The 109,360-nt window shown below is 42.6% G+C and carries 93 protein-coding genes, 1 tRNA gene and 3 pseudogenes (1 of these 97 running past the window's edge); 51 read left to right on the forward strand and 46 right to left on the reverse strand.

The window, feature by feature from the left end:
- The 4 genes from dsdC to C6H66_RS26800 form a co-directional block, all read left to right on the forward strand.
- Positions 1-271, forward strand: partial view of a DNA-binding transcriptional regulator DsdC gene (dsdC, locus tag C6H66_RS12135; protein ID WP_046394683.1) — the final stretch only. Its footprint begins 668 nt before the window's first position; 271 of the gene's 939 nt are visible here — the last part of the coding sequence; the start codon falls outside the window, past its left edge; the stop codon is at positions 269-271.
- A 641-nt stretch (positions 272-912) separates the two neighbouring features.
- Entirely contained in the window at positions 913-1,461 is a 549-nt protein-coding gene (locus C6H66_RS12140; RefSeq protein ID WP_105395728.1) for an Ail/Lom family outer membrane beta-barrel protein, read from the forward strand.
- A 527-nt stretch (positions 1,462-1,988) separates the two neighbouring features.
- On the forward strand, positions 1,989-2,834 hold the full coding sequence (locus C6H66_RS25650; RefSeq protein ID WP_046394681.1) for a gp53-like domain-containing protein: 846 nt from the start codon (positions 1,989-1,991) through the stop codon (positions 2,832-2,834).
- Between the two features lie 7 nt (positions 2,835-2,841).
- Complete coding sequence (locus C6H66_RS26800) at positions 2,842-2,919, forward strand: tail fiber assembly protein (protein ID WP_072165119.1); 78 nt, start codon at positions 2,842-2,844, stop codon at positions 2,917-2,919.
- Positions 2,920-3,176: 257 nt separating this feature from the next.
- Here the strand turns inward: C6H66_RS26800 and C6H66_RS12155 are convergent.
- Positions 3,177-3,252, reverse strand: a tRNA-Lys gene (locus C6H66_RS12155).
- A gap of 251 nt (positions 3,253-3,503) precedes the next feature.
- On the opposite strand from C6H66_RS12155, the gene cycA reads away from it, so the two are divergent.
- The 4 genes from cycA (at position 3,504) to xylB (ending at position 8,752) form a co-directional block, all read left to right on the forward strand.
- Complete coding sequence (gene cycA / locus C6H66_RS12160) at positions 3,504-4,910, forward strand: D-serine/D-alanine/glycine transporter (RefSeq protein ID WP_105395729.1); 1,407 nt, start codon at positions 3,504-3,506, stop codon at positions 4,908-4,910.
- A gap of 254 nt (positions 4,911-5,164) precedes the next feature.
- Positions 5,165-5,764 carry an NAD(P)H:quinone oxidoreductase gene (gene wrbA / locus C6H66_RS12165; protein ID WP_046395712.1) on the forward strand — a complete coding sequence of 200 codons (600 nt, stop codon included), beginning with the start codon at positions 5,165-5,167 and terminating at the stop codon, positions 5,762-5,764.
- A 444-nt stretch (positions 5,765-6,208) separates the two neighbouring features.
- A complete protein-coding gene (locus C6H66_RS12170) occupies positions 6,209-7,237 on the forward strand; it encodes an NAD(P)-dependent alcohol dehydrogenase (RefSeq protein ID WP_046395713.1) in 1,029 nt (342 codons plus the stop codon).
- A 3-nt stretch (positions 7,238-7,240) separates the two neighbouring features.
- Positions 7,241-8,752, forward strand: a complete 1,512-nt coding sequence (gene xylB / locus C6H66_RS12175) for a xylulokinase (protein ID WP_105395730.1) — start codon at positions 7,241-7,243, stop codon at positions 8,750-8,752.
- Positions 8,753-8,924: 172 nt separating this feature from the next.
- On the opposite strand, the gene putP is transcribed toward xylB, so the two are convergent.
- The gene (gene putP / locus C6H66_RS12180; protein ID WP_105395731.1) at positions 8,925-10,409 is read right to left on the reverse strand and encodes a sodium/proline symporter PutP; all 1,485 of its coding nucleotides are present in this window, start codon (positions 10,407-10,409) and stop codon (positions 8,925-8,927) included.
- Between the two features lie 487 nt (positions 10,410-10,896).
- Between putP and putA the strand changes: the two genes are divergently transcribed.
- On the forward strand, positions 10,897-14,877 hold the full coding sequence (gene putA / locus C6H66_RS12185) for a trifunctional transcriptional regulator/proline dehydrogenase/L-glutamate gamma-semialdehyde dehydrogenase (protein ID WP_105395732.1): 3,981 nt from the start codon (positions 10,897-10,899) through the stop codon (positions 14,875-14,877).
- A gap of 122 nt (positions 14,878-14,999) precedes the next feature.
- Here the strand turns inward: putA and C6H66_RS12190 are convergent, their stop codons facing one another.
- The 4 genes from C6H66_RS12190 to C6H66_RS12205 all read right to left on the reverse strand — a co-directional run bounded on the left by C6H66_RS12190 (position 15,000) and on the right by C6H66_RS12205 (position 18,733).
- Complete coding sequence (locus tag C6H66_RS12190; protein ID WP_036807549.1) at positions 15,000-15,506, reverse strand: GNAT family N-acetyltransferase; 507 nt, start codon at positions 15,504-15,506, stop codon at positions 15,000-15,002.
- 633 nt (positions 15,507-16,139) lie between these two features.
- Complete coding sequence (fliZ, locus tag C6H66_RS12195; RefSeq protein ID WP_011146218.1) at positions 16,140-16,652, reverse strand: flagella biosynthesis regulatory protein FliZ; 513 nt, start codon at positions 16,650-16,652, stop codon at positions 16,140-16,142.
- A 52-nt stretch (positions 16,653-16,704) separates the two neighbouring features.
- Positions 16,705-17,427: an RNA polymerase sigma factor FliA gene (locus C6H66_RS12200; RefSeq protein WP_036775524.1), complete on the reverse strand. Its 723-nt coding sequence runs from the start codon at positions 17,425-17,427 to the stop codon at positions 16,705-16,707.
- Between the two features lie 235 nt (positions 17,428-17,662).
- Positions 17,663-18,733 (reverse strand): FliC/FljB family flagellin, encoded by a 1,071-nt coding sequence (locus C6H66_RS12205; protein ID WP_105395733.1) that lies wholly within the window; start codon positions 18,731-18,733, stop codon positions 17,663-17,665.
- A 273-nt stretch (positions 18,734-19,006) separates the two neighbouring features.
- On the opposite strand from C6H66_RS12205, the gene fliD reads away from it, so the two are divergent.
- From fliD to fliT, 3 genes are read left to right on the forward strand one after another with little or no spacing between them, the layout of a single operon-like run.
- Positions 19,007-20,422 carry a flagellar filament capping protein FliD gene (gene fliD / locus C6H66_RS12210; protein ID WP_105395734.1) on the forward strand — a complete coding sequence of 472 codons (1,416 nt, stop codon included), beginning with the start codon at positions 19,007-19,009 and terminating at the stop codon, positions 20,420-20,422.
- A gap of 12 nt (positions 20,423-20,434) precedes the next feature.
- Entirely contained in the window at positions 20,435-20,845 is a 411-nt protein-coding gene (fliS, locus tag C6H66_RS12215; RefSeq protein ID WP_036807537.1) for a flagellar export chaperone FliS, read from the forward strand.
- Complete coding sequence (gene fliT, locus C6H66_RS12220) at positions 20,845-21,222, forward strand: flagella biosynthesis regulatory protein FliT (RefSeq protein ID WP_036807533.1); 378 nt, start codon at positions 20,845-20,847, stop codon at positions 21,220-21,222. The genes fliS and fliT overlap by 1 nt, the downstream gene beginning before the upstream one ends.
- Positions 21,223-21,491: 269 nt before the next feature.
- On the opposite strand, the gene C6H66_RS12225 is transcribed toward fliT, so the two are convergent.
- On the reverse strand, positions 21,492-22,247 hold the full coding sequence (locus C6H66_RS12225; protein WP_105395735.1) for a DUF2829 domain-containing protein: 756 nt from the start codon (positions 22,245-22,247) through the stop codon (positions 21,492-21,494).
- 297 nt (positions 22,248-22,544) lie between these two features.
- Here C6H66_RS12225 and C6H66_RS26375 point away from each other — a divergent pair, with 297 nt between their 5' ends.
- Positions 22,545-22,667 carry a type II toxin-antitoxin system MqsA family antitoxin gene (locus C6H66_RS26375; protein WP_219847617.1) on the forward strand — a complete coding sequence of 41 codons (123 nt, stop codon included), beginning with the start codon at positions 22,545-22,547 and terminating at the stop codon, positions 22,665-22,667.
- Between the two features lie 27 nt (positions 22,668-22,694).
- On the opposite strand, the gene fliE is transcribed toward C6H66_RS26375, so the two are convergent.
- The gene (gene fliE / locus C6H66_RS12235) at positions 22,695-23,006 is read right to left on the reverse strand and encodes a flagellar hook-basal body complex protein FliE (RefSeq protein WP_046395721.1); all 312 of its coding nucleotides are present in this window, start codon (positions 23,004-23,006) and stop codon (positions 22,695-22,697) included.
- A 284-nt stretch (positions 23,007-23,290) separates the two neighbouring features.
- Between fliE and fliF the strand changes: the two genes are divergently transcribed.
- From fliF to C6H66_RS12310, 15 genes are all read left to right on the forward strand, one after another.
- The gene (gene fliF / locus C6H66_RS12240; protein ID WP_105395736.1) at positions 23,291-24,994 is read left to right on the forward strand and encodes a flagellar basal-body MS-ring/collar protein FliF; all 1,704 of its coding nucleotides are present in this window, start codon (positions 23,291-23,293) and stop codon (positions 24,992-24,994) included.
- Complete coding sequence (gene fliG / locus C6H66_RS12245) at positions 24,991-25,983, forward strand: flagellar motor switch protein FliG (RefSeq protein ID WP_036783277.1); 993 nt, start codon at positions 24,991-24,993, stop codon at positions 25,981-25,983. Before fliF ends, fliG begins: the two co-directional genes overlap by 4 nt.
- On the forward strand, positions 25,976-26,680 hold the full coding sequence (fliH, locus tag C6H66_RS12250) for a flagellar assembly protein FliH (protein ID WP_105395737.1): 705 nt from the start codon (positions 25,976-25,978) through the stop codon (positions 26,678-26,680). The genes fliG and fliH overlap by 8 nt, the downstream gene beginning before the upstream one ends.
- Positions 26,680-28,044, forward strand: a complete 1,365-nt coding sequence (gene fliI, locus C6H66_RS12255; protein ID WP_036783283.1) for a flagellar protein export ATPase FliI — start codon at positions 26,680-26,682, stop codon at positions 28,042-28,044. Before fliH ends, fliI begins: the two co-directional genes overlap by 1 nt.
- Before the next feature lie 42 nt (positions 28,045-28,086).
- Entirely contained in the window at positions 28,087-28,530 is a 444-nt protein-coding gene (gene fliJ, locus C6H66_RS12260; protein WP_046395724.1) for a flagellar export protein FliJ, read from the forward strand.
- Complete coding sequence (locus tag C6H66_RS12265) at positions 28,530-29,870, forward strand: flagellar hook-length control protein FliK (RefSeq protein WP_105395738.1); 1,341 nt, start codon at positions 28,530-28,532, stop codon at positions 29,868-29,870. The genes fliJ and C6H66_RS12265 overlap by 1 nt, the downstream gene beginning before the upstream one ends.
- 213 nt (positions 29,871-30,083) lie before the next feature.
- The gene (gene fliL / locus C6H66_RS12270) at positions 30,084-30,560 is read left to right on the forward strand and encodes a flagellar basal body-associated protein FliL (RefSeq protein ID WP_105395739.1); all 477 of its coding nucleotides are present in this window, start codon (positions 30,084-30,086) and stop codon (positions 30,558-30,560) included.
- A gap of 5 nt (positions 30,561-30,565) precedes the next feature.
- Positions 30,566-31,570 (forward strand): flagellar motor switch protein FliM, encoded by a 1,005-nt coding sequence (gene fliM, locus C6H66_RS12275; protein ID WP_105395740.1) that lies wholly within the window; start codon positions 30,566-30,568, stop codon positions 31,568-31,570.
- The gene (fliN, locus tag C6H66_RS12280) at positions 31,563-31,982 is read left to right on the forward strand and encodes a flagellar motor switch protein FliN (RefSeq protein WP_011146202.1); all 420 of its coding nucleotides are present in this window, start codon (positions 31,563-31,565) and stop codon (positions 31,980-31,982) included. Before fliM ends, fliN begins: the two co-directional genes overlap by 8 nt.
- Before the next feature lies 1 nt (position 31,983).
- The gene (gene fliO, locus C6H66_RS12285) at positions 31,984-32,436 is read left to right on the forward strand and encodes a flagellar biosynthetic protein FliO (protein ID WP_046395728.1); all 453 of its coding nucleotides are present in this window, start codon (positions 31,984-31,986) and stop codon (positions 32,434-32,436) included.
- A 49-nt stretch (positions 32,437-32,485) separates the two neighbouring features.
- On the forward strand, positions 32,486-33,202 hold the full coding sequence (fliP, locus tag C6H66_RS12290) for a flagellar type III secretion system pore protein FliP (RefSeq protein WP_105395783.1): 717 nt from the start codon (positions 32,486-32,488) through the stop codon (positions 33,200-33,202).
- 20 nt (positions 33,203-33,222) lie between these two features.
- A complete protein-coding gene (fliQ, locus tag C6H66_RS12295) occupies positions 33,223-33,492 on the forward strand; it encodes a flagellar biosynthesis protein FliQ (protein ID WP_011146199.1) in 270 nt (89 codons plus the stop codon).
- Positions 33,493-33,494: 2 nt separating this feature from the next.
- Entirely contained in the window at positions 33,495-34,277 is a 783-nt protein-coding gene (gene fliR, locus C6H66_RS12300; protein ID WP_046395729.1) for a flagellar biosynthetic protein FliR, read from the forward strand.
- Positions 34,278-34,482: 205 nt separating this feature from the next.
- Positions 34,483-34,890 (forward strand): cytidine deaminase, encoded by a 408-nt coding sequence (locus C6H66_RS12305; protein ID WP_046395730.1) that lies wholly within the window; start codon positions 34,483-34,485, stop codon positions 34,888-34,890.
- Positions 34,891-35,288: 398 nt separating this feature from the next.
- Complete coding sequence (locus C6H66_RS12310; RefSeq protein ID WP_105395741.1) at positions 35,289-36,635, forward strand: phage tail protein; 1,347 nt, start codon at positions 35,289-35,291, stop codon at positions 36,633-36,635.
- Here the strand turns inward: C6H66_RS12310 and C6H66_RS12315 are convergent.
- Entirely contained in the window at positions 36,586-37,359 is a 774-nt protein-coding gene (locus tag C6H66_RS12315) for a phage tail fiber protein (protein WP_105395742.1), read from the reverse strand. The two genes, C6H66_RS12310 and C6H66_RS12315, sit on opposite strands and share 50 nt — an antisense overlap.
- Positions 37,360-37,378: 19 nt before the next feature.
- On the opposite strand from C6H66_RS12315, the pseudogene C6H66_RS12320 reads away from it, so the two are divergent.
- The 3 genes and pseudogenes from C6H66_RS12320 to C6H66_RS12335 all read left to right on the forward strand — a co-directional run.
- Positions 37,379-38,134 (forward strand): annotated as a pseudogene (locus C6H66_RS12320) (ISAs1 family transposase); the annotation flags it as partial.
- Between the two features lie 555 nt (positions 38,135-38,689).
- Positions 38,690-38,959 carry a CopG family ribbon-helix-helix protein gene (locus C6H66_RS12330; RefSeq protein WP_105395743.1) on the forward strand — a complete coding sequence of 90 codons (270 nt, stop codon included), beginning with the start codon at positions 38,690-38,692 and terminating at the stop codon, positions 38,957-38,959.
- Between the two features lie 114 nt (positions 38,960-39,073).
- Positions 39,074-39,337, forward strand: a complete 264-nt coding sequence (locus C6H66_RS12335) for a hypothetical protein (protein ID WP_105395744.1) — start codon at positions 39,074-39,076, stop codon at positions 39,335-39,337.
- 376 nt (positions 39,338-39,713) lie between these two features.
- Here C6H66_RS12335 and C6H66_RS12340 read toward each other — a convergent pair whose 3' ends face one another.
- Together C6H66_RS12340 and C6H66_RS12345 are read right to left on the reverse strand one after the other, a co-directional pair.
- Positions 39,714-41,801, reverse strand: coding sequence for a DNA methyltransferase (locus C6H66_RS12340; RefSeq protein WP_046397515.1), 2,088 nt, complete (start codon positions 41,799-41,801; stop codon positions 39,714-39,716).
- Between the two features lies 1 nt (position 41,802).
- On the reverse strand, positions 41,803-42,645 hold the full coding sequence (locus tag C6H66_RS12345) for a hypothetical protein (protein ID WP_105395745.1): 843 nt from the start codon (positions 42,643-42,645) through the stop codon (positions 41,803-41,805).
- 563 nt (positions 42,646-43,208) lie between these two features.
- Between C6H66_RS12345 and C6H66_RS12350 the strand changes: the two genes are divergently transcribed.
- The 6 genes from C6H66_RS12350 (at position 43,209) to C6H66_RS12375 (ending at position 46,775) form a co-directional block, all read left to right on the forward strand.
- Positions 43,209-43,766 carry a LemA family protein gene (locus tag C6H66_RS12350; RefSeq protein ID WP_105395746.1) on the forward strand — a complete coding sequence of 186 codons (558 nt, stop codon included), beginning with the start codon at positions 43,209-43,211 and terminating at the stop codon, positions 43,764-43,766.
- Between the two features lie 26 nt (positions 43,767-43,792).
- Positions 43,793-44,659: a hypothetical protein gene (locus tag C6H66_RS12355; protein WP_146111049.1), complete on the forward strand. Its 867-nt coding sequence runs from the start codon at positions 43,793-43,795 to the stop codon at positions 44,657-44,659.
- Between the two features lie 11 nt (positions 44,660-44,670).
- Positions 44,671-45,207, forward strand: coding sequence for a LemA family protein (locus tag C6H66_RS12360; protein ID WP_046397512.1), 537 nt, complete (start codon positions 44,671-44,673; stop codon positions 45,205-45,207).
- 5 nt (positions 45,208-45,212) lie between these two features.
- The gene (locus tag C6H66_RS12365; RefSeq protein WP_105395748.1) at positions 45,213-45,623 is read left to right on the forward strand and encodes a hypothetical protein; all 411 of its coding nucleotides are present in this window, start codon (positions 45,213-45,215) and stop codon (positions 45,621-45,623) included.
- 439 nt (positions 45,624-46,062) lie between these two features.
- Positions 46,063-46,323, forward strand: a complete 261-nt coding sequence (locus C6H66_RS12370; protein ID WP_105395749.1) for a type II toxin-antitoxin system RelE family toxin — start codon at positions 46,063-46,065, stop codon at positions 46,321-46,323.
- Positions 46,324-46,400: 77 nt separating this feature from the next.
- The gene (locus tag C6H66_RS12375) at positions 46,401-46,775 is read left to right on the forward strand and encodes a helix-turn-helix domain-containing protein (protein WP_011146193.1); all 375 of its coding nucleotides are present in this window, start codon (positions 46,401-46,403) and stop codon (positions 46,773-46,775) included.
- 246 nt (positions 46,776-47,021) lie between these two features.
- On the opposite strand, the gene C6H66_RS12380 is transcribed toward C6H66_RS12375, so the two are convergent.
- The 9 genes from C6H66_RS12380 to C6H66_RS12420 form a co-directional block, all read right to left on the reverse strand.
- A complete protein-coding gene (locus C6H66_RS12380; protein WP_046397991.1) occupies positions 47,022-47,291 on the reverse strand; it encodes a type VI secretion system PAAR protein in 270 nt (89 codons plus the stop codon).
- A 126-nt stretch (positions 47,292-47,417) separates the two neighbouring features.
- Positions 47,418-48,461 (reverse strand): hypothetical protein, encoded by a 1,044-nt coding sequence (locus C6H66_RS12385; RefSeq protein ID WP_105395750.1) that lies wholly within the window; start codon positions 48,459-48,461, stop codon positions 47,418-47,420.
- A gap of 182 nt (positions 48,462-48,643) precedes the next feature.
- Complete coding sequence (locus C6H66_RS12390) at positions 48,644-49,687, reverse strand: hypothetical protein (RefSeq protein WP_105395751.1); 1,044 nt, start codon at positions 49,685-49,687, stop codon at positions 48,644-48,646.
- 182 nt (positions 49,688-49,869) lie between these two features.
- Positions 49,870-50,913, reverse strand: a complete 1,044-nt coding sequence (locus C6H66_RS12395) for a hypothetical protein (protein ID WP_105395752.1) — start codon at positions 50,911-50,913, stop codon at positions 49,870-49,872.
- A complete protein-coding gene (locus C6H66_RS12400) occupies positions 50,910-51,095 on the reverse strand; it encodes a hypothetical protein (RefSeq protein ID WP_105395753.1) in 186 nt (61 codons plus the stop codon). Before C6H66_RS12400 ends, C6H66_RS12395 begins: the two co-directional genes overlap by 4 nt.
- Positions 51,095-52,096, reverse strand: coding sequence for a hypothetical protein (locus C6H66_RS12405; protein WP_248000666.1), 1,002 nt, complete (start codon positions 52,094-52,096; stop codon positions 51,095-51,097). The genes C6H66_RS12400 and C6H66_RS12405 overlap by 1 nt, the downstream gene beginning before the upstream one ends.
- 49 nt (positions 52,097-52,145) lie before the next feature.
- Entirely contained in the window at positions 52,146-53,747 is a 1,602-nt protein-coding gene (locus C6H66_RS12410; protein ID WP_105395755.1) for a hypothetical protein, read from the reverse strand.
- Between the two features lie 32 nt (positions 53,748-53,779).
- On the reverse strand, positions 53,780-54,706 hold the full coding sequence (locus C6H66_RS12415; RefSeq protein WP_036807453.1) for a DUF4123 domain-containing protein: 927 nt from the start codon (positions 54,704-54,706) through the stop codon (positions 53,780-53,782).
- A complete protein-coding gene (locus tag C6H66_RS12420) occupies positions 54,706-56,673 on the reverse strand; it encodes a type VI secretion system Vgr family protein (protein WP_036807450.1) in 1,968 nt (655 codons plus the stop codon). The genes C6H66_RS12415 and C6H66_RS12420 overlap by 1 nt, the downstream gene beginning before the upstream one ends.
- Positions 56,674-57,291: 618 nt before the next feature.
- Here C6H66_RS12420 and C6H66_RS12425 point away from each other — a divergent pair.
- A complete protein-coding gene (locus C6H66_RS12425; RefSeq protein WP_241509783.1) occupies positions 57,292-57,555 on the forward strand; it encodes a hypothetical protein in 264 nt (87 codons plus the stop codon).
- Between the two features lie 153 nt (positions 57,556-57,708).
- Here the strand turns inward: C6H66_RS12425 and flgL are convergent, their stop codons facing one another.
- The 11 genes from flgL to flgB all read right to left on the reverse strand — a co-directional run bounded on the left by flgL (position 57,709) and on the right by flgB (position 67,759).
- Positions 57,709-58,674: a flagellar hook-associated protein FlgL gene (flgL, locus tag C6H66_RS12430; protein WP_036807445.1), complete on the reverse strand. Its 966-nt coding sequence runs from the start codon at positions 58,672-58,674 to the stop codon at positions 57,709-57,711.
- 73 nt (positions 58,675-58,747) lie between these two features.
- Positions 58,748-60,391, reverse strand: coding sequence for a flagellar hook-associated protein FlgK (gene flgK, locus C6H66_RS12435; RefSeq protein WP_105395757.1), 1,644 nt, complete (start codon positions 60,389-60,391; stop codon positions 58,748-58,750).
- Between the two features lie 130 nt (positions 60,392-60,521).
- The gene (gene flgJ / locus C6H66_RS12440) at positions 60,522-61,463 is read right to left on the reverse strand and encodes a flagellar assembly peptidoglycan hydrolase FlgJ (protein WP_046395433.1); all 942 of its coding nucleotides are present in this window, start codon (positions 61,461-61,463) and stop codon (positions 60,522-60,524) included.
- The gene (locus C6H66_RS12445) at positions 61,463-62,572 is read right to left on the reverse strand and encodes a flagellar basal body P-ring protein FlgI (RefSeq protein WP_105395758.1); all 1,110 of its coding nucleotides are present in this window, start codon (positions 62,570-62,572) and stop codon (positions 61,463-61,465) included. Before C6H66_RS12445 ends, flgJ begins: the two co-directional genes overlap by 1 nt.
- A 12-nt stretch (positions 62,573-62,584) precedes the next feature.
- The gene (locus C6H66_RS12450; protein ID WP_105395759.1) at positions 62,585-63,337 is read right to left on the reverse strand and encodes a flagellar basal body L-ring protein FlgH; all 753 of its coding nucleotides are present in this window, start codon (positions 63,335-63,337) and stop codon (positions 62,585-62,587) included.
- Positions 63,338-63,411: 74 nt separating this feature from the next.
- The gene (gene flgG / locus C6H66_RS12455) at positions 63,412-64,194 is read right to left on the reverse strand and encodes a flagellar basal-body rod protein FlgG (protein WP_036807432.1); all 783 of its coding nucleotides are present in this window, start codon (positions 64,192-64,194) and stop codon (positions 63,412-63,414) included.
- A 23-nt stretch (positions 64,195-64,217) separates the two neighbouring features.
- Positions 64,218-64,973: a flagellar basal body rod protein FlgF gene (locus C6H66_RS12460; protein ID WP_036807430.1), complete on the reverse strand. Its 756-nt coding sequence runs from the start codon at positions 64,971-64,973 to the stop codon at positions 64,218-64,220.
- 18 nt (positions 64,974-64,991) lie between these two features.
- Positions 64,992-66,206, reverse strand: coding sequence for a flagellar hook protein FlgE (gene flgE / locus C6H66_RS12465; protein WP_105395760.1), 1,215 nt, complete (start codon positions 66,204-66,206; stop codon positions 64,992-64,994).
- Positions 66,207-66,233: 27 nt separating this feature from the next.
- Positions 66,234-66,923, reverse strand: coding sequence for a flagellar hook assembly protein FlgD (gene flgD / locus C6H66_RS12470; protein ID WP_105395761.1), 690 nt, complete (start codon positions 66,921-66,923; stop codon positions 66,234-66,236).
- Between the two features lie 12 nt (positions 66,924-66,935).
- Positions 66,936-67,340, reverse strand: a complete 405-nt coding sequence (gene flgC / locus C6H66_RS12475) for a flagellar basal body rod protein FlgC (RefSeq protein WP_036771447.1) — start codon at positions 67,338-67,340, stop codon at positions 66,936-66,938.
- A 5-nt stretch (positions 67,341-67,345) separates the two neighbouring features.
- The gene (flgB, locus tag C6H66_RS12480) at positions 67,346-67,759 is read right to left on the reverse strand and encodes a flagellar basal body rod protein FlgB (protein WP_036807421.1); all 414 of its coding nucleotides are present in this window, start codon (positions 67,757-67,759) and stop codon (positions 67,346-67,348) included.
- 238 nt (positions 67,760-67,997) lie between these two features.
- On the opposite strand from flgB, the gene flgA reads away from it, so the two are divergent.
- From flgA to C6H66_RS12520, 8 genes are all read left to right on the forward strand, one after another.
- On the forward strand, positions 67,998-68,657 hold the full coding sequence (gene flgA, locus C6H66_RS12485; protein WP_105395762.1) for a flagellar basal body P-ring formation chaperone FlgA: 660 nt from the start codon (positions 67,998-68,000) through the stop codon (positions 68,655-68,657).
- 125 nt (positions 68,658-68,782) lie between these two features.
- Entirely contained in the window at positions 68,783-69,085 is a 303-nt protein-coding gene (gene flgM / locus C6H66_RS12490) for a flagellar biosynthesis anti-sigma factor FlgM (protein WP_036807414.1), read from the forward strand.
- An 11-nt stretch (positions 69,086-69,096) separates the two neighbouring features.
- On the forward strand, positions 69,097-69,537 hold the full coding sequence (locus C6H66_RS12495) for a flagella synthesis protein FlgN (RefSeq protein WP_036807411.1): 441 nt from the start codon (positions 69,097-69,099) through the stop codon (positions 69,535-69,537).
- 604 nt (positions 69,538-70,141) lie between these two features.
- Positions 70,142-74,890, forward strand: coding sequence for a SpvB/TcaC N-terminal domain-containing protein (locus C6H66_RS12500; protein WP_105395763.1), 4,749 nt, complete (start codon positions 70,142-70,144; stop codon positions 74,888-74,890).
- Between the two features lie 578 nt (positions 74,891-75,468).
- The gene (locus C6H66_RS12505; RefSeq protein WP_105395764.1) at positions 75,469-77,157 is read left to right on the forward strand and encodes a glycosyl hydrolase family 18 protein; all 1,689 of its coding nucleotides are present in this window, start codon (positions 75,469-75,471) and stop codon (positions 77,155-77,157) included.
- A gap of 90 nt (positions 77,158-77,247) precedes the next feature.
- Positions 77,248-80,706, forward strand: a complete 3,459-nt coding sequence (locus C6H66_RS12510; protein ID WP_105395765.1) for a Tc toxin subunit A — start codon at positions 77,248-77,250, stop codon at positions 80,704-80,706.
- A 20-nt stretch (positions 80,707-80,726) separates the two neighbouring features.
- Positions 80,727-84,869, forward strand: coding sequence for a Tc toxin subunit A-related protein (locus C6H66_RS12515; protein WP_105395766.1), 4,143 nt, complete (start codon positions 80,727-80,729; stop codon positions 84,867-84,869).
- A 57-nt stretch (positions 84,870-84,926) separates the two neighbouring features.
- Entirely contained in the window at positions 84,927-86,816 is a 1,890-nt protein-coding gene (locus C6H66_RS12520; protein ID WP_105395767.1) for a glycoside hydrolase family 18 protein, read from the forward strand.
- A 156-nt stretch (positions 86,817-86,972) separates the two neighbouring features.
- Here the strand turns inward: C6H66_RS12520 and C6H66_RS12525 are convergent, their stop codons facing one another.
- From C6H66_RS12525 to flhB, 15 genes and pseudogenes are all read right to left on the reverse strand, one after another.
- On the reverse strand, positions 86,973-88,094 hold the full coding sequence (locus C6H66_RS12525; RefSeq protein WP_052739461.1) for a hypothetical protein: 1,122 nt from the start codon (positions 88,092-88,094) through the stop codon (positions 86,973-86,975).
- A 68-nt stretch (positions 88,095-88,162) separates the two neighbouring features.
- On the reverse strand, positions 88,163-88,360 hold the full coding sequence (locus C6H66_RS12530) for a hypothetical protein (RefSeq protein WP_046396319.1): 198 nt from the start codon (positions 88,358-88,360) through the stop codon (positions 88,163-88,165).
- A 741-nt stretch (positions 88,361-89,101) separates the two neighbouring features.
- Positions 89,102-90,610: a hypothetical protein gene (locus C6H66_RS12535; RefSeq protein WP_105395768.1), complete on the reverse strand. Its 1,509-nt coding sequence runs from the start codon at positions 90,608-90,610 to the stop codon at positions 89,102-89,104.
- Between the two features lie 82 nt (positions 90,611-90,692).
- The gene (locus C6H66_RS12540; protein WP_105395769.1) at positions 90,693-92,183 is read right to left on the reverse strand and encodes a hypothetical protein; all 1,491 of its coding nucleotides are present in this window, start codon (positions 92,181-92,183) and stop codon (positions 90,693-90,695) included.
- A 43-nt stretch (positions 92,184-92,226) separates the two neighbouring features.
- Complete coding sequence (locus tag C6H66_RS12545) at positions 92,227-93,711, reverse strand: hypothetical protein (RefSeq protein WP_105395770.1); 1,485 nt, start codon at positions 93,709-93,711, stop codon at positions 92,227-92,229.
- A gap of 72 nt (positions 93,712-93,783) precedes the next feature.
- Positions 93,784-95,277 (reverse strand): hypothetical protein, encoded by a 1,494-nt coding sequence (locus tag C6H66_RS12550; RefSeq protein WP_105395771.1) that lies wholly within the window; start codon positions 95,275-95,277, stop codon positions 93,784-93,786.
- A 68-nt stretch (positions 95,278-95,345) separates the two neighbouring features.
- A complete protein-coding gene (locus C6H66_RS12555; protein WP_181150200.1) occupies positions 95,346-96,809 on the reverse strand; it encodes a hypothetical protein in 1,464 nt (487 codons plus the stop codon).
- Between the two features lie 32 nt (positions 96,810-96,841).
- Positions 96,842-97,285 (reverse strand): hypothetical protein, encoded by a 444-nt coding sequence (locus C6H66_RS12560; RefSeq protein WP_105395773.1) that lies wholly within the window; start codon positions 97,283-97,285, stop codon positions 96,842-96,844.
- An 18-nt stretch (positions 97,286-97,303) separates the two neighbouring features.
- Positions 97,304-98,875: a WD40 repeat domain-containing protein gene (locus C6H66_RS12565; RefSeq protein WP_105395774.1), complete on the reverse strand. Its 1,572-nt coding sequence runs from the start codon at positions 98,873-98,875 to the stop codon at positions 97,304-97,306.
- 178 nt (positions 98,876-99,053) lie between these two features.
- Positions 99,054-99,497: a hypothetical protein gene (locus tag C6H66_RS12570; RefSeq protein ID WP_105395775.1), complete on the reverse strand. Its 444-nt coding sequence runs from the start codon at positions 99,495-99,497 to the stop codon at positions 99,054-99,056.
- Positions 99,498-100,324: 827 nt separating this feature from the next.
- Entirely contained in the window at positions 100,325-100,744 is a 420-nt protein-coding gene (locus C6H66_RS12575; protein WP_036775752.1) for a hypothetical protein, read from the reverse strand.
- Between the two features lie 1,015 nt (positions 100,745-101,759).
- Positions 101,760-102,137, reverse strand: coding sequence for a gp53-like domain-containing protein (locus tag C6H66_RS27640; protein ID WP_422615604.1), 378 nt, complete (start codon positions 102,135-102,137; stop codon positions 101,760-101,762).
- 2 nt (positions 102,138-102,139) lie between these two features.
- Positions 102,140-102,362: pseudogene (locus C6H66_RS12585) on the reverse strand (phage tail protein); the annotation flags it as partial.
- 530 nt (positions 102,363-102,892) lie between these two features.
- Positions 102,893-104,974 carry a flagellar biosynthesis protein FlhA gene (gene flhA / locus C6H66_RS12590; RefSeq protein WP_105395776.1) on the reverse strand — a complete coding sequence of 694 codons (2,082 nt, stop codon included), beginning with the start codon at positions 104,972-104,974 and terminating at the stop codon, positions 102,893-102,895.
- Positions 104,967-106,118: a flagellar biosynthesis protein FlhB gene (gene flhB / locus C6H66_RS12595; RefSeq protein ID WP_036807372.1), complete on the reverse strand. Its 1,152-nt coding sequence runs from the start codon at positions 106,116-106,118 to the stop codon at positions 104,967-104,969. The genes flhA and flhB overlap by 8 nt, the downstream gene beginning before the upstream one ends.
- 64 nt (positions 106,119-106,182) lie before the next feature.
- On the opposite strand from flhB, the gene C6H66_RS25960 reads away from it, so the two are divergent.
- From C6H66_RS25960 to C6H66_RS12615, 5 genes and pseudogenes are all read left to right on the forward strand, one after another.
- Positions 106,183-106,353, forward strand: coding sequence for a hypothetical protein (locus C6H66_RS25960; protein ID WP_181150198.1), 171 nt, complete (start codon positions 106,183-106,185; stop codon positions 106,351-106,353).
- Between the two features lie 131 nt (positions 106,354-106,484).
- Entirely contained in the window at positions 106,485-108,152 is a 1,668-nt protein-coding gene (locus C6H66_RS12600; RefSeq protein WP_105395777.1) for an S-type pyocin domain-containing protein, read from the forward strand.
- Positions 108,149-108,616 carry a DUF6392 family protein gene (locus C6H66_RS12605; RefSeq protein WP_046397165.1) on the forward strand — a complete coding sequence of 156 codons (468 nt, stop codon included), beginning with the start codon at positions 108,149-108,151 and terminating at the stop codon, positions 108,614-108,616. Before C6H66_RS12600 ends, C6H66_RS12605 begins: the two co-directional genes overlap by 4 nt.
- A 107-nt stretch (positions 108,617-108,723) precedes the next feature.
- The gene (locus C6H66_RS12610; RefSeq protein WP_219847618.1) at positions 108,724-109,119 is read left to right on the forward strand and encodes a DUF6392 family protein; all 396 of its coding nucleotides are present in this window, start codon (positions 108,724-108,726) and stop codon (positions 109,117-109,119) included.
- A 95-nt stretch (positions 109,120-109,214) separates the two neighbouring features.
- A pseudogene (locus C6H66_RS12615) lies at positions 109,215-109,360 on the forward strand (IS630 family transposase); the annotation flags it as partial.

Here is a 109,360-nt window from a genome sequence, read left to right on the forward strand (position 1 = left end):
ACACTTTAACGTTACATTGGACCCATCACACAAGTGTATTGTCTTTGATCGCTCCGATTTAGCTGCTGTTGCCGCAATACACCATGCGGGTGTTGCAATGGGCAGAAAAAATATGATTTGGGAAAAAATTGAAAACAATGAATTAGTCGCCCCCTTTCCTAACACTGAAGTATTATGTAAACAATATTACTATACCTGTACCCTGCCTCAACAACAGAATGAGAAAGTCAACGCCTTTGTCCAATGGTTAAAATCAACTATAGACGAATAAAAATATAGCCAACCATTAACGGATATAACAAACCTGCCTTGTTTTAAGTGGTGATTGAGCTTTAAGTGGCGATAGTGAGTCGCCACAGAAATTTAACATCGGATTCTATCCTATCATTAGTAGCAGTTATTTCATTTAGCGCTGCTGCTAAAAGTCAAGTCGATGTCTCAAAGATCTTTAAAAAGATTAAAATCATTGAATAATTTCATGACTACAAAGTAAATATTGTTGATAATTTCCCAGACTGAAAGTCAAAATTGTCAATAATTCCTCTAACTCGCCTGAAAAATGGAAATTTATTAATTCATCTCCTGATGACAAAATTCAGTCTTCTACAAAATTCCAGTCTTATTAAGTTAATCTTAACCCCTTGGTAATGAATAAATATTGCAGCAGTAGAGATAATTCTATCGACCACAATAACCATTTATTATTGCCACATTTTTACTGGAATTTCTTTATCACTATTTCTATCCTTAAAAAACCAGCAATAATGTAATGATTTGAAAATAACATCTAAATTTAATCAAAAAATATATACTGATGATGTAAGTTATGATATTTATCACAACTGCTAGTAAGCAAATCGTTTAAATGAGTTATAAAGTCGTTTATTTTAGAAGTATATAGAGTGTAATGAAATGCAAAAATTGTTATTAAGCTGTGGAGTTATCTTTTCTGTATCTGTGATAACTTTACCTGTCCAAGCTGAACAGAATACAGCTTCTATCGGATACGCCTACGTGAAACCACAAGATGTAAGTGCACTAAATGGTGCAACATTGAGTTACCGATATGAGCTTGATGATCAATGGGGGCTATTATCATCATTTACCTTTGCTAAAGGAGATGAAAAAGAAACAGAATATTACACAAGGGAGGACTTAAAGTACTATTCTTTAATGATTGGCCCAACCTATAGAATTAATGACTACATTAGTTTATATGGGCAACTCGGACTATCCAGAATAAATGATAAATCTACTGCCCACTATAGTGGTGGAGAAATCGAAAAGGAATCAACAAGCAAAAACGCTTTAGGTTGGGGAACGGGTTTTATTATTAATCCAACAACCAACACTTCAATTACCGCTGGTTATGAAGGTAGCCGCTTTAGTATTAAAGACGGAAACGAGAAAGATCATTTATCTACTAACGGTTTTAATATAACTGTCGGCTATCGTTTCTAACTTAATCAATGATCAATGTATCATCACCAAGGTTTAATATTGTATTTACAACCTTGGTGATTTTAAAAAATATTGAATAGAAATAATTACTTATAATAAAAAACCGGTAAAAACCTAGAATTAAAGATAATTGGACTAATTCCGCTATTACGAACTACAAACAATTAAGAAATAAAACCAATAAGGACTTTAGAGAAAAACAAACAATAACTTATAGGTGTTTTTTCACTAGTCATTTTAATCAAGTTAAAATGCATTATCAGAAAAAATGATAGAAAGAAATTGAAAGGATGAAAGAAAAATAATTTCCAAACGTTGAATATATATGATTCAAATATATTTTTATTTACAATACTTCTGATTTTTTATTTCCATCAACAATATAAAAACAGTTAATCTTCTGATCTAATAAAAACATATCATTATTCTTCATCTGAACTAGACTATGGTTGATACAAATGATGAGTCATCATCTGTACAATAATTTAATATATTTATTATAAATCAACATTATTTAAGGAATATATATGAGCCAGAAAAATGATTTTAAGGCGTTTTCTATTGATAATAATGCTAATGTAGTTAGCCAAGAAAGATATGAAGAAAACCTGAGTTTGAATACTGGATTTCAACCAGATAATGTTCCCACTCACTTGTTAAATAAAGTATTACGCCAATCATCGTCGATATCATCTGTGGTGGCTAATTTTATCGCAACACAATCTAACAATGATATTCTGGATGATGGAAATATAACTAAACTTACTACACAATTACATAAAGCGTTAGAACAAAAAATCACAACAGCAACACCAAATGCCTCATTAACCCAAAAAGGCGTTGTCCAGCTTACAAATGTTGTAGGTAATGATGATACATTGGCTGTTACGCAAAAGCTTGCTCAGAATATAATAAATTCATTGAATGAAAATATTAATGGTAAAGTACCTAATACTCGTAAAGTCAATGGGAAGACGTTATCCAGTGATATCAATCTAACTGCCGGGGATATAGGAAGTTACGATAAATCTGAATCAGACGGGAAATATCAACCACGTGGTAATTATGGCAGTAAAAACACTGCTTCTTTAAGAACTACAAATGGTTGGTGGAAGTGTGGTGATACTGGATTAATTTATCAATGGGGACAATCTCCTGAGGAAATTGATGAAACATCTAATATTTATTATTTCCCTATTGCATTTCCCTCTACTTGTGCTATCGGAGTAGCAACACCTGATTATCATAAAACAGAAAGCGGTGTCATTTCCGCATATTTTAAAATTATGGACAATGCAAGATTTAAATTGACTCTTGATCAAGCTTCAAATGATCAACCAGCTAAAGTTTTTTGGTTTGCTATTGGGTGGTAAGGAATACATGACGTTGCAGACTTGGAAAAAATACCGAGTCATACTAAATCGGATTGATAATTCAAAAATACCAGAGATTGATTGACCAAATCTACCATTATAATTACTAAAAAGGCCGGGAACAGAAGAACACTCGGCCTAACAATTTTATTTATTTGTATTAGATGATTCATTAAGTTCCTTGGGAGATAGTCCTCGTTGATAAATTATCCCAGTATCACTACATCATCTTTTAAGAGCATATAAAAAATATCAAATCAGACCCGATATGATTATGACACACGAATAAGTTACCTAGAAAAATAAGTTGTCAGTGAAATATTCACAACTCATTAATTTGATTGGTGGGTTGTCGGGGGCTCGAACCCCGGACCAATTGATTAAGAGTCAACTGCTCTGCCGACTGAGCTAACAACCCAATACGAGTAATTATTCCTCTATACAAAGCTGTCGTCAATATATTATAGCCACTTTTTTCCGAACGAATAATTCATACTCAATTCCAACAGCATTAACAAGTTAAATTGTAACCAATTTGTTTTTAAAGTGAGATCAGGCTGTTATTACTATAGTAATCTGTGTCACAATATTTTTCGCAAACATCATCATATAAAGGCCACTTAAAGAGCCGTAACAATTTACCGAAGAAAATATTGGATACTACATACTATGGCAGAAAATATACACACCTCACTTTCCGCTAAAACCGGGGAAACGCAGTTGCAACGCAATCTAAGCAACCGGCATATACAACTTATCGCTATTGGCGGCGCCATCGGCACGGGTCTGTTTATGGGATCAGGGAAAACAATCTCTCTCGCCGGACCATCGATCATATTCGTTTATATGATTATCGGTTTCATGCTGTTCTTCGTGATGCGAGCAATGGGTGAACTATTGCTTTCGAACCTGAATTATAAATCATTCAGTGATTTTTCCGCTGATTTACTCGGGCCTTGGGCAGGTTTTTTCGTCGGCTGGACTTACTGGTTCTGTTGGGTCATTACCGGTATCGCCGATGTGGTCGCTATCACGTCCTATATCAGCTATTGGCAACCGGATTTTCCACAATGGCTCACTTCCCTACTCTGCGTTTCACTATTGCTCTCCCTGAATCTGGCTACAGTGAAATTATTCGGAGAAATGGAATTCTGGTTCGCCATGATAAAAATCGTTGCCATTATCGCTTTAATCGCGACAGGTGCTGCTCTGATTGGCATGCATTTTCAATCTCCAGCCGGTCATACCGCTTCACTGGCAAATATATGGAATGATGGCGGATTCTTTCCCAAAGGATTAAGCGGATTTTTTGCCGGATTTCAGATAGCCATATTCGCCTTTGTGGGTATTGAATTAGTGGGCACTGCCGCCGCAGAAACTAAAGATCCAATGAAATCCCTTCCCAGAGCCATTAATGCCATTCCGATTCGTATTATCACCTTCTACGTGCTGGCGCTGATAATTATTATGTCAGTCACACCGTGGCGTTCAATCATTGCAGACAAAAGTCCTTTTGTTGAGCTGTTTGTTCTCATCGGTTTACCCGCAGCCGCCAGTATCGTGAACTTTGTGGTATTAACCTCTGCCGCCTCTTCAGCTAACAGTGGTGTTTTCTCCACCAGCCGTATGTTATTTGGGTTAGCAAAAGAAGGCGATGCGCCACAACAATTCAGCCGCCTTTCACGCCGTTCCGTACCTGCATCGGGGTTAATTTTCACCTGTTTATGTTTGTCCTGTGGTGTGGTGCTGATTTATTTAATTCCTGATGTTATGCATGTATTTACCTTAGTAACCACCGTTTCAGCCATTCTGTTTATGTTTATCTGGAGTATGATCCTATGCTCATATCTGGTTTACCGGAAACGTCGCCCGGCATTACATAAGGCTTCAACCTATAAAATGCCATTGGGTATTATCATGTCATGGGTCTGTCTGGCATTTTTTGCATTTGTTCTGATATTACTCACTTTACGAGATGATACCCGTCAGGCATTAATCATCACGCCTATCTGGTTTATGGTTTTAATTATCGGTTTTCAAGTTGTAAAAAAACGTAGAACACGTTTGTACAGCTAACTTATTCAAATCCTTAATATCTATATGACCTGTTGGAATAATACTCCACAGGTCTTTTTTATTGCTGCAAGCTGAAAAATTAACACTACACTTAACTCTATCGGTTAAGAAAATCTTCCTTATAAAAGCATTAGGCAATTTTCATAACATGATCATTTCACCTTATTCCATCAATAATATTGATGAATTTAAATAACAGGCTGCCGTTATTGTAAACTTCGCAGCCACTTTTTAACCTTGTAGGAGAAAGTAATATGACTAAAATTCTTGTGCTTTATTATTCCATGTATGGTCATATTGAAGCGCTGGCATCCGCAGTGGCAGAAGGCGCTAAAAAAGTCGCTGACGTAGAAGTCACGATTAAACGCGTGCCAGAAACCATCCCACCAGAAGCATTTACCAAAGCAGGTGGTAAAGTAGATCAATCTGCTCCGGTTGCATCCGTACAAGAGCTGGTTGATTATGATGCCATAATTATCGGCACCCCAACCCGCTTTGGTAATATGGCCGGCCAAATGAGAAACTTTCTAGATCAGACCGGCGGCCTGTGGGTCGAAGGTAAACTGTACGGCAAAGTCGCTAGCGTCTTCACTTCCACAGGCGTTGGCGGTGGTCAGGAGATGACGATTACTTCAACCTGGACAACACTCGCCCACCACGGCTTTATTATTGTACCGATTGGTTATGGTATTCCTGAAATTGGCGATATCTCGCAGATGCAAGGAGGAACACCCTACGGCGCCAGTACTATTGCTAACGGTGATGGTTCTCGCATCCCCAATGAAAATGAATTGAAGATCGCTCGTTATCAAGGTGAGCATGTAGCGAAGATCGCTAAAAAACTGAAAGATTAACATGATACGAAGGCGAAGCGACTGAGCTGACGCGCCAGACTCTGGAGGTAAGGCTTACTGATGCGATGCATAAACCCACTTTCCGGATCGGTTGTGCTCACCTTCGTCTTTTTCTGCCGCCCCTTTATAGCTGACTTGAATATATCGAATTCAAATATCCAAACAGTTTACTCTTGAATTTAATATGACTTTCGAAAAAAACCATTATTTTTCAATATAAGGTTGTTTATTCATGCTTATATTCTTATTATTGAAATTGATATCATTATATTGTCAATATACATATTAAAATAGTGACCAAGTGGATAATTCGCTTTTTAATATTGACACAAAAACATCACCATTTAATAAGACCTTAACTTAAATCACATAAATATAATAATTTTCGATCTAATATCCCTCCAAATAAATGATATCGGTAATATCAAAATAAGAGGGCAGATCATGAAGGCATTAGTATTAGAAAAGGCAGGTCAGATTTCAATTCAAGACTGGGAAGCCCCCGAAATAGTGGGTGAAAATGATGTTGAGATAAAAATTCATTCGGTGGGAATTTGCGGCAGCGATGTGCATTATTACCAATACGGGCGTATTGGGCCATTTGTTGTCGAAAAACCGATGATCCTCGGGCACGAAGCATCAGGCATCATCACAGCAGTAGGTAAAAATGTGACTCACCTAAAAACTGGCGATCGTGTCTGTATGGAACCTGGCATTCCTAATCTGCAATCACCACAATCACGGGCAGGTATTTATAACTTAGATCCAGAAATCCGTTTCTGGGCGACGCCCCCTATTGATGGCTGCTTACGAGAAAGAGTTATTCACCCAGCGGCATTTACGTTCAAATTACCTGATAATGTCAGTTTTGCCGAAGGTGCAATGGTTGAACCATTATCTATCGGTATGCAAGCAGCCACAAAAGCAGAAATTAAACCTGGAGATATCGCATTAGTTGTTGGTGCCGGCACGATCGGAATTGTTACCGCACTTGCTGCATTAGCCGGTGGTTGTTCTGATGTCATTATTTGTGATGTGTTCGATGAAAAACTAGAAATTGCAAAGCAGTACCCAGGTCTCCACCCTGTTAATAACAAAGTACTTGCTGAGAAAGTTAACGCATTAACCGATGGTAATGGCGTCAATATTCTCTTTGAATGTAGTGGCGCAAAACCGGTCATTGCCACTATTTCAGAACATATTGCACCAGGAGGAATAGCTGTTCTGGTCGGTATGCCTATTGATCCAGCGCCACTTGATATTGTCTCTGCTCAAGCTAAAGAGATCACATTCAAAACTATTTTCCGCTACGCAAATATGTATCCTCGTACTATCCGTTTACTGAGTTCTGGCAAGCTCAAAGTAACCCCCTTATTATCCGCAACCTATAAATTTAAAGACAGCGTTCAAGCTTATGAACGAGCCGCAGAGGGTCGCCCGACAGATATCAAAATTATGTTGGAAATGGAGTAACGCATGGCGCTCTACGCTGGTATCGATTGCGGTACACAAAGTACTAAAGTCATTATTGTCGATAGCCAAAAAGCGCATATTTTGGGGGAAGGCAGCTCGCCTCATCCAATAATTAGCGACTCAAACGGCCATCGTGAACAACAGGTTCACTGGTGGACAGAGGCATTGGAGAGTGCCTTTTCTCAAGCGATTGAGCAAGCAGGAATTTCTGGTACAGAAATTGTCGCTCTTGCCGTATCAGGTCAACAACACGGTTTTGTTCCTCTGGATGCAGAAGGCCATGTTTTAGCACCGGTAAAACTGTGGTGCGACACTGAAACAGCAGTCGAAAATCAGGAAATTATTGATGCACTCGGTGGTACGCAAGCTGCTTTAGCACAACTCGGATTAATGCCGCAAACAGGTTATACTGCGTCTAAAATTCTTTGGTTCAAAAAATACCATCCTGAATTATGGGAAAAGCTGGATACCGTTTTATTACCTCATGATTATCTCAATTATTGGCTAACAGGCAGATTAGTCGCCGAATATGGTGATGCTTCAGGAACCGGATTACTGAATATTCGTAAACGCGAATGGGATAACCAAACTGCCCAATTAATTGATCCGGATGGCCGTCTTTGGCATGCATTGCCTGAATTGGTTTCCGCTGAGACCTGTATTGGCACAGTAAGGCCCGAAATAGCAAGAAGATTAGGGCTTTCACCGACAACCAAAGTTGCGTCTGGCGGGGGCGATAATATGATGGCTGCAATTGGAACGGGCAATATCATTCCCGGCATCACGACCATGAGTTTAGGCACCTCTGGCACCCTATTCACTTACTCTGACAAACCAATTGTCGCTGATTCTGGAATGATCGCGGGTTTCTGCTCCTCTAATAATGGATGGCTACCATTGATTTGCACGATGAATGTGACTTCAACAACAACCACTATTCAGAAGCTGTTTAATATGGATATTCAGGCTTTTAATGACACATTGAACCAGAGTAAACCCGGTGCTAATAGTTTGATGATGCTACCGTTTTTTAATGGTGAACGTGTCCCGCCACTTCCCCACGCTAAAGCGAGCCTCCATAACTTGGATACTAGCAATATGAATCAACAAAATTTCATTTTGGCGGCAGTTGAAAGCGCCACCTACGGGCTACGTTTTGGTATTGAATTATTTCGCAAACAAGGGATTGAAATTAATGAGATCCGTTTGACCGGCGGTGGCGCTCGCAGCAAAAAATGGCGACAAATTGTGGCTGATGTCATGAATACGCCGGTTATTTGCGCCACTAATCAAGAAGCTGCCGCCCTAGGTGCTGCTATTCAAGCGATGTGGTGTGACACCTTGACAGAAAAGAAAGATAAACAAGCGCAGCTCGCTCACCTTTGCCAACGTTTTGTTCATCTTGATGAAGAAACCCGCACCGTTCCAACCCCCGAAACAGTCGCATTATATGACGTGCTTTATCAAGATTATTTATCTCTGCTTACTACTGAATATCCAGAGGTGAAAATATGAAACATTGGCCGACGATAATTCTCCTAATGAATGACTCAAAGTTACCGGCATCCAATAATTTTTCATGATGAAAAAAACAAACCTCGTTATTTTAAACGAGGTTTGTTAGTGGTCTGGTGAAGGCATTTCGCCTTCACACTTTTTTACCTTTATTTCAATACGTTATCTCAATTCATTTAGTCTTGTATTGCGCCTCAGCATCAATAAAACGCTGTTGCGCTGTTCTGCTCGGCGCTTTACCCAACAGACTCACAACCACGATCGCAATAGAAGCTAAGATAAAGCCAGGAATAATTTCATACAACGCAAACCATTGGTACTTCATCCATACCAATACCGTAACGGCCCCTACCAACATCCCCGCTAATGCGCCATTACGTGTCATACGTTTCCAGATAACAGAAATCAGTACCACTGGGCCGAACGCAGCACCAAATCCAGCCCATGCATTACTAACCAAAGCCAGTACTTTATTGTCTGGATTGGTTGCTATCACCATAGCGATAACCGCCACCAGCAACACCATGAAACGCCCTACCCACACCAACTCTTTCTGGCTGGCAGATTTACGGATAAAGGGTTTGTAAAGATCTTCCGTCAAAGCACTTGCACACACCAGCAACTGACAGCTTAAGGTACTCATCACCGCGGCCAAAATAGCTGAGAGTAAAATGCCTGCTATCCAAGGATTAAACAAAACAACCGCCAATTCCATAAAGATACGCTCACGGTTGGCTGTGACCGGGCCAGACAGTTCAGGATGCATCTCAAAATAAGCAATACCGAAGAAACCGACAGCAATCGTACCTGCCAGACATAACACCATCCAAGTCATACTGATACGACGAGCCTTACGGATAGTATGATGAGAATCTGCCGCCATAAAACGCGCGAGAATATGCGGTTGACCAAAATAACCTAACCCCCAACCCAATAACGAGATAATGGCAATAAAGTTCAACCCCTTAAACATATCTAAATAAGCCGGACTTTTTGCCGCTATCATCGCCAGAGAGGTATCAATGCCGCCTACAGAGAAAATAACGATAATTGGGGTCAAAATAAGCGCAAAGATCATTAATGAAGCCTGAACCGTATCGGTCCAACTGACCGCCAGGAAGCCGCCAAGGAAAGTATAAGCAATCGTTGCGGCTGCACCGAGCCACATGGCTTTCTGATAACTGATACCGAACGTACTTTCAAATAACAATCCTCCGGCAACGACGCCAGAAGCACAATAGATAGTAAAGAAGATCAAAATAACCAACGCAGAAATAATACGTAGGATCTTACTGCTATCGTCAAAACGACTGGTGAAATAGTCCGGCAATGTTAGCGCATTATTATTGACTTCGGTCTGGATTCGTAACCTGCCTGCCACCAATTTCCAGTTCAGGTAAGCGCCTAAAGCAAGACCAATGGCTATCCAGCTTTCTGAAATCCCCGCAAAATAGACTACGCCAGGCAAGCCCATTAATAACCAGCCACTCATATCCGAAGCACCGGCAGACAAAGCCGTTACCACGCTACCTAATCGCCTTCCTCCCAAAATATAATCATCAAAATTTTTGGTTGAACGATAAGCCAAAAAACCTATCAACAACATACCAGTAATGTAGACAATAAAGGTGATTAGCATTGGTGTATTTACTGTCATGCAAGTTCTCCATAGTGTTATCTGTGTTTTGCAAATCCGCAGTTCTCCTGGGTACACAGAGTTTTCCCTGTCAGGTTCAGGAACGTTGCACCTGATTGCACCTAAAAATGGTCCATAATTCTAAATTGAAATAATTATTTTTGTAACCAATTAGAAAGTTACAGTGAATCCTAGATTAGCATCAGGTAATTTAACAACTAATTAACGCCATTTTTTACAAGAAACGTCTACTGAATCACATTTATTTGCTTTAAAAATTATACTTTTTAACCATTTCAGGGTTACACCCCTATATTTCACTACAAAATATTAAACCAATGTGTATCAATCAAATAAAGTCACAAAAATAAATATATCCACCTAATTATAATAACTAGATTAATTTCACAAAAATAAAACAAGCGATTCTCATAAGGTTGCACAAAGTTGCAACATGTCAGATATTATCATGCAATTTTAGATAAACCTTACCTATTAAGGAGCAAGGATGGGTAGTACAACAATGGGCGTGAAGCTTGATGAAGCAACGCGCGATCGCATTAAAGCTGCTGCACAACGGATTGACCGCACTCCACATTGGCTAATTAAACAAGCTATTTTTAATTACCTTGAACGTCTTGAAAATGATGAACAGATCGCTGAACTCTCTGCTAATCAAGATATTAAAGAAGAGAAGATAATCGCCGAAGAAACGGCACCAGATTCTGCTCATCAACCTTTCCTCGACTTCGCAGAGCATATCCTGCCTCAATCAGTAAAACGTTCCGCAATTACTGCGGCCTATCGCCTGCCAGAAACACAAGCAGTTCCCATGTTGCTACAACAGGCGCAATTACCAGAAGATCAGGCACAAGCAACTCATAAGCTGGCTTACAGCATTGCAGAAAAACTGCGTAACCAAAAAAACAGCATTGGTCGTTCAGGTCTGGTTCAAGGGTTATTACAGGAATTCTCGCTCTCATCTCAGGAAGGCGTTGCGCTAATGTGTCTTGCGGAAGCCTTGCTCCGTATTCCTGATAAAGCCACTCGCGATGCGCTAATCCGCGACAAAATCAGTAACGGCAACTGGCATTCCCATCTGGGCCAAAGTTCATCCATGTTTGTCAATGCAGCAACCTGGGGGCTGCTGTTTACCGGCAAACTGGTTTCTACCCACAACGAAGCCAAACTCTCCAATTCGCTGAATCGCATTATCAGTAAGAGCGGCGAACCATTAGTGCGTAAAGGCGTAGATATGGCAATGCGCCTGATGGGTGAACAGTTTGTTACCGGAGAAACCATCGCTCAAGCGCTGGCAAGTGCACGTAAGCTGGAAGAAAAAGGGTTCCGTTACTCCTATGACATGCTAGGTGAAGCCGCTTTAACTGAGGAAGATGCTCAGAATTATATGGTTTCCTATCAACAAGCGATTCATGCTATCGGGAAAGCATCTAATGGCCGCGGCATTTATGAAGGACCGGGAATTTCCATTAAGCTTTCAGCCCTGCATCCGCGTTATAGCCGTGCTCAATATGAACGCGTTATGAACGAGCTATATCCACGCCTGCTTTCCCTGACATTACAGGCACGCCAATATGATGTTGGTATCAATATTGATGCCGAAGAAGCCGATCGTCTGGAAATTTCCCTCGATTTGTTGGAAAAACTCTGTTTTGAACCACAACTGGCTGGCTGGAATGGCATTGGTTTCGTTATTCAGGCTTATCAAAAGCGCTGTCCCTTTGTTATCGATGCGGTCATTGACTTAGCACAACGCAGCCGCCGTCGGTTGATGGTGAGACTGGTAAAAGGCGCTTACTGGGATAGCGAAATTAAACGCGCTCAAATCGATGGGCTGGAAGGCTATCCGGTTTACACCCGCAAAGTTTATACTGACGTTTCTTATCTGGCTTGCGCCCGCAAATTATTGTCAGTACCCAATCTGGTTTATCCTCAGTTCGCTACCCATAACGCTCATACTTTAGCTGCCGTTTATCATATGGCCGGCCAAAACTATTATCCTGGTCAATATGAGTTCCAGTGTCTGCATGGCATGGGGGAACCCTTGTATGAACAAGTGGTAGGAAAAATCGCTGATGGTAAATTAAACCGTCCATGCCGTATTTATGCACCAGTAGGCACTCACGAAACACTGTTGGCTTACCTGGTCCGTCGCCTGTTGGAGAACGGCGCTAACACCTCCTTCGTCAACCGTATCGCCGATACCACATTACCACTGGATGAACTGGTCGCTGATCCGGTGAAAAAGGTTCAGAAGCTGGCCGAAACCGAAGGTCAAATCGGTCTTCCACATCCGAAAATTCATCTGCCTCACAATCTGTATGGCAAAGATCGCGCAAACTCAGCCGGTCTGGATCTTGCCAACGAACATCGTCTGGCATCTCTTTCCAGCGCGCTATTAAGTTCTGCCACCGAAGAACAATATAGCGAGCCACTACTAGGCGGTAGTTATCACCATCAAGGTGAGTTACCGGCCGCTAAACCAGTTATTAACCCGGCAGCACCTTCGGATATTGTCGGCTATGTTCGTGAAACCACTGAACAGGAAGTCGGTCATGCGCTGGATGTCGCAACAGAAGCCGGCGCAATCTGGTTTGCGACGCCACCATCAGAACGAGCTGCTATTCTGGTTCGCGCTGCGGAATTGATGGAAAACCAGCTGCAACCGCTATTAGGTATTTTGGTTCGGGAGGCCGGCAAAACCTTTAATAATGCGATTGCCGAGGTACGCGAGGCGGTCGATTTTCTCTATTACTATGCGGGACAAGTTCGTCATGATTTCGCTAATGATACCCATCGTCCACTGGGGCCGGTTGTCTGTATCAGCCCGTGGAATTTCCCATTAGCCATTTTTACCGGGCAGATAGCGGCTGCATTGGCTGCCGGTAACAGTGTATTAGCAAAACCTGCGGAGCAAACCCCATTAATTGCGGCAACGGCAGTCAAAATACTGCATCAAGCAGGTATTCCCCACGATGCATTGCAATTATTACCTGGCCGAGGTGAAACCGTTGGTTCTCTTCTGGTGGGAGATGAGAGAGTACGCGGCGTGATGTTTACCGGCTCCACCGAAGTGGCTAGTCTGTTACAACGTAATATTGCCGGAAGACTCGATGCACAAGGGCGCCCAACCCCTCTGATTGCCGAAACCGGTGGTCTGAACGCCATGATTGTCGATTCTTCCGCGCTGACAGAACAAGTTGTTACTGATGTGGTCGCCTCTGCTTTTGACAGTGCCGGTCAACGTTGTTCTGCCTTACGTATCCTCTGTATTCAAGATGATGTGGCAGAAAGAACCCTCACCATGCTGAAAGGCGCCATGTCTGAATGCCGGATGGGTAATCCTGAACGCCTGTCTACCGATATCGGCCCGGTCATTGACGCGGAAGCCAAAGCCGGCATTGATCGCCATATTCAAACAATGCGTACCAAAGGACGCACGATTTATCAGGCAGCCCAAGATAATGTGGTTGACAATCAAGAGTGGGATCAAGGCACTTTCGTTAAACCGACACTGATTGAATTGGAAAATTTCAATGAATTAAAACAAGAGATTTTCGGCCCGGTTCTACATGTTGTCCGTTTTAAACGTAACGAGCTGGATAAATTGCTGGATCAGATTAATAACTCCAACTATGGTCTGACCCTGGGCGTCCATACCCGTATTGATGAAACGATTGCACAAGTTACCGCCAAAGCGAAAGTCGGCAATTTGTATGTTAACCGCAACATGGTAGGCGCTGTTGTTGGCGTGCAACCGTTCGGTGGTGAAGGCTTATCCGGTACCGGGCCGAAAGCAGGCGGCCCGCTCTATTTGTACCGTCTGCTCTCTTGCCGCCCTCAAAACGCGATCAACCAAACATTGGAGCGTCAGGATGCTGAATATCCACTGGATGCCAATGTCCGTTCAGTACTGACGACCCCTTTTGACGCATTGACAGAATGGGCGACCAAGCAGCACAACGAAGAGCTAAATCAGTTGATTCAACAATATAAACTACTGGCGCAAGGTGGTACCACCCGCCTGTTGCCGGGGCCGACCGGCGAACGCAATACTTATACCCTGTTACCTCGTGGTCAGGTGTTGTGTCTGGCGGATAATCAACAGGATACATTCATTCAACTGGCAGCAACATTATCTGTGGGCTGTCAGTTACTATGGCAAAATGATGAACTACATCAGCAACTGTTTCGTCAATTGCCAGATAGCGTCCGTAAATCAATCAATTTGGTTCAGGACTGGCAAAGTGAAGATACGGTATTCGAAGCGGTTATTTACCACGGCGATTCTGATCAATTGCGCCAAGTTTGCGAACAAATCGCTCAACGTAAAGGCGTTATCATTTCCGTACAAGGTTTTGCCCGTGGAGAAACTAATCTGCTGTTAGAACGTCTGCTACATGAACGCTCACTGAGCATTAACACTGCGGCGGCGGGAGGCAATGCCAGCCTGATGACTATCGGTTAATTTCGGCTGTAGCTAAGGGGAGCACATCAAAAATGTGTTCCCCAAGAATCTAAGCTTAATCACCGGTTGTTTGCCCACGGTCCATTACTATTTCAGATATTCCTTTAGTCATATTTCTTTATTCATATTTCTTTATTCATATAGTATTCATCTATCAGTTCACCATTTATAAATAATGAGCCAGTTCTGATGCCAGAAAAAATAAAACCTGATGACAAATACCGCTTTATTGCCAATGTATTTTTTATTGCAACGGTTAATTCAAGTCTGCTAACTCCATTTTTCCGGGACCAATCTTGCGCTTTGTCGAGTAGATTTCTCGCTATACCTTTGTTTCTATATTCTTTTTTTACTCCAAGAACAATAGAACCCAGATGCCTGTTTCTATTACACACTCCTCTAGATATAACAATAAATCCAACAATACTTTTGTTATCTTCACATATTAACATTTGCCTGTCTTTTCCGAATCCTTTTATTATATCCGCCTGTTCTTCAACGCTTGTTTTTCTTTCCCCCGGCTCAAGTAACATAAATTCCGATGTGTTATCCAAATCATTTAAAAAGACAACCAGACTGTTTGCATCTTCTACGTTAACTTCTCTAAAAATAAATATTTCTTTTTCCATAGCGAATACCATATTAATGAAATTAACATATACAAAAGTCAATAAGATTTAAGATGATGTTAGGCTAATTAATGGTGAGACAACTGAAAAGATAACAAGGCAAAATAAGTTGGTACCTATCGTGATATTTAAAATAATTTCCTTTATCACCTCCAAAACCCAACTCAATGAAATAAAAACAAAAAATCTCATGGGAAATAGGCAATCCGCAACCATTATATAAAAAAATAATTAATCCTATTATCGTCCCTGTTATTAAAAGCCAAGATTGTATTATATTATTATCTCTTCTTTGTCGCTTTTATCAAAATAAGTCCATTGGCTTGCTGAGAAGATTAATAAATCATTCATCATCTCATCTGTAAGAGATTTTTATTTTCACATCTGAAAGATAAAAAATATGCAAATATTCTCCAATCGAGATGATATCTCCTTTTGTTTGCCTAACGTATAAACTCTTCTACACGCCCAGACGGGCAATTAAACCGAATTAATGAAGAAAATGAGTTGCATGATTATGCATAATGAAAACAACCTCGTTATTTTTAACGTGGCTTGTCAGCGGTCTAAGGGGAACACACCAAAATGTGTTCCCCCAAAATTAATCATCTCTTTGCTGTTTATATTTCCAGCTTAGTGACCGCCCTGTTGCCAGCTCAAATACTGTTCATACTTGCGCAAGGCAATGTTGTAGTTACTGAATGCCGACTGTGACAGCTTTTCACTCAGTTTTTCCTGAATTTTCTCTGTTGTGAACTCTTTTACAGGGTAATTGCTTGAAGTGAGCAATTCATCCAAACGTCGTAAACGAACCACATACTCACGAACAGTACTATGACTCATTTCAGTCTGTTCAAACAGGTACTGTTTGAACGACATGATGTCAAAATAATCTGTCTCGCTATTGCAATAAATCTCACTGCAAAAACGACATAACGCGACAAATTTATCTTGCAGCTCATCCCAAGTCTTGTCATCAATCAACTCCGTCATCTCGGAGATGGACTCTTTGTTGATCACTTGGCCATTAAAAACCAAAGAGATACGGTCAAGAGCTTTGTGACAATGCAAGCAATGAGTTTGACTATGTTTGTAGTCTTTAATGTAACGGCTGAGCGGCCGTTTCTTTTGTGTTGTAACAGACATAAGAGATAAGCCCTGTGTGTAGTCTTAAACAAAAAACAAATAAGCAAAAAAGTTACTTTTCCGGATTTAAGCGTGCCCGCAAGCGTTTAATCGCCTGGCTGTGTAGCTGACTTATACGGGACTCCCCGACTTCAAGTACTGCGCCAATCTCTTTCAGATTAAGTTCTTCCTGATAATACAGCGTCAGAACCATTTTTTCTCGCTCAGGTAACGAATCAATAGCTTCAATTACCCGTTGACGAACGTCACTCTCCAGCAATTGTTGTAAGGGATTAGTTTCATGCCCCTCTTCAATGACAGGTTCACAGCTTTCACCATGAATTTCATGCCATTCGTCATACGAAAACAACTGACTGTTATTCGTATCTAACAGTATCTGCCGATATTCTACCAGATCAATCTTTAATTCTTTAGCAACTTCCTGCTCACTGGCTGGACGGCCTAAGTCTTGCTCAAGTTTACGGATGATTTGCGTCACTTCGCGCGCATTACGGCGCACGCTACGCGGAGCCCAATCACGGCTCCTTAACTCATCCAACATTGCACCTCTGATGCGTTGTACCGCATAAGTGGTAAACGCGGTTCCCTGTAAGGAATCAAAACGTTCCACCGCATTTAGTAAGCCGATTCCCCCGGCTTGAAGTAGATCATCCAGCTCCACACACGCGGGTAACCTAACTTGTAGCCTTAACGCTTCATGGCGAACTAATGGTACGTAGCGCTTCCAGAGGCTGTTTTTGTCCATCACGCCTTCGGCGGTATACAAATCGCTCACAACAACAGACACCTTTGGAAAAAGAGACTAACCATCATTATCCAATCCCCTAACAAGGGCAATCGTTTGAACAATGTAGTAAAAACACTTCTTTTTCACCTATGCGAAATTTATTGTCTGCCTAATAGTATCACAAATTTTAGGCTGTTCCTGATAAACTCCTAAAAAAGAAGGACCGGCGAGCCGATCCTTGATTTTATTTGGATTTTTATGTGAATCAGGTTCACATATTGCCTTAGCCGCGCAGCAGAGACATTACATTCTGAGGAATTTGGTTAGCCTGAGCCAGAACCGCAGTACCCGCTTGTTGCAGAATTTGACCACGGCTCATGTTAGACACTTCGGTCGCATAGTCAGCATCTTCGATACGGCTACGAGCAGAACTCAGGTTGTTAACGGTGTTGTTCAGGTTGTTAACGGTAGATTCCAGACGGTTCTGGATAGCACCCAGAGAACTGCGTAGGCTATCAACTTGTGCCAAAGCCTTGTCCAAAGTTTCCAGAGGCTTTTCTGATGCTTTGGCAGTGATGTCACCCGTTGTTTTTACCTTACCATCAGTTTTGGTAATTTCTGCACTGAAAGATTTTACTTTGCCCTTGTCATCAATACCAGTGACAACGTATTTATCTGCTTCAACTTTACCATCTTTACCAATGGCTTCATAAACTTTCACATTTTTCAGATCTTTAGCAGAAGCATCACCAGAAAAATCAAAATTATGAGTTGTACCTGGTTTTTCTTCAATATTTGGAAGTTCTTTACCTTTTGGAACTTCCGCAGAAACAGTGAATGTTCCCAGTCCCAGAGCTTGTTTGTCGATTTTTTTCAGATCAATATCGATAACTTCGTTATCATTAGCACCAACCTGAATGGTCATTTTGCTATCTTCACGCAAAACACGAACGCCGTTGAACTGAGTTTGTTCAGAAATACGATCAATTTCCTTTAAACGCTCAGTAACTTCTTCCTGGATAGATTTGGTATCACTCGCAGAGTTGGTTTCGTTGCTTGCCTGAACCGTCAGTTCACGAATACGTTGTAAGTTGGTGTTAATTTCGTTCAGCGCACCTTCGGTAGTCTGTGCAATAGAGATACCGTCATTAGCGTTACGTGCCGCCTGAGTCAAACCTCTAACATTTGCAGTGAAACGGTTAGCGATCGCTTGACCAGCCGCGTCATCCTTCGCGCTATTGATACGCAGACCAGAAGACAGACGCTCGATAGCGTTACCCAAAGCACCCTGGGATTTGTTCAAGTTATTCTGAGTCAGCAGGGACAGGCTGTTGGTGTTGATGACTTGTGCCATAGTTAGAGTTCCTTTTTAAAATCAAGTCGATATATAAGTTTGGGGTTTACCCACGGTGTTCATCACCGCCAACAGTTTTATCGGCGCTCCTCAAAGAACCTTTAATTTTTCTTGAAAAAACTTTTTCTTTTTTATCACATATCCCTGATAAGCCAAACAGCGTCGGTTCTTCACGACTATTCCTACCATAGAAAAATTATTTTTATTAGTAAACTTTTCTAAAAACTTACCGATAACCGGTTCAATAAAAATTTACTAATAAAGGAGTCAATAATGGCTAGCATTTCTTCATTAGGCGCCGGATCGGGGATGGATTTGGGCTCCATACTGGATAAACTTCAGGCAGCAGAACAAAAGCGTTTAGTCCCTCTAACACAACAGCAAACCAGTTATAAAGGTAAGCTAACCGCTTTTGGTACGTTAAAAGGCAGTTTAGAAAAGCTGGAAACCGCGTCTGAATCACTGAAAAAGTTCGATAAACTTAACACAACCACTGCCAGCGAAAAACATGATGCATTCGTTGCCAGTACGGATTCTAAAGCCAGCCCAGGTAACTACAGTATTGAAGTTAAACAATTGGCGCAGGCACAATCATTACAGACAAAAGAAGTCAGTAATATCAAAGAGCATATCGGTGAAACTTTGGGCGAAGGTAAAACCCGGACAATTACCATTACTCAGCCTGGCGAAAAAAAGCCGATGAAAATCGAGCTGACAGACGGACAAACATCCATTATTGAGATCCGTGATGCCATTAATAAGCAGGAAGGTAATGTCAACGCCAGTATTATTAAAGCCAAAGATGGCGAAAACTATTTAGTGCTGACGGCCAAAAAAGCGGGCACTGAATCGGTGATGACCATCACTGTTGAAGGTGATAACAAACTTAGCGAGTTTCTAAACTATCCGGGTACAACTAGTAAACTCACTCAAACGGTTGAAGCGAAAAATGCGAAATTGACCGTCAACAAAATCGAAATTGAGCGTCAGACAAACCATATTACCGATGCACCCGAAGGCGTTAAACTGGATCTGAAAAAAACGACTGAGGATAAAGATAAACCAGGGGAACATAAGCCAGAAATACTGGTCATATCCCGTGATATTGAGCCGATGAAAGAGGCGATTAAAAACTGGGTTGATGCTTATAATGAATTACAAACGACATTTGATTCGCTGACCAAATTTAAGCCCGTAAAACAAGGTGAAGAACCGTCGAAAGATAATGGCGCTTTATTAGGTGACAGCACATTACGCGGAATACAGAACCAGCTAAGAAGCCAGATTTTCAGCTCTCAGGCGGCTAATGATATTCCAACCTTGAATAAACTGGGTATTAAACAAAAGCTTGACGGCAAGTTGGAAATTGATAATGAAAAACTGGAAAAAAATCTAAAAGAAAAGCCAGCTAATGTGAAAGCATTTTTTATGGGAGACGGTAAAGAAACGGGTTTTGCCACTCAGACACATAAGCTATTAAAAGATGCTCTGGATAGCCATGAAGGTACTTTAGTTACCGCGACCAATGGCATTAACAAGCGTCTAAAAACCCTTGAGAAACAAGTAGACAGGACGAAAGAGAATATTAACGAAACAATTGAACGTTATAAACGCCAATTTTCACAACTGGATAAAATGGTCTCTTCCTTGAGAAACACCGGTAACTTCTTATTACAGCAAATGAAATAATTAAAGGAAATTATGTATCAACGTTCGGCAAGTCAATTATATGCCCAGATAGATATGGAGAGCGAAATTATGAACGCCTCTCCCTATCAGTTGATTCAGATTTTGTTCAACGGGGCGCTTAGCGCCCTGCGTCGAGCAATTATTCTGATGGAACAAGGTAATATCGCGGAAAAAGGCGCAGCTATTTCCAAAGCGATCAATATCATCGATAATGGCCTCAAACAGGGGTTAGATAATGAAAAAGGTGGAGAGCTGGCACACAATCTCGCTTCCCTTTACGACTATATGACCCAACGTTTACTCCACGCTAATTTACGCAATGATGAGCCAGCCATTACCGAAGTAATAAAGTTACTCACCGAGATTTCAGACGCTTGGCGGCAAATTGGCCCTCATTACAACGCCAGTCAGGATATTGTTTAATGGATAATAAAATGGATCTTTTGTCAGCTTACCAACAGATCCTAAGTTTAAGTGAGCAAATGCTTAATTTAGCTAAAAATGAAAAATGGGATGAACTTGTTGATATGGAAATCACCTACCTCAAAGCAGTAGAAGTGATCAGCCACTCTTCAATATCATCGACGACTTCTCTTTCGTTACAGCAAAAAATGACCAACATTTTGCAGATAATTTTAGATAATGAAAATGAGATTAAAAAACTACTACAGAAAAGACTTGATGAATTAAGTAAACTCATCAAACAAGCAAGCCAACAGCAATTAGTAAATGATAGCTACGGCCAATTCCCTGTTGAACCCTATCATAATACCCTTATGAACTCTACGGAACAAAAGTAATTGAGAAATAAAGGTGATGTACTCTCATCACCATTATTTACCCATTTTGTGAACTTATTTTAGGATGTATTGATTTCAATTCAGATTATAAGAAACCTTGGCAATTAAATAGTGTGTTGCTTTTCGTTCTCAATATCTTATATATCAATGAAAGGTATTTTACATTTCTGACGCAAATGCAAGTATAGAGGTCTTCTATAACCCATTAACTAAAGATCTGACTAAGAGACAGAGCGCTTTCCTGGGTTGAAAAAAATTAGCTATATAAGTTAATCAGACCAATTACAATGAAAAAGATATGTTTTATTTGGCTGTTTTAGTAAGTTACCAAGCCTTGTAGCCTCACGACCTTCATAATAAATCCAATTATAAGCTCCATCTGATTCCACTCGGCGACCAAGATTATATTCTTGCCCATCAACTTTAATTATTAATTTTTTATCCAGAATATTCTTTAGATAATCTTCATAACCAATCTCAGGGACTAATAATATACTAAACATATCTCCTCTTACATATATGTTTTCACCCCACTGAACCAAATCAATATTTCTAATATTAATATGATTTTCAACGATGGATAACTTACCAGCTGATTGGTTAGCTCCCCACCATGGAGGACCAAAAACACCGCTAGCCACATCGAAAACCAACATATCACCGGCGGTGCTAGAACTTAACAATTCCCAATCACAAGCCATCATATCTTCTTGCGTTGGCTGCCACGGTACAAAATTACCGTGCTCATTGCGCAGATCAATATGCGTCAAATAATCATATTTAGTACCAACGGTTACACCATCAACAGCGTAAGCACTGCCTTCTTCCACTGTTAAATCATTCACACGAGGAGCAATAGCCAAATACATCTTTTTATCACTCCAAACGGAACGAGAAACAAGTTTGCGTAGCTTTAATTGAATCAAAGCCCAAGAAAAAGAACCGACCGGAGCGACAACACTATGACATTCATATTGCTTAGGATCAAACGGACATTCATTTTCAGGTTTCATAACTTCAGACATATTATTTCCTTATATCTATAAATAATTAAAAATTAAACCACATGATTTAACCTTTAATCTATTATTAAACATTCAGTAAATTTTTATGAATTAATTCAACCGGCATAAAACTAAGATTCAATTATAACAGGATATACCGCTCATTTTCCTTATCGTTTTTTGATACTTATCAATAAGTTAAAATTAACCTCAGAAATTAGAGTTGAAAGTTATTATTCGAAACCGTGACACCTTAAATATTTTATTGATAATGAATTTTACTACTTTCCCAGGAAGGATTAACTAAGGAATAACAAAATGGGCAGCGCTGAAATGTGGACAAAAATGCAATCTCAACACAAAAGACCAGAAATAAAACCGATGGAATATCCTGTTTGCAGCGCCGCGGAATTTATCCACGACACTCGCGATCTGTCTTAAACTATAGACATCAATAGCTTAATATACCTACACCTGCATATTCATAATCTCCTGATAAGAAGCCACCAGCTTATTTCTTACCTGGACGCCCATTTGCAAAGCAATACTGGATTTCTGCATCTCCACCATCACATCATTCAATTCAACACCGGGTACACCCAGGGTAAAATCCTGAGTTTGTTTTGTCGCATTTAAACGTGTTTGATTAATTTTACCAATAGCCGCCGTTAGTTGACTGGCAAACCCCCCCTGTAACGGCATGGGTTTTGCGATACTTGCTGCCTGTAGCGCCTGAGCCTGCATCTGTTGCAGCACGCCTTCAATTGCTTGAATTGACATAAAAACCTCGTGTTAAACCACCCTATATCCTACGCAATTCAATGCCATATTAACCCAAGGTTTATACGGCATATTTTCAGACCGCCACCCTAACATAGCCCTCTCGATCTAAAGCGGGTAATTAAAGTAAAAAGTCAGGGCTTATTGTGCCATTAAAAGATGAGTGAACAGCGAATAATGACAAAACTGAAAATAGGAAGAATTTTTTCGCTTGCGTATGGGGAGTCTGTTTTGTTACGCCACGCTTTTAGTATTCATGTTGAACAGCAAGGCAAGGATCGTCTATGAGTGCCGCAACAACCGACGTTGAAAATCAAACTAAAGGTTTCAGTGCTATCATTAACCAGATAAAAGCTGATCCTAAAGTGCCATTATTAGTTGCCGGCAGCGCAGCCGTTGCGATTGTCATTGCCCTTTTCCTGTGGTTACGCAGCCCCGATTATCGGGTGCTTTACAGTAATCTGAGCGATAAAGATGGTGGCGATATTGTCACCCAATTAACCCAATTAAATATCCCTTACCGTTTTGCCGAAAATGGCGCTGCGATCATGATCCCTGCCGAACAGGTGCATGAGACACGGCTAAGATTGGCACAACAAGGGTTGCCTAAAGGTGGGGCCGCGGGATTCGAACTACTCGATAAAGAAAAGTTTGGCATCAGCCAATTTAGTGAGCAAGTTAACTACCAAAGAGCATTGGAAGGTGAACTGTCACGCACCATTGAATCTCTGGGGCCGGTGCAAAACGCCCGTGTTCACCTGGCACTACCAAAACCCTCGCTGTTTGTCCGTGAACAGAAATCGCCCTCAGCGTCCGTTACGGTTGGATTATTGCAAGGCCGTACACTGGATGAAGGTCAGATAAACGCTATCGTCCATATGGTTTCCAGCAGTGTCGCCGGCTTACCGCCGGGCAATGTCACTATCGTTGATCAGGCGGGACGTCTATTGACACAAGCCGACGCCACTGGACGCGATCTGAATACCAGTCAACTGAAATACATTCAGGAAGTGGAAAATCGTTTCCAACATCGTATTGAAGCGATTCTAACTCCGGTTGTTGGTCGTGGGAACGTCCACGCCCAAGTGACGGCGCAGGTGGATTTTTCACGCCGTGAAGAGACGGCGGAAGAATATAAACCTAACCAACCCCCTAATCAGGCTGCGGTTCGCTCAAAACAGTTGAGTGAAAGCGAGCAGAGTGGCGGTTCTCAGGTTGGCGGTATTCCCGGTGCGCTTTCCAATCAACCAAGCCCGCCACCGAGTGCGCCGATTGATAAACCGAATGCCAAAGATGGCAATAAAAACGACAAGAGCGATAAGAAAGCATCATCCGCAAGTAACAGTAACGAGCGCATGGTGAACAATAATCGCAATAATCGCCGTGACGAAACCACAAACTATGAAGTGGATCGGACTATTCGTCATGTGCAACAGCAAGCTGGCGGTGTTGAACGCTTATCCGTCGCCGTTGTCGTTAATTATGTCACGGTGGAAGGCAAAAACGGCCTGGAAACTCAGGCGCTAACCCCTGAACAATTGGCAAAAATAGAAGCGCTGACCAGAGAAGCGATGGGCTTTTCTAAAGAGCGGGGCGACAGCTTGAATGTGGTTAACACGCCATTTACTGAAAGCAAAGAAAATATCGAGGTTATTCCTGTCTGGCAGAACCCAATTCTGCTGGAAAAAGCCTTCGATTTTGGCCGCTACCTGTTATTGATTCTGGTGGCATGGCTGCTGTGGCGCAAAATGGTGGTTCCTCAACTTGCCAAAAAACGCGCCGCAGAAAAAGCCGCCCTTGAAGCACAAAAAGTTCAGAAAAGACAAGTGACTGAATCTAGCGCGGAAATGGATGAAAAAACACGCCAGAAACTGACACGTCAACGAGTCAGTGCTGAAATTCAAAGCCAACGCATTCGCGAACTGGCAGAAAAAGATCCTCGCGTAGTGGCGCTGGTGATCCGTCAATGGATGAGTAACGAACAATGAGCCTGAACGGAACAGAAAAAAGCGCCGTCATGTTAATGACCCTGGGAGAAGATCAAGCGGCCGAGGTGTTTAAACACCTGAACTCCAGGGAAGTCCAGCAACTCAGTATCACAATGGCTGGTATGCGCCAAATCTCTAACCAACAACTGGTGGATGTTTTGGCTGAATTTGAAGAAGATGCCGGTCAGTATGCGGCACTGAGTATCAACGCCAGTGACTATTTACGTTCGGTGTTAATTAAAGCGCTAGGTGAAGAGCGCGCCTCCAGTCTGCTTGAGGATATTCTCGAATCCCGTGAAACCACCACCGGTATTGAGACCCTCAATTTTATGGAACCACAAATGGCAGCCGATATGATCCGTGAAGAGCATCCACAGATTATCGCCACCATTCTGGTTCATTTAAATCGTGGACAGGCAGCCGATATCCTGGCGCTGTTTGATGACAAATTACGCAACGACATCATGCTGCGTATTGCCACTTTCGGTGGCGTACAACCGGCGGCACTGGCTGAACTGACAGAAGTGCTCAATAACCTGTTGGACGGCCAGAATCTCAAGCGCAGCAAAATGGGCGGCATTCGTACTGCGGCTGAAATTATCAACCTGATGAAAAGCCAGCAGGAAGAGAATGTCATCGAAGCTATGCGTGCCTACGACAACGAACTGGCACAAAAAATCATCGATGAAATGTTCCTGTTCGAAAACCTTATCGATGTGGATGACCGCAGTATCCAGCGCCTGTTGCAGGAAATCACCACTGACTCCCTGCTCATTGCACTGAAAGGCTGCAACCAGCAACTGCGCGATCATTTCCTCAACAATATGTCTCAACGTGCCGCAGAGATTATGCGCGATGACCTGGCAAACCGTGGTCCGGTGCGGATGTCGCAAGTGGAGAGCGAACAGAAAGCGATTCTGCTTATTGTTCGTCGTCTGGCAGAAAGCGGCGAGATTATCCTGAATGGTGGCGACGATAGCTATGTCTGATAAGTTAAACAAGGCTGACTGGCAACCCTGGAAACCAAACGAGCTGACACAGTGGGAAAAACTGCGGGCCAAACCAGAACCCGTTGATGACTCACAGCAAGATTCTGAGCGTAATGAAATCCTTGAACAGGCGGCAATGCTGGATAACCTGAAAGAACAGGCTCGACAAGCAGGCCATGAACAGGGATTTACCGAAGGTCAAGCACAAGGTTATGAAAAAGGCTACCAAACCGGCTTAGAGGCCGGTCTGGAACAGGGGCGAAAAGATGCCATTCAGCAGCAGCAACCTATCACCGAGCAGTGGCAAAATCTGCTAGCGGACTTCCAACATTCACTGGAAGGACTGGACACGATCATTGCATCCCGCTTGATGCAACTAGCATTGACCGCCGCAAAACAGATCTTGGGCCAACCGGCGATCTGTGATGGCACTGCCCTGCTCAATCAGATCCGTGAATTTATTCAACAGGAACCAATGTTGAGTGGTAAACCCCAATTGCGGGTTCACCCACAAGATATGCCAATGGTTGAGCAACAATTAGGCAACACACTCTCACTACACGGCTGGCGCTTACTGGCAGATAACAAACTACATCCTGGCGGTTGTAAAATCAGCGCAGAGGAAGGCGATTTAGATGCCAGTCTGGCAACCCGCTGGCATGAGTTATGTAGGCTGGCCGCACCGGGGGAATTGTAATGACAGCAAGACTCGGGCGCTGGCTGGCGACACTGGATGCTTTTGAGAAGAAATTAGCGAAAACTTCGCCGGTTCGTCGTTATGGACGTCTGACCAGAGCGACCGGGCTGGTTATGGAGGCAACAGGTTTACATCTGCCTCTTGGAGCAACCTGCCTGATTGAGCGACAAAATGGCAGCAATATTGAAGAAGTTGAAAGTGAAGTTGTCGGTTTTAATGGCGAAAAACTTTTACTGATGCCGCTTGAAGATCTGGAAGGGATTGTACCCGGCGCCCGGGTATACGCTCGTCCGTACAGTGAAGATTGTGGCAGTGGTCGCCAGTTACCCCTTGGCCCGGAACTGTTAGGACGAGTTTTGGATGGCGCCGGTCGTCCACTGGATGGTTTTCCTTCACCGGATACCGGCTATCGCGCCCCACTCACCACACCGCCAATCAATCCTCTGCAACGTACACCAATCAGTGACGTACTGGATGTCGGCGTGCGAGCAATTAATGCCCTACTGACCGTAGGTCGCGGGCAACGTATGGGATTATTTGCTGGTTCCGGGGTCGGTAAAAGTGTCCTGCTTGGCATGATGGCCCGTTATACACAGGCTGATGTGATTGTCGTTGGTCTGATCGGCGAACGTGGCCGCGAAGTTAAAGACTTTATTGAAAACATCCTTGGCGCTGCTGGCTTAGCCCGTTCAGTGGTTGTCGCCGCACCCGCCGATATCTCGCCTCTGTTGCGTATGCAAGGCGCCTCCTACGCTACCCGTATCGCGGAAGATTTTCGTGATCGGGGTAAACATGTATTGCTGATTATGGATTCATTGACCCGCTACAGCATGGCACAACGTGAAATTGCCCTGGCCATTGGCGAACCTCCGGCAACCAAAGGTTATCCGCCTTCGGTTTTCGCCAAACTGCCGGCACTCGTGGAACGTGCAGGCAATGGGGTGAACGGTGGCGGCTCAATTACCGCGTTTTACACCGTACTCACCGAAGGTGATGATCAGCAAGATCCGATAGCCGATGCTGCCCGAGCAATTCTTGATGGTCACATCGTCCTCTCCCGTTCGCTGGCAGAATCAGGACATTACCCGGCAATTGATATTGAAGCCTCTATCAGCCGCGCGATGACCTCACTCATTGATAAGCAACACTACCGACGGGTACAGCAGTTCAAACAACTACTCGCAAGCTATCAACGTAACCGTGATCTGATTAACGTCGGTGCTTATGCGGCTGGCAGTGATCCGCTACTGGACAAAGCCATTGAGCTTTATCCCTACATGGCACAATTTCTACAACAAGATATTGAAGAACGTAGTGAATATGAAGCGGCCTGTATTCAATTACAACAGTTATTACCTACGTAACGTAATGATTTTCTGTGTGTTGCCATTAAAGCGAGGAATAAGATGCTGCAACAATCACCTCTCATGACCTTGCGTGAACTTGCACAAAATGCAGTGGAAAAAGCCGCCACTCACTTGGCGCAAGTTCGTCAGAACCATCAGCAAATGGAGCAACAACTCGCAACATTGATGGGCTATCAAGATGAGTATCGGGAACGCCTGAACGATACGTTGAGTAACGGTATGCCGTGCACCACCTGGCAAAATTATCAGCAATTCATGAAAACGCTGGAAAAAGCGATTGAGCAGCACAAATTACAGCTCAATCAATGGCAACAGCGGCTTGATACCGCTTTATCACAGTGGCGGGAAAAACAACAACGCCTCAATGCTTTCGATACTTTGCAACAACGGGCAGATAACAACCGAAGATTACATCAGAACAGAACGGAGCAGAAACAGATGGATGAGTATGCCCAACGTAGCGCACAACGGAGAAATAAATAATGAATCTCACTCTTTTGCCTGCCGACCTGAAACCGACAGAAAACCAACCAGCACGTAGTGATTCACTCACTGATGCCGATCAGCCTGCGGCTTTTGCTCAATTTCTTAATCTGGAAACCGAACTGGCGCAAAAAGGTGCGCTCAAACCAGAAAAAGCGTCATCCAAGGAAGAAGAGACTACAGATGATACAGACAACGGTTTGTCGCCGCTATTATCTATTTCCAACGAACTATCCATTTCAAATGAACTATCGATCTCAAACGAATTATCTATCCCATATGAAATACCAACGGAGTCTATTACCTCCTCGCTGATTCCCTTCGATGTAAAAACAGATACAAACAAACAAACGGTTCCTGTTGATGAGAAACTTATGTCAGCAGAAGAGCTGGCGGCAAGTTTACCCATACAATTATCCGGGTTAGCCATCAAATCAGAAAACCCGAAAAGCGGCCTCCAACCTGACGGACTCATCAAGCATAATGATAAAAACCGTCAAATTAGCGCTCAAGAATTAGTCGCTACGGAATTATCGACTGAGGAAAACCCTCTGACAGCGATTCTAGAACAGCTAAAACAGGAAGCGGAAAAAGCAGAAATGTTCTTTAAAGCCAAACCTGAAAACGGACTAATACAACATTCTCCAGTAAAATCCAAGCTTGCCTCAGCAACTATTCAACACGGCATTCAACCTGAAAATGCAACGCAAAATCACCCACGCGAATCCGCACTGATTCAGACCACCGCTCAAACTGAGATCCAGCACGCATCAACCGCCACTGAAAATCAGCAAATAGGGCAAATCTCCTCTGTAACAACCTCTCCCCTACTCTCCGCAGGGCACAATCAGACAGCCCAGTTTCAATTATCCAGCGCCTCTACCCCTTTACTGAATGCCCAGTTGGGTAGTGAAGAGTGGCAACAACAATTAAACCAGCAAATTATTTTGTTCAATCGCAACGGCCTGCAACAGGCAGAGTTACGCCTGCATCCACAAGAGCTAGGAGCCTTGCAAATCCGTATGTCCATTGAAGATAATCAAGCGCAATTACATCTGGCATCGGCTCACAGCCATGTCCGTGCAGCACTGGAAGCAGCATTACCTGGACTTCGCCACGCACTGGCGGAAAGCGGCATTCAACTGACCCAAAGCAGTGTCGGCAGTGATAACGCCAGTCCGTGGCAACAAGAACAACGCTCTGGTTCACAACATTCAGGCGGAACCGCAAGTCACAATGCTGACACCGCCTCAGAAAACCATTCCGCTACTGAATCCACCGTACATTTAACCCCTCATCAACTGGCGTCAGTACGGGGCGGTGTGGACATTTTCGCCTGATAGTGAGTGCAGCCAACAAAGAGGTAACTTGAAAGATAACGGGTATAAACCAGATTCACAACAAACGAACGAGTTAGTAGTTTTTTCCCCGTTTGTTCCAGCTATTGCCGACGGAAATACGCGGGATAATGATTATCGATATTGATGGATAAGTCAGTCCACCACGGAACGCGAGGACACTTATCCGCAACAAAAACAGGAATTTGTCTGTCCATGTCTGACTATAGCTACGAGCATAAACGCAAAAATCCATTTGGGATGATACTGTTAGTACTGATTGCCGTTATCGGCGTCGCCATCGGGGGATACAGTTGGTGGGCGCTTAAACAGGCAAAAGAGAGTGATTCTACAGCATCCAAAGTCATAAAAGTCCCTGTCTTTATGACTCTGGAACCTTTCACCGTCAACCTGATCGACAATGAAGATCACTTTGACCGAGTGCTCTATATCGGCGTGACTTTACGTTTAGCCGATGAAAAAACTCGTCAGCGCTTCCACGAGTATCTGCCGGAAGTTCGTAGTCGTATGTTGTTACTACTATCACGCCAGAAATCGGCAGATTTGGCGCATGACAGCGGTAAATTGCGTCTGATGGACGACATCAAGCAAACACTTCTCCCAACCTTGGTGCCCGGTGAGCCGGATCAGGTCATCACCGATGTGCTGTTTACCACGTTTATTCTGCGATAATCACCATGAGTGACAATATTCTTTCACAGGCAGAGATTGATGCTCTGCTCAATGGCGACAGTGCCAGTGACGACGCAGAAAATACCGCGTCCAAGGAAAATGAGGTTCGCCCTTATGATCCCAATACCCAACGCCGTGTTATTCGGGAACGTCTGCAAGCACTGGAAATTATTAATGAACGCTTTGCCCGTCAGTTCAGGATGGGGTTGTTTAACATGCTCCGCCGTAGTCCTGACATTACCGTCGGCGCAATAAAAATTCAGCCCTATCATGAATTCGCCCGTAATTTAGCAGTACCGACCAACCTTAATCTGGTTCATCTAAAACCGTTGAGAGGGACAGCGCTGTTTGCATTCGCCCCAAGTCTGGTTTACATCGCGGTAGATAACCTGTTTGGTGGTGACGGACGTTTCCCGACCAAAGTAGAAGGCCGTGAATTCACCCACACTGAGCAACGAGTGATTAACCGGATGTTACGCATGGCGCTGGATTCCTATCGTGACGCCTGGAGCGCCATCTTCAAAATTGAAGTGGAATACATTCGCTCTGAAATGCAGGTGAAATTCACCAACATTACGACATCACCGAACGATATTGTGGTGACAACACCGTTTCAAGTGGAAATTGGCGCGTTGAGTGGTGAATTTAACATCTGTATTCCGTTTGCCATGATCGAACCCCTACGGGAACGCCTGACCAATCCACCGCTGGACAATGTGCGGCAAGAAGACAGCCTGTGGCGGGAAAGTCTGGTAAAACAGGTTCAACATTCAGAGCTGGAATTGATCGCTAACTTTGCTGATATCCCGCTGAGGCTGTCAAAAATCCTGCAACTTCAACCGGGCGATATCTTACCTATCGATAAACCCGAACGCCTGATCGTTCACGTCGATGGCGTGCCCGTACTCACCAGTCAGTACGGAACATTAAACGGGCAATATGCCCTACGTGTCGAACATCTTATTAACCCTGTTTTAAATGCTCTGGATGAGGAAAAGCCCAATGAGTGATGCTAAGCAACCCACAGATACCGCTGCAACCGGATCTGCCGAAGATATGTGGGCAGAAGCTCTGGAACAACAGGCCGCGCAACAACAAACCTCTGACAGTAGCGCGGCAATATTTGAATCTCTGGAGCCTCAGGATGCACTGGCCCACTTATCGGATATCGATCTGATTCTGGATATTCCGGTCAAACTATCCGTAGAGTTGGGCCGGACAAAAATGACCATCAAACAACTCCTGAGACTATCTCAAGGTTCGGTCGTTTCCCTTGATGGCCTTGCCGGGGAGCCGTTGGATATTTTAATCAATGGATATCTGATTGCTCAGGGTGAAGTTGTGGTTGTATCCGATAAATACGGTATCCGTATCACCGATATCATCACCCCTTCTGAACGTATGCGTCGCCTGAGTCGTTAATATGGCTTTCCAGCCCTCTCTGCATAATGACGCGGCACAACCTGCCGCGCAAACCCAAGCGGTTACTCAAGTCGCCACATCCGCGCCGCTTCCCGCAGGTCAGACGCTGATGCAGGTCAGCAGCGCACTGGCGGGAGTGTTGCTGTTAATCTTCACCCTCACTTGGTTAATACGCCGCATGGGGCTGTCTGCCAACAAAGGAAAAAGTCAGCAGCAATTAAGTATCAAAGCCAGTTGTTCTCTGGGACAACGTGAACGCGTCGTCATTGTGGAAGTTGAAGATAACTGGCTGGTACTGGGCGTCACTGCTCAGCAAATCAATTTATTACACCAGATGCCAATACCTGAATCCAACCGCGATACCACCGAAGGGCAAGCGATAAAACCGGCACTGTTTGGTCAGATTTTAAAAAACACGCTGATGCGACAAGGCAAGAATGATGAGAAAAAGTAGTTCTCTCTTTATGACAAGGGATAAGTTTGCATTGTCATGCCGCCTGGGGATGATACTCGCTGCGCTTATTTTACCAATGGATGCCGTGGCACAGTTACCGGGCATAATCAGTCAGCCGCTGGCAAACGGCGGACAAAGTTGGTCACTGCCGGTTCAAACGTTAGTTTTCATTACCGCGCTAACTTTTATCCCCGCCGCCTTGCTGATGATGACCAGTTTTACCCGCATTATTATTGTGTTGGGTTTACTGCGTAATGCTTTAGGCACACCCTCAGCGCCACCTAATCAGGTTTTGCTTGGACTGGCGCTATTTATGACGTTTTTCATTATGTCGCCGGTTTTCGATAAAGTTTATCAAGATGCGTATCTGCCTTTCAGCGAAGATAAAATCAGCCTGGAAACTGCTTTAGAAAATGGCGCCAAACCATTACGGCAATTTATGTTGCGTCAGACAAGGGAAAACGATTTAGCACTGTTTGCTCGTCTTGCTGATCAACCGCCGTTTGAAACCGCCGATGCTGTTCTTATGCGAGTATTAATGCCGGCATTTATCACCAGCGAATTGAAAACCGCTTTCCAAATTGGTTTTACGCTGTTCATCCCATTTCTGATTATCGACCTAGTGGTTGCCAGCGTATTGATGGCGTTGGGGATGATGATGGTGCCTCCCGCAACCATCTCACTGCCCTTCAAGCTGATGTTATTTGTCTTAGTTGACGGCTGGCAATTACTACTGGGTTCTCTGGCACAAAGTTTCTACGGTTGACCTGAAAAGAGGCAAACATTATGACTCCTGAATCAGTCATGGCATTGGGAACAGAAGCCATGAAAGTCGCGCTGGCGCTGGCTGCGCCTTTGCTGTTAGCGGCTTTATTATGTGGTTTAATCGTGAGCTTGCTGCAAGCGGCAACACAGGTTAACGAAATGACGCTATCATTTATTCCCAAAATTCTGGCGGTATTTGTCACTACCGTTATCGCCGGACCTTGGATGCTAAACCTATTTCTGGACTACATGCGTGAACTCTACAGCAGCATACCGGTGATAATTGGCTAATTATGATCTCTTTTAACAGTGAGATGCTGATCCAGTTCGTCAGTGAATTTTTCTGGCCGCTGGTTCGGGTGCTTGCGCTGTTCAGTACGGCGCCATTATTCAGTGAAAAACAGGCGCCTAAGAAAGTCAAAATCGGGCTGGCAGTGATGATAACACTGCTTTTGATGCCAAATCTGCAACCTGCGCAAGTGCCTATTTTCTCTGTTGCGGCATTCTGGGTGATGCTCCAGCAAATCCTGATTGGGGCATCCCTTGGCCTGACGATGCAAATTGCCTTTGCCGCCGTGCGTCACGCCGGTGAAATAATTGGTTTACAGATGGGGCTTTCATTCGCGACCTTCTTTGATCCCTCCGGCGGCCCGAATATGCCTATTTTGGCACGAATCTTTAACCTCTTGACCTTACTGTTATTTCTGGCATTTGACGGCCATCTATGGTTATTATCAGTTCTGGCAGATACATTCCGCATTATTCCCGTACAACCATTGCAACTCAGCGCTCAAGGATTTTTACTGCTAGCACAAAGCGCCAGTATGATATTTATCAACGGCATGATGCTGGCTCTGCCATTAATTACGCTGTTATTAACACTGAATTTATCATTGGGGATTTTAAACCGGATGACACCGCAACTCTCCATCTTTGTGGTCGGTTTTCCGTTAACACTGACTACCGGTATATTGGTACTCACGCTTTTAATCCCGATGTTAGCGCCATTTACCGAGCGTATGTTTAGTGAATTATTTAATCGGCTGGCAGTCATTATAAGTGGGATGGTTATTTAAAATCAAAACCACTCCCAAAACCCATTAAGTATTATATACTATATAAATCGTACTATTTAATGTTGTAAAATTTCACCTATAAGCAAGAGAAAATCGCGTTTTAGTTATATAACAGACTTTCAACAACGGCTAAAAACTTATTTTTTCAAAGATATTATTAACACAGAAAAAGAAAATAAGCTAATTGGACTAGAGCAGTAAATTGATGAATATAGAACAAGAGTTACATAATGCCGCGGTTAACTTAATTGAAAAACGATACCCTAAAGGATGGGGTGGAGCAGCTGCGGTACGGACAGAATCGGGCAAAATCTTAACCAGCATCGCCCCTGATACCAAAAATGACGCCTTATCCCTTTGTATGGAAGTTGGCGCCTATTTAGAAGCGCATAAACTGAATGAAGCGGTAACACACTCTTTATGTCTCTGCCGTGAAGACGCCGGTTATGAATATATCATTTTGACACCCTGTGGAATATGTCAAGAACGTCTGGTTCATTGGGGAGGCTCCGTAAAAGCGGCTGTCACTAATGAGAAAAACGAGCTGTTATTTAAAACTATACGTGAACTGCAACCTTATCATTGGTCAGCCGTTAATGGAGAAAAGCTCTAATATATGTGATTTATTTTAACTTAGTTATTTTCTTTTATTTTTAAGTATTCCAAATAATTAATACTCAGTACCACAGTTGTATTTTCTTTTTTCAACAAAATAGACACTCATCGGAAAGCTTAATTCGTTTAGATTCTAAGCATTCTAATTATCAAAAGAAGTGCAGATTTTTAATTTCTATGGCTATAGCATTAAATATTTCGGGTATATTTTGATTGCAAAATATCAGGTTATTTATTACTACCAACTGTACAAAAATAGTTAACCATCTGAGTTATAAGAACATTTAATTATTCCTTTTGTGAATTAAACTATAATTAACGCGAATTATGATAAATCATCTACCATAATTCAATATGTTGCTTATGAAATAATATTATATAATTTAAGGAAAAAACATGAGTCTCAAGCCCCAGAATGATTTTAAAGCCTTTTCTATCAGTAATAATGCAAATGTAGTGAGCCAAGAAAGATATGAAGAAAGTCGGAGTTTAAAAAATGGGTTTCCGCCAGATAATGTGACTACTCATGAATTAAATAAGGTGTTACGTCAGTCGTCCACGATATCCTCTGTTGTTGCTAATTTTATCGCAACACACTCCGGAGGAGATGATGTTCTGGATGATGGTGATATAGCTAAACTCACGGCCCAATTAAATAGTGCGTTAGAGAAAAAAATCACAACAGAAATTCCCAGTACCTCATTAACACAAAAAGGGATTGTTCAACTTACTAACAAGACAGGCGATAGTAACACACTCGCGGTAACGCAGAAGCTGGCTTCCGATATAAATGATAATGCTAATAATAAACTGGCAAAAGACCAAAACGGCGCAGACATTCCTGATAAAAATGAGTTTGTGAAAAACCTCGGTTTAACAGAAACGGTGCAAAAGGCCAATTATGCGGTGCCGAATAGCCGGAAAGTGAACGGGAAAGCGTTGACCGGGGATGTCAGTCTGAGTGCGGGGGATGTGGGGGCCTTTCCCGATTTCCGGGGCTATGTATCAAACAATTCAAGATTCTCTGATATCCGAGAATCTGGCATCTACGGTGTAGCTGTAGATAATCCCAATTCTGTAACTGACTTTCCCGCATATAACGGTTATAAGATTTACGCATATGGATTTCTTTCTGTATTTAAGAGTAATGATCAGAGAATTCATCAAACATATTATTCGCATATTGGGGATATTGCGACACGCCAAACTTGGTATGGGCCCGAACAATATAAGCCCTGGACGACTCAATATAGCACTGCAAATTGCATTGCCGACGCTAACGGATTCCTAAAAAGAGCCTCCCCAATAGTGGAAATCCACCCCTCTGGTGAATTCACAACTAACGAAGAATCAGAGGGAGCAGAAGTCACAAAAGAAGGAGTTGGCATTTACCATATATCTAATGTTTGTGGCTATAACTTAGATATGGCTTGGGGAGTGCACGGTGGTATCTCAGTACCGAAAGATAACAACAACCTGGAGTTAATTTTTGTCGATGACAGAGTGCAGAGTGACGGCTCTGTCATCATTGAAACCTTTCACAGACAGCACACTCACTTACCAACCCGTTTTCAGAACTGGCGACTTAAGCATATTGATGAAAATGGTGAACGTGTATTTTATAAAGACAGTGAGCCGTGTGACATTCCCGAACATTGCCGGTTAGATGTTAGGGTTCAAATGCCGCAGGATTCTATCTGGAATCAGAAGCAACAGGCGTTAATTCAGGATCACCAGCAGTAGCAGCTTTCTCATCATCAGATGCCGGCATTTGTACGCGAACCGAGACAAATCTACCACTGGGAATATCAATCAAATCACCATTAGTATAGCCCTCTCTCGCATTTCTGGCGAATACTGGCGCGTCTGGGTGCTCCCGGTGGTAAGTCATCAATTTGATTGTACCATCGGGCAGTACTTTGTAATCCACCCAAATCAGCGGTAATTTATTTTTGCATAGTGGTATTTCAATACCTCCGTCAACACCGCCCCACATGGCATCAGCATTGAATCCAAGAACTCCCTTGATAATGTAGAGGCCCTCTGAAAGATGCTCGACTGTTGCACCTTTTGACTCGTCGTTCGTTGTGAATGAACCGTCTGAGTAGATTTCTACTATCGGGGAGGATTTCTTAAGGAATCCATTAGCGTCGGGTGTTGCAGTAGATCCTGTCCAAACATGTTCCCAGTTATTCCACGAGACGCCATCAGTTTTTGCTGATCGTATATAGATGATATTTTTATATGCACTAAAAGCTAGCTGTGTAGACCAAGCTTTGCTTCCTATATTCATATATTTCATTGCCTTGCTCTCTGGGTTGTCGGGCGGTAACGGAACTGAACCTCTTGAATAAAACCCATTTGTTCCCGCCAAACTTGCTAATGCTTGGGCTGGCTCTAACTCAATCGGTGCTCCTCCCAACCCAAAAGCCCCAATATCCATTTTCCCATCAATAGCTTTTTCCATGTTTTTCACGATTTCCACTAAACCGACATTATTTGAAGCCCTGCATGTGGTCAGTGCTTATGATGTTGAATCCGGTGTAGCCCTATACCATCAGGCAGCCGAAAGCAAAGGTCAGGAAGGTCCGGTTGCCAGACAATTGATTGAATTACTGGCGCTTGATGGCACGATTGTCACTATAGATGCCCTGCATTGCCAGAAAGAAACCCTTGCGTTAATTACTCAGCGCGGCGGTGATTTTATTGTGGGTCTCAAAGGCAATCAAAAGACCCTCCATGAATGGGTCAAATCGTATTTTGCTTCGCATTATGAGAGTGATGAGCTTGTTGAATTTACGCAGAAAAATAGCGGTCATGGACGGACAGAATTTCGGCATGTCATGCAAATTCGTGCCGTATTACCGGAGGTCCTTCGGCGGCAATGGCCTTCAATACAAAGTGTTATTGAAGTAGTCAGTGAACGAAGCGTAAAAGGTCAGCCTCCTCATCGTGATTCACGCTGGTATGTCAGCTCGCTACCGTTGGAGGCGGAAATCGTGGCTAAGGCAATAAGAAGGCACTGGTCGGTGGAAAACGAGCTGCATTGGGTATTAGATGTCACTTTTCGAGAAGATGCTATCTCACTCAAAGATCCTGATGGGGTTGCACAAATGGCGCTTTTTAACCGAATTGCATTAAGCGTGATTAAACAGAATACCAGTATAAAAGACAGTCAGGCGGCTAAACGTCGAAGAGCCATTTGGTCAGGGGAATTCCGTAGTCAACTTATCTTTGATTAAATTAAATACAAAGTGGAATCCCGCCCTGACCCCGAAGGTGGGATTCTACTTTTGTATGGAAATAGGCGCCTATTTAGAAGCCCATAAACTGAATGAAGCGGTAACACACTCTTTATGTCTCTGCCGTGACTTACTTTATCGCCAAGTATTAACTATTTTCAATGGTTAATACTTGGTTATATTAAATGCAATCATCTTTATATTTTAACAAATATTATCACCAAGATACTAAACCAATAAATTAATTATCAAGACATGTTAATTTAAAACTTTAACAAACTAGAATTAAAAGCAATAATTATCATCTTCATTTATTAATTTAACTAAGGCTTTTCAATATATTATTTAACTTATTAAAGATACTTTAAATAAATAATTCACAATATTATTTATGAGAATAAATAAGAGACAATAATAAATTTTTTACAATAGGTGACACTATTCAGATTTAATTTTATCTAAATATTATATTTTACCGTCCTTCTGGTAGTATTCTACCCATTTAAGTACTACACTGTACTTACTTTGTAACACATTACGATGGAATCATTAGCTATGAGCGAAACTACTTTTACCTTTAGGGTTGATGATACCCTGAAAAATGACTTTACCGCGGCAGCGAAATCACTCGATCGCAAAGGTGCACAGCTACTACGTGACTTCATGCGCGATTTCGTGCGTCAGCAACAAGAAGCGAGCGTTCATGATGCTTGGCTCCGCAGACAAATAGAAATAGGCCAAGCTTCTGCCAATGCCGGCAATCTAGTGCCAGCCGACCAAGTTGAGGCTAAATTTTTAGCCCGCCGCAAAGCCACACTTCAATAGTTCAATTGGGTATAACAAAGTTAAACGGCAACAAAAACCAGATTAGCAAAAAATAGCAAAATAACTTTAATATCCTTAATGTTATATTGATTAAATTTAACCGGAGTAAATTCCATGTCTGTGATTAACTTTATTACTGACGAAAACGGTGTGCGGCAATCAGTAATTCTGTCTATAGCGGAGTATGAACATCTACTAGCCCTTTCTGATCGAGATGAAGATTATGTATCAGTATCATATGAAGCAGGTGAAAATGATGAAGAAACTATCCCACATGAAGTAGTTGGGATCATGGTTGAACAACAAATTAGTATCATTGCTGCTTGGCATGTTTATCGCGACTTGTCACAATCAGAAGTTGCAGATTTATTAACATAAATACGACCAATCTTGCCGTATTTATGTGACATTTTATCTTCCCAAAACACTAGGTAGGAAAACACCCAATGAATTATTTAGGGGAATACGAACATATTTACCTCCAGATTAACGATGTTGCGCTTACTATGTAAATCTACCATTTATTATTTAATTAATTTAATCCTAAATAATCCGACAAAATACCTATTGGAGTTTATGTTATACAATAGAATCAATATTGGTACCGTCGCCCATGTTTTTGTGCACGGTACCTGTTATTTTCCATACTTTTAATATAGCAATCAGAGTCTATTGATAAATAGCGTATTGATTGAATAAAATTGTCAATGCCCGCCATTGGTCACTTTTTATGTAAAATAGAATCCCGCCTTGGTCATTTAAGTGATATCTTTTTATTCTGAACGCATATTTCAACAGACCATTTAACCAAGTCAATCGTCGATTCTCTATCCATTCGAAGGCATGAAGCAACCGTAATTGCCTGGGAGCAAGCAATTACAAAGCGGTCCCCTGAACTTAGATTTCTTTCAACAACGTTGAATCGTTCAACATAATCACTGAACCGGGAAAAGATTTCGTCCTGTGGATTCTCAATTTTTGGCGGATTAACCTCCTTTTTACAAACCAAGATTGCATCAAGATTGATAGGATCTTTTGCTGCACTTTTAGGGCTGGCAACAGACATTTCAGCTTTTACCGGGTGAGCGGCTACAATGTCAAAACCGGCTTTAGTGACAGAATCGTATATTGCCATCCAGCCGTCTATTGTCGAATGATGATAACTGAAACACAAAAGACCATCTTCTTTAAGCACTCGGTTGCATTCCTTAAAAATAGTGCAAATTTTCCTTGTGAAACTTTCGTTATCCCTATCTTGAACTTCATTTTCATGTGATGAATCTTTTCTATTTAAGTATTCATATTCGCCACTAAGAGCATTAGAAAGCCAAGCATAGAAAAAGTCACTCAATTCACTATAGTGAACAAAATCAAAATACGGTGGATCAGTAATTACCGCATCAACCGATGAATCAGGGATGGGAAGTGAAGAACTGTCCGCATTCAAAATCAAAGCACCTTGAGAAGCGTTTTTGAACGTTTCCCATGATTGAGTAGGATTTACCCTTATCGGATCACTGCAAACGACTTTTTTTGAAAAACATTTTACCCCATTGTTTTCAATGAATACTTCAAATGGTTCGTCAAGATAGGTCTTAGCCTTAATCAAACGACTTTCAAATAATGTCGAAAATGTACCGCTGCTTTTCCCCGGTGTTCCCCATACACTATTTTCTAATGGTGTTCTCTCTGGTTTCAAAATATGGTTCGAAAACATATGACGAACAGCACCAGTACCCTCCCCCTTAAAACTGCAAAACAGGTTATTAAATTCAAGTGTTCCACTGAACAGACAAACAAAATGATCTCGAATCACCTTGTCTTTAATCTTCAATATCCGCTGAAGCAATAGTCCAAGACATAACAATTGACGTTCATTAAAGAAATCACACCAATTATTGTAGTTATATCCACGCGCTTGGTTCGTGTTATATCCAGCTCTAACTTTCATAGTAGGTAATGGAAGATCGCCTTTGATCAGGGAAAAGCGTTCACGCGTTTTATTAAAAAGGTCGTAGTCATATTGAGTCGGTTTGATATAGACCTTTTCACCTGCTTCGTTAAGCGCCATAATGGCATATAATTTATGCTTAGGTGGACACTCTTTGCTAGATACTAATTCCTTGATTTTGTATTCATTACCTCTACTGTCAACAATTTTTGTTCCCTTGGCAGGCCCATTTTGGGGGTTAAAGTTATGTGAACAGCAAGGGCATTTAATGTCAGTACTATTATATTTCTCCACAATAATAGACTCACATGACGGGCACCATATTTGCGAATCCGGTTTCTTGCTAGCGTAGGCATTTTTACTGAATACATAACTTGAAAACAACGGAATTTCTTCACCCTCAGGCGTGGCAACAACCTTCACCCAAAAATAGTAAAGTGCTGGCGTGGATTTCGACGCACCAGGAACCATTGTTGTATAATAGGAAAGGATTTCTTCTTTTACATCCCGTTCAATGGATTTAAATTCTTTTTTCAGTTCATTTATATTCACGCTAGCCATTGCCTGTGTAACTAAGAATGTACTAACTGGGTTAACATCACATCCTATAATGCTTGCCCCAAGCTTCGCCGCTTCCCCCAATGTGGTTCCCGACCCCATAAAAGGATCAAGCACAACCTTTCCGGTATATTTTTGGTATTCGTAAAAATCCTTCCATTGGCCTTCAGTAAGAGCACCGGAAACAATAGAACGGAATACGCTTCCTAAACGCTTCGCCCACCATTTATGAATGTGGTAGATAGGACGGTTAATTTCCTTTCTGTAACTTTCGATTTCCGCAATTGGATCAATCTGCTCGAAAGGAAAATCATTTTCAATTATATACTTCATATTATTTTATTAACACTGGCATAGAAACAGACGTACGTATTTTTGCTACACGTGCTTTGCAGTCAGCAAAAATATCTTCAATCAGAACAGGCTCAACAGATTGATCAGGCTTTCCATTATCAATGATATTGTACAAAAAATTGTTTTCGTAAATATCGTACCTTGATACTTCTTCTGTAGCCAAGTGCGATATCTGAAGATTTTCACAATCAAATTTTTTCGCTACAAAAACTTTTCTTGTATAAAAACACTTTAATTTGTAGTTCAGTGGATTAGGGTACGTATACATTGCCCGATGACGAACAGAACCTTCACCGTACGGACCGTGGTTATACTCGGTTTGGTTCGCAACTTTGGCTTTCTTATAAAGATTAAAGTCATAGTTGATGAAATCACCGTGCATCAAAATAAAAGTTACAATACTGCTACTGTCATTGCTCAATAATGCGTACATGTAATAACAAGGAATATCGGCCATTGCATTGCCCATCTTTATCAAAGCAGTTCCGCACGGCAAGCAACTATTGTAATCCATAGTAAGACCACGTGAATCAGTGCCATTCGGCTTCTGAATTAACTTTTTAACTTCAAGCCCAACAATGATACCCGTTCGCTTATCACGAATAATAATATCAGGAGTAGTCAGCTTACCTGAACGAACAACTTCCAATTCAGGAAATGCTTGTTGGAGTTTTTGTTCAATCAAGCAATCAAAGGGATCATCTTGAACTGTACCAACCAAGGAAGGCGCACGTAGGTCAACAGGTATAACACCATTATCATTAATCTGACCATAAAAGTTATCGTAAATGGCTTTCATTACTTGATGTTCATTATGGTACATACACAATCCTTAAGATTATTTTCTAATATTAGTTATTGTTTTCAACCGTTTGCATGCAATGGTAACCAGAAACGCTGCCCGCTTTAGGCGTTATACCGTAACGATTTTTAAAAGCAAGATCAAAAGGGAAATCAAATAACACGGGAACCAAGACTAAACTTGGCAAACAGGGTTAATTATGCAGCAATTGTTTGGGATAATATATATGATTTCATCTGTATTAGCGCAGATCTGAACTGACAGTCACCGGAGTACCCCCCCGCTTCATCAACCACCCAGATATTCCCTATCGATTTAATCTGGTTATTCAAGTGCTAAAAACTGCATCTTGAGGTTTCTTGGGTATATACCGATTTTAGATTCACATAGTAAATGCAATTAAATCTTCTTTTAAAAAATTGCATTTATTGAATTAAATCTATCCTCGATATAGTATGCTTAATACTCTTGTATTCTCATTTCTAAATGATTATGGCAGGTTAAACCAAGTGGGGGGCTACCCCAGTCAGCAGGGAGGGCATGACTTATATAGTAAATATAACCGGATTTTCGTGGAGAAAAAGATGACAGTAACCACTATTATTATCTCTCTCATTGCTGTAGGACTTATCGGCTGGGGGATCACAATTTATAACCGGCTGGTTGCTCTGAAAGAGCAGACAAGCAATACATTTGCCAATATCGATGTTATTTTAAAACAGCGTGCAGAACAGATCCCGCAGCTTGTGACCGTGCTGGAAAAGTCTATGGAACATGAACGTGATATTTTTACTCGGTTAAGTGATGCACGGCAGGGATATCTTAATGCCAATACCCTCACGGATAAAATCAAAGCCTCCAATGAAATGAGCAATGCATTCCGATCTGTACTGGCGGTAGCTGAAAACTATCCGACATTGATTTCAGGTTCCCAATTTTCACAATTGCAGACATCGGTGACGGATCTAGAAAATAAAATTGCTCATCGCCGCGAAATGTTTAATGATGCAGTAACGGAGTATAATACGGCGATTTATCTATTCCCTGATCTGATTTTTGCCCGCATGTTTCATTATCAGAGGCTGCCTTTGTTAGAAATCTGTCAGGCAGAAAAAGCCTATGACGGTATCAAGTTTAAATAAATCAGATGGTAAACCTTATGATGACTATGATATTTTTTATTTTTGTTTTCTCCTGTGTATTAATCTTTTCGTTTGGGAAAAACGCGGCAGAGTATTATAGACAAGCACGGCAGTCCGGTAAATTTGCCAGCAAGGAAATTTGGAAAGTGATTTTAGGCTCGGCGGCTATTGCCATTTTTCTGATTGCCTTTTTTGTTTCACCCGGCGCCTTATTTGGCTTAATTTTATTACTATTTATCTATAACGGTCTGAAAACAACACCGGAAAAAAAATTCCTTAAATTTCAGCAGATTTTGGCCACATCAAAAATCCGTTCAATCGCTATGGGCTTGGTAGAAGTAGAAGGAAGAATAACAGCAGGAACTCACTTTAAAAGCCCTCTGAGCAGAAAGCTATGCTATGGCTATCGTTATTATGAATATGATATCAGCGAAGATTCAAAAGGCGATAAACGTTATTCTTTGCGTCATTCGGAAGAAAAAATCCGTCGGTTTACTTTAACCGATGATTCAGGATCAGTCCGTATTGATGCAACACCAGAAACCTTGACATTTGTAAATTTTTCTTCTTATCAGAACTATGAAACCAACTCCGTTTCTTACCAAGAGTACTTGTTATTTCCAAATGAAGAGTATTTAATTATTGGTACAGCTATTGAAAAAGACGATCAAGTTGTTATTACTCAGGCGGCTCCTCACAGATTACTGGGGATTGCCTCTAAGGGATATTTGGGCGCCTGGAATGAAGTTGCGCCAATGCGCCGTAATCTTGCAATTACTGTCATTAGTGCGGCAATCCTGATTGCCTTTATTCTGACCGTTCCTTATGAATATCAGTCTCATCATTTAACGGTTTTTTATCGTGAGTCTCCATTATTGAAATGGCTATTTTAGAGATAACAGCAATGGGTGGATATCTTCTCGCTTTTCTTATTCTGGCCGTCATTCTGATGATCGCGGTTCGTTATCTCGTAGGCGTTTTTAATAAAATCGTTATGTTAAAAAGATACCGGGATAAAGCGTTTGCCAATATTGATATTTTATTGAAAAAACAGGTTGATTTAATTCCTCAGCTTATCACGATAACAGAACAAGCAATGGCCCATGAAAAATCGCTCTTTCTGCAACTATCAGAAATCAGGAAAAACTACCCCAGTGCAAAAATAACTGATGAAAAGGTGAAAATAGGTAATACATTAGCACACCAGTTGCTGTCATTTCTGATAATTGCAAAAAACTATCCGGCCCTAATTAGTCAGCCATCTTTTCAACATTTGCAAGCGCAGATCACTCTGCTGGAAAATCAGATTGCAGACAGACGTGAATTCTTTAATGAAAGTGTTGCTCTTTACAATACCGGGCTCCGGCAGTTTCCCAATATCATTTTCGCCCGGATATTAAGATATAAACCTAGCCCAATGCTGAACCCCATGCAAGGATAAAACCCATGTTTACCATTCCATTTGATTTATTCGGATTTGTTGATGCCATCCGTGGTAATCCGGGTATTTTAATCGTCACAGCGGTTTTCGGCCCTGTGGGTGCAATGTTATGCCTACTTCCCTTTGCTCGAATACCGGTAATTAGCCAGGTTATTCAGACACTGGTTATCAGTCTATTAACCTCTGTTTTTATTAATTTACTCTGTGTCGTGATCGTTTATTTAATCTTTTCAAACGATATTATCCGCCTGTTCTGGAGCTTGATTATTGTCCAAACGGCCTGTTTGTCTTTTTGGTTTATTAATAAAGAAGCCGTGTTTGAACTGGCTGAAGAGGATGACTCCATGCGCCAAAGACATTCGAAAATAGAAAGAAAAAATAATACCAAGAAAAAGAAAAGAAAGCAGAGGAAATAAACATATATACTCTATGGATTTCAAGATGCATCGAGACGGCAAGGGAGCGAATCCCCGGGAGCATAGCGAACTATGTGACTGGGGTGAGCAAGTGCAAACAACAAAGAGGCAGCTTGAAAGATAATGGGTATAAACAACAATCTTTTATTTAAGGGGTAAACCCCTTTAGTTTAATTAGGAATAAAATCAATATAAAAAAACAAATAGAAACTAATCTTCATTTCTATAATCACATTTAAAACAGAGAAAGAATTTTATTAAAAAATAAACTCCAATCATCATAAAATTTATATCTGATTTCATCATAAAAAATTGAACTCTACTGGGCGAAACCTTATTTTTCTTCTTAAAATATAAGACTTTCTCTTGACGACATAAGAGTAAACACTTATATTTTGAGTATCCAAAGCGGGTATGCTCTTTTAAAATAGGGAAAGAAATGGTTAAAGTCATTTGGTCTAAGGCTGCAATCAAACAGCTAACGAGGATCGATACTCGATATCAGAAGACGATAAAACAAAAGGTGAGTTCGCTAACAGATTTTCCTCTTGTTGGTCTGGATATCAGAAAATTATCAGGATTCGATAACAGATATAGGCTCAGAGTTGGCGATTATCGGGTTTTGTTTGAATTACTGGATGGAAAACCTAATATCCTAGAAATTCAGGAAATTAGGCGACGCCAGACAAAAACCTATTAACAAATAGGTGAATTTTCCCATTTAACCATTTACCTCTAAGGGCTACGTAACTACGTAAACATACGGAGCAAAAGAATATGGCTAGTATTCAATTTATTACAGACGAGCACGGCAAAAAACAAGCCGTTATTTTGCCAATGGACGAGTACGAAAGACTGTTGGCAGCTGCGGATCATGATGAAAATTATCAAATTATTCCCTATACAACGGGACCAAATGACGATGAAACTATTCCTCATGAAGTCGTTTCTATCATGGTAGACGATGAAGTTTCACTACAAGCCGCTTGGCGCATTTATCGTGGACTATCACAAGCTGAGGTAGCGGAAAAACTGGGTATAAAACAAGCTGCCGTTTCTCAGTTTGAGAAATCAGATCGCCCACGCAAAGCAACGATTGAAAAATTAGCGGATTTATATGATTGCCGAATAAGTCAACTAGTGCTCGATTGATTAAAGTTAGTAAAAAGTTACCAATACGACCAGGGTGAGATCTCACCCTGCTGTTTTCCCACCAATGAAATTGCTGCCGGTATACCACCCGCTTCATCAACCACTCAAATATCCCCTATCGGTTCAATCTGGTTATAATGAAAAACCCATTTCCCGACTTTTAACACTAATTTTGTGAATATAAAGGTCCGGGGTTTTACAATCACAAACAGCGCTGCGCATATTAACTGAGAATATGTTTTTTCCTTAACCAATATTAACGCTACCACCACCAATCACAACTCCACCACAACTCACTGCATCACCGGTTCTCGCCGCAGGTTTACCATCAACAAAAACGGTACTGGAACCACCGGCAATTATGCGTGAATGAGATGAATGTGGCGCTAAATTATCGCCCTGACGAGCTAAAGGAATACCATCAACTTTCACGCTGGTCGATCCCGAAATAACCGATGTCGCTCCACAATCATCATGCGCTGTGCCAATATCACCAATCTTTACCGCATTACCCATATTTCTTCCTCCATATCTGGCAGAATTAACATAATTAGTCTTTATCTTGCGTAACCGGATAATAGCTTTCTTTTGTTGCTCCAATCAAGAAAAAATATCGGGTCAAATAACCCGATATTGCCACCATTAAATCACCTGAACAAAACGGCCATTAATTAATGAAAAGATTGGTGCGACAGTAGCCAAAACCGTTTCTCCATCTTCTTCATCAACATAATAGTAAGATATTGGAGAATTCTTTAAGTCTGACTTATTCACTAACCTAACCATTCTGCCCTGATTCATTATTTTAACCCGGTAGTCATCCCAGTTAATTGGTATCATTTTGAAACTTTTTTCGTTGATATCACTGTAAGCAGATTGATCGGCAAAAATACTTTCTTCACTTTCATCGGTGGCCCAAGCCCAGGCTTTAAGCGCAATTTTTTGTTGTGCCCTAAGAGTATTTATATCTTTAGCATTATAAGCCTGCCAGACCGCCATATAAGCCTGTTGCAATTGCTGACGTTGTTCTGGGGTATCGGTATAAGGGGTTGCTTTCTCCCATTCCCATTCAGGTAAGCCACTAATTTTTACATTCCTGCTAAATCGGTATAAGGTCATATTGAGTGGAAATTTCCGACTTTTAAAGAATTTCTTATCTTTATGTCCAGCTTCCACATTTTCTGCCTGTATCACATGACGTACCACCGGTGTGCTAATAGCAGCATATTTCGCTTCATTTGCGGGTGTTATTGCCACAGGTTGACCGTTTTTATCTATCGCTACTTCAATTGCCGTCAGCACCTCGCTCTTTTTACCACGCATAGCCGTCAATTCCAGACTACATTTGGCTTCAGGATTAAAGTGGTTGCGGATTTCATCTGATAGCTTATCCGGGGAAAACCAACCCAATGCGCCAAATTCCAGACTGATTTCATTTTCACCGTTTGTCATAAATAACATGGAAGCCGTACTGGCAGTACCAAATCCCCGACCTTCCCGAGCCGAATTACGGTTATCCATGCCCGTTACGCCATTGGTTTTAATATCACAAAAGGCATATTGGATATCGAATAAACTGCGAATATACAACCTCGGTTCATTTGCATTAGCGCCTTGCATTACCATCACTCCTAAACCTGACATAATAATCACGCCTAATAATAGCAATAACCATTTTAATTTCATTTTATCCTCACGTTCCGGGGTAACCCGGTGATAAGTGGAATATTATTCAACTTTAATATTAACCAAATCCACAATCCCAGTGTCGTTTTACAATCACAAAATGCCGTATCGATATTACCGACTTTTATTGCATTTCCCATCAAGTAAAAATATCGGGTCAAATAACCCGATATTGCTATCCATTAAATTACCTGAACAAAACGACCATTAATCAATGAGAAAATTGGTGCGGTAGTACTGAAATAAGTATCGCCATCTTCATTATTAACAGTGTAATAGGATATTGGAGAATATTCTAAAATTGATTTATTCACTAATTTAACCATTCTGCCCTGATTCATTATTTTAACGGTATAGTCATCCCAATTAATCGGTATCATTCTGAAACTTTTTTCTTTGATATCACTGTTAATAGGTTGATCGGCAAAAACACTTTCTTCACTTTCATCAGTGGCCCAAGCCCAAGCTCTAAGCGCAATTTTTTGTTGTTCCCTAAGAGTATTTATATCTTTGGCATTATAAGCCTGCCAGACCGACATATAAGCCTGTTGCAATTGCCGACGTTGCTCTGGGGTATCGGTATAAGGGGTTGCCTTCACCCATTCCCAATCAGGTAAGCCACTGATTTTTACACTACGGCTAAATCGGTACAAAGTCATATTAGGAGGAAATTCTTTCGGATTAAAATACTTTTTCTCTACATGCCCATCTTCTACATTTTGAGCCTGTACCACATGGCGTACCACCGGTGTGCTAATAGCAGCATATTTCGCTTCATTCGCGGGCGTTGTTGCCACAGGCTGACCATTTTTATCAATTGCCACTTCAATTGCCGTCAATACTTCACTTTTTTTACCACGCATAGCCGTCAGTTCCAGCGTGCATTTGGCCTCAGGGTTAAAGTGATTGCGGTTTTTATCTGATAACGTATCTGAGGAAAACCAACCCAATGCGCCAAATTCCAGACTGACTTCATTTTCACCATTTGCCATTAATAGCATGGAAGCTGTACTGGCGGTACCAAATCCCCGACCTTCCCGAGCCGAATTACGGTTGTCTATTCCTGTTACACCATTGGTTTTAATATCACAAAAGGCATACTGAATATCGAATAAACTGCGGATATACAACTGCGGTTCATTTGCATTAGCGCCTTGCATTACCATCACGCCTAAACCTGACATAATAATAACTACTAATAACAGCAATAACAGTTTCAATCTCATTTTATCCTCACATTCCGGTGTAACCCGGTGATAAGTGGAATATTATTCAACTTTAATATTAACCAAATCCACAATCCCAGAGTCGTTTTACAAACACCAAACGCTATATCGATGTCACCGACTTTTATTACATTTCCCGCCAAGAAAAAATATCGGGTCAAATAACCCGATATTGCTATCCATTAAATTACCTGAACAAAACGGCCATTAATTAATGAGAAAATCGGCGCGGTAGTAGCCCAAACTGTTTCCCCATCTTCCTCATCAACGTAATAGTAGGATACCGGAGAACTTCCCGGATCTGATTTATTCACTAGTCTGATCATTTTACCCTGATTCATTATCTGAACCCGGTAGTTATCCCAATCAATTGGCTTCATCCTGAAATTTTTTGCATTGACATTATTATAAATAGGCTGATCAGCAAAAATACTCTCTTCACTTTCACCAGTGGCCCAAGCCCAAGCTTTGAGCGCGATTTTTCGTTGGTCACGAATTACCTGCAAATTTTTTGCCTGATAAGCCTGCCAGACCGCCACATAAGCCTGCTGCAATTGCTGACGTTGTTCTGGGGTATCGGTATAAGGGGTTGCTTTCTCCCATTCCCAATCAGGTAAGCCACTGATTTTTACATTACGACTAAACCGGTATAAAGTCATATTGGGTGGATATTCTTTCGGATCAAAATACTTTTTCTCTATATGCCCAGCTTCTATTTTTTCTGCCTGTATCACATGACGTACTACCGGTGTGCTAATAGCGGCATATTTCGCTTCATTTGCAGGTGTTATTGCCATAGGCTGACCATTTTTATTTATTGCTACTTCAATTGCCGTCAGCACCTCACTCCTTTTGCCACGCATGGCCGTCAATTCTAGACTACATTTCGCTTCAGGATTAAAGTGGTTACGGGTTTCATCTGATAGCTTATCTGGGGAAAACCAACCCAGAGCACCAAATTCCAGACTGATTTCATTTTCACCATTTGCCATTAATAGCATGGAAGCTGTACTGGCGGTACCAAATCCCCGGCCTTCCCGGGCTGAATCTCTATTATCCATTCCCGTTACGCCATTGGTTTTAATATCACAAAAGGCGTATTGGATATCGAATAAACTGCGAATATACAACCTCGGTTCATTTGCATTAGCGCCTTGCATTACCATCACTCCTAAACCTGACATAGTAATCACGCCTAATAATAGCAATAACCATTTTAATCTCATTTTATCCTCACATTCCGGTGTAACCCGGTGATAAGTGGAATATTATTCAACTTCAATATTAACCAAACCCACAATCCCAGTGTCGTTTTACAATCACCAAATGCTGTATCGATATTACCGACTTTTATTGCATTTCCCATCAAGTAAAAATATCGGGTCAAATAACCCGATATTGCCACCATTAAATCACCTGAACAAAACGGCCATTAATTAATGAAAAGATTGGTGCGACAGTAGCCAAAACCGTTTCTCCATCTTCTTCATCAACATAATAGTAAGATATTGGAGAACTTTCTGGATCTGATTTATTCACCAACCTGACCATTCTTCCCTGATTCATTATTTTCACTCTGTAGTCATCCCAATTAATTGGCTTCATTTTGAAACTTTTTATCTTGATATTATGGTAAACAGATTGATCAGCAAAAACACTCTCTTCACTTTCACCGGAAGCCCAAGCCCAGGCTTTGAGCGCAACTTTTTGTTGATCACGGAGTGTATTCAAATCCTTAGCGTTATAAGCCTGCCAGGCCGCTACATAAGCTTGTTGTAATTGCCGACGTTGCTCTGGAGTATCTATATAAGGGGTTGCTTTCTCCCATGCCCAATCAGGTAAGCCACTGATTTTTACATTTCGGCTAAACCGATATAAAGTCATATCAGGTGGAAATTTCCGGATATCAAAATAGTCTTTATCTTTATGTCCAGCCTCTACGTTTTCTGCCTGAATCGTATGACGCACCACTGGTGTACTAATAGCAGCATATTTCGCTTCATTTGCGGGTGTTATTGCCACAGGCTGACCATTTTTATCTATCGCTACTTCAATTGCGGTCAGCACCTCGCTCTTTTCACCACGCATGGCCGTCAATTCCAGATTACATTTGGCTTCAGGATTAAAGTGGTTGCGGATTTCATCTGATAGCTTATCCGGGGAAAACCAACCCAATGCGCCAAATTCCAGACTGATTTCATTTTCACCGTTTGTCATAAATAACATGGAAGCCGTACTGGCAGTACCAAATCCCCGACCTCGCCGGGCTGAGTTTCGATTATCCATTCCCGTTACGCCATTGGTTTTGATGTCACAAAAGGAATATTGGATATCGAATAAACTGCGAATATACAACCTCGGTTCATTTGCATTAGCACCCTGCATTACCATCACACCTAAACCTGACATAATAATCACTCCTAATAATAGCAATAATAGTTTCAATCTCATTTTATCCTCACATTCCGGGTAATCCGGTGATAAACGGGATGTTATCCATCTTAGGCTTAAAGTTAGGATCATAACCCATTTCCCACGATGTTGTTTCAGCGCCCGGGACTATCTCCGGCCGAGTAATAGGCCGCTCTTCCCCTATCAGATTAATTCTTAACGGAGATTCACTGGCTTTTAACGGATCGGCAATAACCCATTTCCACTTCTCTGTAATTTTAATGATAGATTTTTCACCATTTTCTTTCTTTGCATCCACATCTACCTCAAATTCCGCAACAATCCCATTGTGGTAGCCAGCAAGATCGATCCCTTTATCATGCTGATCAAGTTCAAAACCCGCCGCTGTTTTTACAGCCACACCCACTCCCATTGCGGCTTCCATTATCATAATATGGGTCTTAAAGGCGACATTCATTTTTCCTTCCAGACTCAATTTCAAATCATTCTTATCACCGGCGTCAAAAGTCCACTGCTTTTGTTTATAAGCGGCACCCAACTGAAAGGACAGATTGCATGCCAAAATAAGGCAACATTCCAGATCTAAATAGTTTTTATCATTTGAATTCCTGCGGGCCAGCGCCTCCCTGAATTTGGCTGCCACACTTTTTATCTTGCAATACGCCGCCCCCATTTGGATAAGATCCAGTTTTGCCGTCATCCCCATAAAAGGCGCGGCGCTGAAACCCAAAAAATGGGTACGGTCATCCATCGAAGTGGTTCGGTCATAAGCATAAGCCAGTCCAATATTGATGGGGTCCACTTTGAGCTCAAGCAGTTGGTAGCTGCGGGTGCCTTTTGAATCCGGATCGGGCGCCAGGTATTCTTTGGTATAACCCAGCAGTTTTTCCACCCGATTGATAGCCTCTAAATTGGGCAGGGTTTTCCTCACCTTATTCACTTCCGCAAACTTCGCCGAGTAATCCATATCCTGAACCGTTAAAGCGTACTCGACGTTAATGGCCGTCTGTCGGGTCAGATAAAATGGGTCCGTATGGGTTGTCCACCCACTGCGCAGTTTATTGCCATTTTTAGGCTTGACATTTTCCATCGCCAGACGCGCTTTTTTCTGTTCATCACGCCGCTCCTTTACAGAACGTTCTCCGTGGGAAAAATCAAAGCTCAATCCAACCGAAACCATAAAACTGACCGATGGGTAAACCGCTATCGTCGCGTACTGTTGATTATCCAGGCAACCCTGGGTTATTAACTTATAATAACGCGGTTCACTGTACATATCTGTCGGATTGGCAAGATTAGATAAATAAAACCAGACACTTTCCAAATCACTTTCAATCTCAGCGTCTTTTAGCTGATCTTTATAAAATAATGTCACCTCCTGTGGTGCATTAAATTCTAGCGTTTTCTCTTTCTGCCCTCCCGTCAGCACCGCATGATGTTTATCTGCGTTATTACATTTACCTTCAATCTGTATCGTCCCTTTTTGACCTTTTCCATCATCAATCAGACCCATTTTAATTACCGGCTTTTCAGGCCACACCTGAGTATTCTGACCAAAAGTGACGCTGATTTTATAAATACAGGGGTCCGGGTTGTCGCATGTCATGCAGGCAACACCGGCACGGGATGAAATAGTTTGTTCAGCCATATCTATTACCTTATCAATTACCTTTTAATTACCTAATCGGGGATAAAACCCAATTCGCTTTTTAATAATGTTTCCATCCGATAATAACCCGGCCACTGGGGGTCTCTGAGTGCGGTTAACCATGCCTGCGGGATTTGCTCAAACTGATTGATATGTCTCGCCATCAGCAAATAGAGAAACCCGCCAATGGCACGTTCATCCGTGATTTCATTATCCTGACAAAAATAAAAACAATCCTCCGCTAAGGTTTTATGTTGAATAAATGTCGCCTCATCCATATAGGCGGGAGAATAATGTGTATCAGGAAGCGGGTTTTTCAATATCCGGTCTGAATGTGCCGACAGGGAGTCGTATGGCAGATCTATGGTACCGGCGCCATTATAGTAATTGACTTCATTAATAAATCGCGTCAGTTTATTAATGTATCGTTGTTCGAATAGCTCATTTAACTGAGCATATTGCTTTGTTGTGATCCGCAACATCTTTTGTCTGGAGCATGCCTCTGCGGGAAATTGTTTTCTGGCCGCGTGAAAATTATCTTCATGCTTAACACCCATCAGAGAAGTACTAATTTTATTTATCGGCCCCAGAAAACAGTGAATTTCCCAGTCACTGAGGACACTGAGAAACTCCCAGATATTGCGCGGATCATAAAATCGGAAAAATACCGGTTTATCTTGATCGGGTAATAATACTTGAAGATATTTGCGTAAATGCTGACGCAATGTTTTCATATCCGCTTTTGAGTGAAGACAAATTCCCCAGCATGTTTGCCACTCCTCCAAATAAAGTCCGACTTTTTCTGTCACCTCCACCAGGTAAGGCGCCACCTTAAGCAGTTCAGGCGGCAAAGATTCGTCATAAAGACAAGTCACGGGGGGATTAAAATTTTCCAAAACAAAAAACAATCGATACTCAACTGCACCGTCAATGACGACATAACGTTTTTCAGCGGCCATCAGTCGTTATCCTCCTTTGGACAGTGTGCAACAAACAAGGAGCCGGCACTGGCGGCAGCTTGCAAAATGACCGGATTCGCCGGGCGCAATAAATCTCCGGGACTCCCCCCAGAGTTCAGATTAATAGATGGACCTTTGATATCGACACCATCAGCATGAATAACGATAAAGCTATTACCTACTTTCAGACTGATTTTGTTGCCACTTTGCACCGTAATATCGCCATTGGTATCAATACTGAGCATACCCTGAATTTTCTGTGCCACATTGCCGCCGGCCTGCAAAGTTTTGTCACCCTCAACCTGAACAACATAGTTCCCGATGGTTTTATGTTCCTGCTGCCCATCAACCGTTATTTTGCGGTTATTGGCAATCACCAGTTCATCATCATGGCCAATGCTGGTTGTACGGTTGTAATTAATTCGTTCATCTCGGGAATTCAGCACCTTAATCGCCAGATTCTTCTGAGCATGAATAAATACCTCTTCTCGATCTTTTTCATCTTCAAATCTCAGTTCATTAAAACCCTCCCCTTTATGGGTTTTTGAGCGAATTGACATCTGGGTTTTTGCTATCGGCAGACGGTTAGGCACAATGTTAGTGGCATGATAGGTACGCCCAATAATAATTGGCTGATCTGGATCGCCATGCAGAAAATCCACCAGCACTTCCTGCCCCACTCGGGGGATAGCAATCATGCCCCAGTGATTACCAGCCCAAGCCTGACTGACTCTGATCCAACAAGAACTGTGGTCATTGAATTTGCCATATTGATCCCAGGCAAACTGTACCCGCACGCGCCCGTATTCATCACAAAAGATCTCTTCCCCCTCCGGGCCAACCACTGTCGCAACTTGCAGGCCGTCAATGCGCGGTTTGGGATAAGGCAAGGGGCGCCATACCCGGTTGCGATCGCCAAAGGTGAAGCTGTTCGTTAAGGTCGTCCCCATTTCGCCGAAACGGGATTCATCCGCCTGCGGCTGTCTACCGTAATGGCTGATTTTAATCACCAGCCACAGGGTATTAAATTGCTCTTTCGGATGATCAGTAAGCGCAAACCCTGATGCCGGCGCCAAGGCAAAACAATCACTTTGTGCGCGGCCAAACATAGCGTCAGTGCGGAGTGCTTCCAGACGATATTGACTCAGGCGCTCGCCACGCTCATCTTTAAAGCGCCCGGGAAAATCATAGTAAGTGTAACTGGGCAAATCTGAACGCTGGTGATTAATTTGGCGTTCGTGATAGTAATAGTCTGCCCCCCACCGCGGATTTTTAAAAGTACGATCCTGCAACACAATGTTGGCAATCCCGACCTGTTCACGCCAGCAGAATCGATTGATGCTGCATTGGCTTCCTGTAGCGTCCAATTCTGGGTGATAAGGCAATGAAAATTTGTTATTTATCCGATGAGAATCAATGAAAATAATTATCGGTTCACCTCGCTCCTCAGTGAAATCGAAATAATAAAACATCCCTTCATCAGCCAATAAACGATGGAGAAACGCCAGATCACTCTCATCATATTGCACACAAAATTCCCGTTCAGGATGTTCATAACGCAATTGGCAATAGAAGTTTCTAACGCCATTTTCTTTCAATAATATGTCAATAATCTCAGTCACAGATTGATGCTGAAAAATACGGGAATTAACCCGTAATCCCGCACGCCATAAAGCAGGTTGAATGGTCAAGGAATAATGACTGCGATGACGGCCTGTCCTGCTTTGTTCAAACTGAGTCACAATCCCAGTTATACTGCGCTCGGGTTTTCCATCACGATAAACGGTCAGTGTCGCAAAATTATCCAGAACATCAGCGAAATTAATATCCGGATCAGCGCTGGTTAATATCGCCTCCAGACAAAATAACTCTGACAGCGCTTCATCTAGAGTAAACTCCACCACGGCAAAAGTTTTCTCCGGGAGAGAGCCGACAGTAAGTGTAAAAATCAATCCTGAATCTGCCATTACATTCCTCCTGATCCCGTGAGGTCGAGGCTCAGGGAATTAAACAGATCATGTAAAACAACCATAATTTCACCCTCTTTTACTTAAATGATTACCGAACATATTCACCGGCAGATTCATTAACCAAACTTTTCCCTGTTCAACATATGAACGGGAGGGTAGGAAATGGAAGAAATAATCAACTTATTTTTTTGAAAAAACGACATTTTATTCTAATAAAAAGAAGGGGTTTTGGTATAAAATTTCAATATATTGAATGGGTTACGTTAAAATGAATTATAATGATTTTATTAACCAAAATTGCTGGCCTAAATCAGTAATAAAAATAAAAGAGAAAAACCAAATTAGCGCAATATCTCAAACAACAATATGTTTTTTATTTTTTACTTATTAAATTGGCACTCAAATACGATAAATTCATTTATCTTATTCCTTTTACATCACTGATAAATTTCAATATTTAACTGTTATGGGAAAGTGTTAAGTTAAATTTCGCAGATAAGATTATCTGTACTATATGTAACATAATAATCGTCATGATAAGGAAAAAATAAAATGAGACTGATATATATAAACCCTAATCAAACTTTTGAGCTTTATACTGGTGGAAATATAATAATGCCTACTACTCATCATCCTAGTTTCAATATAGAAAATAGAGGTCCCGCACCAATTAGAGCAGTAAATTACTGGGCGCCTCCATTCGGAGATTACAATCAGTATGCTTTTATCGATATTCAACCCGGTGAAACTAAATTTTTCCGCAGAGTACCTAACGCGGTTTACTTCTACAAAGTTGTAGTTATTAATCTCAGTAACTACCAACACGCAGAAGCGGTAATTACTCAGTTTCTCCCCGTTCATCCACTGGCGGAAGTTTAAATTTCAACAATATATTTTTAATATGAAAATTTCTATTTCATTATCTATTTAACTGAAAATATGTAGGATATTTAATTGTCACAATTAAATACATTCAATTGGAAAAATCGCTGGCCTGAAAACCAGCGATTAATATAAATGAGGAAAACCGAATTAACGAAATATTTCAAACAACGACATGCCTTTCATATCGGTAAATGTCTTATACGATGCTTGAAGTACGGCTTGTTGTTGATAATAATTCGAAATCGCTGAGTTCCATTCTACGTCAACCAGTTGGCTCAAACGGCTTTTATTCGCCAGGCTGCGTTCCGCCCCCAAACTATCTAAGTCTTCTATTTCTCTCAGTTGTAAACCCAATACCGATTCCACCGAAGAGATATTATTCAACGCGTTGCGAGCGCCGCGGTTAGCCTTATTCAACAATTCCAGCGCATCATCACGACTCTTTTGATCTGCTTCGACAAATGGTGTTTTTAATGACTGAATCGCCATGTCTATGGTTTTAAATATATCAGATTCACTCGGGCTGCCATCCGGCTCTTTTATCGGATTACTGGTAGACGAAAGAAAGACTTGCTCTCCGGTATGTCCAATAATCATAGAGCGGTTGCTATCCACTTTCTGCGTCATTTCCTCAGAACCGCCTCGATAGCTAACTGTACCGCTGGTACTCTCATCAAAAGGTTTCACATCCGTTTTATAACCGGCAAAAATATAGCGGCCATTACCATCGGTGGTGTTACCCAAATTCACCAGTTGTTCTTTAAACCCGGTCAGTTGAATAGCCAACGAGTTACGATCTTCATCACTCAATACGCCGTTTACTGTGGCTACCAAACTTTCATGAATATTTTGCACCACCCCGACAGCTTTGGATACCACACTCAATTGCATGGAAATCGCGTTCTTAGCAAACGAGCGAGCCGTTATATATTGCTGGTTCTGAGATTCAGCTTGAGCGACCATGACCCCCTGAGATGCCGCCATCGGATCATCGGATGGATTTATCACCCGCTGACCACTGGATAGCTGTGCTCCCTGCTGCATCCATTTCGACTGAGCTGTAGTGATATTCGTCATTTTCTGATCGTATAATATATTGGTACTTACGCGCACAATTTCATTCCTTTTAAATATTCAGCTAAATGCCCAAGATATCTCAGGCTATTTTTATTAAATGGCACGTTTATTAGCGACGGAGATCCAAAATGGCATTAAATAGCGTTGCGGCAGTCTGGATAACTTGGGCATTCGCCAGATAATATTGCTGTAAGTTTTGTAATGCGCCATATTCTTCATCTACGTTGACGCCAGAAACCGACTGCTGTTCAGCGTAAAGTTGTTTAGTAATATTATTCTGAGTTTCTAAATCAACATTCGCCGTGCTGGTCTGGTTGCCAATGGTGCTGACCATCGAAGCATAAGCACCAGAAAATGATGCTTTCCCCTCTACCAATTTTTTGTTCTGCAATTCAATGAGTTTTTTGGCATTGACGTTATCACTCGCCCCACCATCTTTAGCACCGGCAGCCGCCAACTGCGATGCATCTTTAATATTAACCGCCATACTGCCAATAACACCGTTGACCGCTTTCAGTGTATATCGGTCATGCTCTTTTGCATTGGTTGGGTCAATTTCAACTTTTAATCCATCAAATTCCAGTGTATTACCTGTTACTTTGGCGGCAATATCCGCCTTATCAGAGGCACGCTGGATTTTCCAATTAGCCCCATCGTAGCTAATATGATAATCACTGGCTTTTATCGCTGAGGTATCTGTATATTCCACTTTAAAATCAGCAGAACCTTTATTTCTACTATTGGCAACCACATCCGGGTTATTAAATGTGAAGAAATCTTCACCCGATTTGCCTTTTAAATCAAAACCAGCACGGTGAACCTGATTAAATTGATCGCCCAATACCAACGCTAATTGGTTTAACTGATTACGGGAATTATCCAGCACTTCACTACGCGCCCGTAATGTGCCGCCCAATTGCCCTTTATCAATGAATTTTTCATCAATTTCAACAACATCGCCAAAACCACGATCATAACCTAATGTAATGCGACTGCTATCCGCATTAGATGAAATCGCTTCTACTCGGTAAGCGGTTGTTCCCTGAACCAGGGTCAATCCCCCCGCAAAAGAGACATTGTAAGAATCGCTATCCTGCTGAGTCACACTCACGCCAACCAGTTTATTCAGTTCATTGACCAATTGATCACGCTGATCCAGTAATGCATTCGGCTCAGCACTACCACCGCCTTTCATACGGGTAATTTCACCATTGAGTTTAGCAATTTGCTGCGCATAGTTATTAATAGATTCAGCCGAATTAGCTATTCCCCGATTAATGTTATTTTCCATTTTTCGCAGGAAGGCATCCGCATTTTGCAACTGGTTTACCAGCCCCTTTGATTTACCAATCGCTGTCGTTCTGGCCGCATCATCTTCCGCATTACTGACAACATTTTGTAAACTGGTAAAGAAGTCGTCAATGGTGTTTGACAGGTTATTCGCTTTGTCTGCCAGCAAATTATCAATCTGGGAAATTTGCTGAGAATAAGTGGTTAATGTACCTTGTTTCGCCTGAGCCTCAGACAGTTGTTGATTAATGAATTCATTATATTGACGGTTAATACTGGTGACAGTAACGCCATTTCCGATATAGCCAACGGACGTCATCGTGCCGCCGTTTTGATTGACAACTGTCGATTGCCGGTTATAACCAGGAACTTTGGAATTTGCGAGGTTATTACTTACGGTTCCCAGAGCAATTTGAGCCGCTTGAAGGCCACTCATCGCGGTATTAATAAGACTGTTGGACATCAGAAGATCCTTTTACGTTTTATTTATGTCTCCGCTAGTGGGTGGCGGCAAACAATCTTTCAGCTAAAAACAAAGTCTGAACTGCTTTAATTTATCGGCTGAACTCAATAAAACTTGAGCAAAATAGCGATCAGAATAGTTTACTCAAATCGTAGGTATAGGCTTTCACCGCCTTTTCTCCGGCATCTTTTAGCTGTTGAATAACTGAGACCAGTTTTTTCGCATATCCGGGATCGGTCGCATAACCTGCCTGTTGTAAGGAATAAGCCCCTTGCTCCGGGGTAACAGAGCGGGCAACGTTGGCGTAACGAGGACTTTCTGTCAGTAATCTGACGTAATCCTCAATCGCTTCCACGTAAGAGCCATAAACACGGAAGTTATCCTTCATTTTCTGAGGCTCGCCGTTGATATATTCTGTGGTCAGGATATTAGTTACCGGCCCTTTCCAACCTTTACCCGCTTTAATACCAAACAGATTATGACTTGGCTTGCCATCAGCGGTCAGAATCTCTCTTTGCCCCCAACCAGACTCTAATGCGGCCTGAGCGATAATCAGCAAATGAGGAATACCGCTGCGTTGGCTGGCTATCCGGGCAGGGGTCGAGAGCGTGGATACAAAATTCGTACTGTTCAGCGGCAGCGGTTTAGGCGTCGTCTCGGGTTTTGGTACCGTTCGACGGATAAATTGCTCAAGCGCCTGCCTTGGCAAGGTTTGCAAAACTTCGTTATCTAGCGTCATGGGTATCTTACCCGCTATTTCGCCAGGGGCAGTTTTAGCGCTAGAAAGTTGCTTGAGCATCATATCGGCAAAACCTAACCCCTTCTGAGCAATATTCTGCGCGATTTGCTGATCGTATATCGAAGTATAGAGACGGGTCTGTTCACTGCTCAACATGCCATCTTTAGGCAGAGCTGAACGCATGCTTTTCAGCATCATCTGAACAAAAAGCCCTTCCATTTGTTGGGCTACTTGCCGTAGCCCCTGTTGTGGATCTTTTGCCAGATTGGATTTTAACGTGTTAACCGACTGGACATCATAAGCCGCACCGGGCAGAGTTAATAAATCATTCATCAAATGATCTCCAGTTTCGCCCGCAGACAGCCTGCGCTTTCCATTGCCTGTAAGATTGACATTAAATCATTCGGGGTCGCACCCAATGCATTCAATGCTTGAATAACATGGCTCAAACTTGCACTGGCGTTAACCTGCTGCAACGCGCCATTTTGTTCACGGACAGCAACAGCGGGATTACGGGTGACAACGGTACTGCCGCCTGCTAACGGTGTATTTGGCTGACTAACAACCACCTGATTATCAACAATGACAGAAAGATTCCCTTGAGCAACCGCGCAGCTATCCAGCATGACATTGCGGTTCATCACGACCGAGCCGGTGCGAGAGTTGATAATCACTTTGGCATCACCGACATCAACGCGAAGAGTCAAATTCTGCACATGAGAAAGGAATTTAACCTGCTCACTTTTATCTCTCGGCATACTCAATTGTACTGTGCGGGCATCCAGCGGCGTTGCTGTCCCGGTTCCGCCCATACGATTGATGGTATCGCTGATTTGCTGCGCCAGTGAGAAGTCTTCGTTATTTAATTGAAGATTCAGTATGCCATTTTCACCAAACTGCGTAGGCAATTCGCGTTCAATCACTGCACCGTTACTAATCCGACCACCCGCAAGCTGATTGACTTTTACACTGCTTCCTCCCGCGCTGGCACCGGCGCCGCCAACCAGAATATTACCTTGCGCCAGAGCATAGACTTGATTATCGACACCTTTTAGTGGCGTCATCAGCAAAGTACCGCCACGTAAACTTTTAGCGTTCCCCAGCGAGGAAACCACTACGTCAATATTCTGCCCGGCACGACCAAACGGCGGTAATTTCGCAGTAACCATCACGGCAGCCACGTTTTTCAACTGCATATTGGTTCCCGGAGGAACGGTAATCCCCAATTGGGATAACATGTTGCTTAAACTTTGGGTGGTAAATGGCGTCTGAGTCGTCTGGTCACCGGTTCCATCCAATCCAACCACTAATCCATAACCAATCAACGCATTTTCCCGTACTCCTTGTACCGTGGTGAGATCACGGATACGTTCTGCGGATACCGTCGTTGTCACCAGAGTCAGCAATACAAGAAGAAGGCTGGCAGTAAATTGTTTTATCATAACCATCCCCTGTTAAAATGGTGCGACATTCAGGAAGAAACGCTGTAACCACCCCATGTGCTGCGCTTCATTAATATAGCCGTTTCCTACATATTCAATGCGGGCATCCGCGACCTGATTGGAACTGACAGTGTTATTAGCATTAATTGTCCGTGGGTTAACGACACCGGAGAAACGAATAAACTCGGTTCCCTGATTGATAGCAATCTGCTTTTCACCGACCACATGTAAGTTACCGTTTGCCAGTAACTGATCGACCGTTACGGTAATCGTTCCTCGGAAGGTGTTATTCGCATTAGCGCCGCCTTTCCCACCGAAAGTATTATCGGCTTCCATATCCAGATCAGTTTTATCTCCACCAATTAACCCACTAAGAAAACGGGGAGTCAGTGCTGCGGAAAACGTGTTTTTTCCATTACGGCTGGCATTAGCCGAAGAGTTCTTACTGGCGCTGACATTTTCTTGCAATGTAATCGTCAGGGTATCGCCAATATTTCGGGGTCGGCGATCTTCAAATAGCGGCTGATAACCATAATAAACCGGCTGTACTACTTGAAAAATAGCGCCATTAGGGACTGGCGCGGTTGCCGCAGAAGGTGCTGCGGTGGTTGCTCCCTCAACCAGGGGTTTTTGCGGTATATACGCACAGCCCGTTAGTGACAATACCGCCAGTGCTATACTACAACGCCATTTATTCGCCACATTTTTCCGTAAATGGCGGAACTGACAAACGGCGCTGGTCTCGGCAACAGCCATTGTATCCATCTTCGATACTCTTTATTTATCCCTGAATAACGGGGAAACTGAGTGTTTCCCCGCGGTTCTGATTGACGATTAGGTTATAACTGAGTCAGTTTTTGTAGCATCTGATCAGACGTCGACACCGCTTTAGTGTTAACTTCATAAGCGCGCTGAGTTTGAATCATGTTGACCAATTCTTCCGCGATATTGACGTTAGATGTTTCGACATATTTATGCTGGAGCAACCCTGCGCCATTGATTCCCGGTGTATTTTCAATCGGTACGCCAGAGCTGCTAGTCTCTACATAAAGGTTTTCACCAATACTTTCTAACCCACTGTCATTGATAAAGGTTGTCAGGGTAAATTGACCTATTTGCTGAGATGCAGATTGCCCCTGTACTTTCACACTGACAATACCATCACTGCTAATGGTGAGGTCCGTCGCATTATCAGGAATAGTAATGGTAGGGAAGATCAAAAAACCGCTAGCGGTCGTCAACTGCCCGTTTTGATCTTCCTGAAATGAACCGTCACGGGTATAGGCGCTGGTACCATCAGGTAACTGAACTTGAAAGAAACCCTTTCCTCTAATAGCAACATTATGGCTGTTATTAGTTTCAGATAAGTTTCCCTGACTATGTATACGTTCTGTTGCTACCGGGCGCACTCCAGTACCTATCTGTAAACCAGAAGGTAAGCGGGTTTGCTCCGATGACATCGCCCCTGGTTGACGAATGTTCTGGTAAAGCAGATCTTCAAAAATGGCACGCTGGCGTTTAAAACCATTGGTGCTGACGTTCGCCAAGTTGTTGGCAATCACATCCATATTAGTTTGCTGAGCATCCAGCCCAGTTTTAGCAATCCATAATGATCGGATCATCGGTTTTATCCTCTGTGTCTAAATCAACTTATTGCTAATAGCTGATTAGCACGTTGTGCATTTTCATCTGAGCTATGGATGACTTTCATCTGCATTTCAAAACGGCGGGCATTGGCAATCATACTCACCATGCTTTCCATTGGGTTGACGTTACTCCCTTCAAGCACACCGGGCATTAATTTCACCTCATCACTGGCTGGCAAGGCATCACCCTGTAACCCTTGCGCCTGTTCCGTCATGTGAAAGAGACCATCATCACCGCGGACTAGCTGATCGCTCTCCGGTTTCACCATTTTCAGTCTGCCAATTTGCCCCAACTGTGTTGGCGGATCACCAGGAATCAGTGCAGATAGAGAACCATCCGTCGCCAGGGTTAACTCAGCCTGCGGCGGAATATTTATCGGGCCGTTGTCCCCCATCAACAAGTTACCTTGAACAGTTAACTGACCTTCCGCTGAAATCTGAATACTGCCGTTACGCGTGTAAGCCTCAGTACCATCTTCAAGCTGAACCGCCAGATATCCCCCCTGTCCAATCGCCACATCCAACGGACGAGAGGTATAGTTCATCGGCCCCTGACGATTGTCAGAACCGGGCGTTGAAGCCACAACCAAAGTTCGGGTGTTAAAGGCGGCCCCTTCAACAGGCACCGCCCGCAAAGCAGCCAGTTGCGCCTTAAAACCCGGCGTCGATGCATTCGCCAGATTATTTGCCGTCACTGCCTGATGCTCTAGTGTCTGACGAGCGCCGCCCATTGCGGTATAAATGACATGATCCATAATGCTATCCTGAAACTATCAGCGCATACTGACCAGCGTTTGCAAGATCTGATCTTGGGTTTTAATGGTTTGCGCACTGGATTGGTAGTTGCGCTGCGCCACGATCATATTAACCAGTTCCTGGCTCATATCGACGTTGGATGCTTCCAGCGAACCACTGAGCAATTTGCCAAAACCGCCAGAATCCGCAATGCCGACAACAGGGTTGCCAGAAGCCCCCGTCTCTACCCAAACGTTGTCTCCCTGCGCTGACATCCCCTCCGGGTTAGCGAAATTAGCCAGAACGATCTGACCCAATAACTGGGATTGTTTATTGGAATAGGTGCCGACAACGCTGCCATCTGACTCAATACGGTAGCCACTGAATTCACCTGCGGTATAACCGTCTGTCTTGAGTGTCGATATGCTATCAGCATCAATTTTCTGCTGCTTACTGCCATTAAAATCAATAGTGATATCAGCAGCATTAGAACCATTCAGAGAGGGAACATTAAATGTAAACTGATTATTGTCACCAATCAGTTTACCGTTGCCATCAAATTTCAACGTCCCCAACGAAGCGGCTTTAGCGCCCTCTACCGCACTATCCTGAGCATGAACCTGCCATTCATTATCGTTCGTTTTCACAAAGAAAACCTTGATATTATGCGGGTTACCCAGGCTATCAAAAGTGGTAACACTGGCAGGATAGTTATAAGAATCCTTATTTTCTGGCGAGAAAGCATCTGTCGGTTTTTTATGCATCGAATTAAGGTTGGTTGTCATCGTAACCTTAGTTGTTGCTTTAGCCGCCAACATACCTTGAGGTATTGTAATCGGCTCTGGGTTAGCCCCTTTCTGAATCTCCGGCGCGCCGCCATTGATACTGGCTGCGGGATAGCCGGTCAATTTCATGCCTTGCATGTTGATAATATTACGGTTCTCATCCATCTTGAATTGACCGTTACGGGAATAGTAGATCTTACCATCACCGCCTTGCATACGGAAAAAACCGCTTTGAGTGATCGCTAAATCAAGTGGGCGATTGGTCGTCGTCGGCGTACCATCTTTAAAATTCTGATTAACACCCGATATTTTTACCCCCAGCCCCACCTGAGAACCGGCAAAAATGTCAGAAAAAGCAACCGTGCTGGATTTAAAACCATATGTCGCCGCGTTAGCGATATTATTACCAATAACATCCAAATTACCTGCCGCGGCATTCAAACCACTTACTGCTTGTGAAAAAGCCATATTATTCTCCGTTAAAATTCTTGCTGGTTAAAGAATCTGACGTATCTGATCCATAGTGACGGCGCCAATCCGCCCTAAATCTAACTTAGCGCCATCCGCGTCACGAGTAATACCCCTCGCCTCCGCGTACCTCAGCTGCTGAAATACGCTCGGACCGCCCTTAGAACTGGCTTCTATGGTGATTTTATAAGCGCCATCCTCAGCTATAGCACCATCTTCTTTTGTGCCATCCCAAGTGAAATTATGAACACCCGCTTCCAACGCACCGAGATCAATTTGGCGTACAACCCCGCCTTGCTTATCAATAATGGTGACTTTCACACTATCCGCCGGTCTTTCCAGCTCAATACCATATTTTGACGTGCTGATGCTTCCATTTTCCTTTGAACCCACCAAGATGGTATCCCCTGGGATCATCACGCCTCGTCCAATCAGAGCCGATGCCTGTACAGATTGATTATTATTTATCTGACCGACAATGAACCCCAGTGTGGTATTCAGCTTTTCGATCCCCTCTAGTGTGTTAATCTGCGCCAAATGGGAAGTCAGCTCATTGTTCTTCATCGGGTTAGTTGGGTCTTGATTTTTCATTTGCGCGAGCAACAATTTCATGAAATTGCTATTCAGCTCTTCACTATTCTTTTTCTTGCTGGTGGATGCTGACTCCCCAACAATCATGTTATCCAAAGATCCATTTATTGAACCGGTAATGGCCATGAGCCGCTCCTGTTATTGACCTAACGTCAATGTTTTCAACATTATTGATTTAGTTGTATTAAGCACTTCAACGTTGGCTTGATAACTACGGGAAGCGGAAATGGTGTTAATCATTTCTCCGACCACATCAACGTTTGGCATACGCACATAACCCTTCTCATCGGCCAACGGGTGTCCCGGTTGATACTCAAGGCGGAAAGGAGTGGGATCATCAACAATTTCACTGACTCTGACGCCGCCGGTTTCCTGCCCTGCCGGTGCGGCAACACGAAAAACCACCTGTTTAGCCCGATATGGCTGACCATCAGGCCCCGCAACACTATCGGCATTTGCCATATTGCTGGCGCTGACATTTAATCGTTGGGATTGAGCTGATAATGCCGAGCCGGCAATATCAAAAACACTGAGTAAAGACATTGCCCTTATCCTTGCTGTAAGACTGACATCATGCTTTTAACCTGAGAGCTGGTCGCAGTCAGTTCAGCCTGATATTTCAAGCTGTTATCCATAAAATTGCTGCGTTCCATATCCATATCTACCGTGTTGCCATCCATCGCTGGCTGATAAGGCACCCGATACAGTAAGTCCATTTCCATTCTCTTCTGAGGCTGAATAGGAATATGCCGATCGGATGTCAGCGTCAGCCCGATCCCGTTTCCGGCGACCCGACCGTGTGCAATGGTTTTTTTCAGTTGTGTGGCGAAATCAATATCCCGCGCTTGATAACCGGGCGTATCCGCATTAGCGATATTAGCGGACAATATTTCTTGCCGCCGAGATCGCAATGACAGGGCTTCCTGCTGAAAATGAAAGGCTGCATCTAATTTATCGAGCATATTCCTCCCTCTGATGTGACTGACCTGTGTTGTGAACTTTTAATCGCGCTTTTCACGATCGCGAAATTCGCAGTAAACAGAATAAACGCAGAAGGAAAAGCCTATCGGGTGAATAGACGCTAATTGGATTGCTATTTATCCCATTGACTGATATTCGATACAGGTACACTTACACGCGACTAAATATACGCAACCAAACAGCAGCGTATTGACCGACAGAAATAATGAGAGCGAGAAGATGCACGCTATAAACATTATCGGGCTGTTCGCATTTTTCTTTATCACTTCGATGGCATGGGGCAATAATTTACCCCAAGCTATAGAGCACTATTTCCAGCAGATACATAAGGATAATCACCGCAAAGTTTCTGTTAACATCAGAACCCCTGAACAACAATGGCCCCAGTGTGAACGGCCAGAAATTCAACCCGCTATCGGTGGTCAAAACTGGGGAAATCTCTCCTTACCTGTTATCTGCCATCAACAACGCAAATTCATTCAAGTCGCTGTCAGTGTGACAGGAAATTATCTGGTTACCCGCCGAACCATCTCACGTAATGATGTTTTATCAGAGGACGATTTTCAGGTCAGAAGCGGATTACTGGAAAAATTACCCCATGATCTGGTTATTAACAAAAATGAAATAAAAAACAGCATTACGATACGTAACATCCCGGCAGGACAAGTCATTACACGTAATATGTTACGCCGTCCGTGGACAGTACGGTCAGGCCAGAGTGTGGTGGTGATTGTTCAGGGAAATGGCTTTCAGATACGGAATGAAGGGAAAGCTATTAATAACGCCGCCATTTCTGATAAAGTCAGGGTTCGAATGAATTCAGGGCACGTTATAACCGGCCAAGCATTAGAAAACGGCAGTGTAAAAATCATGTTATAAGTTACTAAAGTTTTCTTTCACTGTGCCGATATAACCAGCAGAGCACGATTTGCAGGTATGCAAATGGCATATAACCTGCTCCGATCCATAGGTGAACCTATGCCTGGCCATAAAGGATAATAATTATGAGTATCGAACGCACTCACCCCTTATTAGCTATCGCTGCCGTTCAACAGCGACCAACTAATGAAAGCGCCCAAGGCACCCGCAAAACCTCCGGCGTTACCTTACAAAGCAGCGATGCACAAGTAAAACTGAGCGAAGCACAAACAAAATTGGTTCAACCAAGCAGCCAGGATATCAATATCCAAAAGGTACAAAAGTTGAAAGAAGCTATTGCTCAAGGAACCTTAAAAATGAACAGCGGTAAAATCGCAGATGCCTTGCTCAAAGAAGCCGCCGAAAACTTTCAGTACGATAAGAAATAATTGAACCCGCTATGGAAGCACTACAACAATTACTCGAACAGCAAGTGACCTATTTGACTTCGCTGACCCAAACTATGGCGGAAGAACAGCGTATTCTGTGCGAGGGTTTTATTGAAGCACGAGATTTGCACCAGATAACAGAACGAAAAAATTTTTTGTTATCTGCGCTTAGCCATTCAGAACAGCAACGTCTTAATTTGAGCAAAGCATTAAACATCATTGCGCCTTATGATAAGCAACCTTTGCTTGCCACATTATGGCAACAGATCGGCAAAGCGGTTACCCAGGTTCGTGATTTAAATACCCATAACGGCCTGCTATTAACCCAACATCTTGAACTAAATAGCCAAGCTATCGCTTTCCTAAAAAGCCACCATAGCCCTTCGCTTTATGGCTCAGACGGCCAAGCTGCCCGTCACTCTGCGCTTTCCGGCCATAGAGCTCAAGTTTAATTCAGCGCATTACCGCCCATTGCGGTAGTGCTGCTTTTTATTGTTGATAGTTCCCTACCTTCACTCAGTCTTGCGGCTATTTTCTGCTACCAACAATTAATTTCCTACTGCATTGACAACCCAACGTCTGCCACAAGGTAATACTTTGGTGAAAATAATATAAATAGAAAATATTTATAATAATAACTATGAAATTTATCAAATATGTGGAAACACCTACATTTGCAATAATACCAAATTAGACTGCTAATATTTAATGTCTTTGACTTGGCAAATCAATCATAAATAAAACAATCCCTTAATACTACGCACTTAAATCATGCGCGTTTCATCGATATTTTTATAAGTAACTTCATGGGTATTTTTATAATTTATCGTCTACGCTTTGAGAACATAGAATATTAGCAACACAACAATCATGATTCATTATAAATAATACAATATCAGCTTAACTGTATTACTGTAGGATATATTTACAACATTATAGTTTTTAATGAGATATATAGCTATCTAAATGTCCTTGGTATTTCTAATTAATGTTCGTAACTATTTTTTTAATAAATAGATTATTTACCCATAACGCTTACACTATGCAGAGAAAACTATGACAGAACAAACGATCGATACAATATCTATCACTGAGTTATCCTTACCAAAAGGAGGCGGTGCGCTAAAAGGGCTGGATGCAGAATTAAATTCTGCTGGTGTCAGTGGCATGGCGACTTTCACTATACCACTACCCATTTCATCCGGCAGAGGCTACGCGCCTTCATTGTCTTTGCAATACAGTAGTGGACAAGGGAATAGTGAATTCGGCGTCGGATGGCAACTCCCTTTATTACGTATCAGCCGAAGAACACAAAAAGGTGTTCCTAATTATGGTCAGGAAATCGATAAAACAGGGAAAATTGATCAATTCGTTGGCCCTAATGGCGAACTATTAATATCAATAGAAGAAAAAATAAAGAAAGATATTATTAATCACGATGAAATCCCCACATCCTATAATATCACTCGTTATTGTTCACGCTCAGAAGGTAACTTCTTACGATTTGAACATTATCAGTTAAATAATGAAGATGCAGGCCATTGGCTTATTTATTCTCCAGACGGGCAAATTCATTGTTTAGGCAAAACAGAAAAAGGCCGAATTTCCGATCCCGAAAATAACAAAAAGGTCGCCATCTGGTTATTAGAAGAGTCTTTATCTCCTACTGGAGAGCATATTGGCTATCATTATTTGGCTGAAGATGGTGAAGGACTACCAGAACCACTTCCAGAATGGGAATTAGGAAGAAAACGTAATGCGCAGCGTTATCTTAGCAAGATTACTTATGGCAATTTAGAACAACATGAATCCCTTTATCTAGCATCGTTATCTGTATTACCCCAAGAGGGATGGCTTTTTAGTTTGGTCCTCGACTACGGAGAAAGAGGAAACAATTTAGATGAAATTCCCCCCTTTGATATACCAGAAAACGGACAATGGTTAGTGAGATCAGATATTTTTTCTCGCTATGAATATGGTTTTGAGCTACGAACTTATCGCCTTTGTAGACAAGTGCTGATGTATCATCATTTTCCTGAACAATTAGGTGAAGATAATGTGCTAGTAAAACGCCTGTGGCTTGAATATGAAGATAACCCGGTATTAAGTACACTACGCAGCGTGACAGTAACAGGTTATGGAGAGCACTCGTCTCAATCTCTTCCCCCCATAGAGTTTAGTTATACACCATTTTCTCCAAATAATAATACTGGCTGGCAATCATTTGATTTACCGGATACAGATTTTGAAGGTGTATATAAAGGTCAAAAATTTCAATTGGTTGATTTGTATAAAGATGGCGTTGCAGGGGTCCTGTATTTTAATGCTGGAGAATGGAAATACCGTTCACCAATACGTGATGTGACAGCCGATAATCCTGATGCTGTAACCTATTCCGATTGGGAAACATTACCTTTAATTCCAGGGTTAAGACCAGAAAATGCCTATCTCGCCGATATAAACAACGATTCTGAGCTTGATTGGATTATCACCTCTCCGGGTTTATCTGGCTTCTTTACTCATCAAAACCATAGCTGGTCAGAATTTACACCTTTTAACGCATTGCCGCTCGAATTCTTTTCTAGCGATATTCGTTTCGTTGATATTAATCATCGTGGTTTTAGTGACTTAGCATTATTAGGCCCTATGTCAGTTCGTGTTTATCTCAATAATGGCAATGGATTTGAGGCGGGTGTCGATGTTGCTTTACCCGCAACAGCAGCTATCGGTAATTGGCAACACGATCATGCTAGTGTCGTCGCTTTTAGTGATGTTGCCGGTTCCGGTCAACAACATTGGATGAAGGTTAGTGCAGAAGGAGTTAGCTTTAGTCCAAATTTAGGCAACGGCCAGTTTGGCCCTGTTATTAAGCTTAGTGGGTTTAGTCCAGAAACACCGTTTAATCCTGAACGCATCTATTTAGCCGATATTAATGGCTCAGGAACTACCGACCTGATTTATGCTGATTCAGACAAACTTTATTTATATCTAAACCAAGCAGGGAATTCATATGGAGAACCTCATATTATTCCGCTGCCTGATGGGCTCCGCTATACAGATCTATTAAGCAAGCTACTGATCGCAGACATAAGAGGAACCGGTGTTCCCAGTTTAATATTAAGCGTTGTCGGCAACGATGGTTATTACCATCATTGGCGCTATGATTTCACCCCAGTTAAATCCTATTTACTGTCTTCTGTGAGTAATAATATGGGAGCTTATACCGAATGGGGATACCGTAGTTCCGCGCAATATTGGTTGGATGAAAAAAAAGAAGCACCAGAAACAACGTCTCGTTTACCTATGCCGATATATGTCCAAGCATATTCATACATAAAAGATGAAATTAGCGGTAATTCATTAAGCCAGTCTTATACTTATCGGCGTGGAGTTTTTGATCAGAGTGAGCGAGAGTTTCGTGGATTTGGTTATATATCAATCACTGAGTCAGCAATCGACCTCAGCAAGAATGACTCGCCAGATGATAAAAATACGCGCATTGATTCTTGGTATCATCTTGGTTATGAAGGTGACGACAATCATCTTATTAATTGCTGGCTTGGTGATGAAGAGGCTTTTACGCCTGCGCCAACGCAATTGACCTATTACGATGCAGAGAAACAACAAGATGTTATTTTAGAAAATCCAGATGAAGCTACACTCAAAGGGTTATATCGCGGCTTACAGGGGATGCTGATACGTAAAGAAATTTGGGATATCAATAAAGCTGTGCCATTTAATGTACAAACTACTCGCCTACGTGCCAGATTAGTGAAGCCCATTGTTTACGATGATAATCGTAATGATAGAGTAATAAAAGAACCGGTGGTTATGCCTGTAGAGTTAGAAAAAGTAAACTATGATTATGAAGGCATAGCTAATGATCCCGTAATATCTCAACAGATCATTATACAGCAGGAAGAATATGGTGCGATATTGCATCGGGTAAGCATAAATTATCCACGCCGGGATAAGCCCCTAACGAACCCCTATCCTCCTCAATTTCCTGAAGAGGTTTGGCACAATAGCTACGATGAGCAACAGCAGACATTACATGTGTTTGAAGAGCGATTTCAGTTTATTCATTTCGATGAACAAAATATTTGGCGGTTAAGTGTGCTTCAAGGAGAAAGACGAAATCATCTGACACCGGATCTTACGGATATTCCACAAGGGCAAGGATTTAGTTTTGAAACAGTGACGGCGCCAGGAGGCATATTATCAGCGAACCGTTCCCGCCAATTTGCCGGGCAAACCCAAATCTATTACGCTACCAATGTACCAGAAGTTTTAGCTCTGATTGATCATATCGATATTGCCAAATTTGATGATGAAAGTTTGTCTGCATTCAAAGATGTTATGAGTGAAACAGAGCTCGACAATTATCTGATTTCAGCCGGATATCGCCAAAGTGAACGTATTTTATCGGTACCGGGAGTAGAACCTGAAACAAAAGTATGGGTTGCAGGTAATACATATACAACATACGCAGAAAAGAGTGAATTAAAATTCTATCGACCATTGGCTCAACAAAAAAGTCCACTCAGTGGAGCAATCAACTATGAATATGATCAATTTCTCTGTGGCGTTATAAAAACTCGTGATGCTGCCGAAAATATCACTACGGTTGAATATGATTATCGCTTTATGCAACCTTGGAAATTAATAGATTTAAATAATAATGTTTTCGAAATTAAATTCAATGCATTAGGACGCATCATTGCTAATAGTTTTTATGGGAAAGAAGGAGAACAGGGTGATGATGGTTCCTATATCATCAGCGGATTTTATCCAGTAAATGATTTTGTCTTACCTGACGGTCATGTTGCAGAGATGATTGAACAAGCTTTGCAAAATAAAGAACAAATAGTTTCCCAATATAGCGGCATTGAATGGTTTAGTTGGATGGGAAATGTCAGTAAAGAAAAGGTTGAAAATATTGTTATTGATAAGAAACCAATAAATGTAGCCAAGAATTTATGGGATTATTTACTTAGCCGCCAATTTATCACTCCATCTGGCAATGTTTGTACCGAAGCCTATCGCTGGTTGGAAAGGCAAAAAATTTATGACTACGGAGATGCTTTACTTTCGTTATTTGGTAACAAAAATTGCTTGAAAAAGAAAGATATTCATCAAACTAAAACCCATTTGAATTTATCCAATGAAGCACTCTGGTGGCGTTTAGTTAAAGCAAGAATTATCAGTGTTCAAGGAGAGATTCTTCTTCCTATATCCTGTTGGCAACAGGATGCTCAAAGTGATGGATGGGGAGGAATAATGCGCAATGTGTTGGAAGAGGTTTCACAAATGCCGGTGCATGAAGCTAGCTTTATTGCTGACAACTATGCCCGACCTAAACGTGAACAACGTATTCGTATTACAGTTAGATTTAGTGATGGTTTCGGCCGCATATTACAAGCATCGGCGCTCAATGAACCTGGTTTATCTTATTTACTTGACCCATCAGGGGAATTAGTTTTGGACGATGAGAATAAACCAAAACAAAGCGAATCCGAACCTCGTTGGGCTGTCAGTGGGCGAACTGAATATAACAATAAAGGATTAGTCAAACGTACATATCAACCCTTTTTCCTCAATGACTGGCATTATGCGTCCGATGCCAGTTTACGTATTAACCAGTATGCGGATAAATATGAATATGATGCTTTAGATAGAGAAATCAGAGTGGAAACAGCCAATCAGAAGTTACGAAGAACATCTTACTTCCCCTGGTTCAATGTGCATGAAGATGAAAATGACACAGAACTAGAAATGGAGGAACAACGTAATAATATGAAATAGGTGATATTATTTCTTGAGAGCGTTGACAATATTCAATATGCTGTGGTGCGACACAGGGCTGTTCCTATGATTATTTTAGCCAATAAATTAATCTGGGCGAAGAAGCTTGCTGTCTCACCACAATCTTTCCTCGTGTCTATATATTAACAGTGACGTTAATGTACAAATCTCAGGTAATACTGTCGCTCGGATTTATTAAGCTATAGAATATAATGAATGAAATAACATTTCACTCACAATATATTATTTTTTCATTAAAAAATACGATCATTAATATAAAAAAACAAGAGTCATCTACTTGTAATCTATATGTAAATAATTTTTCCAGAATGACACTATTTAATATCATTACAATATTTTTATTGATGAAATTATTATTCCAACAATGGAGAATAAGTTTTTATTAAGTTAAACAATATAACAAAAATGTATATATCTGATTTCAAGCTAATAATTAATTTTTCACATGAGAATTATTGATTAATTTCAGACATAAGCTACTGTTTATTGCATCTGCCTGAAATTTTAGCTGCTAAGACATACCATTGAAAAAAACTTACTTTGATAGAGGATTATGTATGGCTGATAAAAAAGTCCCCCAAGATGATGGCAATTTATATATTTCCCCAGATCCAGGCACCAAAGATTTAAAAGAGCCTGAAAAAGTATGGGGAGCTGGCGCTGCTGAAAAAACCTATGCTGCTAATAAGTTCGATCCTGCCACATCAGATAAACAGCTCTCTTATACTCCAGGAAGAGTGGTTAAAAACCTATTTAATAACTACCAAGCTAACCCTGATTTTCAGGTATTTGGCTACCTTACTGACTGGGGTATTTATGACAGCCGCTATGGTGAATTTGCCGGAGATACCAACGTCGATTATACAATAGGAGGCCGTGGTACAGATATCATGCGTTTGAAACATGATAACTACCCACGTTACGACAAAATTATCGTGGGCTTTGCAGGAATTATTGGTGATGAAGGATCAGAAAAAGACTCGATCAACAAAGGAGCCGTAGATTTCGCGATTGCCCAAGACGCAGAAGACCTGATTAATCACCGAGGTAAAGTGACCTTCATTGATGCCTGGGCAGATGTTCAAGCTTACCTAAACTGTGGGTTTGCAGGTTGGGTACCCGGCGATCCGCCGGAAATGTTTGATCCAAATAAAGCGCAAGGTGTTCTAGGCGCATTAGTCAAACTCACTAAAGTCGCCAAGCCCCCCAAAGTTGGTTTGAGCTTGGGTGGTTGGACAATGAGTCAGGCATTCCACCATATCGCCAAAGAACCTGAATCCCGCGAAAGCCTGGCTGAAAGTCTTAAAAAAATCTTTGATACCTTCCCGATGTTTACTGACCTTGATCTTGACTGGGAATATCCCGGTGTCGAAGGTGCTCCAGGCAATGATTATGGTGACGAAGATGCAGCAAACTATGCCCTATTAATTGAAGCGGTTAAGCAGAAAGTACCTCACATAAAAATCAGTATCGCACTCAATGCTGATCCGAAAAAAATGGAGAAAGCAAATGTCCTTGAGCTAATCAAAGCCGGCGTTGAGGGACTCAATGTGATGTCTTATGATTTCTTTGGCTCTCCGTGGGCGGAAACTTTAATGCATCATACTAATCTTAAACGTGACCCCGCAAATAACGAGCTGAATTCAATGGAGGATGCGGTTAACTATCTTCTAGGACTGAATGTTAACCCAAAAATGATTTTCTGCGGTTTCGCCGCTTATAGCCGAAATGCCCAACAAGCATTCGTCACCCAGGTATCTCCGCTGAAAGGCTTCTATACACCATACGATACTGACCCTGACGAAGATAATACTTTCGGTAGCTTTGCCGAAGGTGTCACCGAATTTCCAGATCTGTTACGTCATTACTTAGATAAGAATCTACAGGGTAAAAACAGTTTCACCCTTTATACCGATAAAGTCTCCGATGCAGATTTTCTCTATAACGAGAACAATGGCGCATTTTTATCAATAGAAACTCCGCGTACCGTGCATGAGAAAGCAAAGTTTGTCAAAGAAAAAGGTTTGGGAGGGTTGTTTGTCTGGACAATTGATTCAGATAACGGGCTATTGGTTAACGCCGCCCGTGAAGGATTAGGCGGAACTCCCATTTCTCCAGTGACGGTAAATATGTCCAAATTCTATGGTGTTGGGAAAATAAAGCTAAGTTCCCAACGTAGACGCACTCAGTTCCCCTTTATAACCAAACGTAAACAAAGAAAAATGGTTATTGCCAGAAAGAAATAAATATCCAGATTATATAAGCTGGCTCGACTCTTTAATATTAATATTGAGTCGAGCCTTATTTACGCGTTATTTCAGTTTATAAGGTGGGTTATGAACGATAAAACAACGCTCCAATCCAGTAATAATGCTTCTCAGACTATTTCGCCACTTTTAATGAGAACAATCCCAACAGAAGCAAAAAATCATTTCATCACTCAACTCAGTACCTTTGGTTATCAATCTGTTTTCGATATTATTCGCGTAAGAAAGTCCCGTTTTATTCGCCGCCATAAACATCATTTCTCTGGTCACGCAGGCGAAATTTATGACCGGGCACTCAGTTTTGCCACACAGCTTGTTCATATGCAAAGGGAGAGAGGGTTACGCGATGGTGAGCAGTTGCGTCTGAAACGCATTGCAGAGGGAAAACCTGAACTGCCCAATTATGCTGAACTTTTTCCTGAACCTTGGGATAACTTCTGTCGCGAGGGAGCACTGGAAGCGCTTAACTCCCCGATAAGTTATTTACTTGAGCTCTATCTGTTCACACGGCAAATCGAGCTGGACTCCACCGAAGGAGCAACAACACTTGAACAACGGCGTCCTGACTTAACCGAATTAATGCTGAATGCAGACAATACTTATCAGGAACTTCCAGCATTAAAGATCGTCAATGAAGTTCTCAGTTATTCCGCGGCAAACTATATCGACATCACAGAGGATACGGGTAAACCGGTTAATCAGGTATTAGGTGAAACACGCTACCCTTTTACGTTGCCTTTCAGCCTGCCAACACTGCAAATTACACTGGGACTAGAACAGAAGAAAACCTCTCTGGCTAAGGTCATTCAAGCATTAAGTACTCAATTACCCTGGTTTACTAGCGAGATGGCGCCAAGTAAACAGGATAATATCTTACTGGCAGGTACCCTGCTGAGTAAGGAGCAAATGGCATTGTTGAGCCAACCTAGCCCATTTGCCCAAGTCCATCTGACTCGTCCTCGCTTACAAGCGGTTTATCTTAGCGGCAGTACGACAGAAACTGTCACAGACATTTTGCTTTCTGCTCATGGCTATATTGTGCCGCCAGAGGAGCAACATAACGCCAGTGGCCCAGAAAAGCTGACGTACAGTGACATTGAGCCCGCACCAGATAACGGCGAACTTATCACCGTCACGTGTACTAATCCGGATCAAAAATCCATTACGATTAATCTACGCGGTAAATCAGTGCTTAGTTATCAGCGTATTAAGGCCCGATTGGTTCCATTTGATGATATTCCTCCCTACCCGCGCCAATTAGAGCTCAGTTGGCATGACGCAGATAATCCTGGACTTGATCTTTCTGACGGCCCTTATTTTGGTGAAGTCAAAATTGAAGTTCAAGAATGGAAAGAGAAGAGATCAATCCTGACCTTAACATATCGTTTCGCCATTGCGAATGATGATATTGATGAAGATAAGTTGCTACCGGAAGCCCCTGATTTCTTCTTAAAAAACTATGGTATTACACCTCAACAACGGCAACAGCTGGAAGAAATACTGTTTTTTTCCGAACAAACCAAAGGTTCAGTCGAAGAGTTGGAACGTGCATTTAGCCACGGTGATTATCATCCCATCGTGTCACCGAATGTTCAGTTCAACAATACGATATTTGACAATGGGCAAAGCAATACAATATTCCCGACACCTTATCAATATGGTTCGGTATATTTGAATTCAGCCCATCCAGAAGCGCTGAATATTAATACCACACGTCCTCGTAGCATGGCGGCAATGACAGAATATCGGTTTGATCGTTTGAACCGTTTATTACGTCTGCAACGCTGGACAAAACTACCGCATGATAAATTAGATCTGTTACTCACTTCATCTGCCCGGGCAGAAAATACCGATAATTTAGAGTTAAATATCAACTACAATAGCCTGCGGGCTCTGGGTCTTTTCCGTCATTTAAACAATAATTACCATTTGGAAATTGAAGCCTTTGCCGCTTTTATTTACCAAATTACTCCTTTTAATATCAGTTCTAATGTCCCGTTCTTCGATCAGGTATTCAACCAGCCTAAACTGTTTGATACCCCAATGACACTAGACAATAGCGAATTTGACTATACTGCCCGGCGGGGTAACGATGCCAGAACGGTAAAACAGACTTGTGCCGGTTTGGGAATTTCTTCCGCGACTTTCCAAATCTTAGCTCAACAGGTCAGTTCCGCGTTCTCACTGCCAGAAAAACACCTCCGGCGCTCTTTGGATGTTATATCTGCACTGTATCGGCTGGTTATGATCCCCAGACTGTTTAAATTGACCGCAGAACAAGGGATCATCATCGTTGATATTCTAGCCAAAATTGGCAAGTTTAATCCTTTGCTACTGGCGGGAACACCGCGTTTAAGTCCGTTGGGGAGTGACGGAGTATCTACAACAGAAATCGATATTCTTGACATTATTCTCGCTATAGAGGCAATGTCAGCCTGGCTATCACAGTCAAAATTGACCCCAGAAGAGCTGAGTCTGTTTATTCAAAACCAAAGCTTGCCCATTGTTGCTACCGATAGCAGTGCGGCGTTTTTTGATGGCATCATTGCCGGTCTGCAAGAAAACAAATTGACGGAACAAGATTTCCAAGCATCAGATATTATTGACGCTGGCGATTGGATATCGAAACTTCACGAACTCATTACCTCGGAAGGACTGGTGAAACCATTTCCTCTGGTTTGGGATCAAAGTGATGAGGAATACCTTGAAAAAATCATTACACCTATTGTAAATGCACTAGATGCCTCTCCAGAGGCCAAACAACTTACAATTACAGCGCTAAAACTCATTATTCTGCAATATAAAACAGCGCAGGATAATTTAGTCTCTACCTCAGTCGCCAAAGAGTATGGCGTTTCCCGCGATGTGGTTCCTCTGTTATTACGCTGGATTGGCAGTAGTGTGACGGAATTATTAGAGATGCTGAGTCAGCAGTCGCGACAATATAATGGACGTATCCGTTACCCACGGCAGGTTTCCAATGATCTTCTGAAAATTTCATATCATCTGGCAATGAACGGCGCACTAATTAAGCAATTGCGCTTGACATCTAAATTACTATTCTTGCGCCTGGCCGAACCGGAATGGCTGGATCTATCACCTATTAAAGTGGAGGATACCGAACAAGGTGCTCCCCTGACACTGAAAGAAGTCTTTATATTGAGCCGTTATCGTAACTGGTTGACCTCTTCACTACATACAGAAGACGAATTAATAGAATATTTGTCTTATGCCAATAATCCGTCGGTTGAACGTAATGACGATGATATTAATCTCGATTGCGCAGAGCTGTTAGCCGATATTTTAGGCTGGGACGCCAGTGAGGTCGAACAGGCATGCGAAGAATTTACCCCAGCACGCGCCTGCAATATGGGGCAGATTGATTGGTTGCGCCGTATCCAAGCACTTTCACAACAGACGAAGCTATCCGTTTTACCACTTCGTGAAGCAGCCGCAATTTCCTCTTCTTCCACATTCGATCAGATCCAGACTGTCGGTGAAGCTGTCATTGCAGCAACACGATCCTGATCTTTCCGGAGAAAACAACAATGAGCGAAAATACAATAGAAGCCCGTCTGTTGGAAGCACAACGAGATGCATTGCTGGACTATTTTATTGGTCAGGTAGTTGCTCACTCTCCTACGATGGCGTCGCAGCGTGATGATATTAAAAGTGTAGATGACGTCTATGATTATCTGCTATTGGATATTATGGTTTCTGCGAAAGTCAACACCAGCCGTGTCGCAATGGCAACCAACACCCTGCAACAATACATTAACCGCATCTCGCTAAATATTGAAAAAGGTCTGTTTATGACCGTAGAGGAGAGCGAGAACTGGCAAGAATTTGCGAACCGTTATGGCTACTGGTCCGCCGATCGCATGCTCAGAACCTACCCGGAAAGTTATTTGGAACCGACGTTACGGCTGAATAAAACCGAGTTTTTCTTTCAGTTGGAAAGCAGCCTGAATCAAGGGAAAATTACCGAAGGATCTGTACAACAGGCAGTGCTAGGGTATTTAAACAATTTTGAAGATGTCAGCAATCTAAAAGTCATTGCCAGTTATGAAGATGGCGTTGGAATCACGCGTGATAAGTTTTTCTTTATCGGACGCACACGAACCCAACCTTACCAATACTACTGGCGCTCTCTGAATCTCTCTATTCGTCACCCAGATACTGATGCACTTTCGCCCAATGCCTGGAGTGAGTGGCGTTTGATTGACTTACCACTGGGAGGCGTAGAAAGTACAGCGATACGTCCCATCTTTTTAAATAACCGCTTATATATTGCCTGGGCAGAAAGCGAAGAAGTTATCCCCACGTCAACAAATATGCGTGTATTTGCAGATACAGCAGAAACACCGAAAACATACAACACGCAATTAAAAATCGCCTACGCAAAATATGATGGAACTTGGAGTGCCCCAAGTACCTTACGAGAAAGTGAGTTACCTTATCAGATGACCGATATGGTTGCCGTCATGGATGTAATGCAAGGCGAACCGAAGCTCGCTGTTATTGCCTTTACTCGTCTTCAAGGCACAGACCCAACAAGTGGTGACTATGATTACGACTATTGTTTCGAATTTATCTGCGATACCTTGCTGGCGGAAATTACCGATCTACCTGACACATCGGAAAAATATGCCGCAGATCTGGTGTGGTATTACTCCCGCGAGCATAAAGATGAATCTGGAAACCCCATACCTTACCGTACTATGGTGCTCTACCCCGCAACGCGTAATACCAAATTTATGATTGCCGGCGAGGCTAAGGAAGAAGGCAACGCAAAGCTAGGAAAAGGGACGATAGAACTTGTTGTCGATTTTGTCTACGGCTCCAGTACCGAACTTCAACTGACCGCCAGATCGACTTTTGATTATGGTTCTGATCCACTTCATGACAACTTTCCAGAGGAAATTGAGTTCTGTATTTGGCAGCTCAGTATCACCAAAACTATAAATGATGATGGGAAAGAAATCGAAGTCCAGTCTGTGGAAAAACTAGAATCAGTTACCATACACAAACACCAACCCGTACCAGAACTTGTTGTTCCCCGTCTGGATTTGGGAGACCACCGCTCCGTTACATTAAAGGCTGGCATTGATATCGTCGGCGGTGGATCATATACCAATGATTATCGAGTCGGGATGTTGATCCGTCCGTTAGTTCAGTTTAAAGAAGAACGCCAGGTTCAATACCTCTCCTTCCCACCAGATGATGATGAAAATATTCCACCCACTATTCGGCTGAATACCTTGTTTGCCAAAGAATTAATCAGCCGCGCCAGCCAAGGAATTCATCAAGTACTCAGTTGGGATACTCAGCATATTAAGGAACTCCCTCTCCCACCACACAGTGGAATGACAGCAATTGATCTCGATGGCGCTAACGGTATCTATTTCTGGGAACTGTTTTTCCATATGCCATTCTTAGTGGCCTGGCGCTTAAATATCGAACAGAGACTTGAAGAAGCCACACAGTGGTTACACTATATATTCAATCCGCTGGAAGATGCCGAAAACGCGGATTTATCCAAAGGAAAACCGCGTTACTGGAATAGTCGGCCACTGCTTGATCCGCCACCGAAATTTATGCGCAGTTTTACCCAACCTACAGATCCTGACGCCATAGCCGCCAGTGAACCCATTCACTACCGTAAAGCTATTTTCCGCTTCTATCTGAAAAATCTACTGGATCAAGGCGACCGGGAATATCGCAAGCTTACACCGACATCACGCATTGTCGCCCGACTGCTCTATGCATCAGCCAACTCTCTGCTTGGAACCAGTCCAGATATTCAACTTGCCGCTGAATGGAAACCTCTGACGCTGGAAGACGCAGCAACCTATACCCATTCTCAACCACGTCAACTGGAAGTGATGATGGCTGACACGCTGCCACTGCTGCCTGTAGCATGGGATTCATCAGTAGCCAATCAACCCTCTGATTTATTCCGCAAACCAGTTGATACGGAATATCTAAAACTCTGGGAGCTACTCGCGTATCGGCTGTACAACCTACGCCATAATTTGACCCTAGACGGAAAAGAGTATCCCGCGGGACTTTTCGATGAATTGATTAGCCCTCGCGATTTGCTAAAACAGCGCTATCAACGTGTTGTCGCTAATCGTCAGGCTGGCGCTAAACGAATGTCGATCCCCAACTACCGTTTTGCACCGGTGTTTAACCGAGCAATGAATGGTGTGGAGACATTAATTCAATATGGTAATAGCCTGCTCAGTTTACTGGAACGCAAAGATAATCTGGATTTCGAACGATTCAGAATGCAGCAACAGTTGGGGTTATATAGTTTTACACTGAATCTGCAACAACAAATGATTGATATTAACCAAGCTTCCTTGGATGCACTAAACGTGAGCCGTCGTGCCGCTCTTGAACGGCAACAGCACTATCAGGCATTGCATGATGAAGATATCTCCGGCGCCGAACAGGAAGTTATTGCGCTACAGGCCGGCGCGGCTGACGCAGTAATTGCGGCACAAGCCATCTCGACCGCAGGGGCAGTCGCCGATCTTGTACCCAATATTTTCGGCTTCGCAATGGGAGGGATGCAATACGGGGCCCCACTAAGGGCTATTGCAGAAGGTATACGCATTGAATATGAATCCAAAAATGCAAAAGCGAACAGCCTGAGCGTTTCAGAAAATTACCGTCGCCGCCGTCAGGAATGGGAAATTCAATATAAACAGGCTGAAATTAACGTTGAAGAAATCGATCAACAAATTGCTATTCAGAACCGCCAATTGCAAGCGTCCATCACTCAGTTATCCCAGATACAAGCCCAGAAAGAACACGATAATACGCTGTTAGAGTATTTTTCTCAGCGGTTCACCAGCGAAAGTTTGTATATGTGGATGATAAGTCAAATATCCGCACTGTATTTACAAGCTTACGACGCCGTAATGTCTCTCTGTTTGTCTGCTGAGGCTTCCTGGCAATATGAAATGGGGAAATTTGACACACAATTTATTCAAGGCGGCGCCTGGAACGATCTTTACCAAGGGCTGCTGGCTGGCGAGTCTTTGAAGCTTTCCTTACAGCGTATGGATCAAGAGTATATAAAACAGAACGTTCGCCGACTGGAAGTCGTTAAAACCATTTCATTAAAATCACTGCTAACCTCTCAAGCATGGGAAGCAGGTAAGTCAACGGGGCGCTTTAATTTCCCTCTGGACGCTGACATGTTTCTCAAGGATTATCCCGGTCATGTTGATCGCCGTATAAAAACTGTTTCGGTTTCTCTAGCCACTCTGGTAGGCCCTTACCAAGATATTCGCGCAACATTGACACAAACCAGCAACAGCATTAACTATGCAGAAGACATTGATACCATCGACCATCTCCTTAATCCGCTTATATATAACGAACCTCGAAGCTTACTCCGTAATGTTCAGGCTAACCAGACAGTGGTGTTATCAACCGGTGTGGATGACAGCGGCATGTTCCGACTTGATTTCCAAGATGAACGTTTCCTGCCCTTTGAGGGAACAGGGGTATTTTCTAACTGGACTCTGGAGTTTGGTGATGATCAATCTGATCTGCTGGAAAAGATGAGCGACATTATCATTCATCTACGTTATACGGCACGTCCTGGCAGCGACAGCTTCGCTAAAAAAGTCAAACAGCGATTACTACAGCACGAAGCTCAAAAAAAACAAGACTAACCGACTCACATTTCGCACCTCAATAAATGAGGTGTGAAAAACATAAAGGTAAAAAAAATGACTGATAATAGGAAATATCAATATACCTGCAAAAAAGCCATGTCCGATGCCAGTGAAAATATCGGAGCGCCGCTAACCGCCTGGAGCAATCAATCCGGTGGAGAAACCTATTACGTTATCTTTGATGGTCAAGTCTATAAAAACACTTACTGGGTAGAACGTTGGCACATTCCTGAACGTAACAATATTCCATCATACGAAAATGCCTGGCTCTGGGTAAGAGAAGCAACGGCGGAAGAAATCGCTAATCACGGTAATCCTAAGGAAGGCACCGTTGAACCTATCCCCGGAGATGTCGCCATCCTAAAACCCGATGCTATCACCGAGCAAACTTATCAAGAAAAGGGCTATAAGCCTGATGGCTCAGGCACCAATCTCTCTTACACCTCTGCACGAGTATGTCATTCCCTTTATAACCCATATGAAACAGATAAGACACGCCCTAAAGTTTCTGCCTATATTACTGACTGGTGCCAGTACGATGCGCGTTTGCCTTCAAACAAGGATAAAGATGAAGATGACGGCCCGGGTCGTGGGTTTAATCTGGCTGATATTCCGCCAACCGCCTATGACAGATTGGTATTCAGCTTTTTAGGTATTTATGGCGATAAAGGAGAAAAAAGTGAAAAAATCAACTTGTCTGCTGAGGGTTGGAATAAACAATTAAAACCGGAAGATCCTCCTATCACATCCGGCCACATCGTTCCCGTTGACCCTTATGGCGATCTAGGAACCACGCGTAACGTCGGATTACCCGAAGAAGATAAAAGAGATGCCGGCCCTAATACATTCTTGCAATATTATAATCAGCAAGCCGCATCGGGCCTGCTCGGAGGGCTGCGGAACCTGCAACAACAGGCCAAACTGGCAGGTCATCGCTTGGAACTGGCGTTCAGTATCGGCGGCTGGAGTATGTCCGGTTACTTTTCTCCAATGTTAAAAGACACAGTGCAACGCAAAACCTTTATTGACAGCATTGTTGACCTCTTCCAACGTTTCCCCATGTTTACCGCTGTCGATATCGACTGGGAATACCCAGGCACCACTGGCGCAGACGGCAATGAGTACGATGAAATTAATGATGGACCTAACTACGCCATACTGATTAAAGAATTGCGTCAGGCTTTGGATCGGGCATTCGGCACCAGTGCCAAAAAACAGATCACAATTGCGTCCAGTGCTGTCGTTGGGAAACTGAAAAAATCCAACATCAAAGAACTTATCCGCAATGGCTTGGATAATATTTTTGTCATGACTTACGACTTCTTTGGAAACGGATGGGCAGAATATATTGGACATCACACCAATCTCTATTCTCCTGACTATGCGTCAGAAGATCCTGATCGCCTGTACGATCTCTCCGCTGATGAAGCAATTAAATACCTTATTGAAGTTGAAGGAGTTCCCCCCGGAAAAATTCACCTTGGTTTTGCCAACTATGGCCGTTCCTGTGTAGGTGCTGATCTGAAAACCCGTCTATACAACCGTAATGGTCAAGCCCTAGGCACAATGGAAAACGGAGCGCCTGAATTTTTCTGTTTGCTGAACAATCAATTTGATTGTGAGCAACAACTCGCATGGGCAAAAAATGGTTTTAAATTAATGACGGACACCGCCACCGACGCAGACTTTCTTTATAACAGCACAGGCGGACATTTTATCTCTCTAGATACCCCTCGCACGGTGTTCAAAAAAGGCATTTACGCAGCGGAACATAAGCTAGGAGGCATATTCTCTTGGTCCGGCGATCAAGATTGCGGCCTATTGGCAAATGCAGCCAGAGAGGGAGCCGGCTATATTCCGATTAAAGGTAAAGAGAAAATTGATATGGGGCCACTGTATAACCGGGGAGAACTTGTAGAACTTCCTGATGTTAATAAAAAATAATCTCACTTCCTCCTAAGCATAAATAAGCTTTAATCAAGTGCCGCTCATCACAATGGACGGCACTCTAATCTCTTTATTAGTCATCTACTTCCTTAAAAGCCGTACTAAACAGTCGCCATCACCTGTCTTCTATTCTCTGTCTTCTGTCTTCTGTCTTCATTTGACATTCTCAAAGATATAGACCGCACCCGCGCCAGACACAGAACCAACTTTGGTTAAACTCGCACCAACTGCCAAATTCGTTCCCGCCTTATTCAAACTGATAGCCTTACCAAAATCATTTAAATTGTCTGAATTACCTGAAGGGTCCAAAATCTCGATAGGTTTTTCCATATTCCACTTACCATTCAGATAGGTATACACATACACCCGGGAAGCCGCCCCCACTACCAAACTGTTTCCCGCATCATTCAGTTTGATGGCATTGCCAAAATACGCTACGCCACTTGCAGGAGCCGAAAACTTAATGGGATTTTGCCTATCCCAGATCCCATTGGTACGCATATACAGATAAACCTTCCCCTTGGTGGGTAAATAATAATCCGCCCCCACCGCCAGACGATCTCCCGCTGCATTCAGGCTAAAAACCCAGTTAAGAAGGGGTACGCCACCTTTAGTGGCAAGCTTAATGGGATTTTCTATATCCCAAATCCCATTCGTGCGTGTATACACATAAACCGTATTTATTGAAGGATAAGAAGGATAAGAAACATCGGCACCATGCACCGCCAGACAGTTTCCCGAAGTACCCAGGCAGACAGTCGGACTAACCCCTTCCGCCCCCGGAGGAACCAACTTAATGGGGTTTTCTCTATCCCAGATCCCATTCGTACGTGTATACATATAAAACGAATAGCGATCGCCCCCCACCACCAGACAGTCTCCTGCTCCGCTCAAGCTGACATTCACAACAAAATATTCTTCTATACTTTCGATCGTAAACACCACGGGATTTTTTGTATCCCAGATGCCATTCGTGCGCGTATACACACAAGCTTCCGCGTTTTGAGAACCAATTTTGTATCCCAACGCCAGGCAATCTCCCGCCGCATTCAAACTGATATCCCATGAAGAACTACGATATCTATTTCCATCAGCCTCAAACACAACAGGAGTACTTGTATTCCACCCACTCTTCCCGCCTGTATACACACAGACTTTATCACCCACCCCAATCGCTAAACAGTCTCCCGCTGCGCTCATGCTAACAGAGGCGCCAAAGCGCTCATTCGCTTTAGGGGAAGGAGAAACAATACGTGTTATTTTTTTACCAGTCATAATATGTCCTCAAAAGCCGTATTAGGCAGTCACCGTCATCTGTTCTCTCTTTCACCATCATCTTTTCCTCATTTAGCTAGTCGTAAATATAAACTTTCCCTTCTCCACTCTTCCAGCCCAGCTAAACGCCGATCCTCCGCCGCTATTTGTGCCAATTGAGTATAATTTTCACTTTTCGGCAGGGAATATAATTTAAACCAAGATTTAACCTCCTCTTTATTCAACAGATTATTCTCTCTGGATGTAGATATCTTATTATGAGCCATTGATTACCTCCAATGCAGAATGACAGATAAGTTAACGTTGCCACACACCGTTCTATTCTTTTATTTTCGGTATAAACAATATCCTGGCTTTATCCCTCTCTTAAAGTTAATTAGATTAAAATCAACCCATTAAAAAAATCACCAAAAAAGCACAAAATAATCAACAATATAACAAAACATCATTATTTAAATATAATCTTTTTATTATCATTCAGTAAATGTATTTCATTTTAATTTTCAAAGAAAACTTAGCACATATTCAAACAATATCAAAATCATAATTACCCATGTTAAATAATTCTCAATCGCAAATAAAACCAATATAAAGACAAGAATAATGGTTAATAAATAAATTTAAAACTCCTCATAAACACAATTACCACTAAATTAAAACAATATAAAATCACCCGAAATGATAACACCACATCCTTTTAAAACATGTCCCTGTTATGTTTAATTAATTTTTATTAGATGTTATCATGTGTTTATTTTCCATGTTTGAGGTAAAAAAACAAAATAATTGTTAGATTGTTCTGTTCTGTTCTGTTCTGTCAATAACTCTACAAAAAACTAAATAAGAGAACAATTGAATTAATTAATCATGATGCTAACACACTCTTTTAACGAAAAACGCCGTAAACCTTCATCTAATGCGGACGGGAATATAAGGCGGAAAGTCCAAGGACTTTAAAAAGCAATCCGACATCTCCGAATTAATATCCAGTTTAGTGATTATAGTTATCATTTGACATTCTCAAAAACATAAACTGCACCGGCTTTGGGTTTAGAATCAACACCTTCTGACGTTGCACCAACTGCCAAACTCGTCCCCGCCTTATTCAGACCAACAGGTCCACCAAAACCATTTAAATTGTCTGAATTGCCTGGCGGGTTCAAAATCTCCATAGGTGTTTCCATATTCCACTTACCATTCAGACAGGTATACACATACACCCGGGAATTCGCCCCCACTGCCAGACGATCTCCCGCATCATTCAGTTCGAGAGAGCCGCCAAAATATACGCCACTTGCAGGAGCAGAAAACTTAATGGGATTTTCTTTATCCCAGATCCCATTTGTGCGCTTATATAAATAAACCTCCCCATCTGTGGATTTATAAAAATTCGTACCCACCGCCAGACGATCTCCCTCCGCATTCAGGCTAAAAGCCCAGCTAAAACTAGATGGTTCACCTTTAGGGTGACTGAACTTAATGGGGTTTTCTCCATCCCAGAGCCCATTCGTGCGTGTATACACATAAATCGTGCTTGTTGTGGAACCTATTGTGGAACTATCGTAACCATGCACCGCCAGACAATTTCCTGCGGCCCCTAGGCGGGCAATCCAGCCAAACTCATAAAAAACCGGAGGAAGCGGAAGCGGAATGGGGTTTTTTGTATCCCAGATCCCATTCCGGCGCATAAATATACGGAACGGAGGGTAGGGTTTGCCCCCACCCACCAGACAGTCTCCCGCAGCACTCAAGCTGACATTCACACCAAAGTATTCAGGTCCTATCGGAAACACAACGGGATGTTTTGTATCCCAAAAGCCCTTCGTGCGCGTATACACACAAACCCGCCCTTGGTTATAAGTGGGATACGGCAACATGTTTCCCAACGCTAGGGTATCGCCAGCCGCATCCAGAGAGACATCCCATGAAGATTTATGATATTCATCTTCATAAGCCTCAAACACAATAGGTTTGCTTATATTCCACTCACCACTCTTCCGGCGCGTATACACACAGACTTGATTATTCATCCCAACTGCTAAACAGTCTCCCGCTGCGTTCAGGCTAACAGAAGTGCCAAAACGCTCATCTTCTTTAGGGAAGGAAGAAACAATGCGCGTTATCATGGTGCGTTTCAAACCCAACACCTGCGTGATCTCCATTCGCTCACGCCGCGATAAACTGAAAAAATCCGCAAACTGAACCTGCTGATCGGCATCCAATTTCAGATATCCTCCCCCAGCAAAAGAGAGTCCCCCTTCTGGTTTCAGTGATAAGGCCAAAGCTCCCTGTTCAGGGTTTAACCCGCCAGAATGCTGAGTGTTGAGGGTCAGTTTTCCTTTGTCATCTCGTTTCAGCCCCGCGGTTGGGCCATCATCCTGAACGCCATCAATGATTTCATATGCTTTATATGCTTCATCAATCAAATGAGAAAAGGCTTCCGGCATGAGCCGCATACCAGACTTAAAACTCGCTTTCAATGAGTCAACTGTACTAATTTCTTTATCAGTCATCATATTTCCTCAAAAGCCATATTAGACAGTCACCGTCATCTGTCTTCTGTTCTCTGTCTTCTGTTCTCTGTCTTCTATACGGTCATCAATTGATATTTTCAAAGATATAAACTGCACCGGCTTTGGATTTAGAATCAACACCTTCTGACGTTGCCCCAACAGCCAAACTCGTCCCCGCCTTATTCAGGCCAACAGGTCCACCAAAACCATTTAAATTGTCTGAATTGCCTGAAGGGTTCAAAATCTCCATAGGTGTTTCCATATTCCACTTACCATTCAGACAGGTATACACATACACCCGGGAATTCGCCCCCACTGCCAGACGATCTCCCGCATCATCCAGTTCGAGAGAACCGCCAAAATATACGCCTCTTGCAGGGGCCGAAAACTTGATGGGATTTTCTTTATCCCAGATCCCATTTGTGCGCTTATATAAATAAACCTCCCCATCTGTGGATTTATAAAAATTCGTACCCACCGCCAGACGATCTCCCTCTGCATTCAGGCTAAAAACCCTGCTGAAACCAGATGATTCACCTTCAGGGTGACTGAACTTAATAGGGTTTTCTCCATCCCAGACCCCATTGATGCGTGTATACACATAAATTGTGCTTTTTGGATCGAAATCATGCGTCGCCAGACAGTTTCCTGCGGCACTCAAGTGGGCAACCCAGCCAAACTCATAAAAATTCTGAGGGATCGGAATCTGAACGGGGTTTTTTGTATCCCAGATCCCATTCCGACGCATAAATATACGGAACGCAGTGTAGTGTTTGGCCCCACCCACCAGACAGTCTCCTGCGGCGCTCAAGCTGACACTCGCACCAAAGTATTCACTTCCAATCGGAAACACTACGGGATTTTTTGTATCCCAAACTCCCTTCGTGCGCGTATACACACAAACCCGCCCTTGGTTATAAGTGGGATACGGCAACATATTTCCCAACGCCAGGGTATCGCCAGCCGCATCCAGACTAACATCCCATGAAGATCTATGATATTCATCTTCATAAGCTTCAAGCACAATCGGCTTGCTTATATTCCACTCACCACTCTTCCGGCGCGTATATACATAGACTTGATTATTCATCCCAACCGCTAAACAGTCTCCCACCGCGTTCAGGCTAACAGAGCTACCAAAGTACTCCCTCTCTTTGGGGAAGGGAGAAACAATACGCGTTACCATAGTACGTTTCAAACCCAACACCTGCGTGATCTCCATCCGTGCTCCCCGCGATAAACTGAAAAAATCCGCAAACTGAATCTGCCGAGCGGCATCCAATTTCAGATATCCTCCCCCATCAAACGAGAGTCCCCCTTCTGGTTTCAGTGATAGCGCCAAAGCACCTTGATTAGAATTTAACCCACCAGAATGCTGGGTGTTGAGGGTCAGTTTTCCTTTGCCATCTCGTTTCAGTCCTGTGGTTAGGTTATCACCCTGAGCGCCATCAATAATTTCATATGCCTTATATGCCTCATCAATCAAATGGGAAAAGGCTTTAGGCATGAGCCGTACACCAGACTTAAAACTCGCTTTCAATGAGCCAACGGTATTAATTTCTTTATCAGTCATCACATTTCCTCAAAAGCCGTATTAGACAGTCACCGTCATCTGTCTTCTATTTGACATTCTCAAAGACATAAACTGAACTGGCTCCGGACGCAGAACCAATCTTCATTGAAATTACACCAACAGCCAAACTCGTCCCCGCCTTATTTAGGCCAACAGCCCCTCCAAAACTATTTAAATTGTCTGAATTGCCTGAAGGATCCAAAATCTCGATAGGTGTTTCTATATTCCATTTATTATTCAGACAGGTATACACATACACCCGGGAAACCGCCCCCACTGCCAAACGATCTCCCGCATCATTCAGTTCGATAGCGCGTCCAAAATACGTTACATCACTTGCAGGAGCCGAAAACTTAATGGGATTTTCTGTATCCCAGATCCCATTTGTGCGCGTATACAGATAAACCTTCCCATCAGTAGGGTTATAATAATCCGTATCTCCCCCCACAGCCAGACGATCTCCTTCTGCATTCAGGCTAAAAACCCTAGTAAAACCACGTAATTCACCTTCAGGGACCCTGAACCTAATAGGGTTTTCTCCATCCCAGATCCCATTCGTACGTGTATACACATAAATCGTACTTGACGTAGAATAACCATGCACCGCCAGACAGTTTCCCGAGGCACTCAGGCGGGCAACCCTGCCAAACTGAGAAGAATTCGAAGGGACCGGAAACTGGATGGGGTTTTCTATATCCCAGATCCCGTTCGTGCGTGTAAACATACAGAACGTAGTAGGGTAGTACTCGCCACCAGCCACCAGACAATCTCCTGCGGCGCTCAAGCTGACATTCACACCAAAGTCTCCTGCAATCCGCGGAAACACAATGGGATTTTTTGTATCCCAGACACCATTCGTGCGCGTATATACACGAACCACATCAGGCGAACTGTTTCCCAAAGCCAAACAATCTCCCTCCGCATCCAGACTGACATCCCATGAAGAGAGATAATATTCTGTCGCATAAGCCTCAAGTACAATAGGCTTGCTTGTATTCCACTCACCACTCTTCCGGCGTGTATACACACAGACTTTATTGTTCATCCCAACCGCTAAGCAGTCTCCCGCTGCGTTCAGGCTAACAGAAGTGCCAAAGTATTCACCCTCTTTGAGGGAAGGAGAAACAATGCGCGTTATCAGAGTACGTTTCAAACCCAGCAACTGCGTGATCTCCATCCGCGCTCCCCGCGATAAACTGAAAAAATCCGCAAACTGAACCTGCCGATCAGAATCCAATTTCAGATATCCTCCCCCATCAAAAGAGAGTCCCCCTTCTGGTTTCAGTGATAAGGCCAAAGCACCCTGATTAGAGTTTAACCCGCCAGAATGCTGAGTGTTGAGGGTCAGTTTTCCTTTGTCATCTCGCTTCAGCCCTGCGGTTGGGCCATCACCCTGAGCGCCATCAATGATTTCATATGTTTTATATGCTTCATCAATCAAATGGGAAAAGGCTTCCGGCATGAGCCGCACACCAGATTTAAAACTCGCTTTCAATGAGTCCACAGTACTAATTTCTTTATCAGTCATCATAATTTCCTCGAAAGCTGTATTAAACAGTCGCTGCCATCCGTTCTCTGTTCTCTGCTTTCTGTCCTCCGTCTTCTATTTGACATTCTCAAAGACATAGACTGCACCGGCTTCAGATACAGAACCAACCTTGGCTGAAACTGCACCAACAGCCAAACTCGTCTCCCACCGATTCAAACTGACAGCCTTACCGAAACCATTTAAATTGTCTGAATTACCTGAAGGGTCCAAAATCTCGATAGGTGTTTCCATATTCCACTGATTATTTAGACAGGTATACACATACACCCGGGAAGCCGCCCCCACGACCAGACGGTTTCCCACATCATTCAGTTTGATAGCGCTGCCAAAATACGTTACGTCACTTGCAGGAGCCGAAAACTTAATGGGACTTTTTGTATCCCAGACCCCATTCGTGCGCGTATACAGATAAACCTTCCCCTTAGTGGGGACATCATAATCTACCCCCACCGCCAGACGATCTCCCTCTGCATTTAGGCTAAAAATCCAATTAAGATTGAGTGAACGATTTTTAGAGGCAATGAGCTTAACGGGTTTTTTTGTATCCCAAACTCCATTCGTGCGGGTATACACATAAACTGTATTGACTTGAGGATAATAAGAATAATCGGCGCTATACACCGCCAGGCAGTTTCCCGAGGCACTCAGACAAACCCTGGTAAACAAGTCAGACGAGATAACCAACTTAATGAAGTTTTCTCTATCCCAGATCCCATTCGTGCGTGTGTATATATAGGCAAAAGAAGAGTCGCCCCCCACCGCCAGACAATCTCCTGTGGCGCTCAAGCTGACATTCACACCCCCAAAGTCTCTATATTGCTCTTCCATCAGAAACACAATGGGACTTTTGGTATCCCAGACGCCATTCGTGCGCGTATACACACAAATCTTCGCTTTTCGAGCGTCAATTAAATATCCCACCGCCAGGCAATCTCCCGCCGCATTCAAACTGACATCCCATGAAAAACTACGATATTGAGCTTCATCATCCTCAAACACAGTGGGCGCACTTATATTCCACCCACCCTTCCGGCCCGTATATACACAGACTTTATTATCCATCCCAACCGCTAAGCAGTCTCCCGCCACGTTCAGGCTAATAGAAGTGCCAAAGCGTTCATTCTCTTTAGGGGAAGGAGAAACCATACGCGCCATCATGACACGTTTAAAACCCAACAACTGCGTGATCTCCATCCGCTCCCGCCGCGATAAACTGAAAAAATCGGCAAACTGAACCTGCCGATCGGCATCCAATTTCAGACGCCTTCCTCCATCAAAAGAGAATCCACCTTCTGGCTTCAGTGATAGGGCCAAAGCCCTCTGTTCAAGGTTCAACCCGCCTGAATAGTGAGTATTGAGGGCCAGTTTTCCTTTGTCATCTCGTTTCAACCCTGCGGTCGGGCTATCCCCCTTACTGCCATCAATGATTTCGTATGCCTTATACGCCTCATCAATCAAATGGAAAAATGCTTCCGGCGCGGGCGGAACACCGGACTTAAAACTCGCTTTCAATGAGTCAACGGTACTAATTTCTTTATCAGTCATCATATTTCCTCAAAAGCCGTATTAAACAGTCGCCGTCATCTGTTCTCTGTCTTCTGTCTTCTGTCTTCCTTCTATTTGACATTCTCAAAGACATAGACTGCACCAGCTTCAGACACAGAACCAACCTCGGCTGAAACTGCACCAACCGCCAAACTCGTCTCCCACCGATTCAAACTGACAGCCTTACCGAAACCATTTAAATTGTCCGAATTGCCTGAGGGGTTCAAAATCTCGATAGGTGTTTCCATATTCCACTGATTATTTAGACAGGTATACACATACACCCTGGAAGCCGCTCCCACTACCAGATGGTTTCCTACATCATTCAGTTTTATAGCGCTGCCAAAATACGTTACGTCACTTGCAGGAGCCGAAAACTTAATGGGACTCTCTGTATCCCAGATCCCATTCGTGCGCGTATACAGATAAACCTTCCCCTTAGTGGGGACATCATAATCTACCCCCACCGCCAGACGATCTCCCTCTGCATTTAGGCTAAAAATCCGATTAAAACTGGATGAGTTATCTTTAGAGGCAATGAACTTAATGGGATTTTCTCTATCCCAAACCCCATTCGTGCGGGTATACACATAAACTATGTTGGAAATATACCCCGCCAGACAGTTTCCCGAGGCACTCAGACAAGCCGTGGTAAAGTAAGATAAATGAAAGGGGTTTTCTGTATCCCAAATCCCGTTCGTGCGGGTATATATATAGGACCTGGAGACGCCGCCCACCACCAGACAGTCTCCTGCGGCGCTCAAGCAGACATTCGCACTAATAGAGTATGCATTTTGATCTTCCATCGGAAACACTATGGGATTTTTGGTATCCCAGACGCCATTCGTGCGCGTATATACACAAGCCCTCACTTTTTTAGCATCCATGTAGTATTCCACCAGGTATCCCACCGCCAGGCAATCTCCTTCCGCATTCAAACTGACATCCCAATAACTACGAGATTGAGCTTGATCATCCTCAAACACAGCAGGAGCACTTATATTCCACTCCCCCTTCCGGCCCGTATATACACAGACTTTATTATTCATCCCAACCGCTAAGCAGTCTCCCGCCGCGTTCAGGCTCACAGAAGTGCCAAAATGTTCATTCGCTTTAGGGGAAGGAGAAACCATACGCGCCATCATCGCACGTTTAATACCCAACAACTGCGTGATCTCCATCCGCTCCCAGCGCGATAAACTGAAAAAATCCGCAAACTGAACCCGCCGTTCGGCATCCAATTTCAGACGCCTTCCTCCATCAAAAGAGAATCCACCGTTTGGCTTCAGTGATAGGGCCAAAGCCCTCAGATCAAGGTTCAACCCACCAAAATGATGCGTGTTGAGGGCCAGTTTTCCGTTGTCATCTCGTTCCAACCCTGCGGTCGGGCTATTCCCTTTACCGCCATCAATGATTTCATATGCCTTATATGCCTCATCAATCAAATGGAAAAAGGCTTCAGGCGCGGGCGGAACACCGGACTTAAAACTCGCTTTCAATGAATCAACAGAACTAATTTCTTTATCCGTCATAATATGTCCTCAAAAGCCGTATTAGACAGTCACCGTCATCTATTCTCTGTCTTCTGTTCTCTGTCATCTGTCATCTGTTTTCTACCTCCTGTGCCCGCATTCAATAACAACTTGGCAATTTGTTTCCGCGTCTCCTCAGGAAGCAATTTAAAAGCTTGGGCCGAAACCGCTACAGTCCCATCCACCGACAACACCCCAGATTTATCTAACATCAATCCCCCATCGAGCTGTAGCTTTAACGCAAGCCCTTTCGGTTCCAACGAGATGCCATCACCAACCTTAACCGCCAAACGGTTGTCGATAACCTGCAACCCAACTCCCGGATGATAAGTTTGATCACTATCCCGCCAACCAAAAAGCTGTCGCCACAACGTAGCCCAATCAATCAGTGAATAAAATGCCGCCTCAGTCGGGATCTTGCCAGGGGCGAAGTGAGCACTAAGCTGGCTAACCGTTTCATCTGTTATTTCTTTCGCCATCGTTTTTTCCTCATTTAGCTAGTCGTAAAGGTAAACTTTCCCTTCTCCACTCTTCCAGCCACTGGCGCCAATCGCCAACGTATTGCCGTCACCGCTAAGACAAACACCGGCGCCAAATTTATGGTTTGACTCCCCATCCACTGCCAGTAATCCGCCCTGCGAAATCCATTGTTCATCCTGATAGCTAAACCACCATCCCGCACCGGTTTGCACACCTGTGTTATCTTTACCAACAGGTGTTGACACCACCAGTATCTGACCGTCGCCACTCAAAGAGAGTTCGCTGCCAAACCTTTCCCCGGCCGTCACCGCTTCTCTCAGTATCCCTACGGCTTGCCATGAATTACGGTAACGCTGGTACAAATAGACCGCACCAACATTGTTCTTCTCTCCCGGACACCCCACCGCCAAGATATCGCCGCTATCGCTCAGGCTAAGACTGGCGCCAAAGCCGTCACTGCTGATGGTTAAAGGCGAAGTCAGCGAATTGAGTGGCGGTCGCGGCTGCCAATATTCCCCATGACGATGAAATATCGTCACTTCACCGTTATTACCATTACGCCCTGTTGCCGCCACCGCCAAAGTTGAACCATCAGCACTCAAGCTAAGTTTGCCGCCAAACATATCGCCCTGTGCCGGAGAAGCTAAGGTCAGACGCTCACCAAGCTGTGACCATTTCTTCCCGTCATACTGATAAAGATATACTGCGCCGCAGTTAGTCAATAAACCCGATCTCCAGCCATAAGAACCTACTGCTAATAGTGTGCCATCGGCGCTTAGGCCCACAGCGCAACCGAAATGCTGCTGAACGTTCGCCTCACTAAGCCAAAGTTTGGCCGGTTTCTCCCACTCGCCATTTGACAATTTGCGATAAATAAACACTGAACCATGCCCGCCATCACTGTTCCGGTTATCAATGCCCACTGCGAGAACATTACCGTCTCTGCTCAGGCTGAGCGCTCTGCCGCCATAACCACTAACGTAATCAGCGAATTGCTGCCGCCAACCGTTATCGGTATAAGAAAATAGATATACGGGTTCCTTTCCTTCTGCCCCACTAAGCGCGATAGTTTTCCCATCGCCGCTGACACTGACAACAGCGCCAAGGTTTTTATTGTTACCGTTGGCCGGTAAGTCAAACGCGGGCAACTGCACCTTACTCGCTGCCATCTCCTCAGCATGAATCAGCCAACGGTAAAGTTCTCTTTGTTGTTCTTCCGTAAAACTCTCAAACAATTCCAGCGACAATTTAAAGTCGGGACGTAACCCCAATTCGCCATTAATAAACTGTAAGCCGCTGTTCTTATCAATATTGACAGCAATTTCACGGTCTTCTCCGATATGCACCCCATCACCGGGATTCACTAAGAGTAAATTCACTTCATCCAGATCCCGGTTCAATCCTGCCCCTGGATTATTATCGATCTGACCTGGGTCCAGCCCAGCTAAACGCCGACCTTCCGCCGCGATTTGCACCAATTGAGCATAATTTTCACTTTTCGGCATGGAATATAATTTAAACCAGGATTTAACTTCCTCTTTATCCAACAAATTATTCTCGCTGAATGTAAATATCTTGTTGTGAGCCATTAATACCTCCAATGCAGAATGACAAATAAATTAACGTTGTTACACGCCGTTCTATTCTTTTATTTTCGAGATAAACAATATTCTGGCTTTATCCCCCTCTTAATGTTTCTTTTCATTCTAATTGGCCGCTTTATCGGTAAATTTTGCCGAATCGTCGGGCGTGGCGATATATTTCCCCCTAACCGGGCATTCCTTCTCTGGGTACAAACAGCACCTCTGCGGCTTTTAGCTGTTCGTAGTCTTTCTTACTCCAGAAAAGTTCTTTATCGGCAAACTTCGCCAAATCATCGGGCGTGGCAACATGTTTAATCCCCACACCACGTATTTTTTCTGCTGGTATAAACAACACCCTTACAACTTCCATCTGTTTGTAGGTTTTCTCATTCCAGTAACCTTCTTCATCGACAAACCTCGCCAAATTATCGGGTGTAGCGACATGTTTAACGCCCAGACCAGGTGGAGTTTCTCCGGCGGGTGTAAACAACACTTCCGCAGTTTTCATCTGTTCATAGGTTTTTTCATTCCAGAAGAGTGATTGATCGGCAAACTTCGCCAAATCACTGGGTGTGGCAACATGTATCACGACAATATCTTCTTGATATAGCGGCGGTTCGGTGGACATAATGTTCCCCCTATTAATAATGTCAGACCTTGGTTATGTGTTATATACCCGTCATCTTTCAAGCTGCCTCTTTGTTGGCTGCACTCGCTCACCCCGGTCACATAGTTTGCTATGCTCCCGGGGATTCACTCCCTTGCCGTCGCGATGCAACTTGAAATCCATAGGGTATAACTGAAACTGCCCTCGGCAGACTCGCTTCCGATAACACTTATTTAATATTCAACTTGACTACGTTATTCGTTTTTCGTGTGAAACAATCAGATATATTTAAGCATTATATAAAAGTGAATTTTTGCCAGCCATTTAATAAAATTTTAATTACTTTTTTTTAAAAATCTCACATAAAAAAGTATCGTTTAAACAATATCCCACTGGTATCGCAATAACTATTTTAATTCAATTAGATTTAAACTAATCAACCAAGGATTTTATTAGAGCAAATATAATAATCAATGATGTTTATAAATGTTACATATTTATACCAAGACATCTCACTGCTACATAATAAAAACATTTAGCGAATCAGACTAAATACAACAATTAAAACTAATTTTTCCAACATGACTAATAATCCATTTAAATGGAGAAGTTTATTAGTTAATTGTAAGAAATTAAAAATATAGATATTTAAAATTAACAAAATATAAAAATAGAGTTCATCCTCCAGATTTATATATTTGATAATAGGACTGGTAATATGAAGTCTGAGAGTTACCTGACGTTTTATTTAAGATTTTAAATCTATACCAAAACCGGTAACTCTCAATTTTTCAAGGTGCTGTATCAGCTCAAGTGGCGCTTAATACACATTAAATTAACTTAATCGATTATTTTCCAAATATCTTGGTTTTGGCTGGTATTCCATCTGAGAATTTTGTACCACTCCAGTCTATCTGATTAGGCGGTATGCCGAACTTTTTCCATGTCAAATTAACGGGTACTCCAAGTATACATGCAGCAATAAATCGATGCTGACCATCCATGATATGGGTAAGCCCTGTCCGACTATTATGCCAGACAACGATTGATATTGGATTTCCATTTGTGTTGAAGCTTGCTATTTTTTCGTCAACAACTTTTTGAAAAACTTCTGCTTGAGCGGGTAGTGGTGCGAAATTCCCAATATCCCTTCGTCCTACAGGGCTGCCTTTTAATATTGATGTGTCATATGTCCCCTCATTTCCTTTTAGTTGAGGTCCGTTTGCTGTTTTTCTTAATGTTACGGGATTTAACATATTTTTATACATATTTAACTCTCATCCTTTTGAATTGTTTAGGGCATCAGATATTACTGAATTTTCCTTTTTCGTCACCCAATTTTGTGTGTTATTTTTTATCTTTCCTTTATCATTCTTTTATTCAACATTCGACTATTTAGCCCGTTATTTATTATTGCACTCAGTACAGATTGATTTATTTTTATATTTAACATTATCTCAAGATGGATAAGTTAAAATAAATACGTTTAAACAAATATTCTTATATAAAGGCATTAACTAATAGAAACATGCTATTTTTATTATTCATAATTTCAATATAAATATATAAAACTGATTCGACCAGCAAGTACAACTTTCTATCAGTGACAGAACAGAACATAAGATTCGTCATAAATATATTGAATAGTCGTCCACGTAAAACATTACGATACAAAACATCCAATGAATTATTTTCAAATAAAGAAAGTTCGTTTGTTGTATAGATAAAATCATTTATGTAATACTTATAAAAATAAACGTGACAAAAGAAAAATTCCCATTTCATCTAAATTTTCATGAAAAATAACAACAATCATTTAGAGTAAAATAAATTTAAAATATCAAATAAAATGAGATATTTCCACCCAAAAACATACATACATTCATGTACAAACAAAAAAGTACCAATTAAACTCCCAAACAACTTACTGCAACCATTTTATTTTAATTAATCCCTGCTCATAGCAGTAATTAATGGGAATTATGTTTTTTGACAGAAATAAGTAAAATCATGAAGTTATAGGAAATAAAAACTGTGTGAATATGTATTACCAATAATGCTAAGTGAAATAATGTGATCTCCACTTAGCAGATGGCAACCCACAATTCTCCCATTAATACAAGCAATTAAACACAAACACCCAGTTAATGAGAATTCTAGTCATGCATCAGAAATTTATTTAATCATATAGTTAACCTGTACGATATTATAAATAAAGAGTAAAAATGTAAGCCGGGATTGGTTTCAGCTTTCAGTTATTCACTTTTACTTTAAGAACACTATTCAAAAACCTATTGCAAGATATTGTCCATTTATAACACCTGACGGATAATCAGGAGTGAAAGCCCATTCCTTCCCAAGATAATCATTAGCCCGCCCACTCACCCAAGCTCTAAAACTATTCAATGTTCCGTTAGGTGTTGCTGCCATTGGCAAACAAGCATTCCCAGTATCGATCATAATAATAGCCAAACAACTATGGCGAAAAGAAGTCGGTAGAACTACCGTGTTTTCAGTTAATACTTTAAATGGGTGCTTGCCCCACTGAAGTATCAATCCACTAGGAAACTTCTGATAACCATTAAACGATAATTGAGAAGGAAACTGCTCCTTCGTATGATTCTTCAATGAATCTGTAAAATCCTTATTAAGGATTTCCATATCCCCATTATCTTTAACATCATTCCCACTCTGTATGGATATAAAATTAGCCACAACAGATGCTATCGTTGATGACTGACGTAATACTTTATTTAATACATGAGTGGTAATATTATCTGGGGGGAATCCCGTTTTTAAACTTTGTCCCTCTTCATATTTATCTTGACTTACTACATTTGCATTACTATTAATAGAAAAAGCTTTAAAATCATTCTTGGGACTCATAAAAACTCCTAAAATTAAATAATATCTTCTTTCATAAGAAACATATTGGACCATTGTAAATGGTGATTTCTTTCAATTCGCACAAATAACAGTTTAGTTCAGAAAAATAACAATGGGGCATTCTTATTACTTATAAGGCTAACTGTTTTTGTATAATTTGTGACTTTCCAGACCTCAACTGACAGTTTTATGTATATTTATCAAGCTTTAATTGAGGTTAATATGCACAAGAAAGAGGAATAGAAATTAGAGGAAAGCTCAAAATATTGGCTCATACTGAAGAGGATAATAACGTCAATAAAACTTACCGTTATTGAGGAATATCCCAAGATACCTTTTACCATTGGAAATAAGGATTATACTGCCAAAAGAGAAAAAGAATTATTTAATAGTAAATTATGCTAGGAAAACCAAGCTGCCCGCATTACCTCTGTCATTGAAGAGAAAATCTTATATCTGTACCAAAATTACCATGATGATTATAACAGGCCATTTTGGAATAAATGGCCTGCTGTTTTCTATTGATACAACTACCCATTACCACCAATAGTCGCTGTCATACGAATTTGACGGTTATCGCTGATTTCAAGATTAGATAAAACCACTAATTGAGGCAAAGTTCTACGCAAGAAACGCGACAACAGCGGGCGTAATGCATGATTAACCAACAGTACCGGAGGCGCGCCCAGCATTTCCTGACGTTGTAGTGCTTCCGTCGCCTGTCGTTGTAAGTTATCCGCCAATCCCGGTTCCAGACCTCCGCCATTTTGTAACGCCTGAATTAACAAACGTTCAAGGCCAGCATCCAATCCGATTACCTGAATTTCCTGTGCGCCGGGGAACCACTGCTGAGCAATTGCTCGGCCAAGCGCGATTCTAACCAAAGATGTCAATTCATAAGGATCAGTTTGTCCAGGCGCATGTTCAGCCAAAGTTTCAATAATCGTCCGCATATCCCGGATAGGTACCTGTTCGGACAACAGATTTTGCAGCACTTTATGCAAGGTTGTCAGATTAACAACATCAGGAATAAAGTCTTCCGTCAGTTTCGGCATCTCCTGACTGACCCGCTCAAACAATTGTTGCGCTTCCTGACGACCAAATAACTCATTCGCATATTGCGTCAACAGGTGATTCATATGGGTCGCAACAACCGTACTGGCGGCAACCACCGTGTATCCCTGAACCTGAGCTTGTTCTCTGAGGCTGTCATCAATCCAAACCGCAGACAGACCAAAAGCGGGATCTTTCGTGATATCACCTTGCAATTCCCCTACGGCTCCACCGGGATTAATCGCCAGCCAGCGCCCCGGATGCGCTTCACCGCGACCAATTTCTACCCCTTTCATCAGAATACGATAGCCCGCCGGAGCCAGTTCAAGGTTGTCTCGGATATGAACAACCGGCGGTAAGTATCCCATCTCTTGGGCAAATTTCTTACGAATGCCGCTGATTCGCCCCAATAACTCACCATTCTGGCGAAAATCAACCATCGGGATCAGGCGATATCCCACTTCCATACCCAAAGGATCTTCAAGCTGAACATCAGACCATGAAGCCTCCGATGCCTGTTGTTGCTCTTCTATTTTTGGTTTTTCTGTATTTACCACCGGCGCATCAGTGCGACGATATAGATACCAGCCAAGACCGGCTAATGCTGCGGTAAATAATAGGAAAACAAAGTTTGGCATTCCCGGTACCATACCCAATAATCCGAGAACACCCGCACTCAACATCATCACTCTGGGATTGTTGAACAGTTGAGTCACCATCTGCTGACCAACATCCTGATCCGTTGCTACACGGGTAACAATCACACCGGCCGCAGTCGAAATAATCAGCGCAGGCAACTGGGCAACCAGACCATCACCAATGGTTAACAGGGTATAAGTCTCTCCCGCATCCCCCAGACTCATACCGTGTTGTGCCACACCGACAATTAAGCCGCCGACGACGTTGATAACCAAAATCATCAATCCGGCAATCGCGTCGCCGCGCACAAATTTACTGGCGCCATCCATCGAACCATAAAAATCCGATTCTTGAGTCACTTCCGCCCGGCGTTTCTTCGCTTCGTCTTCACCAATTAATCCAGCATTCAAATCGGCATCAATTGCCATCTGTTTACCTGGCATGCCATCCAACACAAAACGGGCGCCCACTTCGGCAATTCGCCCTGCACCTTTAGTAATGACCATAAAGTTAATCAATACCAAGATGATAAATACCACAATCCCGATAGCGAAATTGCCACCAACCAGAAAGTGACCAAATGCTTCTACAACACGCCCAGCCGCCGCAGAGCCAGTATGCCCTTCCAATAGAATGATACGGGTTGAAGCTACGTTAAGAGATAAGCGTAATAACGTGGAGAACAACAAAATGGTCGGAAATGCGGCAAAATCTAGCGTACGCCGGGTAAACATCGCCACCAGCAACACCATGATTGATAGTGCTATGTTAAACGTAAACAGCAAATCAAGCATGAATGGCGGCAATGGCAATACCATCATCGACAAAATCAAGAGGATCAATACCGGCCCGGCAAGCATTTGCCATTGCGAGCCTTTCATATTGCCCGGTAAACGAAGTATAGAGGCCAGATTAGCCATGACGATTATTTTCTCCAGCAAAATCCAGTGCTGGCGGCACTGGCAGATTTTCAGGTTTCTTCGGCTTCAAGCCGCCTTCCCGTTTCCAACGTTTCAGTTGATAGACCCAAGCAATGACTTCCGCGACGGCTGCATAAAGTGTCGCGGGAATATGCCCGCCGACTTCACTGTGACGATAAAGTGCTCTGGCAAGCGGCGGCGCCTCAAGTAATGGAATGCGGTTCTCTGTACCTATTTCCTTAATACGTAAAGCAATTAGCCCCGCCCCTTTCGCCAATACTTTTGGCGCACTCATCGCTTTTTCGTCATATTTCAACGCAACAGCATAGTGAGTTGGGTTGGTGATAATCACATCCGCTTTCGGTACATCCGCCATCATACGCTGACGGGCAGCCGCCCGTTGTTGCTGACGGATACGCGCTTTAACATGTGGGTCCCCCTCTTGTTCTTTAAATTCATCCTTTATTTCCTGCCGGGTCATTCTCAGTTTTTTCAAATGGCTGTATATCTGGTAAACAACATCAAAAGCCACCATCGGTATCAACATGAAAACCACCACATAACCGGCGAAGATCAGCATTTGCATAGCATCATCCAGCGCCAACAGTGGCGGTTGAGCTATCAGCCTCAACATGTCGGGCCAATTCATCCAAAGAAACAGAGCGGCGCCAATGCCGACAAATCCCGCTTTAAGTAGTGCTTTGAATAATTCCGCTAACGCATTCATTGAGAAAATACGTTTCAGGCCAGAAATGGGATTTAATTTTTTCGCATCAAATTTGATGGATTTGGTACTGAACACTAATCCACCCAATAGCGCCGGGGCACTTAATGCAACTAACACTAATCCAGCAAAAACCGGCAACAAAGCCAAAACAGCCTGTTGCAGCAACCTGCCAATCTGTTGAACCATCTGTTTATCATTGCTGACCATACTGTGATCAAAGTTAAACCCTTCAAACACCATCAACGACAATTCATGCGTCATGGACTGACCACTCATCCAGAGCAAACTTAGGCCACTGGTCAACATCAATATAGAACTTAGCTCTCTAGAGCGGGCTATTTGCCCCTCTTTTCGAGCTTTTTCCCGCTTATGGGGCGTGGGTTCTTCTGTTTTCTCAAGATCGCTATCTTCGGCCACGGCTTTCCTTGTCAGATTCCTAAACGCTATCGCTCAGAAAATATGGAATCAAATAGCGGTTAGCATGACAAAAGAGAAAAAATCCGATGACTGGAACAATGAGAAATTTGACCGGGTATTTGCGGGATCAAGTTCAATAACACCACGGGGTCAAGACATCAACTCATCAAACTCTTATCCACTTGGTATCAGAGCCGGAGACAAAAAACTCGAACTTATTTTCACTATTTTCTGAACTTTTCTATATCTTTTTAACTCAAATATTTTGCAGGATCGATCACTTATCATATTTAAGTGTCAATAACATAGTAATGATTCCAGTTAAACAGAAGTTTAATATGGTTGGTTGCAGGAGAAGCGAAGTAGATGGCAATAGGGTATTACCTGCTCGTTGGTGACAAAACCACCTGCGGCGGACAGATTATTACTGGTGATCACACCATGACATTTAACGGGCGAGCAACCGCGCGTGAAGGGGATAAAGTTACCTGTGGTAAACATCCCGGTACTTACACAATTGTCGGCGGCATATCCGACATGTTTGATATGGGGCAACGATTAGCCGGCACACTGGACAGCGTGAGTACCTGCCCTTGTCGGGCCCGGTTTATTAACTCGGTTATGGACAGCTACGAGAAGCAGGAACAACCTCGTCAACAACCTGCTCATATGACAGCGCAAAACTTCTCGTCACCGGTGAAGGAAGCGACAACAGTTCAGCACACATCTCCACCGGTGACACAGGCACCGCCTCCACCGATCCCGGTATTTGCCAAATCCCGCCAGCGGGGCAAAGGCTGTACCGATGCCGGTACGGAAACTGAACCGGCAAATAATTTCGGTAGGATGGCGATATATCAGGTTCAATCATCACCCGCGCCAGTCACGGAACCAAAGCCTGAACAACCTCCGCAAGGCAAGAAACACCCACCAGAACCGGATAAGCCGCAGGATAAAAAGTTACCTTGGTATAAACGGTGGTTTAGCGACAGCAAAGATAAGGCCGAAGCCGCTGCGACTGCTGTAGCTGCAACGACTCGCAGCGCGGTGGCGGATGGCGAAACGCTGGTGATGCGTTACATTGGCGGTGGCACTAGCAGTACCGGACGCTGGCTGGCGGCTCCGAATCCATTGACAGTCGGACTAATGGGGCTGTTTTATTCATCGGGACTAAATGAAGGTGAGGAGGATTACTTAAACGAATATCATCTTAGTGAAATTGCCAGTCAGTATGGTAAAGCACCGACCCGTGTCCGTTTTCGCTGGATCAGAGATGAAGAAAGCGGCAGGATGACGGTTCAGGGGTATCACGTCAGCCCGGAAAGTGGTCTGGATAAAGTGCCGGTTCATATGATGAAACTGAATCCGGCCACCGGTAATTACGAGTTCTGGGAACCGGGAGAACACCGGCCAACGATTTTATGGACACCAAACGAGCAGGAATTCAAAGTTCCACCCCATACCGGGAATGAGGAACAGCCATTTATTCCGTCGCAGATAACCGTATTGCCGATCCCGGATAAAGTCGGCAGCGATATTGAATCGTTGCCAATGCCGGAAGAGAAGGATTTTCGGGATTATATTCTGATACTCCCCATCCCAAATATGCCACCGGTATATGTGTATTTGAGTAAGCCGCCGGTGAAATTGTTTGAAGTGGATTTATATAGAAACTTTACTGGGAGACTAAGGAATGGAACACATGCAGATCATATGCCTTCGGCTGCTGCGGTTCAGGCTTACTGGAAAAACCTTTATCCAGAACTGAAACCCAAGCAACTAGAAAGATTATCAAAAAATGTAGCAGCCATAATTATTCCTGCTGATGTCCATAGAAAACTCAGTGCGACCTATGGGGGACGTAATACCCCTGAGCAAATACGACAGGATGCCAGTGACTTACGGGGAGCTGTCGATCGAGATTTTAATACGATAATGCCAGCATTACAGGAATATGGTGCAACAGAACGTCAACTCGAAGAAGCTAGAGTAAAAATGCATAAACTAAATCAGGAACAGAGGTTATACAAATGACAGTAAATATAGAATCATTAATAAACAGTTTGGGGAAAACGTATCAGGAAGTCTTTGATGCGGGACTCATTCCCTATAAAACCAAGCCAACAGGAAATTTTGGCACTGAATATATATCTCTAGATATGGTTAAAGAAGGTGTTTATCTTGCTTTTAAACGGAAGGATAAAATTTTATTTGATGTGACACTTACTCTACTAGATAGTGATAAACCATCATATACATTTCCAAATGAGTTACCATCACCGCTGATCTCACATATGTCACGTCAGTGGATACATGAACAATTCGGATTGCCTGAAAAGTCAAAAGAACCAAAAGTGATAATGAAAGAAGAGTTTGGATGGGTTGATTTGTACACGATACTAGATTTTCGTATACCAACTAACATGCAAGTTGATTATGATCTATTAGAGCGCGTTAAAGAAGTGACATTTCTACCCACCTCAGAAGTACGTTGGTAATCAATAAAAGAAGTGGTTTTTCTTGAAGAGCCAATTCATTAATCAACAACTTAAAAGGTTAAATTGAAGATGAATTGGCTTAATTAAGAAAAGAGGTTATATAAATAATGGCGATCAATATTGAAGCATTGATTAATTTCTTGGGTAAGTCTTATCAGGAAATTTTTGATGAAGGGTTAATCCCTTATAAGACTAAGCCAACAGGATACCCAGGAGATCCTGATATCACTTTAGATATGATTAAAGAAGGGATGTATTTGGCTTTCAAGAGGGAAGGCAAGATTCTGTTTGCTATAGAACTTATTTTTCTTGATCAGAAAAAAACCTCATACCAATTCCCTAATGAGTTGCCTTCTCCTTTGAAGACATTGATGTCCAGACAATGGTTACACGAGCAATTAGGTGAACCAGAAAAGGTTTTTCCTCCGAGAAAAATTCTCAAGAAAGATGTTGGCTGGACAGAGCTATATACGTTATTGGATTTTCGGATGCCAACTAAATAAATTTTCAAAATAATAGATCACTGGAAGGGAACTCAGTCCGATTTTTGCGATCTGATCAATTGCCAAAAATCCCAAACCTCAACACGGACTGAGTGATGCCTATCATAGCACCCATACCTCAAAATGAATGCCAGAAAATGAGAAAACTTATCCATAAAACCCGTGATAAGAACTATTCCCGTCGATTGACGGCGTTATTGATGCTCAATGAGGGATTGACGGTGACTTATGTCGCTAAAAC

Source organism: Photorhabdus hindustanensis, assembly GCF_002968995.1.
Taxonomy (GTDB): Bacteria; Pseudomonadota; Gammaproteobacteria; order Enterobacterales; family Enterobacteriaceae; genus Photorhabdus; species Photorhabdus akhurstii.

Excerpts from the sequence above, each read along its gene's own strand:
- C6H66_RS12140 (WP_105395728.1), top strand. The coding sequence starts at position 913 with ATGCAAAAATTGTTATTAAGCTGTGGAGTTATCTTTTCTGTATCTGTG.
- C6H66_RS25650 (WP_046394681.1), top strand. The coding sequence starts at position 1,989 with ATGAGCCAGAAAAATGATTTTAAGGCGTTTTCTATTGATAATAATGCT.
- C6H66_RS26800 (WP_072165119.1), top strand. The coding sequence starts at position 2,842 with ATGACGTTGCAGACTTGGAAAAAATACCGAGTCATACTAAATCGGATT.
- cycA (WP_105395729.1), top strand. The coding sequence starts at position 3,504 with ATGGCAGAAAATATACACACCTCACTTTCCGCTAAAACCGGGGAAACG.
- wrbA (WP_046395712.1), top strand. The coding sequence starts at position 5,165 with ATGACTAAAATTCTTGTGCTTTATTATTCCATGTATGGTCATATTGAA.
- C6H66_RS12170 (WP_046395713.1), top strand. The coding sequence starts at position 6,209 with ATGAAGGCATTAGTATTAGAAAAGGCAGGTCAGATTTCAATTCAAGAC.
- xylB (WP_105395730.1), top strand. The coding sequence starts at position 7,241 with ATGGCGCTCTACGCTGGTATCGATTGCGGTACACAAAGTACTAAAGTC.
- putP (WP_105395731.1), bottom strand. The coding sequence starts at position 10,409 with ATGACAGTAAATACACCAATGCTAATCACCTTTATTGTCTACATTACT.
- putA (WP_105395732.1), top strand. The coding sequence starts at position 10,897 with ATGGGTAGTACAACAATGGGCGTGAAGCTTGATGAAGCAACGCGCGAT.
- C6H66_RS12190 (WP_036807549.1), bottom strand. The coding sequence starts at position 15,506 with ATGGAAAAAGAAATATTTATTTTTAGAGAAGTTAACGTAGAAGATGCA.
- fliZ (WP_011146218.1), bottom strand. The coding sequence starts at position 16,652 with ATGTCTGTTACAACACAAAAGAAACGGCCGCTCAGCCGTTACATTAAA.
- C6H66_RS12205 (WP_105395733.1), bottom strand. The coding sequence starts at position 18,733 with ATGGCACAAGTCATCAACACCAACAGCCTGTCCCTGCTGACTCAGAAT.
- fliD (WP_105395734.1), top strand. The coding sequence starts at position 19,007 with ATGGCTAGCATTTCTTCATTAGGCGCCGGATCGGGGATGGATTTGGGC.
- fliS (WP_036807537.1), top strand. The coding sequence starts at position 20,435 with ATGTATCAACGTTCGGCAAGTCAATTATATGCCCAGATAGATATGGAG.
- fliT (WP_036807533.1), top strand. The coding sequence starts at position 20,845 with ATGGATAATAAAATGGATCTTTTGTCAGCTTACCAACAGATCCTAAGT.
- C6H66_RS12225 (WP_105395735.1), bottom strand. The coding sequence starts at position 22,247 with ATGTCTGAAGTTATGAAACCTGAAAATGAATGTCCGTTTGATCCTAAG.
- C6H66_RS26375 (WP_219847617.1), top strand. The coding sequence starts at position 22,545 with ATGGGCAGCGCTGAAATGTGGACAAAAATGCAATCTCAACACAAAAGA.
- fliE (WP_046395721.1), bottom strand. The coding sequence starts at position 23,006 with ATGTCAATTCAAGCAATTGAAGGCGTGCTGCAACAGATGCAGGCTCAG.
- fliF (WP_105395736.1), top strand. The coding sequence starts at position 23,291 with ATGAGTGCCGCAACAACCGACGTTGAAAATCAAACTAAAGGTTTCAGT.
- fliG (WP_036783277.1), top strand. The coding sequence starts at position 24,991 with ATGAGCCTGAACGGAACAGAAAAAAGCGCCGTCATGTTAATGACCCTG.
- fliH (WP_105395737.1), top strand. The coding sequence starts at position 25,976 with ATGTCTGATAAGTTAAACAAGGCTGACTGGCAACCCTGGAAACCAAAC.
- fliI (WP_036783283.1), top strand. The coding sequence starts at position 26,680 with ATGACAGCAAGACTCGGGCGCTGGCTGGCGACACTGGATGCTTTTGAG.
- fliJ (WP_046395724.1), top strand. The coding sequence starts at position 28,087 with ATGCTGCAACAATCACCTCTCATGACCTTGCGTGAACTTGCACAAAAT.
- C6H66_RS12265 (WP_105395738.1), top strand. The coding sequence starts at position 28,530 with ATGAATCTCACTCTTTTGCCTGCCGACCTGAAACCGACAGAAAACCAA.
- fliL (WP_105395739.1), top strand. The coding sequence starts at position 30,084 with ATGTCTGACTATAGCTACGAGCATAAACGCAAAAATCCATTTGGGATG.
- fliM (WP_105395740.1), top strand. The coding sequence starts at position 30,566 with ATGAGTGACAATATTCTTTCACAGGCAGAGATTGATGCTCTGCTCAAT.
- fliN (WP_011146202.1), top strand. The coding sequence starts at position 31,563 with ATGAGTGATGCTAAGCAACCCACAGATACCGCTGCAACCGGATCTGCC.
- fliO (WP_046395728.1), top strand. The coding sequence starts at position 31,984 with ATGGCTTTCCAGCCCTCTCTGCATAATGACGCGGCACAACCTGCCGCG.
- fliP (WP_105395783.1), top strand. The coding sequence starts at position 32,486 with ATGATACTCGCTGCGCTTATTTTACCAATGGATGCCGTGGCACAGTTA.
- fliQ (WP_011146199.1), top strand. The coding sequence starts at position 33,223 with ATGACTCCTGAATCAGTCATGGCATTGGGAACAGAAGCCATGAAAGTC.
- fliR (WP_046395729.1), top strand. The coding sequence starts at position 33,495 with ATGATCTCTTTTAACAGTGAGATGCTGATCCAGTTCGTCAGTGAATTT.
- C6H66_RS12305 (WP_046395730.1), top strand. The coding sequence starts at position 34,483 with ATGAATATAGAACAAGAGTTACATAATGCCGCGGTTAACTTAATTGAA.
- C6H66_RS12310 (WP_105395741.1), top strand. The coding sequence starts at position 35,289 with ATGAGTCTCAAGCCCCAGAATGATTTTAAAGCCTTTTCTATCAGTAAT.
- C6H66_RS12315 (WP_105395742.1), bottom strand. The coding sequence starts at position 37,359 with ATGGAAAAAGCTATTGATGGGAAAATGGATATTGGGGCTTTTGGGTTG.
- C6H66_RS12330 (WP_105395743.1), top strand. The coding sequence starts at position 38,690 with ATGAGCGAAACTACTTTTACCTTTAGGGTTGATGATACCCTGAAAAAT.
- C6H66_RS12335 (WP_105395744.1), top strand. The coding sequence starts at position 39,074 with ATGTCTGTGATTAACTTTATTACTGACGAAAACGGTGTGCGGCAATCA.
- C6H66_RS12340 (WP_046397515.1), bottom strand. The coding sequence starts at position 41,801 with ATGAAGTATATAATTGAAAATGATTTTCCTTTCGAGCAGATTGATCCA.
- C6H66_RS12345 (WP_105395745.1), bottom strand. The coding sequence starts at position 42,645 with ATGTACCATAATGAACATCAAGTAATGAAAGCCATTTACGATAACTTT.
- C6H66_RS12350 (WP_105395746.1), top strand. The coding sequence starts at position 43,209 with ATGACAGTAACCACTATTATTATCTCTCTCATTGCTGTAGGACTTATC.
- C6H66_RS12355 (WP_146111049.1), top strand. The coding sequence starts at position 43,793 with ATGATATTTTTTATTTTTGTTTTCTCCTGTGTATTAATCTTTTCGTTT.
- C6H66_RS12360 (WP_046397512.1), top strand. The coding sequence starts at position 44,671 with ATGGGTGGATATCTTCTCGCTTTTCTTATTCTGGCCGTCATTCTGATG.
- C6H66_RS12365 (WP_105395748.1), top strand. The coding sequence starts at position 45,213 with ATGTTTACCATTCCATTTGATTTATTCGGATTTGTTGATGCCATCCGT.
- C6H66_RS12370 (WP_105395749.1), top strand. The coding sequence starts at position 46,063 with ATGGTTAAAGTCATTTGGTCTAAGGCTGCAATCAAACAGCTAACGAGG.
- C6H66_RS12375 (WP_011146193.1), top strand. The coding sequence starts at position 46,401 with ATGGCTAGTATTCAATTTATTACAGACGAGCACGGCAAAAAACAAGCC.
- C6H66_RS12380 (WP_046397991.1), bottom strand. The coding sequence starts at position 47,291 with ATGGGTAATGCGGTAAAGATTGGTGATATTGGCACAGCGCATGATGAT.
- C6H66_RS12385 (WP_105395750.1), bottom strand. The coding sequence starts at position 48,461 with ATGAAATTAAAATGGTTATTGCTATTATTAGGCGTGATTATTATGTCA.
- C6H66_RS12390 (WP_105395751.1), bottom strand. The coding sequence starts at position 49,687 with ATGAGATTGAAACTGTTATTGCTGTTATTAGTAGTTATTATTATGTCA.
- C6H66_RS12395 (WP_105395752.1), bottom strand. The coding sequence starts at position 50,913 with ATGAGATTAAAATGGTTATTGCTATTATTAGGCGTGATTACTATGTCA.
- C6H66_RS12400 (WP_105395753.1), bottom strand. The coding sequence starts at position 51,095 with ATGGTGGCAATATCGGGTTATTTGACCCGATATTTTTACTTGATGGGA.
- C6H66_RS12405 (WP_248000666.1), bottom strand. The coding sequence starts at position 52,096 with ATGTCAGGTTTAGGTGTGATGGTAATGCAGGGTGCTAATGCAAATGAA.
- C6H66_RS12410 (WP_105395755.1), bottom strand. The coding sequence starts at position 53,747 with ATGGCTGAACAAACTATTTCATCCCGTGCCGGTGTTGCCTGCATGACA.
- C6H66_RS12415 (WP_036807453.1), bottom strand. The coding sequence starts at position 54,706 with ATGGCCGCTGAAAAACGTTATGTCGTCATTGACGGTGCAGTTGAGTAT.
- C6H66_RS12420 (WP_036807450.1), bottom strand. The coding sequence starts at position 56,673 with ATGGCAGATTCAGGATTGATTTTTACACTTACTGTCGGCTCTCTCCCG.
- C6H66_RS12425 (WP_241509783.1), top strand. The coding sequence starts at position 57,292 with ATGCCTACTACTCATCATCCTAGTTTCAATATAGAAAATAGAGGTCCC.
- flgK (WP_105395757.1), bottom strand. The coding sequence starts at position 60,391 with ATGTCCAACAGTCTTATTAATACCGCGATGAGTGGCCTTCAAGCGGCT.
- flgJ (WP_046395433.1), bottom strand. The coding sequence starts at position 61,463 with ATGAATGATTTATTAACTCTGCCCGGTGCGGCTTATGATGTCCAGTCG.
- C6H66_RS12445 (WP_105395758.1), bottom strand. The coding sequence starts at position 62,572 with ATGATAAAACAATTTACTGCCAGCCTTCTTCTTGTATTGCTGACTCTG.
- C6H66_RS12450 (WP_105395759.1), bottom strand. The coding sequence starts at position 63,337 with ATGGATACAATGGCTGTTGCCGAGACCAGCGCCGTTTGTCAGTTCCGC.
- flgG (WP_036807432.1), bottom strand. The coding sequence starts at position 64,194 with ATGATCCGATCATTATGGATTGCTAAAACTGGGCTGGATGCTCAGCAA.
- C6H66_RS12460 (WP_036807430.1), bottom strand. The coding sequence starts at position 64,973 with ATGGATCATGTCATTTATACCGCAATGGGCGGCGCTCGTCAGACACTA.
- flgE (WP_105395760.1), bottom strand. The coding sequence starts at position 66,206 with ATGGCTTTTTCACAAGCAGTAAGTGGTTTGAATGCCGCGGCAGGTAAT.
- flgD (WP_105395761.1), bottom strand. The coding sequence starts at position 66,923 with ATGGCCATTACCGGTTCAATAAATGGATCTTTGGATAACATGATTGTT.
- flgC (WP_036771447.1), bottom strand. The coding sequence starts at position 67,340 with ATGTCTTTACTCAGTGTTTTTGATATTGCCGGCTCGGCATTATCAGCT.
- flgB (WP_036807421.1), bottom strand. The coding sequence starts at position 67,759 with ATGCTCGATAAATTAGATGCAGCCTTTCATTTTCAGCAGGAAGCCCTG.
- flgA (WP_105395762.1), top strand. The coding sequence starts at position 67,998 with ATGCACGCTATAAACATTATCGGGCTGTTCGCATTTTTCTTTATCACT.
- flgM (WP_036807414.1), top strand. The coding sequence starts at position 68,783 with ATGAGTATCGAACGCACTCACCCCTTATTAGCTATCGCTGCCGTTCAA.
- C6H66_RS12495 (WP_036807411.1), top strand. The coding sequence starts at position 69,097 with ATGGAAGCACTACAACAATTACTCGAACAGCAAGTGACCTATTTGACT.
- C6H66_RS12500 (WP_105395763.1), top strand. The coding sequence starts at position 70,142 with ATGACAGAACAAACGATCGATACAATATCTATCACTGAGTTATCCTTA.
- C6H66_RS12505 (WP_105395764.1), top strand. The coding sequence starts at position 75,469 with ATGGCTGATAAAAAAGTCCCCCAAGATGATGGCAATTTATATATTTCC.
- C6H66_RS12510 (WP_105395765.1), top strand. The coding sequence starts at position 77,248 with ATGAACGATAAAACAACGCTCCAATCCAGTAATAATGCTTCTCAGACT.
- C6H66_RS12515 (WP_105395766.1), top strand. The coding sequence starts at position 80,727 with ATGAGCGAAAATACAATAGAAGCCCGTCTGTTGGAAGCACAACGAGAT.
- C6H66_RS12520 (WP_105395767.1), top strand. The coding sequence starts at position 84,927 with ATGACTGATAATAGGAAATATCAATATACCTGCAAAAAAGCCATGTCC.
- C6H66_RS12525 (WP_052739461.1), bottom strand. The coding sequence starts at position 88,094 with ATGACTGGTAAAAAAATAACACGTATTGTTTCTCCTTCCCCTAAAGCG.
- C6H66_RS12530 (WP_046396319.1), bottom strand. The coding sequence starts at position 88,360 with ATGGCTCATAATAAGATATCTACATCCAGAGAGAATAATCTGTTGAAT.
- C6H66_RS12535 (WP_105395768.1), bottom strand. The coding sequence starts at position 90,610 with ATGATGACTGATAAAGAAATTAGTACAGTTGACTCATTGAAAGCGAGT.
- C6H66_RS12545 (WP_105395770.1), bottom strand. The coding sequence starts at position 93,711 with ATGATGACTGATAAAGAAATTAGTACTGTGGACTCATTGAAAGCGAGT.
- C6H66_RS12550 (WP_105395771.1), bottom strand. The coding sequence starts at position 95,277 with ATGATGACTGATAAAGAAATTAGTACCGTTGACTCATTGAAAGCGAGT.
- C6H66_RS12560 (WP_105395773.1), bottom strand. The coding sequence starts at position 97,285 with ATGGCGAAAGAAATAACAGATGAAACGGTTAGCCAGCTTAGTGCTCAC.
- C6H66_RS12565 (WP_105395774.1), bottom strand. The coding sequence starts at position 98,875 with ATGGCTCACAACAAGATATTTACATTCAGCGAGAATAATTTGTTGGAT.
- C6H66_RS12570 (WP_105395775.1), bottom strand. The coding sequence starts at position 99,497 with ATGTCCACCGAACCGCCGCTATATCAAGAAGATATTGTCGTGATACAT.
- C6H66_RS12575 (WP_036775752.1), bottom strand. The coding sequence starts at position 100,744 with ATGTATAAAAATATGTTAAATCCCGTAACATTAAGAAAAACAGCAAAC.
- C6H66_RS27640 (WP_422615604.1), bottom strand. The coding sequence starts at position 102,137 with ATGGAAATCCTTAATAAGGATTTTACAGATTCATTGAAGAATCATACG.
- flhA (WP_105395776.1), bottom strand. The coding sequence starts at position 104,974 with ATGGCTAATCTGGCCTCTATACTTCGTTTACCGGGCAATATGAAAGGC.
- C6H66_RS25960 (WP_181150198.1), top strand. The coding sequence starts at position 106,183 with ATGACAAAAGAGAAAAAATCCGATGACTGGAACAATGAGAAATTTGAC.
- C6H66_RS12600 (WP_105395777.1), top strand. The coding sequence starts at position 106,485 with ATGGCAATAGGGTATTACCTGCTCGTTGGTGACAAAACCACCTGCGGC.
- C6H66_RS12605 (WP_046397165.1), top strand. The coding sequence starts at position 108,149 with ATGACAGTAAATATAGAATCATTAATAAACAGTTTGGGGAAAACGTAT.
- C6H66_RS12610 (WP_219847618.1), top strand. The coding sequence starts at position 108,724 with ATGGCGATCAATATTGAAGCATTGATTAATTTCTTGGGTAAGTCTTAT.